Origin of the sequence: Pseudomonas lyxosi, assembly GCF_047758685.1 — a bacterium.
Lineage (GTDB): Bacteria > Pseudomonadota > Gammaproteobacteria > Pseudomonadales > Pseudomonadaceae > Aquipseudomonas > Aquipseudomonas lyxosi.
Window position 1 is genome coordinate 4,833,489 of record NZ_CP180481.1, and the last position, 115,343, is coordinate 4,948,831.

Annotated in this window: 85 protein-coding genes, 1 tRNA gene and 1 pseudogene (2 of these 87 cut by a window edge); 43 read left to right on the forward strand and 44 right to left on the reverse strand. The window is 58.9% G+C overall.

Going from position 1 to position 115,343, the window contains the following annotated elements; translation table 11 throughout:
- Positions 1-531, reverse strand: the beginning of a protein-coding gene (locus ACMXYI_RS22190) for a PAS domain-containing sensor histidine kinase (RefSeq protein ID WP_415769086.1). 1,746 nt of this gene lie to the left of the window's left edge; the window shows 531 of its 2,277 coding nt (coding positions 1-531); it begins with the start codon at positions 529-531; the stop codon falls past the left edge of the window.
- Between the two features lie 230 nt (positions 532-761).
- On the opposite strand from ACMXYI_RS22190, the gene ACMXYI_RS22195 reads away from it, so the two are divergent.
- The 6 genes from ACMXYI_RS22195 (at position 762) to phaR (ending at position 8,467) form a co-directional block, all read left to right on the forward strand.
- A complete protein-coding gene (locus ACMXYI_RS22195; protein WP_415769087.1) occupies positions 762-2,384 on the forward strand; it encodes an acyl-CoA synthetase in 1,623 nt (540 codons plus the stop codon).
- Between the two features lie 131 nt (positions 2,385-2,515).
- Positions 2,516-2,842, forward strand: coding sequence for a DUF485 domain-containing protein (locus ACMXYI_RS22200; RefSeq protein ID WP_008146418.1), 327 nt, complete (start codon positions 2,516-2,518; stop codon positions 2,840-2,842).
- On the forward strand, positions 2,842-4,512 hold the full coding sequence (locus ACMXYI_RS22205) for a cation acetate symporter (protein ID WP_415769088.1): 1,671 nt from the start codon (positions 2,842-2,844) through the stop codon (positions 4,510-4,512). The genes ACMXYI_RS22200 and ACMXYI_RS22205 overlap by 1 nt, the downstream gene beginning before the upstream one ends.
- A gap of 63 nt (positions 4,513-4,575) precedes the next feature.
- The gene (locus ACMXYI_RS22210) at positions 4,576-6,348 is read left to right on the forward strand and encodes an acyl-CoA dehydrogenase C-terminal domain-containing protein (RefSeq protein WP_415769089.1); all 1,773 of its coding nucleotides are present in this window, start codon (positions 4,576-4,578) and stop codon (positions 6,346-6,348) included.
- Positions 6,349-6,477: 129 nt separating this feature from the next.
- The gene (locus ACMXYI_RS22215; protein WP_415769090.1) at positions 6,478-7,746 is read left to right on the forward strand and encodes an OprD family porin; all 1,269 of its coding nucleotides are present in this window, start codon (positions 6,478-6,480) and stop codon (positions 7,744-7,746) included.
- A 172-nt stretch (positions 7,747-7,918) separates the two neighbouring features.
- Positions 7,919-8,467 (forward strand): polyhydroxyalkanoate synthesis repressor PhaR, encoded by a 549-nt coding sequence (phaR, locus tag ACMXYI_RS22220; RefSeq protein ID WP_415769091.1) that lies wholly within the window; start codon positions 7,919-7,921, stop codon positions 8,465-8,467.
- A 35-nt stretch (positions 8,468-8,502) separates the two neighbouring features.
- Here the strand turns inward: phaR and phaP are convergent, their stop codons facing one another.
- Entirely contained in the window at positions 8,503-9,072 is a 570-nt protein-coding gene (phaP, locus tag ACMXYI_RS22225; RefSeq protein ID WP_415769092.1) for a TIGR01841 family phasin, read from the reverse strand.
- Positions 9,073-9,327: 255 nt separating this feature from the next.
- Between phaP and ACMXYI_RS22230 the strand changes: the two genes are divergently transcribed.
- On the forward strand, positions 9,328-11,865 hold the full coding sequence (locus ACMXYI_RS22230; protein ID WP_415769093.1) for a DUF3141 domain-containing protein: 2,538 nt from the start codon (positions 9,328-9,330) through the stop codon (positions 11,863-11,865).
- Between the two features lie 24 nt (positions 11,866-11,889).
- On the opposite strand, the gene ACMXYI_RS22235 is transcribed toward ACMXYI_RS22230, so the two are convergent.
- Positions 11,890-12,927 (reverse strand): AraC family transcriptional regulator, encoded by a 1,038-nt coding sequence (locus ACMXYI_RS22235; RefSeq protein ID WP_415769094.1) that lies wholly within the window; start codon positions 12,925-12,927, stop codon positions 11,890-11,892.
- Positions 12,928-13,396: 469 nt separating this feature from the next.
- Between ACMXYI_RS22235 and phbB the strand changes: the two genes are divergently transcribed.
- From phbB to ACMXYI_RS22260, 5 genes are all read left to right on the forward strand, one after another.
- Entirely contained in the window at positions 13,397-14,143 is a 747-nt protein-coding gene (gene phbB / locus ACMXYI_RS22240) for an acetoacetyl-CoA reductase (protein WP_415769095.1), read from the forward strand.
- A gap of 57 nt (positions 14,144-14,200) precedes the next feature.
- A complete protein-coding gene (locus ACMXYI_RS22245) occupies positions 14,201-15,379 on the forward strand; it encodes an acetyl-CoA C-acetyltransferase (protein ID WP_415769096.1) in 1,179 nt (392 codons plus the stop codon).
- Between the two features lie 97 nt (positions 15,380-15,476).
- Positions 15,477-17,180 carry a class I poly(R)-hydroxyalkanoic acid synthase gene (gene phaC / locus ACMXYI_RS22250; protein ID WP_415769097.1) on the forward strand — a complete coding sequence of 568 codons (1,704 nt, stop codon included), beginning with the start codon at positions 15,477-15,479 and terminating at the stop codon, positions 17,178-17,180.
- 137 nt (positions 17,181-17,317) lie between these two features.
- Positions 17,318-17,971, forward strand: a complete 654-nt coding sequence (locus ACMXYI_RS22255; RefSeq protein WP_033054906.1) for a hydrolase — start codon at positions 17,318-17,320, stop codon at positions 17,969-17,971.
- 63 nt (positions 17,972-18,034) lie between these two features.
- On the forward strand, positions 18,035-19,375 hold the full coding sequence (locus ACMXYI_RS22260) for an OprD family porin (RefSeq protein WP_415769098.1): 1,341 nt from the start codon (positions 18,035-18,037) through the stop codon (positions 19,373-19,375).
- Positions 19,376-19,382: 7 nt separating this feature from the next.
- Here ACMXYI_RS22260 and ACMXYI_RS22265 read toward each other — a convergent pair.
- The 7 genes from ACMXYI_RS22265 to fdnG form a co-directional block, all read right to left on the reverse strand.
- Positions 19,383-19,478: transfer RNA gene (locus tag ACMXYI_RS22265), tRNA-Sec, on the reverse strand.
- Between the two features lie 6 nt (positions 19,479-19,484).
- On the reverse strand, positions 19,485-21,392 hold the full coding sequence (gene selB / locus ACMXYI_RS22270) for a selenocysteine-specific translation elongation factor (RefSeq protein WP_415769099.1): 1,908 nt from the start codon (positions 21,390-21,392) through the stop codon (positions 19,485-19,487).
- The gene (selA, locus tag ACMXYI_RS22275) at positions 21,389-22,813 is read right to left on the reverse strand and encodes an L-seryl-tRNA(Sec) selenium transferase (protein ID WP_415769100.1); all 1,425 of its coding nucleotides are present in this window, start codon (positions 22,811-22,813) and stop codon (positions 21,389-21,391) included. Before selA ends, selB begins: the two co-directional genes overlap by 4 nt.
- A 63-nt stretch (positions 22,814-22,876) precedes the next feature.
- Positions 22,877-23,803, reverse strand: a complete 927-nt coding sequence (gene fdhE / locus ACMXYI_RS22280; RefSeq protein ID WP_415769101.1) for a formate dehydrogenase accessory protein FdhE — start codon at positions 23,801-23,803, stop codon at positions 22,877-22,879.
- 4 nt (positions 23,804-23,807) lie between these two features.
- Complete coding sequence (locus ACMXYI_RS22285) at positions 23,808-24,461, reverse strand: formate dehydrogenase subunit gamma (protein ID WP_415769102.1); 654 nt, start codon at positions 24,459-24,461, stop codon at positions 23,808-23,810.
- A complete protein-coding gene (fdxH, locus tag ACMXYI_RS22290) occupies positions 24,458-25,393 on the reverse strand; it encodes a formate dehydrogenase subunit beta (protein WP_415769103.1) in 936 nt (311 codons plus the stop codon). The genes ACMXYI_RS22285 and fdxH overlap by 4 nt, the downstream gene beginning before the upstream one ends.
- Positions 25,394-28,459, reverse strand: coding sequence for a formate dehydrogenase-N subunit alpha (gene fdnG / locus ACMXYI_RS22295; RefSeq protein ID WP_415769104.1), 3,066 nt, complete (start codon positions 28,457-28,459; stop codon positions 25,394-25,396).
- A gap of 220 nt (positions 28,460-28,679) precedes the next feature.
- On the opposite strand from fdnG, the gene ACMXYI_RS22300 reads away from it, so the two are divergent.
- Both ACMXYI_RS22300 and ACMXYI_RS22305 read left to right on the forward strand, forming a co-directional pair.
- Positions 28,680-29,834, forward strand: a complete 1,155-nt coding sequence (locus ACMXYI_RS22300; protein ID WP_415769105.1) for a MalY/PatB family protein — start codon at positions 28,680-28,682, stop codon at positions 29,832-29,834.
- A 129-nt stretch (positions 29,835-29,963) separates the two neighbouring features.
- On the forward strand, positions 29,964-30,821 hold the full coding sequence (locus ACMXYI_RS22305) for an SDR family oxidoreductase (RefSeq protein WP_415769106.1): 858 nt from the start codon (positions 29,964-29,966) through the stop codon (positions 30,819-30,821).
- A 45-nt stretch (positions 30,822-30,866) separates the two neighbouring features.
- Here ACMXYI_RS22305 and ACMXYI_RS22310 read toward each other — a convergent pair whose 3' ends face one another.
- The 3 genes from ACMXYI_RS22310 to ACMXYI_RS22320 are packed head-to-tail and all read right to left on the reverse strand — an operon-like array spanning position 30,867 to position 32,353.
- Positions 30,867-31,289: a DUF421 domain-containing protein gene (locus ACMXYI_RS22310; protein ID WP_415769107.1), complete on the reverse strand. Its 423-nt coding sequence runs from the start codon at positions 31,287-31,289 to the stop codon at positions 30,867-30,869.
- Positions 31,192-31,842: a hypothetical protein gene (locus tag ACMXYI_RS22315; RefSeq protein WP_415769108.1), complete on the reverse strand. Its 651-nt coding sequence runs from the start codon at positions 31,840-31,842 to the stop codon at positions 31,192-31,194. The genes ACMXYI_RS22310 and ACMXYI_RS22315 overlap by 98 nt, the downstream gene beginning before the upstream one ends.
- Positions 31,832-32,353, reverse strand: a complete 522-nt coding sequence (locus ACMXYI_RS22320) for a CinA family protein (RefSeq protein ID WP_415769109.1) — start codon at positions 32,351-32,353, stop codon at positions 31,832-31,834. The genes ACMXYI_RS22315 and ACMXYI_RS22320 overlap by 11 nt, the downstream gene beginning before the upstream one ends.
- A 30-nt stretch (positions 32,354-32,383) precedes the next feature.
- Here ACMXYI_RS22320 and ACMXYI_RS22325 point away from each other — a divergent pair, with 30 nt between their 5' ends.
- The 5 genes from ACMXYI_RS22325 (at position 32,384) to ACMXYI_RS22345 (ending at position 35,629) form a co-directional block, all read left to right on the forward strand.
- Positions 32,384-32,674, forward strand: a complete 291-nt coding sequence (locus tag ACMXYI_RS22325; protein WP_415774010.1) for a hypothetical protein — start codon at positions 32,384-32,386, stop codon at positions 32,672-32,674.
- Positions 32,675-32,720: 46 nt separating this feature from the next.
- Positions 32,721-34,064, forward strand: coding sequence for a cation:proton antiporter (locus ACMXYI_RS22330; RefSeq protein WP_415769110.1), 1,344 nt, complete (start codon positions 32,721-32,723; stop codon positions 34,062-34,064).
- A gap of 188 nt (positions 34,065-34,252) precedes the next feature.
- Entirely contained in the window at positions 34,253-34,549 is a 297-nt protein-coding gene (locus ACMXYI_RS22335; protein ID WP_415769111.1) for a hypothetical protein, read from the forward strand.
- Between the two features lie 254 nt (positions 34,550-34,803).
- Positions 34,804-35,280: a hemerythrin domain-containing protein gene (locus ACMXYI_RS22340; RefSeq protein ID WP_046055244.1), complete on the forward strand. Its 477-nt coding sequence runs from the start codon at positions 34,804-34,806 to the stop codon at positions 35,278-35,280.
- A gap of 103 nt (positions 35,281-35,383) precedes the next feature.
- Positions 35,384-35,629, forward strand: coding sequence for a hypothetical protein (locus ACMXYI_RS22345; RefSeq protein WP_415769112.1), 246 nt, complete (start codon positions 35,384-35,386; stop codon positions 35,627-35,629).
- 10 nt (positions 35,630-35,639) lie between these two features.
- On the opposite strand, the gene ACMXYI_RS22350 is transcribed toward ACMXYI_RS22345, so the two are convergent.
- The 4 genes from ACMXYI_RS22350 to ACMXYI_RS22365 all read right to left on the reverse strand — a co-directional run bounded on the left by ACMXYI_RS22350 (position 35,640) and on the right by ACMXYI_RS22365 (position 42,627).
- Positions 35,640-37,559 (reverse strand): hybrid sensor histidine kinase/response regulator, encoded by a 1,920-nt coding sequence (locus tag ACMXYI_RS22350; protein WP_415769113.1) that lies wholly within the window; start codon positions 37,557-37,559, stop codon positions 35,640-35,642.
- Positions 37,560-37,646: 87 nt separating this feature from the next.
- A complete protein-coding gene (locus ACMXYI_RS22355) occupies positions 37,647-38,555 on the reverse strand; it encodes a zeta toxin family protein (RefSeq protein WP_415769114.1) in 909 nt (302 codons plus the stop codon).
- Between the two features lie 128 nt (positions 38,556-38,683).
- The gene (locus ACMXYI_RS22360; RefSeq protein WP_415769115.1) at positions 38,684-40,963 is read right to left on the reverse strand and encodes an ATP-dependent DNA helicase; all 2,280 of its coding nucleotides are present in this window, start codon (positions 40,961-40,963) and stop codon (positions 38,684-38,686) included.
- Positions 40,960-42,627 carry a VRR-NUC domain-containing protein gene (locus tag ACMXYI_RS22365; protein ID WP_415769116.1) on the reverse strand — a complete coding sequence of 556 codons (1,668 nt, stop codon included), beginning with the start codon at positions 42,625-42,627 and terminating at the stop codon, positions 40,960-40,962. Before ACMXYI_RS22365 ends, ACMXYI_RS22360 begins: the two co-directional genes overlap by 4 nt.
- 207 nt (positions 42,628-42,834) lie before the next feature.
- On the opposite strand from ACMXYI_RS22365, the gene ACMXYI_RS22370 reads away from it, so the two are divergent.
- The gene (locus ACMXYI_RS22370; protein ID WP_415769117.1) at positions 42,835-43,059 is read left to right on the forward strand and encodes a YgdI/YgdR family lipoprotein; all 225 of its coding nucleotides are present in this window, start codon (positions 42,835-42,837) and stop codon (positions 43,057-43,059) included.
- A gap of 133 nt (positions 43,060-43,192) precedes the next feature.
- Here the strand turns inward: ACMXYI_RS22370 and ACMXYI_RS22375 are convergent, their stop codons facing one another.
- The 14 genes from ACMXYI_RS22375 to ACMXYI_RS22440 all read right to left on the reverse strand — a co-directional run bounded on the left by ACMXYI_RS22375 (position 43,193) and on the right by ACMXYI_RS22440 (position 64,696).
- On the reverse strand, positions 43,193-45,046 hold the full coding sequence (locus ACMXYI_RS22375; RefSeq protein ID WP_415769118.1) for a polyurethane esterase: 1,854 nt from the start codon (positions 45,044-45,046) through the stop codon (positions 43,193-43,195).
- A 95-nt stretch (positions 45,047-45,141) separates the two neighbouring features.
- Entirely contained in the window at positions 45,142-46,830 is a 1,689-nt protein-coding gene (locus ACMXYI_RS22380; protein ID WP_415769119.1) for a polyurethane esterase, read from the reverse strand.
- Positions 46,831-46,853: 23 nt separating this feature from the next.
- On the reverse strand, positions 46,854-49,898 hold the full coding sequence (locus tag ACMXYI_RS22385; protein ID WP_415769120.1) for an autotransporter domain-containing protein: 3,045 nt from the start codon (positions 49,896-49,898) through the stop codon (positions 46,854-46,856).
- Positions 49,899-50,115: 217 nt separating this feature from the next.
- The gene (locus ACMXYI_RS22390) at positions 50,116-53,073 is read right to left on the reverse strand and encodes an autotransporter domain-containing protein (protein ID WP_415769121.1); all 2,958 of its coding nucleotides are present in this window, start codon (positions 53,071-53,073) and stop codon (positions 50,116-50,118) included.
- Positions 53,074-53,272: 199 nt separating this feature from the next.
- Entirely contained in the window at positions 53,273-54,637 is a 1,365-nt protein-coding gene (locus ACMXYI_RS22395; protein WP_415769122.1) for a TolC family outer membrane protein, read from the reverse strand.
- A 2-nt stretch (positions 54,638-54,639) separates the two neighbouring features.
- Positions 54,640-55,974, reverse strand: a complete 1,335-nt coding sequence (locus ACMXYI_RS22400; RefSeq protein ID WP_415769123.1) for an HlyD family type I secretion periplasmic adaptor subunit — start codon at positions 55,972-55,974, stop codon at positions 54,640-54,642.
- Positions 55,971-57,746 (reverse strand): type I secretion system permease/ATPase, encoded by a 1,776-nt coding sequence (locus tag ACMXYI_RS22405; protein ID WP_415769124.1) that lies wholly within the window; start codon positions 57,744-57,746, stop codon positions 55,971-55,973. Before ACMXYI_RS22405 ends, ACMXYI_RS22400 begins: the two co-directional genes overlap by 4 nt.
- 185 nt (positions 57,747-57,931) lie before the next feature.
- Positions 57,932-58,357 carry an AprI/Inh family metalloprotease inhibitor gene (locus tag ACMXYI_RS22410; protein ID WP_415769125.1) on the reverse strand — a complete coding sequence of 142 codons (426 nt, stop codon included), beginning with the start codon at positions 58,355-58,357 and terminating at the stop codon, positions 57,932-57,934.
- Positions 58,358-58,424: 67 nt separating this feature from the next.
- A complete protein-coding gene (locus ACMXYI_RS22415) occupies positions 58,425-59,882 on the reverse strand; it encodes a serralysin family metalloprotease (RefSeq protein ID WP_415769126.1) in 1,458 nt (485 codons plus the stop codon).
- 477 nt (positions 59,883-60,359) lie between these two features.
- A complete protein-coding gene (locus tag ACMXYI_RS22420) occupies positions 60,360-60,818 on the reverse strand; it encodes an REP-associated tyrosine transposase (RefSeq protein ID WP_415769127.1) in 459 nt (152 codons plus the stop codon).
- 90 nt (positions 60,819-60,908) lie between these two features.
- Positions 60,909-61,994: a polyamine ABC transporter substrate-binding protein gene (locus tag ACMXYI_RS22425; RefSeq protein WP_415769128.1), complete on the reverse strand. Its 1,086-nt coding sequence runs from the start codon at positions 61,992-61,994 to the stop codon at positions 60,909-60,911.
- Positions 61,995-62,041: 47 nt separating this feature from the next.
- Complete coding sequence (locus tag ACMXYI_RS22430) at positions 62,042-62,383, reverse strand: cupin domain-containing protein (protein WP_415769129.1); 342 nt, start codon at positions 62,381-62,383, stop codon at positions 62,042-62,044.
- Between the two features lie 43 nt (positions 62,384-62,426).
- Positions 62,427-63,830 (reverse strand): NAD(P)/FAD-dependent oxidoreductase, encoded by a 1,404-nt coding sequence (locus tag ACMXYI_RS22435; RefSeq protein ID WP_415769130.1) that lies wholly within the window; start codon positions 63,828-63,830, stop codon positions 62,427-62,429.
- A 50-nt stretch (positions 63,831-63,880) separates the two neighbouring features.
- Positions 63,881-64,696: a helix-turn-helix domain-containing protein gene (locus ACMXYI_RS22440; RefSeq protein ID WP_415769131.1), complete on the reverse strand. Its 816-nt coding sequence runs from the start codon at positions 64,694-64,696 to the stop codon at positions 63,881-63,883.
- 264 nt (positions 64,697-64,960) lie between these two features.
- On the opposite strand from ACMXYI_RS22440, the gene ACMXYI_RS22445 reads away from it, so the two are divergent.
- Positions 64,961-65,233, forward strand: a complete 273-nt coding sequence (locus ACMXYI_RS22445) for a DUF1652 domain-containing protein (RefSeq protein ID WP_415769132.1) — start codon at positions 64,961-64,963, stop codon at positions 65,231-65,233.
- Positions 65,234-65,299: 66 nt separating this feature from the next.
- Here ACMXYI_RS22445 and ACMXYI_RS22450 read toward each other — a convergent pair whose 3' ends face one another.
- Entirely contained in the window at positions 65,300-67,774 is a 2,475-nt protein-coding gene (locus ACMXYI_RS22450; RefSeq protein WP_415769133.1) for a UvrD-helicase domain-containing protein, read from the reverse strand.
- A 280-nt stretch (positions 67,775-68,054) separates the two neighbouring features.
- Between ACMXYI_RS22450 and ACMXYI_RS22455 the strand changes: the two genes are divergently transcribed.
- Positions 68,055-68,750 (forward strand): pirin family protein, encoded by a 696-nt coding sequence (locus ACMXYI_RS22455; protein ID WP_415769134.1) that lies wholly within the window; start codon positions 68,055-68,057, stop codon positions 68,748-68,750.
- Positions 68,751-68,812: 62 nt separating this feature from the next.
- On the opposite strand, the gene pgm is transcribed toward ACMXYI_RS22455, so the two are convergent.
- From pgm to ACMXYI_RS22475, 4 genes are all read right to left on the reverse strand, one after another.
- A complete protein-coding gene (gene pgm, locus ACMXYI_RS22460) occupies positions 68,813-70,459 on the reverse strand; it encodes a phosphoglucomutase (alpha-D-glucose-1,6-bisphosphate-dependent) (RefSeq protein WP_008156361.1) in 1,647 nt (548 codons plus the stop codon).
- A gap of 110 nt (positions 70,460-70,569) precedes the next feature.
- Positions 70,570-71,970, reverse strand: coding sequence for a PLP-dependent aminotransferase family protein (locus ACMXYI_RS22465; RefSeq protein ID WP_415769135.1), 1,401 nt, complete (start codon positions 71,968-71,970; stop codon positions 70,570-70,572).
- A 67-nt stretch (positions 71,971-72,037) separates the two neighbouring features.
- A complete protein-coding gene (locus tag ACMXYI_RS22470) occupies positions 72,038-73,525 on the reverse strand; it encodes a hypothetical protein (RefSeq protein ID WP_415769136.1) in 1,488 nt (495 codons plus the stop codon).
- A 577-nt stretch (positions 73,526-74,102) separates the two neighbouring features.
- The gene (locus tag ACMXYI_RS22475) at positions 74,103-75,125 is read right to left on the reverse strand and encodes a zinc-dependent alcohol dehydrogenase family protein (RefSeq protein ID WP_415769137.1); all 1,023 of its coding nucleotides are present in this window, start codon (positions 75,123-75,125) and stop codon (positions 74,103-74,105) included.
- A 268-nt stretch (positions 75,126-75,393) separates the two neighbouring features.
- Between ACMXYI_RS22475 and ACMXYI_RS22480 the strand changes: the two genes are divergently transcribed.
- The 4 genes from ACMXYI_RS22480 to ACMXYI_RS22495 all read left to right on the forward strand — a co-directional run bounded on the left by ACMXYI_RS22480 (position 75,394) and on the right by ACMXYI_RS22495 (position 82,501).
- A complete protein-coding gene (locus ACMXYI_RS22480; RefSeq protein ID WP_008156370.1) occupies positions 75,394-76,311 on the forward strand; it encodes a LysR family transcriptional regulator in 918 nt (305 codons plus the stop codon).
- Positions 76,312-76,634: 323 nt separating this feature from the next.
- Positions 76,635-77,888 (forward strand): multidrug efflux RND transporter periplasmic adaptor subunit MexE, encoded by a 1,254-nt coding sequence (gene mexE, locus ACMXYI_RS22485; protein ID WP_033054979.1) that lies wholly within the window; start codon positions 76,635-76,637, stop codon positions 77,886-77,888.
- A 12-nt stretch (positions 77,889-77,900) separates the two neighbouring features.
- Entirely contained in the window at positions 77,901-81,083 is a 3,183-nt protein-coding gene (locus ACMXYI_RS22490) for an efflux RND transporter permease subunit (RefSeq protein ID WP_415769138.1), read from the forward strand.
- Complete coding sequence (locus ACMXYI_RS22495; protein ID WP_415769139.1) at positions 81,080-82,501, forward strand: efflux transporter outer membrane subunit; 1,422 nt, start codon at positions 81,080-81,082, stop codon at positions 82,499-82,501. The genes ACMXYI_RS22490 and ACMXYI_RS22495 overlap by 4 nt, the downstream gene beginning before the upstream one ends.
- Before the next feature lie 56 nt (positions 82,502-82,557).
- On the opposite strand, the gene ACMXYI_RS22500 is transcribed toward ACMXYI_RS22495, so the two are convergent.
- From ACMXYI_RS22500 to ACMXYI_RS22510, 3 genes are read right to left on the reverse strand one after another with little or no spacing between them, the layout of a single operon-like run.
- Positions 82,558-83,544, reverse strand: a complete 987-nt coding sequence (locus ACMXYI_RS22500; protein ID WP_415769140.1) for a biotin/lipoyl-binding protein — start codon at positions 83,542-83,544, stop codon at positions 82,558-82,560.
- Positions 83,545-83,548: 4 nt separating this feature from the next.
- Positions 83,549-83,749 carry a DUF1656 domain-containing protein gene (locus ACMXYI_RS22505; RefSeq protein WP_123363950.1) on the reverse strand — a complete coding sequence of 67 codons (201 nt, stop codon included), beginning with the start codon at positions 83,747-83,749 and terminating at the stop codon, positions 83,549-83,551.
- Positions 83,739-85,886 (reverse strand): FUSC family protein, encoded by a 2,148-nt coding sequence (locus tag ACMXYI_RS22510; protein ID WP_415769141.1) that lies wholly within the window; start codon positions 85,884-85,886, stop codon positions 83,739-83,741. Before ACMXYI_RS22510 ends, ACMXYI_RS22505 begins: the two co-directional genes overlap by 11 nt.
- Before the next feature lie 204 nt (positions 85,887-86,090).
- Between ACMXYI_RS22510 and ACMXYI_RS22515 the strand changes: the two genes are divergently transcribed.
- The 3 genes from ACMXYI_RS22515 to ACMXYI_RS22525 all read left to right on the forward strand — a co-directional run bounded on the left by ACMXYI_RS22515 (position 86,091) and on the right by ACMXYI_RS22525 (position 90,431).
- Positions 86,091-87,146: a tetratricopeptide repeat protein gene (locus tag ACMXYI_RS22515; RefSeq protein WP_415769142.1), complete on the forward strand. Its 1,056-nt coding sequence runs from the start codon at positions 86,091-86,093 to the stop codon at positions 87,144-87,146.
- Between the two features lie 115 nt (positions 87,147-87,261).
- Positions 87,262-88,764 carry an ATPase domain-containing protein gene (locus ACMXYI_RS22520; RefSeq protein ID WP_415769143.1) on the forward strand — a complete coding sequence of 501 codons (1,503 nt, stop codon included), beginning with the start codon at positions 87,262-87,264 and terminating at the stop codon, positions 88,762-88,764.
- Between the two features lie 14 nt (positions 88,765-88,778).
- The gene (locus tag ACMXYI_RS22525) at positions 88,779-90,431 is read left to right on the forward strand and encodes an ATP-binding protein (RefSeq protein ID WP_415773953.1); all 1,653 of its coding nucleotides are present in this window, start codon (positions 88,779-88,781) and stop codon (positions 90,429-90,431) included.
- A gap of 6 nt (positions 90,432-90,437) precedes the next feature.
- Here ACMXYI_RS22525 and ACMXYI_RS22530 read toward each other — a convergent pair whose 3' ends face one another.
- The 5 genes from ACMXYI_RS22530 to ACMXYI_RS22550 form a co-directional block, all read right to left on the reverse strand.
- Positions 90,438-90,815, reverse strand: a complete 378-nt coding sequence (locus tag ACMXYI_RS22530; RefSeq protein WP_008146959.1) for a response regulator — start codon at positions 90,813-90,815, stop codon at positions 90,438-90,440.
- 77 nt (positions 90,816-90,892) lie between these two features.
- The gene (locus ACMXYI_RS22535; protein ID WP_415769144.1) at positions 90,893-92,074 is read right to left on the reverse strand and encodes a hybrid sensor histidine kinase/response regulator; all 1,182 of its coding nucleotides are present in this window, start codon (positions 92,072-92,074) and stop codon (positions 90,893-90,895) included.
- Entirely contained in the window at positions 92,068-92,661 is a 594-nt protein-coding gene (locus tag ACMXYI_RS22540; protein WP_415769145.1) for a chemotaxis protein CheB, read from the reverse strand. The genes ACMXYI_RS22535 and ACMXYI_RS22540 overlap by 7 nt, the downstream gene beginning before the upstream one ends.
- Entirely contained in the window at positions 92,658-93,491 is an 834-nt protein-coding gene (locus tag ACMXYI_RS22545) for a CheR family methyltransferase (protein WP_415769146.1), read from the reverse strand. The genes ACMXYI_RS22540 and ACMXYI_RS22545 overlap by 4 nt, the downstream gene beginning before the upstream one ends.
- Entirely contained in the window at positions 93,491-96,982 is a 3,492-nt protein-coding gene (locus ACMXYI_RS22550; RefSeq protein ID WP_415769147.1) for a response regulator, read from the reverse strand. Before ACMXYI_RS22550 ends, ACMXYI_RS22545 begins: the two co-directional genes overlap by 1 nt.
- Positions 96,983-97,243: 261 nt before the next feature.
- On the opposite strand from ACMXYI_RS22550, the gene ACMXYI_RS22555 reads away from it, so the two are divergent.
- The 14 genes and pseudogenes from ACMXYI_RS22555 to ACMXYI_RS22620 all read left to right on the forward strand — a co-directional run.
- Positions 97,244-97,603, forward strand: a complete 360-nt coding sequence (locus ACMXYI_RS22555; RefSeq protein ID WP_415769148.1) for a response regulator — start codon at positions 97,244-97,246, stop codon at positions 97,601-97,603.
- Between the two features lie 165 nt (positions 97,604-97,768).
- Positions 97,769-99,274: a PhoPQ-activated protein PqaA family protein gene (locus ACMXYI_RS22560; RefSeq protein WP_415769149.1), complete on the forward strand. Its 1,506-nt coding sequence runs from the start codon at positions 97,769-97,771 to the stop codon at positions 99,272-99,274.
- A gap of 273 nt (positions 99,275-99,547) precedes the next feature.
- Positions 99,548-103,384: a hypothetical protein gene (locus ACMXYI_RS22565; RefSeq protein WP_415769150.1), complete on the forward strand. Its 3,837-nt coding sequence runs from the start codon at positions 99,548-99,550 to the stop codon at positions 103,382-103,384.
- Between the two features lie 108 nt (positions 103,385-103,492).
- Positions 103,493-104,788, forward strand: coding sequence for a glycosyltransferase (locus ACMXYI_RS22570; protein WP_415769151.1), 1,296 nt, complete (start codon positions 103,493-103,495; stop codon positions 104,786-104,788).
- 49 nt (positions 104,789-104,837) lie between these two features.
- Positions 104,838-104,996: pseudogene (locus ACMXYI_RS22575) on the forward strand (phospholipase); the annotation flags it as partial.
- A 191-nt stretch (positions 104,997-105,187) separates the two neighbouring features.
- Positions 105,188-106,069, forward strand: a complete 882-nt coding sequence (locus tag ACMXYI_RS22580) for a phospholipase (RefSeq protein WP_415769152.1) — start codon at positions 105,188-105,190, stop codon at positions 106,067-106,069.
- A 79-nt stretch (positions 106,070-106,148) separates the two neighbouring features.
- Positions 106,149-107,054 carry an AraC family transcriptional regulator gene (locus ACMXYI_RS22585; protein WP_056740114.1) on the forward strand — a complete coding sequence of 302 codons (906 nt, stop codon included), beginning with the start codon at positions 106,149-106,151 and terminating at the stop codon, positions 107,052-107,054.
- A gap of 341 nt (positions 107,055-107,395) precedes the next feature.
- The gene (locus ACMXYI_RS22590) at positions 107,396-108,706 is read left to right on the forward strand and encodes an ABC transporter substrate-binding protein (protein WP_415769153.1); all 1,311 of its coding nucleotides are present in this window, start codon (positions 107,396-107,398) and stop codon (positions 108,704-108,706) included.
- A 146-nt stretch (positions 108,707-108,852) separates the two neighbouring features.
- Positions 108,853-109,779, forward strand: coding sequence for a carbohydrate ABC transporter permease (locus ACMXYI_RS22595; protein WP_046055095.1), 927 nt, complete (start codon positions 108,853-108,855; stop codon positions 109,777-109,779).
- 10 nt (positions 109,780-109,789) lie between these two features.
- The gene (locus ACMXYI_RS22600; protein ID WP_046047128.1) at positions 109,790-110,620 is read left to right on the forward strand and encodes a carbohydrate ABC transporter permease; all 831 of its coding nucleotides are present in this window, start codon (positions 109,790-109,792) and stop codon (positions 110,618-110,620) included.
- A 33-nt stretch (positions 110,621-110,653) separates the two neighbouring features.
- Entirely contained in the window at positions 110,654-111,757 is a 1,104-nt protein-coding gene (locus ACMXYI_RS22605) for an ABC transporter ATP-binding protein (RefSeq protein ID WP_140678725.1), read from the forward strand.
- Positions 111,758-111,772: 15 nt separating this feature from the next.
- A complete protein-coding gene (locus ACMXYI_RS22610; protein WP_415769154.1) occupies positions 111,773-113,248 on the forward strand; it encodes a mannitol dehydrogenase family protein in 1,476 nt (491 codons plus the stop codon).
- A 126-nt stretch (positions 113,249-113,374) separates the two neighbouring features.
- Positions 113,375-114,871: a xylulokinase gene (xylB, locus tag ACMXYI_RS22615; RefSeq protein WP_415769155.1), complete on the forward strand. Its 1,497-nt coding sequence runs from the start codon at positions 113,375-113,377 to the stop codon at positions 114,869-114,871.
- Positions 114,872-114,884: 13 nt separating this feature from the next.
- Positions 114,885-115,343, forward strand: partial view of a carbohydrate kinase family protein gene (locus ACMXYI_RS22620; RefSeq protein ID WP_415769156.1) — the beginning only. It continues 480 nt past the right edge of the window; only the first 459 of its 939 coding nucleotides appear in the window; its start codon is at positions 114,885-114,887; its stop codon lies beyond the right edge, outside the window.

The window sequence follows — 115,343 nt, forward strand, 5'->3', positions numbered from 1 at the left end:
GCCCTGGGCATCGAGCAACAGACTCGGTTGCGGATCGTGCCCCAACAGCGGTGAGCCGCGCAGCATGCCGTTGACGCTGCTCAGCAAGGTCGTCAGCAAGTCCTGCACCCACCCCAGCCAATCAAGACTCACGCCCTCGCACACTTCCACCAGCAACAACCCCGGCTGCGCCGGTTGCAAGGCCAGATCAAACACTTGGCCATGGCTGATGGCGGCCCGACGCAAACGACCGGACAACCAGCAATCGAGTTGCCGCACTTGCGCCAGATCCAGGCGCCCCGCCTCGCCCAGCCGATCAAACAGCAACTGATCACTGGCCAGCGAAGGGTCACCCAGGCCCGGTGGAAAATGCTGGGCGGCGCCCTCGTGGCTGTAAATCCGCGCATTGGCTTGCCAACTCAAATAAACCGCCCGGCGCACCTCGGGACATTCCTGCAACGCACGGCACAACGCATCGGCCCGGGCGGCCAGAGACACACCCTCGCGCTGCAGGCGCAACCAGCTGTGCAATCGAACGGGAGTCAGGGTCATTACAGGTCCGCTTCGTTGGGGAAGCCAAGGATATACCGGCCTTGGCGGTGTCACTGCATTCATTTAGATTCGCCAGAATCAAATATAGTACATATCCTATATGACGTAGGTTGTACTTCCATATCAGTAGCTGAATGTTATATAAAGCAAACCTGACATAAAAGGGGACCCCAGCGGCTACGCTGCAAGGTCACCCATAGAGCTAACAATCAGCCACCGAGTACCCGTACATGTCGATCTATGAACAAGGGCTAGGCCCTGCGGCTGTCAATCATATTGCCTTGTCTCCGCTCAGCTTCATCGAGCGCACCGCCAGCGTTTATCCGGACTACCCCGCCGTCATCCATGGTTCTATCCGCCGCACCTGGGCGCAGACCTACACCCGTTGCCGCCGCCTGGCTTCGGCACTGGCCGGGCGCGGCATCGGCAAGAACGACACGGTGGCCGTGATGCTGCCCAACATTCCCGAGATGCTTGAAGTGCACTTCGGCGTGCCGATGATTGGCGCGGTGCTCAACCCGCTCAACGTGCGCCTGGATGCCGAAGCCATTGCCTTCATGCTGCAGCATGGCGAAGCCAAGGTGCTGATTACCGACCGCGAGTTCCATGATGTGATTCACGCGGCGATCGGCATGCTCGATCACCCGCCACTGGTCATCGACGTTAATGATCCGGAATACGGTGAAGGCCAGGCGGTCAGCGAGCTGGACTATGAAGCGCTGTTGGCCGAAGGCGACCCGGACTTCGCCTGGCAGTGGCCGGCGAACGAATGGCAAGCCATCTCGCTGAACTACACCTCCGGCACCACCGGCAACCCCAAAGGCGTGGTTTACCACCATCGCGGTGCTTATCTGAACTCGTTGGGCAACCAGATGACCTGGGCCATGGGCAACCATCCGGTGTACCTCTGGACCCTGCCGATGTTCCATTGCAACGGTTGGTGCTACCCGTGGATCATCACCGCCATGGCCGGTGTGCATGTGTTCCTGCGCCGGGTCGATCCACAGAAAATCCTCACGCTGATCCGCGAGCATCAGGTCACCCATCTGTGCGCTGCGCCGATCGTGCTCAATGCCTTGGTCAACATGCCGGAATCGGCGAAAGCGGCAATCGATCATCCGGTCAACGCGATGGTCGCCGGTGCCGCGCCACCGGCCAAAGTGATCGGTGCCGTGGAAGAAATGGGCATCAAGGTCACCCACGTCTATGGCCTGACCGAAACCTATGGTCCGGTGACGCTCTGCGCCTGGCATGCCGAATGGGATGAGTTGCCGCTGGACGAACGGGCGCAAATCAAATCCCGTCAGGGCGTGCGCTACCCGACGCTCGAAGGTGTGATGGTCGGCGACTCGAAGACACTGGAGCCGACCCCGCGAGACGGTCAGACCATCGGTGAGATCTTCATGCGCGGCAACACCGTGATGAAGGGCTACCTGAAGAACCCGACCGCCACGGCCGAAGCGTTCGAAGGCGGCTGGTTCCACACCGGCGACCTGGCGGTGTGTCATCCGAACGGTTATGTCGAGATCAAGGACCGACTCAAGGACATCATCATTTCCGGCGGCGAGAACATTTCCACCATCGAACTGGAAGGTGTGCTCTATCGCCATCCAGCCGTCATGGAAGCGGCCGTCGTCGCCCGTCCCGATGAGAAGTGGGGCGAAACGCCCTGCGCCTTTATCACGTTGAAGGCTGATCACCAGGACGTTCGCGAGGCCGACATCATCAGTTTCTGCCGCGAACACCTGGCCGGCTTCAAAGTGCCGCGTACGGTGGTTTTCACCCTTCTGCCGAAGACCTCAACCGGCAAGATCCAGAAGTACGTTCTGCGCGACAGGGCCAAAGCGCTCTAACCGAATCGACGTTGTACCCGTCAAGCGGCCGGTGTTTTTACCGGCCGCTTCGGGCTCGTGCAGGCCGGATTCGGCTCTGCCCTGCCCTTAAATGCCAAAAGCATCGATAACAACAACAAGGTGGAGCCACCATGATCGACATCCATTCAACCGATACCCAACGCTGTGAACGCATTCGGTCCAACCCGAAATTCCTTCAATTGGTGAGCAGCCGCTCGCGCCTGGCCTGGTCACTCAGTGCTGCGGTGCTGGGTACTTACTACGCGTTCATGCTGGTGGTGGCGTTTGCCCCGCAGTGGCTGCATGCGCCGCTCGCCGAGCATCGGATGTTGACCCTGGGCATGCCGGTTGGCGCGGCGATCATCATTTTTTCCTGGCTCCTGACCGGTTGGTACGTCTACAGCGCCAATACCCGTTTCGATGCACTGGGCGCCGCCATTCTCGAGGAGAGCAAGTAATGACTCTTCTCCGTAAACTTCTCGTGGCTGCTGCCGGGCTATTGCCGGCCTCCGTTGTGCTGGCTGCACCCGCGCTGGGTGCGGTGGAAAAACAACCGCTCAACCTGCATGCGATCGGCATGTTCTTCGTCTTCGTGCTGGGCACGCTGGCCATCACCTGGTGGGCCGCGCGACAAACCAAATCCACGTCTGACTTCTACACCGCGGGCGGTGGCATCACCGGGTTCCAGAACGGTCTGGCGATTGCCGGCGACTACATGTCCGCCGCCACGCTGCTGGGGCTGTCCAGCCTGGTGTTCGCCAAGGGCTACGACGGCTTCATCTACACCATCGGCTTCTTCGTCGGCTGGCCGATCATCACCTTCCTGATGGCCGAGCGTCTGCGCAACCTGGGGCGCTACACCTTTGCCGACATCGTGTCCTATCGACTGGACCAGAACAAAGTGCGGATCTTCGCTGCCTTCGGATCGCTGACGGTGGTGTGTTGCTACCTGATCGTGCAGATGGTTGGTGCCGGTCAATTGATCAAGTTGCTGTTCGGTCTCGACTACCCGGTAGCCGTGGTGATCGTCGGCGCACTGATGCTGGTGTACGTGATCTTCGGCGGCATGATCGCCACCACCTGGGTGCAGATCATCAAGGCTGTATTGCTGCTTGCCGGCGGCACGACCCTGGCGTTCATGGCCATGTCGCAATTCGGTTTCAGCTACGAAACCCTGGCCAGCAAAGCTGTCGAAGCCCACGCCAGTGGCTGGAACATCATGGGCCCCGGCTCGATGCTCGCCGACCCGATCAACACTGCTTCGATGTCGCTGGGCCTGGTGTTCGGGATTGCCGGTCTGCCGCACATTCTGATGCGTTTCTTCACCGTGCCTAACGCCAAGGAAGCGCGCAAGTCGGTGTTCTACGCCACGGGCTTCATCGGTTTCTTCTTCCTTGTTGTCTGCACCCTGGGCTTTGCCGCGATGGTGATCATCGGCACCGACCCGCAGTACTACGTTAATGGTGAAGTCGGCGGCGCCTTGATTGGCGGCGGCAACATGGTCGCCATGCACCTGGCCAAAGCGGTCGGTGGCAACCTGTTCTTCGGTTTCCTCTCGGCCGTGGCCTTCGCCACCATTCTGGCGGTGGTTTCCGGGTTGGCCCTGGCCGGTGCCTCAGCGATATCCCACGATCTCTACGCCACGGTGTTCAAGAAGGGCAAAGCCAGCCAGAAACAGGAAATGCGCGTGACCCGCATGGCCACTGTCGGCCTTGGCATCATCGCGATTCTGCTGGGCATTCTGTTCGAGAAGATGAACGTCGCGTTCCTGGTGGGCCTGACCTTCGGCATCGCCGCCTCGACCAACTTCCCGGTGCTGATTATGGCCATGTACTGGAAAGGCTTGACCACCAAAGGCGCGATCATCGGTGGTTTCGCCGGCCTGATCTGTGCGCTGGTGCTGGTGATCCTCTCGCCAGCGGTCTGGGTCACCGTGCTCGGCCATGCTCACGCGATCTTCCCGTACGACCACCCGGCGCTGTTCTCCATGCCGCTGGCGTTCTTCGTGATCGTCGTGGTGTCGAAACTCGACCGCAGCGTGCGGGCCGACAAGGAGCGTGACGCTTACGCCGACCAGTTCGTTCGCGCCCAGACCGGCCTCGGTGCCGCCAGCGCTTCCGCTCATTGATTGAAAGGGCACGGCCCGCCGTCGCGGCACCGTGCCCATCGCACACCTTTTGAGGTTCACGTTATGCCCGAATTCAACGCCCCGCTGCGCGACATGCGCTTTGTCTTGCATGAAGTGTTCGACGCCCCGGCCCTGTGGGCCCGCCTGCCGGCCTTGGCCGACAGTGTTGACGCCGCCACCGCTGACGCCATTCTTGAGGAGGCGGCCAAAGTCACCTCGCACCTGATTGCGCCATTGAATCGCAGCGGCGACGAGGAAGGCGCCCAGTGGGTCGATGGCCAGGTCAGCACGCCAATCGGTTTCAAACAGGCTTATGCCACCTACATCGAAGGCGGCTGGGTGGGCCTTTCCGGTAACGCCGATTTCGGCGGCATGGGCATGCCGAAGATGCTCGCCGTGCAGTTCGAAGAAATGCTCTACGGCGCCAACTCAAGCTTTGCACTCTATTCAGCGTTGAGTTCCGGTGCCTGCCTGGCACTGGATGCCCACGCTAGCGACACCCTGAAAAACCTCTACCTGCCGCCGATGTACGAAGGCCGCTGGGCCGGCTCCATGTGCCTGACCGAAGCCCACGCCGGCACCGATCTGGGGATTATCCGCACCCGCGCCGAACCCCAGGCTGACGGCAGCTTCAACATCACCGGCAGCAAGATCTTCATCACCGGTGGCGATCAGGACCTGACCGAAAACATTGTCCATCTGGTGCTGGCCAAACTGCCGGATGCACCTGCGGGGCCGAAAGGCATCTCGCTGTTCGTCGTGCCCAAAGTGCTGGTCAATGCCGACGGTTCCCTCGGCGATGCCAACGCCGTGAGTTGCGGATCGATCGAACACAAGATGGGCATCAAGGCCTCGGCCACCTGCGTGATGAACTTCGACGGCGCCAGCGGTTGGCTGGTCGGCGAAGCCAACAAAGGTTTGGCGGCGATGTTCACCATGATGAACTACGAGCGTTTGTCCATCGGCATTCAGGGCATTGGCTGCGCCGAAGCGTCCTATCAGAGCGCCGTCGCCTATGCACGTGAACGCGTTCAGAGCCGCGCGCCGACCGGTGCAATTGCTCCGGACAAAGTGGCCGACCCGATCATCGTCCACCCTGATGTGCGCCGCATGCTGCTGAGCATGAAAGCCATGACAGAGGGCGGCCGCGCGTTTGCCAGTTATGTCGGGCAGCAACTGGATCTGGCGAAGTTTTCCGATGACGCCAAAGAACGCGACAGCGCGCAAACCCTGGTCGCGCTGCTGACACCGGTGGCCAAGGCATTTTTCACCGACACCGGCCTGGAAAGCTGCATCAACGGCCAACAAGTGTTCGGCGGCCATGGCTACATCCGCGAATGGGGCCAGGAACAATTGGTCCGTGACGTGCGCATCGCGCAGATCTACGAAGGCACCAACGGCATTCAGGCCCTGGACTTGCTCGGACGCAAAGTGCTCGCCGACAAAGGCTTTGCGCTGCGCCAGTTCACCGCTGAGATCCGTCATTTCGCCCATCAGCCTGACGCGCCCTACTCCGCTCAACTGTTCTCTGCCGTACAGCGTCTGGAAGACCTGAGCGACTGGCTGCAGGACCAGGCCGCGACCAATCGCAACGAAGTCGGCGCCGCGTCGGTGGAGTATTTGCACCTGTTCGGTTACGTCGCCTACGCCTGGCTTTGGGCGCGCATGGCACAAGTTGCCAAGCAAAAGCTGCACGAAGACGAAGGGTTTTATGGCGCGAAAATCGCCACCGCCGACTTCTATATCCACCGCCTGCTGCCGCGCATCTTGAGCCTGGAGCAATCCATCCGCGCGGGCAGTGCCTCCTTGTTTGGCCTGAGCGCCGAACAGTTCTAACGATTGAACCGCACGCGGCGCCACGCTCCTGTCTTTTCGGCGTTCGCGTTTTTTTATTGATAAGCCCTCGCCCACCTGGCGAGGGCCGCGGGACCTGTCTTTCCATAATAAAAACAAAGGGGCTTCACCATGGACCGCAACACCCGCACCCTCGCTACCCGACTGTTGCTGGCCGGCGGCGTCATCAGCCTCTCGGCCCCCGCCGCCGCTGACTTTGTCAAAGACAGCAAGGCCAGCCTCGAGCTGCGCAACTTCTATTTCAACCGTGACTATCGCCAGGACAACGCCGCCCAATCCAAACAAGAGGAATGGGCCCAGGGTTTCCTGCTGCGCTATGAATCGGGCTTCACCGACGGTTTGATTGGTGTCGGCTTCGATGCCATCGGCCTGGTCGGCGTCAAGCTCGATTCCAGCCCTGATCGCGCAGGTTCCGGCCTGCTCAAACGCCATCGCGACACGAGCAAAGGTGCGCAGGACGAGTACGGCGAACTGGGCCTGACCGCCAAAGTGCGCGCCTCCAAAAGCACCCTGAAACTCGGCACGCTGCTGCCGAAACTGCCCACGGTATTGGCCAACGATTCACGGCTGTTGCCACAGACCTTCAAGGGCGGTCAGTTGACGTCGCTGGAACTCGAAGGCTTGACCGTGGATGCCGGGCGACTGACGCAGGTCAATCAGCGCGACTCCTCGGACTACGAGGACATGGGCATCACCCGCACCGGCGCCAAGGGCATCACCACGCGTCATGTCGATAGCGACAGCTTCGATTTCGCCAGCCTGAACTACAAATGGACCAGCAACCTCGCCACCGGCTATAGCTACGGTCACCTCGACAACTTCTACAGCCAGCACCTGGTCAACCTGACCTACGTGTTGCCGGTGACGACAGGCCAGTCGTTGAAGACGGATCTGCGCTTCGCCCGTTCAACGGATGATGGCGGCAGCAATGTCGATAACAACGCCATCGGCGCGATGTTCACCTATAACCTCGGCGGGCATGCGTTGGGCCTGGGTTATCAAGGCATGAGCGGTGACACTGGCTACGCCTACGTCAATGGTACCGATGCCTTCCTGGTGAACTTCGTGCAGATCGGCGACTTCGCCAGCAAAGACGAAAAATCCTGGCAGGCTCGCTACGACTACAACTTTGCGGCCATTGGCATTCCGGGCCTGACCTTCATGACCCGCTACCTCACCGGCGACAACATCGATCTGGGCGGCAACCGCCCGGAAGGCAAGGAATGGGAACGTGATACCGACATTGGTTATGTCGTGCAGAGCGGGCCGCTGAAGAATGTCGGGGTGAAGTGGCGCAATGCGACGGTGCGCTCGACCAACTTCGGCAGCGATCTGGATGAAAACCGTTTGATCGTCAGCTACACCTTGCCGATCTGGTAAGCACCGCAATGATCGTTCCCACGCTCTGCGTGGGAATGCCTCAACGAACGCTCCGCGTTCGGCTTTTGATGGGACGCAGAGCGTCCCGGGCTGCATTCCCACGCGGAGCGTGGGAACGATCGGTGCTCTCCTCCGCCCGACCATTCCGCGGCAGTGGCCAGAGTAGGTTAAGATGCCTGCAAACCAGGCCCGCCGCGAGACGCCCCGCATGACTGATACCACCCCCCGCCTGATCAAGAAGTACCCCAATCGCCGACTGTATGACACCCACACCAGCAGTCATTTGACGCTGGCGGACATACGCCAGTTGGTGGTCGACAAAATTGCCTTTCAGGTGGTCGATGCCAAGAGCGGCGAGGATCTGACCCGCAGCATTCTGCTGCAAGTGATTCTGGAAGCCGAAAGCGGCGGTGAGCCCATCTTCACTACCGAAATGCTGATGGGGATTATCCAGTTCTACGGCCCTTATCAGGGCGTTCTCGGCAGCTACCTGGACAAGAGCATTCAGACCGTAATCGACGTTCAGTCCCAGACCGGCGCGCAGTCGTCCGAAGCCTGGAGCGACTTCATGCACCAGCAGGCCCCGGTGATGCAGGATCTGATGCGCCAATATGTCGACCAGTCCAAGGCGTTGTATCTCAATACCCAGAACCTGTTTGGCATGTTTGGCGGTAAACCCGGCACCGATAGCGGGCCGAAAAAAAATGGCGATGGGGAATAAACCCATCGCCATTGGTGCCGCTTACTTGATGTGACTTACTTGTTACCGCTGGTAGCCTTGGCGCTTGCTTCTGGAGCCGCTTTGGTCGCCGCGGCAGTTGCTGCGTCGAAACTGCTCTGAGCCACATCGGCAGCCTGTTTTACGGCTTTCTGTGCGCTTTCGAACACAGTGCCGGCATTCGCCAGGCTCGACTTGAACGCGGCCACAACAGGCTCGGAGCCGGCCGGTGCATTCTTGCTGATGGCTTCAACGAACTCTTGCACCTGTTGGGTGCCCGCTTCGACCTGACCCGAGGTCAGTTTGGCGATGTCCGACTGAGTACCCACGATCAGCGCTTGAACCTGACGGTTGAACTCGGCCAGACGTTCGGTCTGCGCGCTCGGCTGGGTGAAAGAAGCCTGCAGCTCGGCGAAACCTTGTGGATCACGGACGGCCATCAGCTTGCGAACACCTTCGAAGTGCTCTTCGGTGGAGTCACGCAATGCCTTGAACTGCAACTGGCTGAGCTGTTCAACGCTGGCGAAGACTTTGCCGCTGATTTGCTGCAAAAGATCGAGGTTGGCTTTCTGAGCGGTTTGCAGTTTTTCCGAATTGAAAAAAGACATGCTTGAATCTCCTGGTACTGGAAGGTCCTGATGGACCTGAGGACGCGATAGCGATCCGGCCAGTCATCGCGTTAGCCTTGATATTGCAGTGCACAAAACTATTTGGCAACGTCTATTTTTGTGCGGTGCAAAATAACCTTTGCTAAAGCCCTCCTTCTTCGCTGTAAACTCCTGCTCATCGAACGGCTGGGCTAGCCCTCTTTAACTAAAGGGTTCAGATGGGCCGGTTCCCATATACAGCGTCAGGAGATCACGATGGGTCAGGAATTAAATATTGCGCTGCAAGATGAAGAGTTCTCCGAACCCGCCGGCTTGTTCGAGCACCTCAATCATCTGCAACGTCTCAATACCCGTAACGTCCTCGACGCCGTGCAGAAGCGCCAGGCAAAAACCTTCGCGCCTTTAAGCCTTGGGCAACTCCGACAGCCAACGCCGGCTGACTGGCAGGAATACTTCACGGACCTCGGCCAACGCAGCGTGTTGTTCTGGGACACCTTGCGTCAGCGCGGCGACAACACCCTGGCCCACGAACGCGCCGGGTATCCGCTGCTGCTCAAGTTCAATCATGAAACGCTGGTCGCCGGTGAAGACCTGCCCCGCCCGGTCAATTACTCGCTGTTGCAAATCCTTGGTGGCCCCGGACAACAGATCGACAGCAAAAAACAGCCGGTGATCATCATTGACCCACGCGGCGGCCACGGCTCGGGGATCGGCGGTTTCAAACAGGATTCGGTCATCGGCGAGAGCCTGAGAGCCGGCCACCCCACCTACTTCATCGCCTTCAGTCACTCGCCCCGCCCTGGGCAAACCCTTGCCGATATCACAGAAGCCCAGGCGAAGTTCATCGAAGTCGTCAGCGCCCGACATCCCGACAGCACCAAACCCGTGGTAATCGGCAACTGCCAGGCGGGCTGGGCGTTAATGGGCCTCGCGGCCACCCGTCCGGAGCTGCCGGGGCTGATCATCGTTAACGGTGCGCCGTTGTCGTACTGGGCCGGTGTCAATGGCCGCAATCCGATGCGCTATTCCGGCGGTTTGCTGGGCGGTGGCTGGATGGCGCGTCTGGGGAGCGACCTCGGCAATGACCGTTTCGACGGCACCTGGCTGGTCAGCAATTTCGAAAACCTGGACCCGGCCAACACCTATTGGGGCAAGTACTACCACCTGTTCAGTGAAGTCGACAGCGAGGCCGCACGCTTTCTGGATTTCGAACGCTGGTGGGGTAGCCCGACTCTGCTCAATGGCGAAGAGATCGAGATGATTGTCGACGATCTGTTCATCGGCAATCGGCTGTCCGGCGGTCTCGGTCGCAAGAGCAGCGGGCTTGACCTCAAACTGATCGAAGTGCCGGTGGTGGTGTTCTGCTCGTATGGCGACAACATCACCTCCCCGCAGCAGGCACTGGACTGGATCACCGACGTCTATCCAAGCGATCTCGCGTTGCAGAATGCCGGACGCACCATCGTTTACCTGCGGCACGCGAGCATCGGCCACCTGGGCATCTTCGTGTCCGGTGAAGTGGCGCGGCGTGAGCACCGTGAATTGCTCGGTGCGGTCGATGCGATCAATGTGCTGTCAGCCGGGCTGTATGAAATGCTGATCGAAGACCTGCCGGAGAATTCAGCGACGCCGTATGCCGTGCGTTTCGAACGCCGGCGTATCGCCGACATCCATGGCCAGGTGCAGCCGCCCCGTGATGACGATCGCGAATTTGCGCTGGTCCAGCGTGCGTCCGATATCAACAACAGTGTGTACGACGAATTCATACGCCCGTGGTTGCGCCAGTTGATCAACGAACCCAGCGCCGAAATGCTGCGCCGGGCGCACCCTTTCCATCAGCAGCAAGTGGCCTGGAGCAGTTTGAACCCGGCGCTGTGGTGGCTGGCAGGCAGTGCCGCCCAAGTGAGCAAGGATCGCCACCCCGCCAGCCAGACCAACCCGTTGCTGGTCTGGCAGGAACTGTTTTCCAACCAGGTGCAGGACGCCTTGAACGGCTATCGGGATCTGCGCGATGCGGCTCAGGAAATGTGTTTCTACGGCGTGTATGGCGTACTCAACAACCTCACCGGCAATGCACCCGGGCGAAATCTTCAGGAACATGCCGAGCAGCACGACAAGGTTTTGATCGAGCGCTTGCAGGATGCCCTGCCCCTTGGCGGCCTGATGGAAGCCTTGATACGAATCCTGTTCCTGCTGGGCCGCGACAGCGACGAGTCGGGCAAGGAAAGTGTCGAAAAATTGATCCAGCAACTGCAAGTATTGCTTCAGGACTACAGTGCCAAGCCGCTTGATTTGCGCGAAACCCTGCGCCTGCAAAAACTGCTGGTCGCTACCCATCCGCAAGAAAGCCTGCACAGCCTGCCCTTGATGCTGGTTGAGGTCGAAGAACGCCAGCAAGTGCTCGCGGCCGTCGCCAATTTGCTGCCTGAACTGCTGACCAGCGGCGCAGACAACCCATTCTGGTGTGAACTGCACACGCTGCTCGACGTGCCACTGCCGGGTTTCAGCCTGACCCAACCACCGGGTGAAGCCGATGCCATCGAAGAGAAAGCCCCGGCGATAACTCCAGAGCCGGTCAAGCAAAAAGTCCCGGTGGTAACCCCTGAGCCGATCAAGCAAAAAGTCCCGGTGGTAACCCCTGAGCCAATCAAACAGAAAACCCCAGCGGTAATCCCCGAGCCAATCAAGCAGGAAAAAACCGCAGTGACCCCTGACCCCGTCGCCAAGGTTGCGAGTCCAGTGCGCAAACCTGCCAAGGGCAAGAAAGGCGTGAAAAAACCTCCGGTGAAATAACGTTGAACGCTGACGAGGACCGCGTCAGACCGGCGCGGCTTCCTCGATTTCAAACGATTCATCGGCCCGATACTGACCGGGTGTCATGCCAAACCAGCGGCTACAGGCTTTGTTGAAACTGCTGTGATCATGAAAACCAAGGAGATACGCGACATGTTTCATGTTGAAGTGAGAATGGCGCAGGTAAAAATCCGCCAGTTGCCGGCGCACATCGTTCTGCACGTCCTTGAATTGCGTCCCTTCCTTTTCCAGCGCGCGTTGCAGCGTCCGCTTGCTGATGTTCAATGCGGCCGCGATCGACTCCATGTCGCACTGTCCATGGTCCTGACTCAAACGTTCGGTAATCAGCGCACGAATCCTGCCGACGATGCAAAAACCAAACAGCAGGTCCAGTTGAGCCTCGGCAAAACTGTCATGCATCACCGCCAACGCTTCATTGGCCATGTTCAACGGACGCATCAGTTCCTGACCGTCAAACAAAATGCTGTCGTAAGGCGCGTCGAAATGCAGGTCGCAACCAAACAGCCGACGATGCTCGCAGGTGTCTTCAGGTTCGGGATAGGTGAATCCCACGCTCAAGGGGTGCGGTGCGTTGCCGCCCGCCAGCGTACGGCAGAAACCCAGCAATGAAGCCAGCGCTGCATCGGTGTATTGGCGAGGTTTGACCGAGCCTTTTTGTTGATGATCGAGGCCGGAAAGTCGGTAATTCTGCTGTTCCGATGTAAAGAAAAGGCTGAATCCGGTGCCGATCAACGGACTGAAACGGACCAGTCGTTCAAGGGCTTTTTTCAGATTCAGGCTGGACATCATGGTGTAGCCGACGATTTGAAAACTGCCGGGGTTGAAACTTCCATAGGCCTTCAAGCCGATGTCCGGATCACCCGAGGCCTGAGCGGCCAGATCCCATAGTCGATAGATAGCCCTTCGCTCGCAAAACGCTCCTGGTTTGTCCGCGAGCTTCATGTCTAGTTCAGCCTCCTGACACAGACTGGCAACATCCAGTCCTTGAGCCAAGAGCGTATTTACCAGCACGCTGGCATAGCCTGAACTCATTCTATACATGGCGTCCTCAATGACCTGTGGAACCGAACGTCCTGTCCGGAGCCATGACTGATCTGCGATAAATCAAATACTAACGGATCGTACCGTTACCAATATTGACCCCAGTATAGGTAACTCTCACTTTTAGCCACTATTTCAGACCATTCGTCACTCTGTAGCAGCTGCCGAGCAGCGCGAGGCTGCGTTCGGCGGCGTAGCCGTCGTAAAACCATACACTGCGATCTTTCAGGCAAACCGCGTATGCAGGATTCACGAGGACTTCGGTCGAGCGCGACCCCGGCTCGAACGCAGCCTCGCAGGCTCGGCAGCTGCTACATGAACGTAGCGAGGCGATGACAGAAAGTTCAGTTTCATTTCGTGCATGGCACCGATGGACACCAGACCGTCACCTCTCAACACTTCCGCACACCCCGTCAATGCCGAACAATCCCCCATCTTGCAGCGCAAAATACAAAAAGGAAGAGAGCATATGAAGTCGCTTGGTCGTATTGCGTTGGTCACGGGTGGTATGGGTGGGATTGGCACTGCGATAAGCCAACGCCTGTACAAGGAAGGATTCAAGGTCATTGTGGGCTGCAGCTCAGACTCCGCCCGCAAGAAAGAATGGATGGCGAGCCAACTGGAGGCGGGTTATCAATTCGAATGCATCTATGGCGACATTACCGATTGGGAATCAACGCGCAAAGCGTTCGAGATGGCACGAGAGGAATTCGGCCCGATCGATGTCTTGGTCAACAACGCCGGCATCACGCGTGATGCTTCCTTTCGCAAACTGACGCCCGAAGACTGGAACGCGGTCATCGGCACCAACCTGAGCGGCCTGTTCAACACCACCAAACAGGTGATTGAAGGGATGTTGGCCAAGGGTTGGGGACGGGTCATCAACATCTCCTCGATCAACGGTCAACGCGGCCAGTTCGGCCAGACCAACTACAGCGCGGCCAAGGCCGGCATCCATGGCTTCACCATGGCCCTGGCCCGGGAAGTGTCCGGCAAGGGCGTGACTGTCAACACCGTCTCCCCAGGTTACATCCAGACCAGCATGACCGCGGCCATCCGCCCGGACATTCTCGACACCATGATCGCGGCCACACCGGTCGGGCGTCTCGGCCAACCTGAAGAAATCGCCTCCATCGTGGCCTGGCTGGCTTCCGATGAATCAGCCTATAGCACCGGGGCCGACTTCTCGGTCAACGGCGGCATGAACATGCAGTAGACCTGTCAGGGCATGGATGCCCTGCTTTCGCTCGACAAAATCTTAATGAGGTCACGCATGAACGAAGTCGTAATCGTTGCCGCTACTCGTACCGCCATTGGCAGTTTTCAAGGTGCCTTGTCCGCGATTCCAGCCACCGAGCTGGGCGCAGCGGTCATTCGCCGTTTGCTGGAAGAGACCGGTCTGGACGGCTCGCAGATCGATGAAGTGATCCTCGGCCAGGTACTCACCGCAGGCTCGGGGCAAAACCCGGCACGCCAGACGGCGATCAAGGCCGGCCTGCCCCATACCACCCCTGCCCTGACCCTGAACAAGGTCTGCGGCTCGGGCCTCAAGGCTGTCCAGCTGGCGGTTCAGGCCATCCGTTGCGGCGACGCCGAACTCATCATTGCCGGCGGTCAGGAAAACATGAGCCTGGCGCCGTATGTGCTGCCCAAGGCACGCACCGGTTTGCGTCTGGGTCATGCGCAACTGCAAGACAGCGTGATTCAGGACGGTTTGTGGGACGCCTTCAACGACTACCACATGGGCATCACCGCCGAGAATCTGGCGAGTAAGTACGAACTGAGTCGCGAAGACCAGGACGCTTTCGCCGCGGCCTCGCAACAGAAAGCGGCTGCGGCCATCGAAGCGGGCTACTTCAAGCGCGAAATCACCCCGATCCTGATTCCTCAGCGCAAGGGTGAGCCGCTGGTCTTCGACACCGATGAACAACCGCGTCCAGACAGCACGCTGCAGGCGTTGGGCAACCTCAAACCCGCATTCCAGAAAAACGGCAGCGTGACCGCCGGTAACTCATCCACCCTCAACGACGGCGCCGCCGTACTGTTGCTGGCCAGCGCCGCCAAGGCCCTGGCCCTCGGCTTGCCGGTTCTGGCACGCATCAAGGCTTACGCCAGCGCTGGCGTGGACCCGTCGATCATGGGCATCGGCCCGGTACCGGCCACCCGTTTGGCATTGACCAAAGCCGGCTGGAGCCTGGACGACCTCGACCTGATCGAAGCCAATGAAGCGTTCGCCGCGCAATCACTGGCAGTCGGCAAGGAACTGGGTTGGGACACCAGCAAAGTCAACGTCAACGGCGGCGCGATTGCCCTCGGTCATCCGATCGGTGCATCGGGTGCGCGGATTCTGGTGTCGCTGTTGCACGAGCTGATTCGTCGCGATGGCAAAAAAGGTTTGGCTACGTTGTGCATCGGTGGCGGCCAAGGCGTCAGCCTGGTCATCGAGCGCTAGAAACACAGGAGTGTTTGCTTAAGTTGCTGACGCGGCGCCGAAGTCCGGCGCCGCGGTTTTTTTTCTGCCCGGTTTACGTAAGTGGGCAAGGAGTTCCATGGACAATAACGCGCATACCTTCAACACCTTCTGGTCAGGCCAGGTTCCGTTCATTGCCTCCTTTGCAGTGCAACAATTACGACTCTGGGTCAGTAGCAATCCGTGGTTCACCGGCCAGGAATACAACGAGTGGTTTGACCTGCCGCGCGGCACCCTGGACGGCCTTCAATCGGACTACCAACAGCAATGGGGCGAACTCGGCCAGCAACTGCTGACCGGTCAGCCATTCAGCTTCGACGATCGACGTTTTTCCAGCGGCAACTGGAGCCAGCCACTGTTCGGCTCGCTCGCAGCGTTTTACCTGCTCAACGCAGGGTTTCTGCTGAAGCTGCTGGACAAGTTGGCGATTCCGGACAAAAAGCCGCGTCAGCGCCTGCTCTATCTGGTGGAACAAGCCATCGCCGCCGGGGCGCCGAGTAATTTTCTGGCCAGCAACCCCGATGCGCTGCAACGTGTCGTCGATACCCAGGGAAGCAGCCTTCTCACCGGCCTGTTGCACCTGGCCAGCGACCTGCAAGAAGGCAAAATGCGTCAGTGCGACGCCGGTGCATTCAAAGTCGGTGTCGATCTGGCCAACACTCCGGGCGAAGTGGTGTTCGAGAACGAACTCTTCCAGCTCATCCAGTATTACCCGCAAAGCGAAACCCAGTACCGGCGCCCGGTATTTGTCGTGCCGCCGTCAATCAACAAGTACTACATTCTCGACCTGCGCCCGGACAACTCGATGGTTGCCCATCTGTTGAAACAAGGGCACCCGGTGTTTCTGATGTCGTGGCGCAACTTCGACCAGGCACACGCTGGCACCACCTGGGATGACCTGATCGAAACCGGTATCATCAAAGGCCTGCAAGTGACCCGTGAAATCAGCGGCGATCAACGGCCCAATTGCGTCGGCTTCTGCATCGGCGGCACCTTGTTGAGTTCGGCTCTGGCGGTCCTGGCGGCGCGCGGCGACCGCGAGATCGGCAGCGTGAGCCTGTTGACCACCTTCCTCGACTACCTCGATACCGGCCCTATCGACATCTTCGTCGACGAGCAATTGGTGGCCTACCGCGAGCGCACCATCGGCGGCCTGGATGGCCCGATCGGCCTGTTCAAGGGCGAAGACATGGGCAATACCTTCTCGCTGCTGCGCCCCAACGACTTGTGGTGGAACTACAACGTCGACAAATACCTCAAGGGTCAGAAACCGATCCCCCTTGACCTGCTGTTCTGGAATAACGACAGCACCAACCTCCCGGGCCCGATGTACTGCTGGTATCTGCGCCACACCTACCTGCAGAACGACCTGAAATCCGGTGAGCTGGACTGTTGCGGGGTCAAGCTGGACCTGCGCGCCATCGATGCTCCGGCGTACATCCTCGCCACCCATGACGATCACATCGTGCCGTGGAGAAGCGCTTACGCCAGCACCGAGTTGCTTTCCGGGACCAAGCGTTTTGTATTGGGCGCATCAGGGCATATCGCCGGGGTGATCAACCCGCCGGCCAAGGAAAAACGCCACTACTGGACCAACAACCGGGTCACCAAAAACCCTGAAACCTGGTTCAAGAACGCCCAGCAACATTCCGGTAGCTGGTGGAATGACTGGTTCGTCTGGCTGGCTGAACAGTCTGGCGAACGCCAGCCCTCGGTGCTGCACACCGGTAACGCCCAATACCCGGCGATTGAGTCGGCACCAGGGCGTTATGTGATGCAGTGATCGACAACCCCGCGCGATAACCACTATGGCGCGGGGGCTCCCTCTTCACTCATCCCCGTAAAAACAGCACATACGCTCAATATCCTCGCGGCAATCCCGGTAACCATGTCCTCCTCACTCACCGTAAGGACATCGTCATGGCCATCGCAAAAGCTGTTCCCGGCAAAACCCTGCTGACCCCGACCGACCACACCCTGATCATGATCGATCACCAGTCGCAAATGTCCTTTGCGACCAAGTCGATCGACGCTGTCACCCTGCGCAACAACGCCGCACTCGTGGCCAAGGCTGCGCGCGGCTTCAAGGTCTCGACCATCCTGACCACCGTTGCAGAGAAGAGCTTTTCCGGCCCGATCTTCGACGAAATAAAGTCAGTGTTCCCGGAACACAACGTCATTGACCGTACCAGCATGAACACCTGGGAAGACGAGCGCATAGCTGTCGAGGTCAACGCTGCCGGCAAACAGAAAATTGTCCTGGCCGGTCTTTGGACTTCCGTGTGCATTGTTGGCCCGGCGCTGTCGGCGATCGACCAGGGTTTCGAGGTCTACGTGATTGCCGATGCCTGCGGCGACGTCACCACCGAAGCCCATGAAATGGCCATGCAACGCATGATCCAGCTCGGCGCTCGCCCTATGACCTCGTTGCAATACCTGCTTGAACTGCAGCGGGACTGGGCTCGCAGCGAGACTTACGAGGAAACCGTGAAAACCTCGATTGCCAATGGTGGCGCCTACGGTCTGGGCCTGATCTATGCCAAGACCATGTTCGGTGCCTCGGAAGGCCACTAAGCGTCGTCTAAAAACAAGCGACTCCGGATATTCTGGAGTCGCTGTCCTCGTGATGAATGAGCCATGAAGCTTTCCTCGCAAGACCTGAAACTCGCACTGCCGTTCTGGTTGTCGGTGCTGTTCGCGGACTCGGCCGGGGCCGCTCTGGCTGACGAATCGACGCAAAACCCCGAAGGCTTTCTGGACGGTGCATCGTTGTCGGTGCTCAGTCGGAATTTCTACCTCAACAGTGACTATCGGTCACCCTCGCCTGCGGGCAAAAACTATAAACAGGAATGGGCTCAAGGCTTTATCGGTGCTTTTGAATCCGGACTCACACCCGGTACATTTGGATTTGGCCTGGATGCCCATGGGTTTCTGGGGCTGAAGCTCGATGGCGGCAAGGGCCATTCCGGGACAGGACTGCTTCCAGTCGATGCTGATGGCCGCAGTGAAGATAACTACTCCAGCGGCGGCGCGGCGTTGAAAATCAGGGCCTCCCGAACCACAGTGGCCTTCGGTGAAATGATGGTGGAAACCCCGGTGTTCGACACCGCGGACAAACGCCTGCAACCGGAGTACGCCACGGGCTTTCTGCTCAACAGCCGTGAAATCGACGGTATGAATCTGGTGGCCGGTCACTTCACGGCGTTCAAGAACCAAGACAGTTCTTCAAGCAAGGACGACTTTTACGGCTACGGCGTCAACACCGAGGCGGGTGGCATCTCGTTTCTCGGCGCTGACCTGTTCACCCAGAGTCCCGTCGGAGGAGCGCTCTACGCTTCCGAGCTGACTGACACCTGGCATCAGTACTACGGCAACCTGCACCTGAAACAATCCGGCATGTTCTTGGACGCCAATGTCTATCACACGCAGGACACCGGCCAGGCGCTGGCCGGCGCGATCGACAACACGGCGTTCAGCCTGTCGGGCAAATACACTCACGATGCTCACGCGTTTACGCTGGCTTATCAGAAAATCAATGGCGACACGCCCTTCGATTTTGTCGGTGGCGACTCCATCTACCTCGCCAACTCGATCAAGTACGCCGACTTCAACGGCGCCCGCGAACGTTCCTGGCAAGCACGCTACGACCTCGACCTGGGCCCCTACGGGATTCCCGGGCTGAACTTCATGACCCGTTATGTGAAAGGAAACCAGATCGACGGCACCCATGCGCCCAAGGGGGGAGCCTACAACCCGTTCGACGAGACGCTCGGTGAGTACGTACCTCAACAAGGGGACGGCGGGCGGCATTGGGAGCGGGACATAGACCTGCGCTACATCGTGCAATCCGGATCGGCCAAGGGCTTGTCCCTGCAACTGTCCCATGTGTCGCACCGGGCCAATAGTGCACAGGCCGGCGATGATATCGACAGGATCTACGTCGTTATCCAGTACCCGCTGACCTTCGGGCACCTCTGACAAAAAATGGCGGAAGGCAGCCGGAGTCGAACCTGCCCGGGAACGGATGCCGTCCCCAACCGGGTTTGAAGCCCGGCCGCGCCACCGGGCGCGATTGCCTTCCTTGAAGTCAGTGGTCGGTGTGTTGGGCCAAGGCATTGTCGAGGCGGATATGGCGCTTGTCGCCAAACCGTCGCGTCAGGCCGATCCGGTCGAAGTATTCGAGAATCTGGATGCAGCGCTTGCGACCCAGGCCCACCGTGTCACGAAACGCCGTGACCTGAATCACCGGGTTTTGCGCGGCCAGTTGCACAAGCATAGCCGCCAATCGGCGGATCATCGTGTCGGTGTAGAACAGGTCACGGACGACTTGATGCACCAATCCCAGCCTCGCCATTTTGCACAGTAGCAAGCGCACGGCCGCCTCGTCATGGTCAAGGTCGCGCACCCAAGGCGGATCAAAACCAGCCTGTTCGAACAACGGTTGCAAGTGTTGCCACAGGGCTTCGTCGTCTTCGCTCAAACGCACCTGATGATCGGGCAAATGCAGCCATGGCCCGCTGGCGACAATGGCCCCGCTGGCGAGTAACTCGTCGAGCAGACTGATGAATGTCGGACGCTCCAGCGCTGTGCCGGTGAACCGCCGCAGGCGATCCCGGTCCGGGCCCATTTGATCCGGTTCCAGTTGATGAAAACGTGCGAGGTGTTCCAGCAACGGGGCTTTCAGCGCTTCCCAGCGGGTTGCACTGAACAGCAATGGACCTTGGCGGGTGTCGATCAGGCGCACGTCATCGGGCAAAACCCATGTATTGCGGGGGCGGTTGAACTGACGCTCCAGACGCTGCGGATCGAGCCCGGTGTCGCTGTTGGCCAATAACGCCGGCAGGCAGTCTTCCAACTCTTTGCGTGTGGCGAGGGCGTGTAGCTGCGCCAGCCGCTCGGGACTTCGCCGTTGCCGGGTCGGTGCAAACGGGTCGAGCACCCGCGCGCCGCCCAGGGTGCGTTGGGCGCTCTGGTCACGCAGGATCAACGGATCGCCCTTCACTACCTGCACCGGCGCATTCAGCAGCAGTTGCGCGAACATCCGTTCACCTGGCGCCAGGCGGGCGCCTTCCAGCAACGCCACCCGCCCAGTCACGTCCTGAGTCCCCACGTGAACGTGCACGGGTTGAAAGTGCTCGAAAGCTTTGGGTTCGCTGGCTAACAATTGCAGGTCGACATCCACTCGCTGGGTCGGCGCGTACAGCCACTCGGCCAGCAGCCAGTGACCGCGATGAATCTGCTCCAGAGCCAAGCGTTCGGCACTCAGGTTCAACGCCACTCGCTGTCCGGCCATTGCGACTTCGGCGACCCGATTCAGCGCATGCAGGCCGCGCACACGCACGGGTTTGCCCTGCGGGCCGAGTATCAGCGTATCGCCCACCGCCACCACGCCAGACAACGCAGTGCCGGTCACCACGATACCGACGCCGGCCACGCTGAAGGCACGATCGATCGCCAGGCGAAAACCGCCGATGGTGCTGCGTTGAAAGACTTCACGCTGCGCCTCGAGCAAGGCTTGTCGCAGAGGCTCGATGCCCTCCCCAGTCACACTCGACAGCGCAATCAGCGGCGCGTTGGCATAAGGTCCCGGCGCCAGTAATGTCTGTATCTGTTCGCGAACAGCTTCCACTCTGGACGGTTCGACCCGGTCGCATTTGCTGATCGCCACCAGTGCCCGAGAGATGCCCAGCAGTTCAACGATGGCCAGGTGCTCGCGGGTCTGCGGCATGACGCCGTCGTCGGCCGCGACCACCAGCAACACCAGATCAATGCCTTGAGCCCCCGCCAACATGTTGTGGGTGAAGCGCTCATGACCGGGCACATCGATAAAACCGGTCAGGGGCGCTTGCGGTTCCAACGCCGCGTACAGGTAGCCGAGGTCGATGGTCATGCCGCGTTCACGTTCTTCCCGGCGACGGTCGCCGACCTGGCCGGTCAGGGCCTGGAGCAAGGCTGTCTTGCCGTGGTCGATATGCCCTGCGGTGCCGACGATCACTCTGCGGCTCCTGCAATTTGATCGAGTTGCGCCAGCCACGCCGGCTCATCGTCCAGTTGCCGCAGATCCAGCCACAGCGCATCGTCATCAATGCGCCCGAGCACCGGAATCGGCAACGCACGCAGGGCCGCTTCCAGCCCGTGCAGCTGCCGTCCGCGAAGACGTTTGGGCGCGTTCGGTCGCAGGCATAAAGCCGCACTCGGCAATCGCGCCACCGGTTGGCTGCCGCTGCCGATCATGCTCAGCGCCGGTACTGCGCTGACGCTCCAGCCGTCGCCCAAGACTTTGGCCAGCGAGGGTTGCAGGCGCTCAGCCTGAGCGAGGATGTCCGCCTGGGGTCGGGTCAGCAGGCGCAAACTCGGCAGCCGTTCGGCCAGTCGATCAGGATCGCGGTACAGGCCCAACACCGCTTCGAGGGCGGCCAGGGTCAGTTTGTCGACCCGCAAGGCGCGCTTGAGTGGATTCTTCTTGATCTTCGCGATCAGGTCTTTGCGGCCGACGATCAACCCGGCCTGGGGGCCACCCAGTAACTTGTCGCCGCTGAAGGTGACGATGTCGGCACCATCGATCAGCGCCTGGCGCACGGTCGGCTCGGCGGGCAAGCCCCAGCGCGTCAGGTCCAGCAGGCTGCCGCTGCCCAGGTCTTCAAGCAGTGGCAAGCCGTGTTTATGCGCGAGTTGCGCCAACTCAGCGGTCGGCACCCGCGCGGTGAAGCCTTCGATGTTGTAGTTGCTGGCATGGACGCGCATCACCAAACCGCTACGTGGGCCGATGGCCGCTTCGTAATCGCGGGCATGGGTGCGATTGGTGGTGCCGACTTCGTGGAGCCTGACCCCGGCCCTGGCCATGATGTCGGGAATGCGGAACGCGCCACCGATTTCGATCAGTTCGCCCCGGGAAATGATGCCTTCCTTGCGTGCGCCCAGGCTGTTCAGCGTCAGCAACACCGCGGCGGCGTTGTTGTTGACCACCGTCACCGCCTCGGCGCCGGTCAGCTCGCGGATCAGGCCTTCGATCAGGTCGTCACGGTCGCCGCGCTTGCCGCTGCGCAGGTCGAATTCCAGATTGAGTGGATAACGGGCCGCCATCTGCACCGCTTCGATGGCTTCCTCCGGCAACAACGCTCGCCCCAGATTGGTGTGCAGCACCGTGCCGGTGAGGTTGAATACCCGGCGCACGTTGCTGCGATGCTGAGTGGCCAAGCGTTCGCCCGCCCTGCCCGCCAACACTTCAGGCGTGATCTCAATGGCGTTGAGTTGCCCTGAAAGCACCGGTTCACGCAAGTCATCCAGCAATTGCCGCAAATTGGCCAGCAACGCGTCACGCCCATATCGCTCTGCCAGCGGTTGGCAGGCGGGATGGCGCAACAGACTGTCGATGGAAGGTAGCCGCAGAGCCTGGCTGGCGGATCTGGAAGACATCAGGCGCTCCCGCAAACGTTGACCGTAGCGCCTGAGTGTAGCCGCTCAGCTCAAAGGGATAGCTCAGTCACCTCCGGGTGCAAGCAGAAGATTAGGCGCCGGACGCTGGTAGCCTTCCTGCTCCAGGCGCATGTCCAGCAGCAGGCTGGTCAGGTCCGTCGAGAGCGCTTCGGCCTCGGCGTCGTTTTCCAGGTAAAGCAGTTTCAAGTAGCAATGGCAGCCAGGACAGACTTCCGCGCGCAACGGGGCCTGGTTGGCGGCGTAGCGGTCGTCATCGAGGCTGACGTATTCAAGGCCTTTGCTTTGTTCGCAATACACGCATTTGACCCGCACCACATGCCATTCGCAGGCACACAGCGAGCACACCAAATACCGCAAGCCGTTGTACTTGCCGCGATGGCGAATCACCCCGGCCATGGCCGGCGAACCGCAGGCCGGGCATTGACTGAGACTGTCGCCGGGTTTCAGCGCAAGGTCCGGTGTACTCAGCAGCCAATGACTCCAGGCCACTTGCAACGCTGCGCCGAGAAACGGCACCACGGCGGCGGGCAGCAGGGTGAACTGGCCGCTGACCAGCGCAATCGCCCAGGCCTTGAGTTGCCCGACTTTGGCGCTGCGCAAGGTCGCCACGGCTTTTTCCACGGCAGGTTGCGGCGGTGGCTGGTAACGCTGCAACAGCGCTTCGAGGAACGGCAGCCAATCGTCCTCGCGCACCAGACTGTCGGCGGCGAACGGCGGCAAGCCGTGTTGCTGGCACACGCGCAGGCGTTCGGCATCTGGCATGGCGGCCACGGGCGGATCGTCCATCAAACCCTGCTGCACGTGGCACAGGCCGGTCACCAGCCGCAGGTAATTGGCCAGTGGATGCCCGTCGAACAGACGCTCCAGGCGCAAGGCGCGCAAGGTGAACAGGTTTTTCGGAGGCAGGTGCAGAAACGGCGGTGAACTCGCCGCCGCTTCGATCTCGCCAGGCTCAAGAATCGTCGCCAAGGGGTTATCCTTTTTTGCTGATCGACCGGTCGGGGTGCTCGTCTCGGGTCACTTCGCGGTACCAGAGCTCATGGTGTTTTTTCGCCCAGGCGCGGCTGACCCGGCCATGCAGCATGGCGCTGACCGAACCCTTGATCCAGATGCCGGCGTAGATGTGAACAATGATGCTCAGCACCAGAATGAAACCCGCCAACGCATGCAGCAGCATGGCCCAACGAATGCTGGTGATGCCGAAGTACTCGCTGAAGTACGCGCGCCAGATCACCAGCCCGCTGAACAACAGCACCAGCATGCAAATCAGCAAGGTCCAGAACAGCAGCTTCTGTCCAGGGTTGTACTTGCCGATGGGCGGCACGCCCTCCTCCTCATTCTTGATCACCCGCCCGACTCGCCGCAGCCACAACCGGTCGTTGCTGATAAAGAAGTTCGCCCGAAAGAATTGAATCACCAATCCCAGGAACAGCACGAACATCACTACGCCCATGAACGGATGCAGGATGCGCGTCCACGGCCCACCGCCAAACAGATTGCTGAGCCAGAACAGTGCCGGGTGGAACAACGCCAGCCCCGACAGTGCCGCCATGAAGAAAAAGATCGCCACCAGCCAATGGTTCGTGCGCTGGTTTGATGTGTAGCGAAGGATCGGTTTGTCGTTCATGGCCTGTCCTCCCCCTTCGGATCATAGGTGTGCACCGATGGATCGATTTCATGCACGGCGGGATCGGGGATGCTCGGGTGTTCGTCCTCCTCGACCAGCTGCGGCCCGATGCGCACGTAGTGGAAGAACCCGGCCAGCACCGCCAAGCCCATGGCCAGCAACCCCAAGGGTTTGCTCACGCCTTTCCAGAGGTCCACCAGCGGACTGATCGCCGGGTGATCCGGCAACCCGGCATACAACCTGGGTGTGTCGGCATGGTGTAGCACGTACATGACGTGGGTGCCGCCAACGCCTTCGGGGTCATACAACCCGGCGTTGTCGAAACCGCGGCTCTTGAGGTCGACGATTCGTTCGGCGGCGTGTTCTTTCATGTCATCCTTGGTGCCGAAAACGATGGCGCCCGTCGGGCAGGTTTTTACGCAGGCCGGCTCCAGCCCCACCGCCACCCGGTCCGAGCACAACGTGCATTTGTAGGCCTTGTGATCCTTTTGCGAGATTCGCGGGATATTGAACGGGCAACCGGTGATGCAATACCCGCAGCCGATGCAATGGTCCTGGTCGAAATCGACGATGCCATTGGCATGCTTGATGATCGCCCCCGGGCTCGGGCACGCCGCCAGGCAACCGGGCTCGGCGCAGTGCATGCAGCCGTCCTTGCGAATCAGCCACTCCAGATTGCCGGCGTCGGTTTCGTGCTCGGTGAAGCGCATCAAGGTCCAGGTTTCTGCGCTCAGGTCTTGAGGGTTGTCGTAAGTGCCGAGGTTGTGGCCGACATCGTCGCGCAGCTCGTTCCATTCCGAGCAGGCGACTTGGCAGGCCTTGCAGCCGATGCACTTGGTGGTGTCGATCAGCTTGGCCACTTCCTCTTGATTGCGTACCGAGGACGGCACGGTCGTGGTGGCCGAACGGGCGATGATGTCTTGGCTGGCCATTTAGACTTTCTCCACGTTGACCAGGAATGACTTGGATTCCGGGGTCTGAGTGTTGCCATCGCCGAGGAACGGCACCAGGGTGTTGGTCAGGTAACCGTGACGCGTGAGGCCGGTAAAACCCCAGTGCAGCGGGATACCGATCTGGTGCACCACCTGATTGTTGACCTGCAACGGACGAATCCGCTTGGTCACCACCGCCACTGCTTCTATATGCCCGCGCTTGGAACTGACACGGACCCGGTCGCCGGCCACGATGCCTTTCTCCTTGGCCAGCACTTCACCGATCTCGACGAACTGCTCGGGTTGGGCAATCGCGTTGAGCTTGCAATGCTTGCTCCAGAAGTGGAAATGCTCGGTCAGCCGGTAGCTGGTGGCGGCATACGGATAGTCCTTGGCCACGCCTAAGGAATCCCACACCGAATCGAAGATCCGCGCCGCCGGGTTGCTGGTGGCTTTCTTGTTTTCCGGGTGCAGCGGGTTGATGCCGATCGGCGTTTCGAACGGCTCGTAATGCTCAGGGAAAGGCCCTTCGTTCATCTTGTCGACCGCGAAGAATCGCGCCACGCCTTCGGGATTCATGATGAACGGATTCATCCCGGCTTCCGGTGGCGAGTCGGCCTTGAAGTCCGGCACATCGGTGCCGCCCCAGACTTTGCCGTTCCACCACACCAGGCGTTTTTTCTCGTCCCACGGCTTGCCTTGCGGGTCGCACGAAGCGCGGTTGTAAAGAATCCGTCGGTTCGCCGGCCAGGCCCATGCCCAGCCCTGATGTTGCTTCATGCCATACGGATCGCTGTTGTCGCGCCGGGCCATCTGGTTGCCCGCCTCAGTCCAGCTGCCACAGAAAATCCAGCAACCGGAAGCCGTGCTGCCGTCGTCCTTGAGCTGGCCGAAACCGGCCAGTTGCGCGTTGCCCTTGATCGCCGCGCCGGTAGCGTCGGTGAAGTCGGTGGTGGCATAGCCGTTGATTTCCTTGGCCAGTTCTTCCGGCGAAGGCTCCTCGGCAATTTTGTAGGGCCAGGACAGTTTGAGGATTGGCTCGGCATAAGCACCGCCGTTGGCCTGGTAACGCTGGCGCAAACGGATGAACAGCTCGCTCATGATCCGCACATCAGTGCGCGCTTCGCCAGGGCCGTCGGCACCTTTCCAGTGCCATTGCAGCCAGCGGCTGCTGTTGACCAGCGAGCCGTCTTCTTCGGCGAAACAGGTGGTGGGCAGGCGAATCACTTCGGTCTGAATGCCGGCAGTTTCGACATCGTTGTACGGCCCGACATTGCGCCAGAACTCCGAGGTCTCGGTGGACAGCGGGTCCATCACCACCAGCCACTTCAGCTTGGCCAGCGCCGCCATCACCCGGTTTTTGTCAGGCAACGCGGCGATGGGGTTGAAGCCCTGGCACATATAGCCGTTGACCTTGCCCTGGCCCATCAGGTCGAACACTTTCAGGATGTCGTAGTTCGGGATGTCGAGTTTCGGCAGATAGTCATAAGCCCAGCGGTTTTCGAGCGTGGCATTCGTGCCGTACCAGGCTTTCATCAAGCTGACGTGGAATTTGCTGTAGTTCTGCCAGTAGGACAGCTGCCCCGGACGCAACGGCATTTGCGTGCGCTTGGTGATGTAGGCGGTGTAATCCTGCTCCGCATCCTGCGGCAAGGTCAGGTAGCCCGGCAGCGAATTGGACAGCAAACCGAGGTCGGTCAGCCCCTGGATGTTGGAGTGTCCGCGCAAGGCATTGACGCCCCCGCCCGGCATGCCGACGTTGCCCAGCAGCAATTGCACCATGGCCGCGCTGCGAATGATCTGCGAACCGATCGAGTGCTGCGTCCAGCCCAGCGCGTAGAGAATCGTCATGGTCTTGCCCGGTTGCGAGCAGGTGGCGATTTCTTCCCAGATCTTCTTCATCGCGTCCACGGGCATGCCACAGATCTGGCTGGCCAGTTCCGGGTTGTAACGGCTGTAATGGGTCTTCATTAACTGATAGACGCAGTGCGGATCTTGCAGGGTCGGGTCGACCTTGACGAAGCCGTCATCACCGAGTTCATAACCCCAGCCGGACTTGTCCGTGTAACTGCGTTTGGCCACGTCGTAGCCGCTGAAGATTCCGTCCTCGAAGCCATAACCGGCTTTGACGATGAACGACACGTCGGTGTAGTTGCGCACGTACTCGTGCTGGATCTTGTCTTCGGTCAGCAGGTAATTGATCAGCCCGCCCATGAAGGCGATGTCGGTGCCGGTGCGAATCGGCGCGTAATAGTCGGCCACCGAAGCGGTCCGGGTAAAACGCGGATCGACCACGATCAAGCGTGCCTTGTTGTGCGCCTTGGCTTCGGTCACCCATTTGAAGCCGCACGGGTGCGCTTCTGCTGCGTTGCCGCCCATCACCAGGATCAGATTCGCGTTACCGATATCGGTCCAGGTATTGGTCATGGCACCACGGCCGTACGTCGGGGCAAGACTTGCCACCGTCGGGCCGTGTCAGACACGCGCCTGGTTATCAAACCCCAGCATGCCGAGACTGCGAATGACTTTGTGGGTGATGTAACCCGCTTCGTTGGACGCCGCCGAGGCCGCGAGGAAACCGGTGGTCAGCCAGCGGTTTACCGTTTGGCCCTGGGTATTCTTCTCGATGAAGTTGGCGTCGCGGTCGGCCTTCATCAGGTCGGCGACGCGATCGAGCGCTTCATCCCAGGAGATCCGCGTCCACTCGGTGGTGCCGGGTTTGCGCACCTGTGGATACTGCAGACGGCCGGGGCTGTGAATGAAGTCCAGCAGGCCGGCGCCTTTGGGGCACAGGGTGCCGCGGTTGACCGGGTGGTCGGAATCGCCTTCGATGTGGATGATGTTTTGCGCGACGTTCTTGGCGGCATCGCCCTGGCTGTACATGATCACGCCGCAGCCGACCGAGCAGTACGGGCAGGTGTTGCGGGTTTCATGGGTGTGGGCAAGCTTGAAGTGGCGCACCTGCTCGGCGAAGGCAGTCGCGGGGGCCATGCCCAGCGCGCCGAGGCTCGAGCCCGCAAGGCCGATACCAGCGACCTTGAAGAACTGACGACGGTTGAGGTCCATCGTGCACTCCTGTCAGGTGGAGACCCGGTAGTTTTGCCGGGTTTTTCTGGACAAACACGGTTGCGGCAGTCTGGCTGCCGACACTTGAAACTGTAGACAATGCAGCAGCAAGTTGTGCGAAAACCGACCGTCGGCGGCGTTGCGGTTCATTCTGTCGCCACGGATCGACCTGGCGATTATCATTGCCCCACGTTCAACCACGCTTTTTATGAGACTGAGCATGACTTTCGATTTTGATCAGGTGTTCGACCGCCACAACACCGGCAGTACCAAATGGAGCCGTTACCCGGCCGACGTGTTGCCGATGTGGGTGGCCGACATGGACTTCTCCGCGCCGCCGGTGATCATCCAGGCCCTGCAAAAACGTCTGGAACACCCGATGCTCGGCTACAGCGTGGCCCAGGATGACTTGCGCAATGCCATCGTCGCCGACCTGTGGAACAAGTACGCCTGGCGCGTATTGCCTGAGGAATTGATTTTCCTGCCGGGCGTGGAGTCGGGGTTCAACATGGCGCTGAATGCGCTCGTCCAGCCGCAGCAGAACGTTGTGGTTCAGGTTCCGAACTACCCGCCGCTGCGTCATGCGCCGGGTCACTGGGGGTTGAACAAGGTTGAACTCGAATTCGACGCGTTGGCGGACGGCACTTACGCCACGCCACTCGATGCCTTGAATCGGGCGCTGACCGGTGGCGGTGCGCTGCTGCTGAGCAACCCGCATAACCCGGTGGGCAAAGTCTTCCCGCGGGAAGAACTGCAAGCGGTTGCCGACATCTGCCTGGAGCAGGACGCCTGGATCATCTCTGACGAGATTCATGCCGAGCTGTGTTTCGACGGTCGGGTGCACATTCCAACGGCTTCCCTGAGCCCGGAAATCGCCAAACGCACCATCACGCTGATGTCGGCGAGCAAGGCCTACAACATTGCCGGTCTGAAGACGTCTTTCATGATCATTCAGGACTCGGCGTTGCGTGCAAAGGTCAACCACGCCCGCTGCGGCATGGTCGACAGCGTCAACCCGTTGGGCATGGAAGCGACTCGCGTCGCCTACAGCGAAGGCGGCCCTTGGCTGGCCGGGTTGAAGGCGTATCTGCAAAACAATCGGAATTATCTGGTGGAAGCGGTCAACACACGACTGCCGGGTGTGACCATGAATATCCCGCAAGGCACGTATCTGGCGTGGCTTGATTGCTCGGCGCTGGGACTGGATAACCCTCAGCAGTTTTTCCTTGAACAAGCCAAGGTCGGGTTGAGCCCTGGTCTGGATTTCGGCGATAACAGCAAACAATTCGTGCGCCTGAACTTCGGCTGCCCACGGGCATTGCTGGAAGAAGGCATTGCGCGGATGGAGCGCAGTTTGCTCAATCGCAAAGCCTGATGATGATCGTTCCCACGCAGAGCGTGGGAACGATCACGCAGCCCCCCCCCCCTGAAATCCAACCGAACTCAAGGCAAAACACCAGGGTCAACCCTTTGACTCTTCTGCCTTGCGAACGGAGATTTCCCAATGACTGCCTATCCAAAACCACCCTTCCCGAAACAAAGCCAGCCCGTCCCCGGTTCCCAAAAGAAAATGGACCCGTACCCCGACTGTGGCGAACAAAGCTACAAGGGTTCAGGCCGACTGGACGGCAAGATCGCGCTGATCACCGGCGCCGACAGTGGCATCGGTCGCGCCGTAGCGATCGCCTTCGCCCGTGAAGGCGCGGATGTCGCCGTCGCCTACCTCAATGAACATGAAGACGCGCAGGAAACCGCACGCTGGGTCGAACAGGCCGGCCGGCAGTGCCTGTTGCTGCCCGGTGACCTGGCGCAGAAAGCGCACTGCCAGGCCCTGGTGGACAAGACGGTCGAACGCTTCGGCCGCATCGATGTGCTGGTCAACAACGCCGCGTTCCAGATGACCCACGAACACTTCGAGGACATCCCGGACGAAGAATGGGTGATGACCTTCGACGTCAACATCACCGCCATTTTCAGGCTCTGTCAGGCCGCGTTGAAGCACATGAAACCCGGCAGTTCGATCATAAACACCAGTTCGGTCAATTCGGACATGCCCAAACCCACTCTCCTGCCTTACGCCACGACCAAGGGTGCGATTGCCAACTTCACCGCTGGCCTGGGGCAGATGCTGGGGCCGAAGAACATTCGGGTGAACTGCGTTGCACCGGGGCCGATCTGGACGCCGCTGATTGTCTCGACCATGCCGGATGAAGAGGTTCAGAACTTCGGCGGTCAAACCCCGCTTGGACGGCCGGGTCAACCGGTGGAAGTGGCGCCGATTTATGTGTTGCTGGCGTCGGATGAGGCCAGTTACATCACGGGGCAGCGCTATGGAATCACCGGTGGCAAGCCGATGCTTTAAGCCAGAACTGAAGCCGCTGCCGAAGGCTCGGATTCGGCAGCGGCTTCACGACGACTCTTGAGCAATCACCGATATCTTGCCGTTGCGCTCAAGGATCGCGAACTTGATTTGCTCAAGGGTTTCGATGCCCTGACTCGAGCGTGCGGCCTCCATGATGTCGGCCTCGATCAATCGCGCGTGGCGCAGGCGTTTGTGCAGCACCTTGCCGTTCTCGACGATGATCGTCGGCCCACCATCAATCAACTGCGATACCCATTGCGAGCGCTGTTTGAGCAGCGACAGGCCGACGTCGATGACAATCAGCGTGACGATCACCAGCATCGAATTGGTCAGGGAAAAGTCATCGCCCAGCAACGCCTGTTGCGTCGCCTCACCGATGATCATCAACAGTAAAAAATCGAATGTCGTCAACTCCGCCAAAGAGCGTCGACCGGCGATCTTGAACAGAACCATCAGCGCCAGATACATCGCGGCCGCGCGCAATACCGAGTCCATAGGTCACATAAGGGAAAATGAATTGATCCAGGTTCACGGGCATGGCGCCGGGCGATGCAATGCGGCTGCGAAACAGTCCCAGCCCATCGCCGCGCAACGTCAGATAAAGGTTTGCCTGGCCCTGAGCGTCGGTTTGCACCCACATCTTCATGCCCTGCCCAGCACTGATGGCGCGCAGGGGTTGCGGTTGCAGGGTTTCTATGTTGAAACCGTCCAGCAGCGCCCCGCTCAGTTCCAGCTCAATCGTGGCATTGGGCGCACCGCTTACGCTGATCTGCATCGGGTTGGACGATCCGTGGCGGTGGAACATTTCGTATTGCACCCGGACCTTGCCATCGTCGCCGTGAACGTCCCGGCTGCTCAGCGGCCCGCGTGAAAACAGACCAAGCAGCGCCAGTAATACCAACAGCACCAGGATGAACCAGCCCCAACGCTCGAATCGCCAGACCTTGAGCTGATGCGCCATGTCTTCGCGTACGGGATAGTCGCGGCTGTGGTAATCGGTATGGCCGGATTCATCGTTCATCGAGTGTGCCCTGCCCTTGCTCACCGGCCAATGCCCGTTGATGGAAATGCGGCAGCAACTTCAACGCGTGCTCCGCGGCCAATAACTGAACCTCACTGCGTGTACCGGAAAACCGCAGTTGTCGGCTGAAGACACATCGCCCCTGCCTGGTCTGATAGGCCCAGGCGAAACAAATGGTGCCGGCCGGAATGCCATCGACGTCTTCCGGGCCGAGGATGCCGGTGGTCGCCACGGCGACATTGGCCGTGCTGTCGCGCAGCGCACCCAACGCCATTTCCCGAGCGACTTCGCAACTGGTGAGGTTGAACCTTTCGATCGTCTCGGGGCTGACGTTGAGCAACCGTTGCTTCGCCTCGGGGGAATAAACCACATAGCCGCTTTCGATCAGTTCTCCGCTGTGCGGGACCTCAGCCAGCAGCGTGACGATTTTTCCGGCCGTACAAGACTCTGCGGTGGTCAACAGCAGGTCGTTTTCACGCAAATACTCGACCACGGTTTGGCTGATGCTCATGGCAAATCATCCAGACAGAGAGCTGCTCGGTTGACCTTCGCCGTCTCCAAACATTCCCTCTATCGGACCACGCTCGGCTCAGGAGATAAAAAAGTGAACCCCTGTCAAAACTCACCCCTCCATACGCTTAGAGGCCTATTCCACTTTCTGCTGCTTGTCGGCTTGCCGACCTTCATGCATGAGCGCAAGGAACAAGGCCTGTTGAATGCCGTTTGCGTCTGGGGCGTCGGATTGCTGGTGCTGGTTACCCTCCTGGTCTCAATGATCCTGCTATGGTTCAACGTATTGACGCCTGAATACCTGCGCGCGACCGTCGGTTGATCGCCAACGGCTCTACATCGCGGCACGCACCCGACGAGTACCGAACATGAGTTTCATTTTATGGGTGGCGGTGCTGGGTGCCGTGCTGCTGACGCTGGCACTGACGTCGTCGTACCTGCGCTGGATGCCGGTGACTACGTCGGCGGTGTGCCTGGTGCTGGGTGTGGCGATCGGGCCCGCGGGGTTCGGGCTGTTGAAACTGGACACCGATGATGCGTCCACCTGGATGGAGCATCTGACGGAAGTCGCGGTGCTGTTTTCGTTGTTTGTCTGTGGTTTGAAGTTGCGCTTGCCGCTCAGGGACAAAAACTGGCGCATTGCCTGCGGCCTGGCCGGCCCGGTCATGGCGCTGACCATTGCCGGTGTCAGCCTGTTGCTGCATTACGGCTTCGAATTGCCCTGGGGTGCCTCCGTGTTGGTTGGCTCGATTCTGGCGCCCACCGACCCGGTGCTCGCCGCCCTGGTGCAAGTCAACGACGCCCGGGATGATGACAGCGTGCGTTTCGGGTTGTCGGGTGAAGCCGGGCTCAATGATGGGATCGCCTTCCCGTTTGTCATCCTTGGCCTGCTGCTGGTGCAACACGACGGCAACCCCGGCTGGCTGAGCGACTGGGTGCTGCGCAGTCTGTTGTGGGCTGTCCCGGCCGGTTTGCTCACCGGCTACTGGATGGGACGCGGTATTGGTCGCCTGACCTTGTTGATGCGCATCAAAAATGACGACAGCACCCTTTCCCCAAATGATTACCTCGCCCTCGCCTTGATTGCCCTGGCGTATGTCGGGGCCGAGTCGATTCACGGTTACGGTTTTCTGTCGGTGTTCGCCGCCGGCCTGGGTTTGCGCCAAGAAGAAGTCAAATCCACGGGCGAGGACGAGCTTCCCGCCGAGCATCTGGTTCAGCCGGTTGTGGGTCATCAGAGCGTCGAGCCACAAGATGCCGTTCATGGTGATACCGCAAGCCTGGAAGACACTCAGGTGGCAGCGGGCATCATGATGGGCGACATGCTCGCCTTCGGCAGCCTGGTGGAACGGGCCATGGAGGTATTTCTGGTGACGCTGCTCGGCGTGGTGCTGATAGCTCACTGGGACTGGCGTGCGTTGCCAATCGCTGGCGTGTTGTTTTGCCTGATACGCCCCTTGAGCGTCGTCGCCATGCCTTGGGGCAGTTTGCTCAACGGCCACCAGCGAATGTTGATTGGCTGGTTCGGCATACGCGGTATCGGCAGTCTGTATTACCTGTTTTATGCCCTGAACCACGGGCTGGCCCCGTCGATTGCAACGCTCTGCATGGATCTGACCTTGTGCGTGGTCGCGCTAAGCATCCTCATTCACGGGATCAGCACCCAACCGATGCTGGCTCGATATGAACAGCATAAAAAACGGGATATTTGATTTGATGTATGCGCGTTCAGGGTCCGAATTATCGAATTTTCACGTTCATAAATTTGAAATTCTTTTGCGATCCAGCAGGTCACAACCTTAATCCTGCTCGGCTTTGGGCACGGCGGGACTTGCCAGGTTCGGTTCCCCTGCGACATCGATACCTATCAAAAGGAACCTCGAAAAATCAGGTGCTGGTCATGATTCACTATTCCACCTCCGAAGAAATCAAAGCCTGCCGGGCCTTCGCCCTGGAACGTAATCGTCAAATGTTTGAAGACGCCCAGGCACTGAGCCGCAGCGCCTGGGCGTTACTCGAGGTCAGCGACATGGATATGGAACTGTTTGATCGCTATCAGGCCATGCGAAGAAAGGCCGACTTGAAGTTCGAGGAAGCGATCGAGCACTTGCGGCTGCTTAACGAAGATTTCCCGCCTGTCTCGATGTCCACGCAAAACGCTCATCGTTTGCTCCAGCCACCCGAATCCAGAGCCTGAACCTGAAAAGCCCGGCACAGTCGCCGGGCTTTTTATTGTCTGGAACATCAATGCTCCACTGCGAACTGCATGAGTCAATTTCCGGACTCATGCAGGCTGCATGACCGCAGTTCGCCATCAGACACTTCAACTTATTGTTTTACAAACAAGTTATCGATCCGGCAAACCGGCACGACAAATGCTCAAGGACAATGAGCGACTTTCGGCCTTGAGACCGTTCGCGCTCACCCCTGACCCGTTGGAGAGACTCGACCATGAACGCCATAGACTTGTTGAAAGCAGACCATGAACGCGTAAAAGGCATCCTGACCCAATTAAGCGAATCCACCGAGCGTGGTGTTAAAAAGCGCGGCGAGTTGCTGGCCAAGCTGGAAATGGAGATCGCCATCCACACCCGTCTCGAAGAAGAAGTCTTGTACCCGGCGTACAAGAAAGCCGGGGGCAAGGAACAGGACGTCATGTATTACGAAGCCAAGGAAGAACATCGCACCGTTGATTCCCTGGTGCTGCCAGACCTGAAAGTCACCGACCCGTCCACCCCGGAATTCGCCGGTCGCGTGAAAGTGGTCAAGGAACTGCTGGAACATCACATTGAAGAAGAGGAAACGGAAATGTTCCCTCAGGCGAAAAAACTGTTGGGCAAAGCCACACTTGAAGAGCTGGGCGCGCAAATGGAAAGTTTGAAAGCTCAGTACAAGAAAGAAATGAGCGCAGCCAATCTGGCGGCTTGATGCACGTGGCGGGAACACAAAAGGCCCGGCATATGCCGGGCCTTTTTGGTTGTTCGGTTCACGCGACATTCAGCTGGAATGACAATACAAGGGAGGGGCTGCGATGGATTATCTCGATTGGGTGCAATGGCCGGCGATGCTGCTCACGGTGCTGGCGGCGTGGTTGATCGGTTCGCAAAACCCCAGGCGCAGGGTCTCGGGCTTCGTCTGTTTTATTGTCAGCAATGTTTTATGGGTGATATGGGGTTACCACACCCAGGCCTATGCACTGATCGTGTTGCAGTTTTGCCTGTGCGCCATGAACGTGCGTGGTTTCAAGAAGAACGCGGGATCAGCGGCCGAACATTGAGCTCGCGTTGTCATTTCATGGTCGTGGCGATGATTTCCACCAGATTGAGTTGGGTAAAGGGTTTGGACAGGCGCGGAAGCCTGGTTGCGAAACCTTCCAGGCGCTCGGCGTAACCGGTGGCAAGGATGATCGGCAGGTCCGGCTTCATGGTTCGGATAGCCTGCGCCAGTTGCGCGCCATTCATCTGTGGCATGGCCATGTCGGTGATAACCAGGTCAATCGCTGATTCAGTGTCGAATACTTTCAGCGCTTGCGCCCCGGACGTCGCACTGATCACCCGATGCCCCAGGTCTTCGAGTAACAGGCAGGTACTGGTCAACACGAGGCTGTCATCATCCACGACCAGCACGCATAGACGGTGCACCGGCGGTGCGGCCTCCTCGGTAACAGGTTTGGCAACCGAACCGGTCGTGGCGACGGGTATCCACAGTTCGGCGATCGTGCCTATGTCCTTCTGACTCTTGAGGACGAATCGTCCGCCCAGTTGCTCGATGTAACCATGCACCATCGAAAGTCCCAGCCCCGTGCCTTTGCCAACGCCTTTTGTGGTGAAGAACGGGTCCATTGCCGAACCGAGCGTGGCGTCATCCATACCCTCCCCCGTGTCGCTGACACTCAGGCAAACATACCGGCCTGACAGCAGGGATAACTGCGGTTGATCCCAGGTTTCTTCAGTCTTGGCACTGATAACGATTTTTCCGCCATGGGGCATTGCATCGCGGGCGTTGGTCACCAGGTTCAGTACCGCCAGTTCAAGCTGATTGACGTCGGCCAGGACCGGCTCGAGTTCTTGCGAAAAGCGGGTTTCGAGTACCACGGAAGGCCCGAGCGAACTGCGCAACAGCCCGCTGATCCCTTGCACCAGCGCAGGGATCTGGACGGGTTCGGCTTTGAGCTCCTGACGTCTGGCAAACGCCAGCATGCGCTGGGTCAGGGTTACGCCCCGCAACGCCCCCTGAGTGGCGTTGTCCACCAATCGGGTAATTTTCGGATCGTCCCCCACGCGTTTGCGGACGATTTCCAGATTGCCGAGGATGACGGTCAGCAAATTGTTGAAGTCGTGGGCAATGCCGCCGCTGAGTTGGCCGATGGCCTGCATTTTCTGCGCCTGAAACAGCGCTTCGCGGGTTTGCTCCAGCGCCTGCTGGGCTTGTGTGGCTTCGGTGATATCACGGGTGATCTTGGCGAAACCGAGCAGCGTGCCGGTTTCGCCCCAAATCGGATCGACCACGACATTGGCCAGAAACCGCGTACCGTCCTTGCGCACGCGCCAGCCTTTGTTTTCGAATCGCCCTTCACGTACCGCAATGCTCAGGGTCCGTTGCGGTTCGCCGGCCTCGCGGTCTTCCGGGGTGTAAAACATCGAAAAGTGCTTGCCGATGACTTCTTCGGGCAAATACCCCTTTATTCGCTGAGCCCCGGGATTCCAGTTGGTCACGCTGCCATCCGCGGCGAGCATGTAGATGGCGTAATCAGTGACGCTTTGAACCAGCAGACGGAACTGCTGCTCGCTTTGCTTGAGGACTTCTTCGGCCATTTTGCGGTCGGTCAGGTCCCGGGTAATCTTGGCAAACCCTAGCAACTTGCCCGACGGGTCGAGAATCGGATCAATGACGACGTGGCACCAGAAATGCGTGCCGTCCTTGCGAACCCGCCAGCCTTCCCCCTCGAAACGCCCCTCCCTGATCGCCGTGTCCAGTGCCCGCTGGGGCAAACCGGCACGGCGATCCTCCTCGGTATAGAACCGAGAAAAGTGCTTGCCGAGAATCTCGGCCTCTTCATAGCCCTTGAAACGCCTGGCGCCGGCGTTCCAGCTGGTGATGATGCCATCGGGATCAATCATGTAGATCGCGTAGTCAATCACAGCATCGATCAACAGGCGAAAACGACTGTCGTCGATGGCGTTGGCTTTGGTCCGATCCTCGTTCATTGATCCCTCTTGGTATTACTGCTTTTTTGGAGTATGCGACAAACCACGCATTTGGAAAGTCGGAAAAACGGTACTCGTCGCCCAGCGTTATCGATTCACGTATTGGACAATGTAGGCGTACAGATCGTTGTAGACGAAATTCGGAACATACGAAGCATGAGTCGCAGTCTTGTACAGCGCCAGATGGCACTCTTTGACCACTTCGTCGCGATCACTCACCGCGAAGACACGGTTGTCGATGATGTTTGAATAGACGCTGTACGCAAAATCCACCTTGGTTGTCGTTGTAGTGACGGAACCGTCGGCAGCTTTGGAGTAGGTACTCTGGGCAATCAAGGTCCGCTCGTTCAACACGCCGAACCCGCGTTCGTACACATTGACTTGCGAGCCGCTGACCGCCTTTGCAGCCTTCTCGAAGGCCAGGATGATCGCAGGCGCATAACTCATGCTGGCATCCAGCGTCGATACCGTGAGAAACCTTTCCATTTCCTGGTCTTCAAGGCTTTTGAACGCTCGTTTAATGCTCGACACATGAGCAAACTCTTGAGTGCAGCCAACGATGTGAGTTTCGAACTGATAACCGGCGGCGGTCGCCAACGGCGGGAAGGCCGCGAAATCGAGGCTATCGAACGCACATTCCATGATGATGTTGAATTTACCGGTGAAGGCCTGCGTAAAGATCTTCGTACTCACTTCACGAACAAATGCCTCGGTATGCTCATACGCATGCAAGACGCCGAGTTTGATCATCTCTGCGTATTGGGGGTGTTTCTTGCGGTAGTCGGGCAGGTACAGGCGAACATAGTTGTCGTAGCGTTTTGAAGGCAGGAGGTTCTTTTCCAGCAGATAGGTTTTGCCTGACCCTTGCAGCCCGGCAACGACCAGAATTTTTGGGGTCGCCTCGGCCTTGATGCCGCTGAACAGCGTCGCTTTTATTTCATTGAATGCTGTGGTGACCTGCTCAGGGGTGTACGTGTATCCAGGTGGTACTGACATATCTTGATTTCCTTATCAAAGATTCAGCTTGAAAGTGATGACTGGCTCTTTGAATAAAGACGGCATTCGCTGATTGTTCAAATGGGCCTTTCTTTCAGGATATGTCGATGTTTTTAAAGTAAAAAATCCTACTCGACAGCGTGCAAAATCCTCGGAGCAATCGACCACCAGCGCGGCAGTAACTGCTTGACCTTGCTATCGCCAAAGCGGTCATCGATCAACATCACCACCCCTTGATCCTGCTGGGTGCGGATCACCCTTCCCGCCGCCTGCACCACTTTCTGCACACCGGGAAACAGGTAGGTGTAGTCATAACCGGCACCGAAAATTGCTGCCATGCGCTGTTTCAACTGCTCGTTGACCGGGTTGAGTTGCGCCAGTCCGAGGGTGGCGATAAACGCTCCGATCAGTCGCGCGCCCGGCAAGTCGATGCCTTCGCCAAAAGCCCCGCCCAATACCGCAAAACCAACGCCCTGACTCTCGGCGGTGAACTGATCGAGAAAGTCCTGTCGCTGCCCTTCCCCCATGCCCCGGGACTGCGACCACAGATTAATGTCGGGATGCCTCTGGGCCAGCAACTGCGCCACTTGCTGCAAATAATCAAAGCTGCTGAAAAACGCCAGGTAATTGCCGGGACGTTGACTGAACTGCCGGGCGATCAGCTCGACGATTGGCGCAAGGGATGACTGGCGATGGACAAATCGCGTAGAGATCTGGCTGACGATCTGCACTTGCAGCTGATCGGCGTGAAATGGCGATTCAACGTCGATCCACACCGTGTTCTCCGGCGTGCCGAGCAGATCGGCATAGTAGTGGCGAGGGCTCAGGGTCGCGGAAAACAGCACGGTGCTGCGTGCAGCCGTCAAGCGTGGGCGGATGAAGCCGGCGGGCACCACGTTGCGCAGGCACAGCTGCGACAGGTTGCGTTGGCGGTCGAGGTCGCGCTTGCTGATGTCGAACAGGAACTGTTCATCGAAGAGTTCGGCCACCCGGCAAAATTGCAGCATGTCGAAATAGAAGTTCTGTAACGCGCCGTCCAGGCCTTGCGGATGATCGTTCAGGTAATCGCCGATGCTCGCGCTGCATGATGACAAGGCCTGGAGCAGTTTTTCCGGCGCCTTGTCATAGGCCTGATACGCGCCGAGCTGCAGGTTATGCAGGGCATTCCACTCACGGTTGACCCGTTGCAATGGTTTCTTCAATGCCTCGGGCGCGGTTTTTCGTACGCCGTTGAGGGTCGCTTGGTCGAGGCTGGCGCTGTACATTTGCCGGCCGCGCTCCACCAGGTTGTGCGCTTCGTCCACCAGCACCGCGACTGTCCAGTTATTGGCCTGGGCCAGCCCGAACAGCAGCGCGCTGAAATCGAAGTAGTAGTTGTAATCGGCGACTACCACGTCTGCCCAGCGGGCCATTTCCTGGCTCAGGTAGTAGGGACAGACGTCGTGTTGCAAGGCGACCTCGCGCAAAGCGTTCTGGTTCAGCAGTGACAATTTGCTGGCCGCCTCGCGAGCGGCGGGCAAGCGATCATAAAACCCCTGGGCCAGCGGGCAGGATTCGCCGTGACAGGCTTTGTCCGGATGCTCGCAGGCCTTGTCCCGGGCGATCATTTCGAGCACCCGCAAGGGTGGCGCGTCGGCGCTGTCGAGGATCACTTGCGCGGCGTCCAGCGCCAGTTTGCGCCCCGGGGTTTTCGCCGTGAGGAAGAACACCTTGTCCAGTTGCTGCGGCGCCAGGGCCTTGAGTATCGGGAACAGCGTGCCGACCGTCTTGCCGATCCCCGTGGGCGCCTGCGCCATCAAGCAACGACCGGTGCTGACAGCCTTGAACACCGACTCCGCCAGATGACGCTGCCCCGGTCGAAAGTCGGCATGGGGAAACGCCAGTTGTTGCGCCGCCCGATTTCGCCCTTCGCGATGAGCCATTTCCTGTTCGGCCCAGTGCAGGAACAAGGCGCAATGTTGTTCGAAGAACAGCCCCAGTTCCGCAGCGCTGAAAGTCTCGACCAGGCAGGTTTCCTTTTCATTGACGATGTTGAAGTACACCAGGGCCAGATTGATTTGCGCCAGCTGCAGTTTCTGGCACATCAACCAGCCGTAGATCTTCGCCTGCGCCCAGTGCAGCTGACGGTGGTTGGCCGGTTGTTTGCTCAAGTCGCCGCGATAGGTTTTGACTTCTTCCAGGCAATTTTGCGCGGGGTCGTAGCCGTCGGCCCGGCCCTTTACCTTCAACGTCTGATACAGGCCTTCAAGCGCGACTTCACTCTGGTAACCCTCGCTGCGCCGGGACGCCACCGTACGGTGCCCGACAATCCCTTCCAGCGCCGTCGGTGAAGGCGTAAAACGCAGGTCGAGGTCACCGACCTTGGCGGTGAATTCACACAGCGCCCGCACCGCGATGCTGTAACTCAAGCGCCCTGCTCCGCCCATTGCACGTAGCAGACGGCAATCGGCATCTGGTGCTCATGGCAGAACTCGAGCCAGCGCAATTGATTGTCTTGCAAGCGGTCACCGGGGCCTTTGACTTCGATCATCCGGTAGGTTTTGTCCTGCGGCCAAAACTGGATCAGGTCTGGCATGCCGGCGCGATTGGCCTTGATGTCCAACAGCAGGCGATTGAACCAGTGCTTGAGGTGTTCGGCCGGCAGGCAATCGAGTGCCTGATCGAGCAATTCTTCGCTCAGCACACCCCAGAACACGAAGGGCGACTGCACGCCCCACTTGCTGGCATAGCGTTCACGAATCGTCCGGCGGTAACGCCCGTCATCGAGTTCAGACAGGCAACCCTGGAACAGCTCCGCGCGGCGTGCGTGAAAGTCCTCATTGAGCAGATCCACCGGCCCACGCTGGAACGGGTGGAAAAACGCCCCCGGCAACGGCGCGAAAATCGCCGGCCAACACAGCAGTCCGAACAGCGAGTTGATCAGACTGTTCTCGACGTAATGCACCGGCGCCGACTCTTCCGCCAAATGCGCCTGAACGTAAGACTCCACCGACAACGCCGGATCGGTTCTGGGCAGTTGCAGGTCCAGGCGCAGCATTTCCCGTGGGGACGAGCGCTTTATCACCGGACCGCCCAACTTGCGCCGCAGCCTGGGCAGCACACGCAGCAATTGTTGCTGCTCGGTGGCACTTTCCGGCGATTGCTCCACCGCGACGGCCAGGTCCATGGCCAGCTGATATTCACCGCAGCGCTCCAATACGCGAATCAACCGCAGGCGCGCGCCGGGATAAGCGCACTCGCGGTAGATCGTCAGTGCGGTAGAGAAATCCGCCAGGCGCTCGCAGTGCTGACCGATCTGGAACAACAGTTTGCCGCGACGTCTTTGCAGCCAGGGATTGCTCAGCGCCAGCCCTTTGATCTGCTCCACAATGTCTTCTACTGCTTCGCCGGCCTCGAAATGTTGCTGACACTCATGAAGGAAGAGGCAGGCGTCCACGTCGTCGCGGCTGCGCAGGCCTCGGGAGTCGGCGCAAAACTCGACTTTTTCATAGGTAAAGATGCCCAGGTCAGCCAGTACGAACTCGGACCAGTCCTGGTAAAGATTGCCGAAAAACATCAAGCGCAGCCGGTCGCACAGGCCCATGATGGTCAGGCTGAACAATCGGTCATCCAGCGACGGGCACCACTGGCCGAAGCTGTGAGCCTGAGAAAACTGTTCGCTCAGTGCGGGCAGCCAATCGGTCTTTTTTCCTTTGGGTTGATCGATGGTGGCGCCAAAACACTGGAGAATTTCCGCCTTGAGCAGCACCTCGAACAGCGCTCCGATCGACAGCGGCGATTGCTCATCGATCCAGCCCAGGGCCAGCAGTGGGCCGGCGGCGATGGCGATGTCGCCGATTTCGAGGTAATGCAGCTTGCTCGCCCGGAAGTGATTCCCCTTGCGCATCACCATCCTGACCAGCAGCGCCCTGGATTCACGGGGCAACCGCTTGAACTCGCGGATGAAGTGTTGCTCTTCGACGCTCAGCACATCGGCATAGCGAAGCTCAAGCCAATCAAGCACTTGCATGAAGTTGTTCAAGTAGTAGAACGGATCGTCGAGCGGATTTGCAGTCACAGGAAAAAAGGCCATGGCGAGCGAGTACTGGTTATGCGTACAGATACCAGCTACGCCCTGCCCGGGCAAACGGAAATGGATAAGCGGCGGCGTTAATCGGTAATTTTTCGAGTGTCTCTGAACTTTCTGCCGATCCATCGGACCTAACCGCGTTAGAGGTACAGTGACGATTGATTTCGTTCGTGGCAGTCGCGCTGTTTTTTTGAAGGATAAGAGGTGGTTATGAATATCAAGACTCTGGGCCTGCCCCTGGCGGTAGCGGCCTTTCTGGCCCTGGCCGGTTGCTCGACGCCAACGGTTGTGACGCTGCAGAACGGCACCCAGTATTTGACCAAGGACACGCCGAAAACCAAGACCAAGGACGGCTTCTTCGAGTTCGAAGATATTTCCGGGGCGAAAGTGAAGGTCAAGGCCGATGAAGTGAGCACGATTCGACAGGAAGACTGAGTACCGAGTCATCGTTCATCGTCGGAACGCCGCCCGGAACAAGCTCGCTCCCAGAGGGGATTTGTGAACGCCACAGATCCAATGTGGGAGCGAGCTTGCTCGCGATGGGGCCCTCACAGGCAGCGCATCACCGTCAGGCAATAACAATCCCTGAACTGGACAGACTATCCAGCCCAACCCCGACCAACGTCACCGAATCCCCCCCAAATGTCAGCACCGTGTCGTGCCCCACCGCCGTGGCATGCGCCCGATAGTCGTCGTTCGGTGTCACCCCCTGAACCCCGAGAAACACCAGTTTGTCGCTGGCCTGGTAGCCAACCACCCGGTCCTGACCAAACACGCCGCTAAACAGGAACGTATCGATACCGCCCCCCGACTCCAGCAAGTCATTACCGGCCCCGCCGACAAACACGTCGTTACCGTTGCTGCCGATCAAATGATCGTTGCCGTCCAGTCCAAACAACCAATCGCCGCCAGCGTGAGCCGTGAGCGTATCGGCACCGGCCCCGCCCTTTACCGTTGACGCGTACTGAGTCAGGTTGTTGCCCGCCTTAAGGCCTTCGGCAGTGACGCTGTGGGTCACATCATCCTTGAACAGCCCCCACAGAACCCCCGGCTCCTTGGTCACAATGCTGCCGATGTCGCGGGTCATGCTGATGCCGCCATTGGCGTCGCGGATGTACAGGTTTCCGGCGCCGTCATTGGCGAAGTCGAAGTTTTTCACCGACTGCTGCACATCCAGCACGTTGTTGCCCTTGCCGCCCAACAGGATGTTGTAGCCACCACCGTCGCGGAAGGTGTCGTTGCCATCTCGGCCTTCCAGATAGTCGTTGCCTTTGCCACCCTGGATCAGATCGTTGCCGTCACTGCCGATGATGAACGTGCTGCCCTTGTGGGTTTCAGCGTTGCGATTCAGGTCCTGAACCCAAGTGTTGGCGCGAGCCGGGTCCGAGAGATTGGCGACGATGATCGTCGAGTCTTTACTGGTGAGGTCGTAGAACTTCGACTCGATTACCCGGTTCATGCCGTCGCCGTAGGCGGTGGGCAAGTGCGAGATCCAGGTCGGAATGTTAAGGATGGAAAACGGCAGCACATTCCACGCGGTCGAGGCGTAGTGGTCGTTGAAGCTGACGATGTTATCGGTCGCCGAAGCCTTGGCGGCATCGTGCACGCCCACCGACGACAGGTTGAACGATGAACCGTCGAGGGCGCGGTACACCGGGTCGTTCTCGTAACCGACGTTCAGCACTTTGTCGGTGCTGCTTTGGGTCGGCGAGGCGTAGGCGATGTAGTTGGAATCCTGGTAGAACCCGGCCCACTTGTCGCTGCTCAAATCTGCCAGGCTGTTGACCGCCAACCCGCCGAGGCTGTGACCGCTGACCAGCACGTCCTTGCCCGACAGGCCGTTGGCCCGGGCAAAGGCCGCCACATCGCTGAGCAGATTGCCGAAGGCTTCGCCGACGTAGTTCTTGGCGTAATCCTTGGGCCCCAACGCCGCCAGCAGATCATTGATCACATCGCCGATGGAGTCGCTGATCTGGCTTTCTCGTGGGCCGCTGGTGCCGCGAAAGGCGATACCGATTTCGCTGAGATGACCCTGCGCGTCGTACTTGCCGAGAATTTCCACCTGAGCGCTGGTGTACCCGGCTTTTTCGCCGAAGAACGTTCCGCGTGCATCGACCTTGCCGTCATAGCCCAGTTGCGTGGCGGTGATGGGTGTCCAGCCGGCTTTCTGCACCGCGTCCAGCGCGGCTTTTTCCGAATCGGGGTTCCATGGGATTCCGGGAATGACGCCTTGGGAGTCGGTGCCGCCGATCAGCGCGGTCACCAGTGTCGCCGGCAAGCCAAGGCCGAAGCCGTTGTGCTGATAGCCGGTGGCAAAGCCGTTATCGAGGTTGTGATAGGAATACAGCGTGATCGCCATCGCGTCGGTAAATAACGCTTTGGAATCGGCTGTACCGAAGTTTTTGTAGTCGTACACACCCATTGGTATTGCCTCTCTCTTTGTTGGAATTGTCAGAGATAGCTCACAACCAGGACGCCCTATCACGAGGCGCCCCGGAGCATTTAGTGCATGCAGCCTTAGGCAAACGTAATGCCTGAAGCCGACAGGTTATCCAGTCCCACTCCTACCAGGGTCACGGCAAAGTCGCCAATCTTCAGCACCGTGTCATGGCCCGACTGCGAAGCGTGTTGCGTGTAGTCATAACCCTGCCCCGCGCCCTGAACGCCCATGAACAGCAGTTTGTCGTTGCTCTGGTAGCCATTGATCGCGTCGAAACCAAAGGCGCCGCTGAACAGGAACGTGTTGTTGCCACCCGAGGCCTGCATGACGTCATTACCCGCGCCACCGACGAAGGTCACGTGGCTTTTGTCGCTGCGCAGCAGGTCGTCGCCGGCATTGCCGAACAACCAGTCGCCGTCGACAGTGGCCGCCAGTGTGTTGCCGTAGGCGTCACCGTTGAGCGAGTGGTTGTAGTGGGTCAGTTCGCTGCCGTTGAGCAAACCGTTGGCGGTGACGCTGTAAGTCACCTCCTTGCTCCCCCACCATGAGCCCGACTCCTGACTGACCAGCGCGCCGATGTCGCGGGTCATGCTGATGCCGCCATAGGCATCACGCACGTACAGCGTGCCGTCACCGTCGTTGGCAACGCTGAAGTTCTGCAACGGCTTCTGCAATTCGAAGGTGTTGCTGCCCTTGCCGCCCAGAAGGATGTTGTAACCACCGTCATCGCGGAACCGGTCGTTGCCATCGCGGCCTTCGATGAAGTCATTGCCGGCACCGCCCTTGAGCAGGTCGTTGCTGTCGGTGCCGATGATGAATGTGCTGCCGGTGTGCGGTTCGCCGCTGCGACCGAGGTCCTCGACCCAGGTCTTGCCCCGGGACGCTTCCGCCAGGTTGGACACGATCAGCGTCGAGTCCTTGTCGGTGAGGTCGTAGAAGCGCGAGTCGATCACCCGGTTCAACCCGTCGGCATACCCCAGCGAGCCGTGAGCCGACCAGTTCAGCGGGTTGAGGATGCTGAACGGCGCCAGGTTCTGCGCGGTGGACGCGTACTGGTCATTGAAGTTGACGATGTTGTTGGTCGCCGAGTCCTGATGCCCGTCGTGTTTGCCCAGGGAACCGCTGCTGAACGTGGTGCCGTCGAGTACCCGAAACACCGGATCGTTCTCGTAACCGATGTTCAGCACGTTGTTGCCGGTAGCGCTTTGGGTCGGCGAGGCGAAGGCAACGTAGTTGGCTTCCTTGAAGAAACCGCCCCAGTTGTTGCCGCTCAGTTCGGCGAGGCTGTTGACGCCCAGCCCGCCGAGGCTATGTCCGCTGACCAGCACGTCCCTGGCGCTCAGGCCATGACCGATCGCAAACGCGGCGACGTCTTTGAGCAAATTGTCGAAGGCGTTTTTCGCGTAGTTCGTCGCGTAATCCACCGGGCCGACAGCGGCCAGCAGATTGTTTTTCATGTCGCCGAAAGTGTCGCTGTAACCCAGGCCGCCGGTGCCACGGAAAGCAATGCCGATACCGATCAGCTTGCCCGCCGCGTCGTACTTGCCGAGCACTTCGGCTTCGGCGCTGGTGAAGCCATCCTTCTCGCCATAGAAGGTGCCTTGTGCGCCGACCTTGCCTTGATAACCCAGCTGCGTGGCGCCAATTGGCGCCCAACCGGTCGCCGGCAGCGGCTGACCGGTTGGTGTGTACGCATACAGCGTCAGCGCGATGGCATCGCTGTACAACGCCTTGCCGTCAGCATTTTTGTAATCAAACAGTCCCATAGGTTTGCTTCCTTTGCGTCAAATCAGAACTGCCAGTCGAGCGTCAGACCCACACCGTGGTCTTTCTCGTTGGAGCCGAGCAGTCCGTTGTAATCCAGGCTCAAACGAACATCCTGCGCCACTGCCAAACCCGCCCGCGCACCGATGACGGCAGCGTTACGGTCCAGGGAAACGCTCTGCACGCTGAACGCGGTGTTGCCGTTGGCGAAGGCCAGATGATCTTCGGAACGGGTGTTGCTCAGGTTGTGCTGCCAGCCCAGCGTGCCGGACAGTTCCAGCTGCTTGTCCGACAGGGCAATCGCTTTGCTCGCCCGCAGACCAAGGGTCGAGAGCACGGCGTCGCGGTTGTCTTCGCCGCCCTTGAGCGCTGCGGCATCACCTTTCTCGGTGAAGCTGTCGCTGTTCAGGTGCACGTAAGCCAGGTTGGCGAACGGTTCCAGCGCCAGCGGTTGCAGGTCCAGGCGATACGCCGCTTCGGTAAACAGTTGTGCGGTTGTCGCATCGCGTTTGGATTTCTGTTTGCCGCTGACGTCGCCCAATTGCAGATCACGTTTCACGTCGATGCGATGCCAGCTGTAAGCACCACCGACGCTCAGACGCAGCGCATCGATTTCATGGCCCAGATAGGCGCCCAGGTGGTAGCTGTCGACGGAGGCTGACGAATGCGTGCCATCGCCCATGCTCAACGAACTGTCGCTGTAACCGGTCACGAAGCCCAACCGCGTATCTTCAGCGATCAGACCGTCGACACCGGCCAGCAAGCCGCCGATGGAGCTGTTGGAACTGGCGTTGTCATGCCCGCCATCGCTCTTGCCCCAGGCGCCGAGAACTTTGACCCAGGCGTTGCTGCGGTCATCGGTCGGTGCCGCGGCGTCAAACAGATCACGCTCGCGCAGGCGTTCGCCGACGGCATCGCGCAGGTAACGGCTGTCGTTGATCAATAGCGTGCCGATCGCCGGGTGAATCTCGCCGGACAGTTGTTGGAAGGCTTGCTGAGCAACGGCCGTAGTCGGTGACAACAGCAAGGTTTCATAGAGCGGATTGCCCGCGCCCAGTTGCTCGGCGGCGGCGGCGACGGCGCGTTGATTCGGGGTTTGGCCGACGCTGGCGAAGGACGCTGCGTTGCGCTCTACCGCCAGTTGGATGCCATTGGCCGAGTAGCCGAGCGTGCCTCCGATGAACAGATAATCCGGTAGCACGGCGCCGAAACGCCCTTCGATCCCGCCGGCCGCTTGCAGAATGTTGTATTGGTTGCCGAGCAGGGATTTCACTTCGCTGGTGGTCAGCAAGGTCGGGCTATTTTCCAGGGACAGGCTGACGGTAGCGCCGTCGATCAGGGCTTTGCCGCCCGCCACGATCTGATCGCTGCTGGTCGGCGACAACTCCACGGCGTAGGTCGAGCCAGGTTCGAAGATGACGTCGCCCGCCACCTGCAAGGTGCCGATGGAATTGCCAGGCGCCACGGTGCCGCCGCTTTTCGCGGTCAATGCGCCGATGTGGCCATTACCACCGAGAATCCCGCTGTCGTTGACGGTGACCGCCGAAAGCAGCGAGCCGTTGATTGCCAGGCGGCCCTGATTGACCAGGGTCGGGCCGGCGTAAGTGTTGGCGCCGGTCAGCACCAGCGTGCCGATGCCCTGCTTGGTCAGGCCACCATGACCGGAAATGTCATTGCGCCACGTGTCGAGGCCGCAGTGCACGTCATTGCACACGCGTTCGGTCGGTTTGCCCGCGTCGATGATCGCGCCGATGCCTGGCAAATCCGCGACAAACTGGCTCGAACCGTAGGCACCCTGGATGCGGAACTCCTCGGGAATGTCTTGCTCGGTGACAAACATCGCCGGGCCATCGATGCCTTTGCGCAGGTTGATCATGCCCCAGCCGTACAGCGAATCGACACCTGGTGCACCGAGGTCGGTGGCTGTGGTGCGCAACACGCTGGCGACCTGGGCGCCGGTCATGTACGGGAAGCGCTCCATCAGCACGGCCATGGAGCCGGCGACATGCGGCGCCGCCATCGAGGTGCCGTTGTAATTCTTGTAGCCGGTGGTCAGGTTGTCGGCGTTGGTACCACTGATGATCGAGCTGTAGATCTTGCTGCCCGGTGCGGACACGCAAAAGCTGGCGGTGTAGCCGCAACGCGATGAGAAGGTGCTGATGTTGTAGAGGTCCGGGCTGTTGAGGTCCGGGTTCTGTTGCAAGGCCGCCACTGTGACCCAGTTCGGCGCGATGTCCGGGACGAAATAGCCCAGGCCTGCGATGGCGTCCGGGTTGTTGAGGTTGTAGTCGTTGCCGGCCGCGAAGATCGTCACGATACCGCTGCGGGCCGCCGCGATGGCGCCGTCGTAGGCTCCGCCCGGTTTGGTCCCGAGCAACGGACGGATCTCGTTGAACTGCAATTGCGCGTCCTGCACGGTGAAATGCGGGTAGGCGGGATTGCGTCCGCCGAGGTCGAAGCGATCGGTGATGCCGATGCCCCAGCTGTTGTTGATGATCCGCGCGCCGCTGGCGATCAAGGCATCCCAACCGGCCTTGTAGACCGCGCCGTCGTTGCCGCGAATGATACCGTCCTCCGGGCCCGGATCGCCGTTGTCCGCACTGATGATCTGCGAGCCAAACGCCACCCCATGCATCGGACCGCCATCGCGACTGCCGGCAGCGATCCCGCCAACGTGCGTGCCGTGGGCACCCAGCTTGCCGTCGGAACCGATCGAGGGCGAACCGTCGTAGCGAAAGGCGTCTCCCGCTTTGACCGGGATGTACGGGTCGGTGTATTCGCGGATACCGCTGGTGACCAGGGTGATCACTTTGTTCGGGCCGGAGAATTCCGGATGCGCGGCGTAGACCGGTTGGTCGAAGATCCCCAGCTTCACGCCTTTACCGGTGTAACCGGCGGCGTAGGCCTCTTGTGCGTTGACCGCTCCCAGCCCCCAATCGGCATTGAATTCAGTGCTGCGCCAACTGTTGGGATCGCCTGCTCTACCGTTTTCCACGTAAGGCGCCGCTTGCGCGGTACCGAGGGTGGCCAATGCGCAAAGCAAGGCAAGGTTGTTGTGCTTGTTATTCATCCAGTTACCGTCCTTAGTTGTGTTGCCAAAATCCCTGTGCCTTGAAAAAAGCACCCTTCAAATTCACACACATTCTGTAGCAGCTGGCGCAGCCTGCGTTCGGCTGCGCAGCAGTCGTAAACCCTGCATGCACGGTGTATCTGACGGACCGCAGTGCCTGATTTTGCGACTGCTACGCAGCCGGACGCAGCCTTCGGCAGCTGCTACAGGGTTCGGGTTAAAACTGCCAATTGAGGCTGAGCCCTACGCCGTGGCTCTTCTCGCGGCTAGCCAGTTGACCGGTGTAATCGAGGTTCAAGCGGATGTCCCGGCTCAGGGCCAGGCTGGCATGGGCGCCCACCAGGGCCGCATCACGCACCATTGGCGAACTCTCCACGGAAAACGCTGTGCTACCACCGGCAAACGCCAGGTGTTCTTCGGAGTCGGTATTGCTCAGGTTGTGCTGCCAGCCGAGGCTGCCGCTCAGGTCCAGTTTCTGCTGGCCGGACAGGTTCACGGTTTTCAACGCGCGCACGCCCAACGTGCTGAGCACCGCGTCACGCGTGTCGCCACTGCTTTTCAGTGCGGCGGCGTCACCTTTCTCGGTGAAACCTTCTGTGTCGAGGTGCACGTAAGCCAGGTTCGCGAAAGGTTCGAGCGCCAGCGGTTGCAGGTTCAGGCGATATGCCGCTTCACCAAATACTTGGGTGGTTCCGGCATCGACCTTGGCTTTCTGTTTGGCGCTGACGTCGCCGTATTGCAGGTCACGTTTGACGTCGGCGCGATGCCAGCTGTAGGCACCGCCGGCACTCAGACGCCAGGCACCTGACTCGCGGCCGGCATAAGCACCCAGGTGATAGCTGTCGACCTTGGCCGATGAGTGAGTGCCGGAGCCCATGCTCACCGAACTGTCGCTATAACCGGTGACCAGGCCGATCCGGGTTTGCTCATCGAGCGCACCGTCGACACCGGCGAGCAAGCCGCCAATCGACGTGGTGTAACCGGCAGTGTCATGGCGCTCATCAGTTTTGCCCCAAGCGCCCAGCGCCTTGATCCAGCCATTGCTTTGAGTGCCTTGGGCGTCAATCAGTCGCTCGCCGACAGCATCACGCAGGTAGCGGCTGTCGTTGATCAGTACCGAGCCCAGCGCCGGATAGATTTCCCCCGACAACTGCTGAAACGCCTGTTGGGCGGATGTCGCGGTGGGTGACAGCAGCAGGCTTTCGTAAACCGGATTGCCCGCCCCTAGCCCTTCAACGGCGAAGGCTACGGAGCGCTGGTTCGGCGTTTGGCCGACGCTGGCGAAGGTTGTGTCGTTGCGCTCGACACTCAGTTGAATGCCAGTAGCGGCGTAATCGAGGCTGGCGCCGATGAACAGGTAGTTGGGCAGCACCGCCCCGAACTGACCTTGAATGCCGCCGGCCGCTTGCAGGATGTTGTACTGATGACCAAGCAGGCTTTGCACTTGTTGAGTGCTGAGCAAGGTCGGGCTGTTTTCCAGGGACAGGCTGACGGTCGCGCCGCTGACCGTGGCCGTGCCGCCCGCGATGATCCGGTCGCTATCGGTTGGCGATAGCTCCACCGCGTAAGTCGAGCCCGGCGCAAACGTGACGTCGCCGCTGACCTGCAAGGTGCCAATGGAATTGCCGGGCGCAACCGTAGCGCCACGGTTGGCGGTCAATGCGCCGACGCGCCCCGATCCGCCCAGCGTGCCGCCGTCATTGACGGTCACTTGTGATGCAAGCGAACCGTTGACCGACAGCAGACCGCCATTCACCGTAGTCGGCCCGCGATAAGTGCTGTTGCCGGTCAGCATCAGTCGCCCGGCACCGGACTTGATCAAGCTGCCTTCGTAGACCCGAGTGGAGGCTGCGAGATCCCGTGCCATGCCCACCGCATAGTCGGTCTGATCCTGCTGGCTGGCACCGACCGGTACACCGTTTTCCCAACCTTTGGTCTTCAGTGTCTGTTGCCAGGCGCTGTGTTCCGTCGCGTCTTCACTCTGACGCTGAATCAGCGCCTTGTCGGTGATGTTGTTGCTCCAGACATCGCTCTGCCCTGCCCCCAGATTGGCATCGAAACGTCCGAGCAATTGCCCCGGCCCGTGCATCGCCCGTTCGAGGTTGGCGACACCCCAGCCGACGCGGGTATTTGGCGCCTCGGTGATCGAACCGTCGAGTTGGGTGGCGGTGGTCAGCAGGGTTTCCAGCGCCTGCTGGTTGTTCATGTACGGATAGCGCTCCATCACCAGCGCCAGGGCTCCGGTGGCATGCGGCGCGGACATTGAGGTGCCGGACTTGATCGCATAGCCAGCGCCGGGAATGGTGCTGTCGATCTTCGCGCCGGGCGTGGTGATGCACCAATACTTGGCGATCCCGCACTGGTTGTATTTCTGCTGGTTGCCTTGATCCAGCCCCGACACCGCCAGCCAGTGGCCTTCCAGGTCCGGCTCAAAATAGGGCAAGGCTGAACGCACGCTGGCATTGGGGTAACCGCTGTTACCGGCGCTGAACACGTTGATCACGCCGCGTCGGGAAACGTCTGCGGCCTCATCGAGCCAGGTGCCTTTGTTCCAGTGCTGGGCGTAGGCCGCATGCAGATCGTCGAGGGTCCGATAGCTGACATCCGGCGGTTGGCTGCCCCAGCTGTTGTTGATCGCTCGCACACCGGCATCCGCCAACGCGTTATAGACCGCTTTGAAGTAGCGTGGATCAGGGTTGGGGCCGAACAGGAAGCTGTCGTTCTTGTTGGTGTTGCCGACGTAGACCTGCGCGTTGTAGGCCACGCCGTGCATGCCGGTGCCGTCGCGGGAAGCGCCGATAGTGCCGGCGACGTGCGTGCCGTGGGAATCGTTGTTGGCGTTGAGTGTGCCGTCGACATTGAACCGGGAGCCGTCAACGTAACTGCCGCTGGCTGTCACCGCGTGGTAACGGTCGGTGGCGAATTCGGGATGGGCAGCATCGAAGCCTGAATCGAGCTCGCCGATTTTCACGCCTTTGCCAGTGATGCCGGCGGCATAGGCTTGATCGGCTTGCATGCGGGCAAGTCCCCAGTCGCGCTGGAACTCCGCCGAGCGCCAACTGGCGGCATCGCCGGGCACGCCGGTTTCCAGGTAAGCGGCTTGCACCGAGCCGGGCATTGCTGACACCAGGAGTAATAGCGTGCCGACTGACATCGGCTTGATCTGTACATCCATGTTCACTTCTCGCTTTTTTGGCGTTTTTAGAATTCTGGTTGCCCATAACGGGCGGCAACGCATCTCCCTGTAGCAGCTGGCGAAGCCTGCGTTCGACTGCGTAGCAGTCGCCATTCGGTCTATCTGACAAACCACGTTGTCAGGCTTTACGACCGCTTCGCAGTCGAACGCAGGCTTCGCCAGCTGCTACAGATTCAAATCATTGAGTTCTTGGGCCCTGGCCGAACGCCTCGTCAACCTTGGCCAGATCCTGCTCATTCAACGTCCCGGCGTAGTAATGCAACTTGGTCCAGGCCATCAAGTAGTCGTAACGTGCCTGTGCCAAATCCCGGCGGGTGGTAAATAGTTGTTGTTCTGCATTCAATGCATCGAGGTTGACGCGCTCACCGCCAAGGATGCTTTGCTTGGTCGAAACCACCAGCGCTTCGGCAGATGTCAGGGCCTTCTGATAAGCGCGCAGCTTGTTCACACCGGACAGGCAGGCGCTGAACTGCCGACGCAGTTCAATCAACGTCTCCCGGGTCTTGCCGTCCAGCTCGTACTCGGCCTGCTCCATGGTGCGGCTGGCCTGACGGGTCGATGCGGAAACCCCGCCGCCCGCATACAGCGGCACGTTGACTTCGATGCCGATGGTGTTGGTGTCGTAACGCTGGTTGTAGGTGTTGCCGCTTTCCGACTCGTTCTGGCGCACCGAGGCGTAGGCACTGACTTTGGGCAGGTGTCCGGCGCGGTTGCGTTCGACTTCATAACGCGCGACTTCCACGGCATGGCGCTGCGAAGCCAGGTTCGGGTTGTTGGCCACGGCCATCTCGTGCCAGGTGTCGTAATTGGCCGGCTGCAGGGTGAACGTCTGGAAACGCTGATCCAGCGGCGCCAAATCCCCGATGTTGATCGCCGGCACGCCAATCAGCGCGCCCAGCTCTCGTAACGACGCGTCCTGCTCATCACGGGCTTCGATTTCCTCGGCCGTGGCCAGTTCATAGCGGGACTCGGCCTCAAGGATGTCGGTGCGCGTGCCCTCGCCCTGTCGGAACATGTGCTCGTTCTGCTGGAACTGTTGCTCGAAAGCCTTTTTCTTGGCCTGCGCGATGTCGATCTGATCCTGAGCGAACAGCGCCTGGGTGTAATTCTCCAGCACCCGAACCAGCAATTCCTGGCTCTTGCCGCGAAAGGCTTCGTCGGCAAACAGCGATTGCGCCACGCCTTTGCGGTACGACGCGTAAGCCTCGTAGTCGAGCAGCGGTTGTTGCAGGGTCAGGGTCGAGCCGTAACTGCTGTAGTTGCGGTCATCGGTGCGGTTCTGCCCGCGCTCATTGAGCGCGGTGGCCTTGGAGGAGTTGCGCCCCTTGTTGTAGTTGTAACCGATCCTGGGCAACAGCCCGGCGCGGCCAATGACGCGGTTTTCAAGGCCGGCATCGCGTTCCTTGATGGCGCCGAGAAACACCGGATCATTGCGCAATGCTTGTTCGTAGATGTCGAACGGCCCCATCGCCAGCACACTGTTGCAGGTCAGCAACGCCAGGGTCGCTGCGAGCATGGAAAGCTTATTCATACAGCGGAACATCCTTATTCCTCAGTCAACGCGGAACCTGCCCGGTCGAGCAGCGGTTTGAACAAATAGTTGAGGAGTGAACGTTCACCAGTGCGCACGAACATTTCCGCCGGCATGCCAGGCTTGATCACCAGGCCGTTGAGTTTTTCCATGGCCTGATCGCTGACGCTGCTGCGCAGCACGTAATACGGCGCACCGGTTTTCTCGTCGATCATCTGGTCGGCGGAGATCAGGCTGACTTCGCCGGGCACGCGCGGCGTGCGGCTCTGGTTGAACGCCGTGAACAGAATGTCCACCGGCAAGTGCGTGCCGACCTTGTCGACCAGGTTGACCGGCAGGTGCCCTTCCACCTCCAGACTCGTCCCCTGAGGCACGATCTCCAGCAGGGTTTCGCCCTGACGCACCACCGCGCCCACGGTGTGAACTCCGAGGTTGACCGCAATGCCATCGGCCGTGGCGATGATCTCGCTGTGTTGCAGATCGAACCCGGCGGAGGTCAGTTGCTCTTCCAGCGTCACGCTTTTCAATTGCGCATCGGCCAGTTGGGTGCGGACCTCTTTCTGGTATTCCTCAATGTGCTGTTGCAGTTTCAGCCGCGATTCGAGGATGCCCTGCTCCACACGGCCGCTGTCGCCGGTGTTTTCTGCCAATTGTTGCTGAACCTGCGACAGCTGACGCTGGTACTCCATTAACCGATTGCGCGGGATGTAGCCGTTATCCGCCAGGGGCTGCAGGTTGCTCAGCTGTTGTTGCAGAGAGCTGGCCTGGGCAGTCAAGTCCGTGCGGGCGCGGCGCATGCCCGCCAGTTGCGCGCTGGCGCCTTCGATGCTGGCGCGCAAGGCAGCCTGTTCGCGGGAAAACGCTTCTCGGCGGCTGCTGAACAACTGCCGTTGACCTTCCAGCACCAAGGCCAGACGCGGGTCAGGATTGTTGCTCAGTTCAGCGGGGAAACTCACTTGCTTGAGGTTGTCCCGTTCACTCTGCCACCGCGCCAGACTGGCCCAGGCCATGCGGTATTGCGCTTGCAGCGATTGCACGTCAGCGGCGACTTGCGTCTGGTCGAGCTGGAACAATGTCTGGCCCTGCTTCACCACTTGGCCCTCGCGCACCAGAATCTGGCTGACCACGCCACTGCTCATCGATTGCACGGCTTTGCGCTTGCCCGACACCACGACCGTGCCTTGCACGGGAATGCCTTGGTCGAGAGGCGCGAGGCTGGCCCAGATGAAGAAACTGCCGGCGCCGACGATCGCCAGAATCCAGCCCATCCGGGCGAAGAAACGCGCGTCGCGCTCAGGGCGTTCGGCGATGTAGTCGTGTTCCATGGTGGCTTCGCTGAGGTTGCTCATACGCCCGAATTCCTTGTCGAGGGCTGATACTGCCGGCTCATGCTGAGCCCGCCCGGTGCTTGCACGGTTTTCTCCCGCTGCTGCTCCTGATTGGCTGCGAGTGCCTTGAGCACGTCCTGGCTTGCACCGAAGACTTGCAGGCGCCCTTCGTTGAGCACCAGCAACTTGTCGGCCTGGGCCAGTGCCGAGGAGCGATGGGTCACCAGAATCACGCTGGTGCCTTGGGCTTTCATTTGCGCAATGGCGCTGGCCAATGCGGCTTCGCCCACGGTGTCGAGGTTGGAATTGGGTTCATCCAGCACCACCAGACGCGGGTTGCCGTACAGGGCGCGGGCCAGTGCCACGCGCTGCTTCTGGCCCCCGGACAAGCCGCTGCCGTCCTCGCCGAGCACGGTGTCGTAGCCTTGCGGCATGCGCAGGATCAGTTCGTGAACGCCGGCCTGCTGCGCGGCTTCAACGACTTTTTGTGGGTCCGCCTCGCTGAACCGGGCGATGTTTTCGGCGATGCTGCCGCTGAACAGCTCGATGTCCTGTGGCAGATAACCGATGTAGGGACCGAGATCGTCGCGGTTCCAGCGATGAATGTCCGCGCCGTCGAGCCGCACCGTACCGCCCAGCGTCGGCCAGACGCCAACAAGCACTCGGGCCAATGTCGACTTGCCGGAACCGGACGCACCAAGCACGCCCAGCACTTCCCCCGCGCCGAGGCTGAAATTGACCAAATGCAGCGTGGCTGCCCGTTGTCCCGGCGGCGCGGCGCTGACCTGCTCGAACGCGATCTGACCTTTCGGCGCCGGAAGCGCCATGGCCTCGTCACTCGGTGGAAAGGCTTGCAGCAACGAATCAAGACGACGGTAAGCGAGCTTGGCGCCGCTCCACTGCTTCCATACGGCGATCAATTGATCGATGGGGCTCAGGACGCGGCCCATCAGAATGGAGCCGGCGATCATCATCCCGGCCGTCATATCACCCTTGATCACCAGCAAGGCACCAAGGCCCAGCACCAGCGATTGCAGGCACAGGCGCAGGGTTTTGCTCAGAGAGCTGATGACGGCACCGGTGTCGCTGGCCTGGTTCTGCAAGCCGAGGAAACGTGAGTGGACCTGGAACCAACGGGTACGCAATGCCCCGAGCATGCCCATGGCCTGAATGGTTTCGGCGTTGTGCAGGTGACTGGTGGCCAGTTGGCTGGATTTCTGGGAAAACCCTGCGGCTTCGCCCAAGGGCTTTTTGGTCATTGTCTCGTTGAGGCAAGCAAGGCCGATCAACAGCACCGTGCCCACCGTCGCAAACACGCCGAGCCAGACATTGAACAGGTAGATCACGAAGAGATAGACCGGAAACCACGGCGCATCGAAGAAGGCAAACAGCGCAGGACCGGTGACGAATTGGCGAATTTGCGTCAGGTCCCCCAAGGCTTGCCCGGCATTGCCCTCGCCCCGAAACAGGTTGCGCTCGAATGCGGCCTGATAAACCCGCAGGTTGAAGCGGCGCTCCAGTTGGCTGCCGATGCGGATAACGATGAAGCTACGCACGATCTCAAGCAGACCGATGAAGGCAAAGAACCCGACCACCATCAACGACAGCATCGCCAGGGTGGTTTCGTTTTGCGACGACAATACGCGGTCATAGACCTGGAGCATATAAATCGACGGGACCAGCATCAGCACGTTAATTAACGCGGTAAAACAACCGACGCTGATCAGGATGCTCTTGTAGTCGCCCAGCGCTTTGAATAATGGTGCGGTGGCCGGGCTCTTTGCCATCTTCATGGGTTATTCCTGAGGTGTTATTCCTCGCCCTATCTGGCGAAGTTTCCATTAACTGTCCGCGCAGGGGCGGATATAGGCTTTGCGGTAGCGCTTACAAACTAATAACAACTTTTCGTGGGCGACAGCGCTTCCACTAGTTGTGTTGTGCTTATGTCGGCAATGACGAGCGTTATATTCGAATCGTGTTATTGCACCTGGCGCACAAGTGTTATGACCAGATCGGACTTCAATGTGGCTTTATACGATCCGTTGCGTTGGCGGCTGAGAAATAGAATCTTCGAACCTTCTTTGCCGGTGATCGCCAGGCCATCCGGCTCAGGGAACCAGCCAATCGCAGATTCGCCGTCCAGCCAGGCGCTGAGACAATCGGCGCCCTCACCCAGCGTCTGTTTCGGTTGAAAGTCGATGACGCAGACGTTGGACGGTTTGTCCTGCAACGCCTGGGACTCTGGCGAGTCATCTTTAGCGATCAGGGTCGCCTGCCATTTGCCAGCCAGTTCCGAGGGGTCTGCTAATTTCAGGCTGCTCGCCATGGACAAATCTCCAAAAAACATCATGAACGTCGCCAATAGCCACGCGGTTGTTCTGTAGGTGAAGCCGTTATGGATCATAAGGCGCTTTACTCCGATCAAGGTGCAGAGAGCAGCGCGTCTGCGCCGCCCTCCTTTTCACCTCACATTACGCAGCGATGTCGGAGTAAGCCGCCTGGCCCACGGTGCTGACCAGGAAATCAGCCACGCCATGCCCGGAGAAGTCCACCGACAACAGGCTGTTGCCGCCCGAAGAGGTCAACACCGCATCGCCTGCCACACCAGTGAACGAGTTCACAAAATGCAGGCCCGCGCCGTTGGTGATGCCGGTCAGGTCGATCTTGTCCAGGCCGCTGACAAAATCGAGGATCTGGTCGACAGCACCGGGTTTGGAATCGCTGCTGGCCGCAAACACGAAGGTATCCGAACCGGCGCCACCCCACAGTTTGTCCGCGCCGCCCGCGCCGAAGAGGATGTCATTGCCGGCACCGCCCTTCAGTTCGTTGGACACGCTGTTGCCGATCAGCAGGTCGCTGCCCGAACCGCCGATAGCGTTCTCGATGGTGACGCCCTTGGCGATGGACACGTTACCCACCAGGCCGCCAACGTCGGAGAACGAGGCCTCATTGAGGTTGATCTTCTGGTTTTGGGTAAAACCGGAGAAGTCCAGAGTGTCCTTGCCGCCCGCATCCCATACCGAAAACACAACCTTGTCCGACGACGAAGACGCGCTCAGGAAGTCGCGCCCGGCGTTGGAGTTGAAGCCATAGGTGGTGTCACCGGTACGGGTGGTGGTGTTGGCGCCGTAGAGCTTTTGGATGGCCGCGATATCGTCCATCAGCGGACCGGACGAATAGGCTTCGACGCCGCCCTTGCTGAAGTTCTGGCTGGTATTGCTTTCACTCCAGTAGCTCATGACGCTGTAACCGCGGGTGTCTTGCCCGTAGGAAGCGTCGTTGTAGGTCGGAGCGCCCTCGCCGGCGTTGTAGTCGCCAGGGTGGGCCAGGCCCAGGGAGTGACCGATTTCGTGGGTCAGGGTCTGACGGCCGTAGTTGTTCAGGTCCGGTGTCTTGTTGACGTTATAGCCACTGCCCGTCAGATACCACGAAGTACCGTCATAACCAGCGCCGGTGCCCGGCAGATAAGCGAATGCCGCTGCGCCATCCTGGCCACCGCTGTAGTTGCCGAAGGTCATATGAGCGTCGCCGCCCGTGGCCTTGTCGGTGAACGTGACATTGGCCACATCGGCCCAGGATTGCATGGCCAGCACGGCCTGGCCTTTCTGCTGAGCGCTGAACTGGCTGAACCCGGTAATCCCGTGCTTGTTCATGGTGCTCGACGACGCCGAGGTCAGGAACGTGTAGGTGAGTTCGATTTTGCCGCTGCCGTCCTTGTCCTGGTAGGCCGCGCCATCGCGCAGCAATTGGGTCGCTGCCTGGTCGACGGAGAAGGAGGGTTTGCCATTGACCGTAAGGTTACCGCCCCGATCATACTGATGGCTGAAGCTATTGATCTGGTTGAACGCAGAACTGGAAGCAGCCAATGCTTGCAGTGGCTGGAACGCCTGTTCGGCGGAATCAATAGCGTTGTTTTTTACTTTCGACATAAACACACTTCCTTGTTTAGCTATGGAACAGTTTTTGTCTGACAGCGACAATCTCTGGCGAGATCGTCCTATCACTCGCCCAATGAAGGCGAAAGAAAACTGACACAATTCGAAATCAACCGTCTACATTTTTTTTGACGTCAAATTGAGTTGTTCCTGCAAGTACCCGGAAACAATGCCTGCGCTGTCGAAATATTGTTTGTTAGATGGCGGTTTGCGCAAATTGTCTGACGATTTGTTATTTAATTATTAAATATAGGTAAGTTGCTTTTTGTCGATGGGGTCTCACTTTGAGGTGAGTTATTAATATGAGTGCCAGCGTATTGATATCAGTTGGAGATTTGTTTAGTTTTAGATTTTGGCGACTGCTTCGCAGCCGAACGCAGGCTTCGCCAGCTGCTACAGGTTTCGCGTACACCGCAATTCTTGTAGCAGCTGCCGAAGGCTGCGTTCGGCTGCGCAGCAGTCGTCAGATACTCACAACCAACACGCATCCCAAAGTGGGTAGTCATGAACCCGAGTCACCAGTCCCGCACGAATCGGATTAGCCACGACGTACCGGGCAAGCTCCTTCACATCTTCCTCTCGCCGAACCGCACGATCGTGGTAACCCTTCTGCCACAACCGACCTCGCCGCCCTAGCGCCTGATTGACCGCCAAGCTACTCCGGGACTTGATTCGGCACATCAGCTCCGCCAGTGTCTTGTCATGCAGCTGGACCAGGCAGTGCATGTGATCCGGCATCACAACCCACGTCAAAAAATCCGCCCAACCCTCCTCCTGCGCCTGACGTAACTCTTGAACGACCAACCTGCCCAGTCGCCAATCAACAAAAAACGGCTGCCGTTGGTCAACGACAGCCGTTAGCAGATAAATACGTCCAGACTCAGAGAAGCGACCAACGCGTAGCTGACCCGCATTTTCATAAACAGGCATTCCATTGCCTCCTAACCATTGAAGGAGGCCTGGAATCTACAGCGTGTCAGTCAACCCGACGGGCAGCCAATGACTACAAAATATGAAACATCAACTCCCGGTACGAATCTTGTTCCAGACCCGCGTACGAACCCGGTCGACGTTCAGCGGCATCGCCTCCAGCGCAAACAATTTCCCCATCATGTCCGGGCTCGGGTAGACCTTGGTGTCATTCTTGATCGCCGGGTCGATCAGGCTGTCGGCCTGTTCGTTACCGTTGGCGTAGTGCACGTAGTTGCTGATGCTGGCCATCACGTCCGGGCGCAGCAGGTAGTTCATGAAGGCGTAGCCGGCCTTTTCGTCCGGGGCGTCTACCGGCATGGCGACCATGTCGAACCAGATTGCGGCGCCTTCCTTGGGAATCGAATAGCCGATATCGACACCATTCTTGGCTTCTTTCGCGCGGTTTTCGGCTTGCAGAATGTCACCAGAGAAGCCGACGGCCACGCAGATGTCGCCATTGGCCAGGTCGCTGGTGTACTTGGACGAGTGGAAATAGCTGACATACGGGCGGACTTTCATCAGCAGCGCTTCAGCCTTTTTGTAGTCTTCCGGGTTCTTGCTGTGATGCGGCAGGCCCAGGTAGTTCAGTGCCGCCGGCAAGAGTTCGGGGCCGTTGTCGAGGATGGCCACGCCGCACTTCTGCAGCTTTTGCATGTTCTCGGGCTTGAAAATCAGGTCCCAGGAGTCCACTGGCGCGTTTTCGCCCAACACGGCCTTGACCTTGGCGATGTTGTAACCGATACCGGTGCTGCCCCAGAGGTACGGGAAGCCGTGTTCGTTGCCCGGATCGTTGGTTTGCAAGGCCTTGAGCAACGCCGGGTTGAGGTTTTTCCAGTTCGGCAGTTGGCTCTTGTCGAGTTTCTTCAGCGCCACGCCCTGAATCTGCCGCGCCGTGAAGTGGTTGGACGGGAAGACCACGTCGTAGCCGGATTTGCCGGTCATCAATTTGCCGTCGAGGGTTTCATTGCTGTCGAAGACGTCGTAGCTGAACGCGATGCCGGTTTCTTTCTGGAAGTTTTTGGTGGTGTCCGGGGCGATGTATTCCGACCAGTTGTAGATCTTGACGGTCTCGGCCGCGTGGCCGAGGGTCGCGAAGAGCGCAAGTGGAGCCAGAGTCAGTGTCTTTCGGATCATGAGTCGATTCCTGATGGGGTTGTTGTTATTGGCAGGCAATCAGAGGATCAAAAAATCAGAACGTAGGTCTTGCGCACGGTTTCCTGTATATCCCAGATACCGAGGCTGTTGGCTGGCAACATCAGTGCATCGCCGGCTTCTATGTGCAGGGTTTCACCGTCATCCGGGGTAAACGTGCAGCGCCCCTGGATGAAGTGACAGAACTCCTGGGCGACGATCTGACGCCGCCAGCGGCCGGGCGTGCATTCCCAGACGCCGGTTTCGACGCCATCGTCGCGTTCAACGCTGGTGGTCGAGGCCACTGCCACGGGCATGCCCAGTGGGACGGCGACCGGATTCGACTCTTCCAGCTTCAGGATTGCGGTGTTCTTGAATTGCGTGATGCTCATGGGAGTACCTGTCGATTGAGCCTAAAGATGAAGAGCGCGCCGTTTACTGCATGAAACCTTCCATGAAGCCGGCAATGCCAGTGGCCAGTTTGCGACGCCAGGGTGCTGTGGCCGGGTTGGCCAGGGTCTGGTCTTCATGGACGAAGCTGCGGATGATCGCGTTGTAGCCAAGCCAGCGGCAGGGCTCTGGCTCCCAGGCCCTGAGCGCGTCGAGCCCGCCCTGGATGACCCACGGTTGGCGAACCAGCTCGGTGTCGCGCTGCAGAATCAGGTCGGCCAGAGTCCGGCCACCCAGATTGCTGGCACCGACGCCCTCCCCGCCATAGCCACCCGACAAGGCGATGCCACTGGCCTGATCGCACAGCATGTGCGGCTTGAAACGCCGGGACATCCCCAGATTGCCGCCCCAGGCATGGGTAATCCGCACGTTCTTGAGCTGCGGGAAGAGTTCGCCAAACAGATAACGCCGCAGTTCCACTTCGCTGGTGGTCAAGTCGAAGTCATGGCGCAATTTGGCAGCGAACTGATAACCGCCCCGCGCGCCGAACACCAACCGGTTGTCAGCCGTGCGCTGACCGTAAGTGACCTGGCGACTGTTTTCGCTGAAGGCCTGGCCGCGACTCAGGCCGATTTCATTCCACGTGCCAGCGGATAGCGGCTCGGTGGCTACGATCAAGCTTTGCACCGGCAGCTGATAACGTCCCAACGGTGGCAAGGTGACCGAGTAACCTTCGACGGCCGGCACGATCCAACGGCTGCGAACCGAGGCTTTCGCCGTACGCAGCCCCCCCGATTGCCATTGGGTGACCGGGCTGTTCTCGTAAATCCCGACCCCCATTTTCTCCACCGTCCGAGCCAGACCTCGCACCAACTTTGCCGGGTGAATGGTCGCGACGTGCGGTGCATAGATACCGCCATAAGGTTTGGCGACTCTGATCTGTTGCGCCAACTGCTCGGGGCTGAGCCAGCGGTAATCGCTTTCGGTCAATCCCTGGCTATAGAGCGTGTCGAGATAGTGCCGAAGGCTGGCTTCCTGTTCCGGATAGCGGGCAGCGCAATACAGCGCCCCGCCTTTGCGGTAATCGCAGTCGATGTCTTCACGTTCAAGGACAATCCCGACTTCATCCGGAATGCCGTGCAGCAAATCGAGAGAAGCCCGGCGCTGTTCGGGCGGCAAGTCGGCAAGCAAGCGGTCTTCGCCCAGCACATTGCCCATCAACCAGCCGCCGTTACGCCCCGAAGCTCCAAAACCGGCGGTTTGCGCTTCAACGATGGCAATGCTCAGGTCGGGCACCAGGCGCTTGAGGTAGTACGCGGTCCAGAGCCCGGTGTACCCCGCGCCAATGATGGCGACGTCGACGTCCAGATCCTGTTCCAGCGCCGGGCGCGCGAGTAACGGCTCGTCGAGTTGATCCATCCACAAACTGATAGTGCGCCACGCCGACATGCAAGACTCCGCCACTCAAACTTCGATGGCGTCGATCCTAGTGCGTGGGCTTAGAGGCTGTCTTGCGCGCGTGCACGCAAAGAAATTTGTTTTACGTAGGCCTTGGGCGACTGGCCGGTGTGCTGACGGAAGCAGCTATAAAACGCCGACAGCGAATTGAACCCGGCGGCAAACGCCAGTTCGTCGATACGCAGTGGCGGCGTGGCGTTATCCAGTGCCGTGAGCAAATGCTGCAGGCGTGCCTGGTTGACGTATCGATAGAAGCTCTGGCCAAGCACCTGATTCAGCAGGTAGGAAATCTGATTGCGGCTGTACCCGCACTCCTTCGCGACCCGTTGCAGGTCGAGTTCGGGATCAAGATAAGGTTGTTGGCGCTGAAAATACTGCTGCAAGTCTTCAGCCATGAAACTCAGCTGACGTGCGGACAGCCCGAGTCGACTGGCCGCCGGGCGTTGGCTGCTGGCGGCTTTGCTGACGGGCTGTTCATGCACCAGCGAGGCGTATTCGTTGACCCGCCAGATCAATCCGTCACGGACGGTAATCGCCTCGCTGGCCCGGAATGACACCAGGCCTTCACCGCCGCGAAGGGTTATACGGTATTGAATGAACGCCGTGTTGCCGTCCAGACGAATACGGTCCGAGTGCTCCAGGGCTTCATCAGGGTCGCGGGGCATGCTGCTGCGCACGTACTCACGTAATTCGGACAGCCCCATCACACGGTTCTGGAAAAAATCGCTGTACTGAATCTCCGGGTGATAGAGCGCCATCACCCCGTCCAGGTCCCGGTGTTTCCAGCGCAAGTGATAACGCATCACCGTGTCGCCCGTGGCCTGGGTTTGCAGCGGACCATCATCATCGGCGTGCATAAAGGACTCGGCGAGAAAAAGCCGAGCTTGCCGAAATTCCGTCTCGGCTTCAATGACCAACCAGTGGTGGCCAACTGCCGAACACTGACCGCTCCCGTGACCTGCATCAAAAAAAACTGAACCAATCGCTAAACGGCCTGAAAAATCCACATTGTTTTCACATTTGGCTGCTACTTTTAAAAGCAGTCACCGGTTGAGCCATTGAAGGCTCTTCCCTCCTAACATGAGCTAAAGGAAGCGCTCGATGAAGAAGGCGGGCTACATATGAATAAAGGGTTCAGTAAAGTCACCTTTCCAAACGCCTGCCAGCTGATGCGCTGGCATTTTCATCCCATGGGTTTCGAGGCGAGCATGGATGCGCCGGGCAGCATGATTGCCCGTCTATTTGACCGTGCCAGTGGCGAGACCATGATCGCCATCGCCGGCATTCCTTGCGCGACGGTAATGAATGCTGCGGATGTAGAACGAATTATCGAAGCGGTGGAAGACGAGCTTGAGGCTTTCATTCCACCCGCTGCCTTCAGGAGCTATGCCTGAAGGCTGAACACTCAACAACAAGCCCACGTTAAGTGGGCTTTTTTGTGCGCGACGATCTTTTAAGATTCACGCCGATGTCTTGCCCTGTCGGTGATCGGCAAAGAACGCCTTGCCCTTGCCGATCCGATCGGAAGCTTTAGGCAGGTTGGCCGCCTGGGTATCTTGCCCATCGACATACCAATAGCAATGACTCACCGCCCGAGTGATGCCGACATAAGCCAGTCGCAAGATCTCGTCTTTCTGTGCGCTGTCGTACGCTTCGCTGTCGCCAGCCTTGCCCAGACCGGCCATGCGATAGACCTGGTTCTTGTACGGAGAACTGGTCAGGTGCTGACAATCACCCAGCAGGAACACCGCGTCAGCCTGAAGTCCCTTGGCGCTGTGATACGTCAGTTGCTTGAGCCTTCGCGCTTCGTACGGCAAGCTAGAATCCACATTAACTACAGACTGAATATGTTCTTCTATCAATAACTTATCGCTGATTTTTCGATAAAGCATCAAGATTGAATCGCCTTTTCTGTAGTGCTCCATCAGGCGCTTGGCCATGCCTTGATCGTCGCGATCGAGAACGTTAACCGGCAGCAACTCCTTCGGCTCGCCGCTGGCTTTGGCCTTCTTGCCAGCGATCGCCGGCGCTGCACGAACGATGTGCTCGGCAGCATCGATGATGTGCTGATGGCTGCGATAGTTGTCGCTCAGCATCACCTTGGTCGTGCTCGGTGAAGGGAATTCCTTATTGAATTCCATGAAGTACGTCGGCGAACTGCCCCGCCAGCCATAAATGGACTGCCAGTCATCGCCGACACAGAGCAAGGACGAACGTTGTGCACCGCGCCCCACGTGCATTGCCGGGCCGCGACTGCGGATTTCCGTCAGGCTCGCGCGGATCCAGGAAACGATCTGCGGTGATACGTCCTGAAATTCATCGATCATCAAGTGGGACATCGGCCTGAGCAGCTCATCGCTCAGCAGCTTCAGGTTTTCCGGCGAATGTTCGCTGAACAAGGCAAACATCCGGTTGTAGGTCATCACCGGTGGCTTCTGATCGAGCAGATGATCTTCCAGCGCTCGCCAGTACAGGCTCAAGGCCTCGAAGAAAAACCGGTCCGGGTCGTCCTTGGCAAAACTCATCTGGCCCACGGCATTGGGTACATCCAGGCCGAGGTTCTCGATAAATCCGGCGGCAGCGACAAAACAGTCCAGTAACGGCGCAGAGCTGAGCTCGCCCTTGACCTTGTAATCGAAGCCCGGCCCGGCACTGGCATCGCCTCCAAGGGACGCCAACACACGCTTTGATGACTCGTAACTATCAAGCCATATCAATGGCTTACGACAGAAAGCTTGAAACAGGGTGCGTTTGACCGCCCATTCCGCGCGCACGCTCAATTTAGCATTGGGGCGGCTGACCTGCGGGTTTTCCCGGGGATCGAACCCCAGCACCACCCAAGCGTCCAGGCTAGGAATATAGCCATGACAATGAAACGTTGAGCCGTTGATGTCGAACGTCTGGCGCTTCGGCTCGATGCCTTTGATAGGCCAGGCACCCGCGCGAAACCACAAATCTTCGATAGCGTCGCAGAGTTCTTCATCACGCTTGGCGGCCAGTTCGGTCACGGCCATGCGCTTTTGCACGTCCGGGTGATCGCGCTCCAGCTCCTTGAGTTGCAGCGCGTGACGGGACAATGGCTTGATCAATTCGCGAAAGCGCTCATTGCGAGTGTGCAGGCTGTGATAACAAGCGTTGAGTTGCTGGCGCTGTGCGTCGTTGATGCGCAGGTCGAAAGGATTGCTGTCGACCTCCTCATCGCCGCTTTGCGCACGGTGACTGAGGTTTTCGAAGGCTTGCAGCCGCTCGAACCCCGGCAGGCTGCGAACCATCGGCAGGATTCGCGAATGGAAGGTGCGCACCAGATCACGCGCCTCTTTGAAACTGAGCGACCGACCCCAAAGTGCAAACAGCTCGATCAGTTTGTTGATGAAGTCTTTGCGCGACTCACGGGTAAAGGTCACCACCGTCATCGAACTCAGCTCGAACCCCAGATAATGGGTCAGCAGCAAAATTCGCAACACCAACGTGGTCGACTTGCCCGCACCGGCGCCGGCAATCACCGAGGTCGAGGGCGTGTCGCTGAAGATCATTTTCCACTGCGCGGCGCTGGGCTGGGCGTGCGGTGGCAGCAGTCGAGCGACATCCGTCTTCATGCGCTTCTTCAACTCGGCGCTCAACGGCAGACGCCAATCGTCGAACAGATTCTCGTCAACGTTGGGCGGCCGGTGTTCGGTCGAACGCGAGTCGCGGATCAGCAATACCTGCCGGCCTTCCTCCAACCCTTCAAGTTTGCCTTCCTTATAACCGTAATCCACCCCGGCACTGTGCCCACTGCGAAAGCCGTCGGCCTGGCCGTGCAGCCAGGATGCCCGATGTTGTGCGCGCAGACGCGTCAGGCCATGACCAAAGAACCGGGCGGCCAGACGCTTGAGCAGCGGCATCTCGGCCAGGGGACGAAGTTCAGGAGGAAGATCGGGGGTGTGTTGCGGCACGCGGGCTGACTCCAGGGTGTGAGGCTGTTGAGGGCTATGGTGTCTGCATTTGCCGTTCAGTTCTAGTGAAATGCTTACAGGTCATTGGCTTATGCGATGAAGTGAAGGTTGGGTGAGAATCTTTCGAGGTTATTTGATATCAAATTATTCGATTGTATTGAGGCATTTTTTACGCTTTTTATCGATCAGTGCCTGATAGATGATGCTCGCCATCAACCACCGGTTCGCGTTTCGTGGCTCAGGCGCTCTGCCCCATGACGAACCTTTTCAGGAGACGATCATGCTTGAACTCAGACCCTTCAAATCCCTGGGCGGCGCCCACCATGGCTGGTTGGATGCTCATCACCACTTTTCGTTCGCCGAATACCATGACCCAAAACGCATGAACTGGGGCAACCTGCGGGTGTGGAACGACGATGTGATTGCCTCTGGCACCGGTTTCCCGAAACACCCGCACCGGGACATGGAAATCATCACTTATGTCCGTGAAGGCGCAATCACTCACGAAGACAACCTGGGCAACAAGGGTCGTACCGAAGCGGGCGACGTTCAGGTCATGAGCGCCGGCACCGGGATCGCCCACAGTGAATACAACCTGGAAGCGACCGAGACCAGGATATTCCAGATCTGGATCATCCCGAACGAAACCGGTTTGGCACCGTCCTGGGGCGCCAAGCCCTTCCCCAAAGGCCAGCGCGAAGGTTTCGTGACACTGGCAAGCGGCAAGGCCGGCGACGATCAAAGCCTGCGGATTCGAGCCGACGCCCGATTGGTGGCCGCGAACCTGAAGGCCGGTGAATCCGCCGAGTATCGCCTGGACAATGGCCGTCGTGCCTATCTGGTTCCGGCTACCGGCATCATTGAAGTCAATGGCTTGCGTGCACAAGCTCGAGACGGTATTGCGGTTGCCGATGAGCAGGTGTTGCGGGTGACCGCCATCGAAGACAGTGAAATCGTCCTGGTGGACCTGGCTTGATCGGGTAAACGCGGGACAAAAAAAGGGGCGACCATCATGGTCGCCCCTTTTCACATTCTGGATTACTTCGCAGAGATCGCGCCGTCCACCAGTGTTTGCGCTTCTGCCACCAATTGCTTGAGGTGTTCGTCACTGACGAAGCTTTCAGCGTAGATTTTGTAGATGTCTTCAGTGCCCGACGGACGCGCCGCGAACCAGCCGTTCTCGGTCATGACTTTCAGACCACCGATCGCCTGGTCGTTACCCGGTGCGTGACTGAGGATGCTCTGGATCGCTTCGCCCGCCAGTTGGGTCGAGGTGACCTGATCCGGCGACAACTTGCTCAGCAGGGCCTTCTGCTCAGGATTGGCCTTGGCATCGACGCGCACCGAGAACGGCTCGCCCAGTTCATCGGTCAAGGCACGATAGGCCTGACTTGGGTCGCGGCCGGTGCGGGCGGTCATTTCTGCGGCCAGCAGTGCCGGGATCAAGCCGTCCTTGTCGGTGCACCAGACGCTGCCATCCTTGCGCAGGAACGAAGCACCGGCACTTTCTTCGCCGCCAAAGCCCAGAGAGCCGTCGAACAGGCCGTCAGCAAACCACTTGAAGCCGACCGGCACTTCGTACAGGCGACGCCCCAGACGTTTTGCCACGCGATCGATCAAGCCGCTGCTGACCACGGTTTTACCCACGGCCGCATCGGCGCGCCATTGCGGACGGTTCTGGAACAGATAGTCGATCGTTACGGCTAGGTAGTTGTTCGGCGCGAGCAAACCACCGGACGGGGTCACGATGCCATGACGGTCGTGATCCGGGTCGCACGCGAATGCTACGTCGAAACGCTCTTTCAGACCGATAAGGCCCTGCATGGCGTGAGTGGAAGATGGGTCCATGCGGATCTGACCATCCCAGTCGACCGTCATGAAGCGGAAGGTCGGATCGACCTGTTTGTTGACCACTTCCAGATCCAGACGGTAATGCTCGGCAATCGCCGACCAGTAGCGCACCCCTGCTCCGCCCAGCGGATCGACACCCAGACGCAGCTTGGCATCACGGATGGCGTCGAAGTCGATCACGTTGATCAGGTCGGCGACGTAGGTATTGAGGTAATCGTGACGATGGGTCGTGCTGGCCTTCAGCGCCTGCTCGTAGCTGATGCGCTTGACGCCGGCGAGCTTGTTGCTCAGCAGTTCGTTGGCCTTGGCTTCGATCCACTTGGTGATGTGGGTATCGGCCGGGCCACCGTTGGTAGGGTTGTATTTGTAGCCACCGCTTTGCGGCGGATTGTGGGACGGCGTGATGACGATGCCGTCCGCCAGGCCCGACGTACGCCCGCGGTTGTAGCAAAGAATGGCGTGGGAAATGGCCGGTGTCGGGGTGTATTCGTCACCTTCGGCGATCATTACCGTCACGCCGTTGGCGGCCAGCACTTCAAGGGCGCTGGCGCCGGCCGGGGTGGACAGCGCGTGGGTGTCGATGCCGACGAACAGCGGGCCGTCGATGCCTTGGGCTTCGCGGTACAGGCAGATTGCCTGGCTGATCGCCAGGACGTGCCATTCGTTGAAACTCAAGTCGAACGAGCTGCCTCGGTGCCCGGACGTGCCAAAAGCGACGCGCTGGGTCGAGATGGCGGCATCGGGCTGGCCGGTGTAATAGGCCGTTACCAGTCGCGGGATGTCGACCAACAGTTCTACCGGTGCCGGTTTGCCCGCAAAAGGACTGAGTGTCATGCAAAACCTCTGAAGTCGAGTGGTTCAGGAATAGGAACGCAGTTTACTGGCAGTTTGACCGCAACGCGATGGGATCGATCCATGAGTGTCACGCAGGGTGTGTGGCCCGTTCAATCGATCGACTCCAGACGCAAGGCGTCCCCTAACAAGCCCAATACCGCGGCAAGGTCGTGATCACCGCCGAAGGTGTGACTCAGACGCAAGTGTTGCGCGTGCAAGCCCTGGAGACTGAACAGCTCTCCCGGTGCGATCACCACCTGGTGCTTGAGCAGGCGCTGGAACACCCGACGTACATCGACCTGGCGCAGCGAACGAACCCAGATCGTTGCTCCACCCTGAGGCTCGACGAAGTGCAAGGCATCGCCCAGACGCTCCTGCAACAGCTGCGTCATCTGCACCTTGCGGTCCTTGAGCATCCGCCGTAATACCTGAAGGTGCTGATCGACACGTCCGTTGCCGTACAAACGCGCGATGGCTTTCTGGCGAATCGGTGACAAGCGGAACGACCGCAGTAGAAAGTGCCGTTGCAGCTCGGCACTGAAATGCCGCGACAGCAGATAGCCGTATGGTGCTTCGTGCCCGATGATTTTTTCGAAGGTGGAAAACACGATCAGCCGATCGGGGTCCAGCAATTCGCGAAACCGCTGGCCGTCCGGTTCGAATCCGAGTTCGCCGTAGCAGTCGTTTTCCAACACCCAACTGCCATGTCGCTCCAGCAACTGCGCGACGACTTGTCGGTTGTCGTCGGGTGCCAGGCTGCCTCGCGGCATGTTCAGCCCGGATGAAACCATCACCAGCCGCACCGGCTCGGTCTCCAGCAGCTCCTTGAGCCATTCGACGTCCAGGCCACCGCTGGATTGCACCGCCAGCTCGATCACTCGCACCTGCGCAGCCTGGAGCAACCGCAGAATCGCCCAGTCGCACGGCGACTCGACCAACACCGTAGCGTCCTTGAGATTCAACACAGCGATCAGTATTTCCAGCACGCCACGCAGGTCGGCACCAATATAGACATCGTCGGCATGCCAGCAGCGCAGCGGCGAGGTGGTGTAGCGCGCTGCCAGGGCAATGCGCAACTCCAGCTCGCCGCAAGGTTGCGATGTCGGTTGCGGCTGACGCGGATACTGGCGCAGCAGTTCTCGTTCCAGCAGTAACAACGGACTGTCGAGGGGCTGCAACAACGCCGGTTCGTCGGCGCTCAAGACCAGCATTCCGGGACGTCTGGCGTTGACATAAACGGTTTCGAGCAGGTCGTTGCCACTGCTGAGCGTGCTGATGGAGGACACCGGTAACGCGTAATAGCCGGACTTGGCCACCGAATAAACGCGTCCTTCCTTCTCCAGCAGCGAATAAGCGTACTGAATGGTCGAGATCGACACGCTCAGACGCTCCGCCAACTGTCGCAACGAAGGCAGACGGACTCGCGTGTCACTGACCGGCTCGTTGATCAGGTTAGTCAGATATCGGTACACCGCCTGATACGCGAAGTCAGTTTCTCGTGGCCCTTTCATGGGCGAGGGCCGAATGCCATGTGAACGTCATCACGCATCGTCAAGAAATCTGTCAAGCCACGCACTTTCAGCGCCCCGCTGACCATTCATCCGCCATAGTCGTGTCGTCGTCATAGTCGGCTGCTGCTTGCACACCCGCGCCGTCGATTTCCAGCGCGCCTGCCATACCCTCATCCGCAGACACCGGGCCCATGCGGTAAAGCTTGCCGATCAAGCTTATAGGCAACCCGCTGACGTCGGTCATCCATTGCAGAACCTGCTCCGGCACCGGGTTGCCCTGCATTGCCCGGTGCAAATCAGGCATCGCCACGAGCATGCCGGGGTGGCACTGGCGCAGAAAACGCTCAAGCGCCGCGCCATTCTCGACGAAAGGTGAAAAGAGCAGGCACACCAGTTGAGCCTCGCTCAGACCAAGGTTTTTTTGAGCCTCGGCCGCTGCCAGCACGCGCTGCTCGGCCAACGTCGCCGGATTGCCGAACGCCTCTACCGCTTGCTCGCACAACCGTTCCGCCAGTTGTTTGCGCCGCATCATCACCAATGCCCGTTGCAGGTATTCGGCGACACCCGTCTCGTAGCCGCGGTCGTGCATGAAGCACGATTGCAAACCCCGCATGTGTGCGGAGATAGAAAGGCTGACGTACTCGTTGTCGCTGAGCTGAGCCGCCAGTTCGTCAGGTTGAAAACCGAGAAACTCTGTGAGCAGCGGCCAACGCTCTTCCAGGTTGCTGACCAGCATGTCGTGAATGTCGATGTACGTGGTGCGACGACAGGCCTCAAATCGTTCGGCCGGACGCCACGCAACCTGGCCATGCTCAGCATAAAAAGCGCGGTAGCAGTCGCTACCCAGTTCATCGAGCAGCGCGAAAAGCGCCTCGTAGCCGGTTTCGTGGTGATTCGAGGTCTTGAGCCCGGCCTTGGCGGCAGCACGTTTCAACCCGTCGAGAAACTGCTTCTGCTGACGAGGTGAGTCACTGCTGATCAATGCATCGACACCGCTGTCCCAACGAGCTATTTGCCCATAGAACTCGCCGGTGGCCAGATACCCGTCGTCCCACAGATCAAGCGGCCCGTTCCAGGCGCGACAATGGCCCACCATCAAAAGATTGAGCCGATTCGACTCACGACCGCCTTCGGAAATCGTCGTCAGGTGGTTGAACGGCAAGACTTCCCGGTTATCAACCATCAACACTTCGACCCGAGGATCGTCGTAGAGGAACAAGGCGCTGTAGCTGCGATGGATGTTTTCCAGGGCCGTCGGGCTTGCGCCGTTCAAGCGCAAGGATGCCACTCGCAACTGGAATGTCGCAGGTGCCCGGCCGGCGATACTCAGCTGTGCAGCGCGCAGCAGCGCCAGGGTGTAACAACTGTCGCGGGACCCGGACTGAATCGCCAGTACCTTGTAATCGCCAATACGCTCCATGCCCCCGGCGGCCACCACCAGTCTCTGAATCATCAGCTGCAATGCCGTGCGTTCGGCGCGCGAGAAGAAACTCAGCAATCGCTGCAGCACTTGCTGATAGACATAGTTCATCGCTTGGTCATGGATATTGGTCATCTTTATTTACCTGATGCTTGTAAGTTCGATATCGCGCCAACAACGACACGCATTGCGCAATGGGTTGCTTGCCACGATTGAAGTACTGGGCGTTATTGCCAAATGCTAGCACTTAAGCTTTTAGTAATTATTTGAAATAACTAGAAGTCTCCCCTGCTCCCGCCAGAGACAGGTGGCCGCGAACCCCTGTAGGTCCGGCCTCTTGCGGTTGCGAGCGACATCCTAGGAAATGTCCGACAGCGTCCCACAGACAATTAGCACAAGAAATAGAGAAAGAAGTCACCCATGTTTTTTTGGCAACTGCGCAACGACGAACTATTGGTCGGATATGTATTAACAGTGTGTATTGAAAAGTATCAAGCTGATACCCAGCCATGACTCATTCCTTGAGATGAAAGTAATCATTCAATTATCAAGGCTTATATGATGATTAGAAGATACAGATCGAGAGCAAAAACCAGTTCAGTTGCTGAACTGGCCCATTGATGGGGCAATGGGACGTTTCATTTTGGCAGGTACTGAAAACAGAAGAGTCCGTGGGGGCACGGACTCTTGCAGAGGGGCTTACATGAAGGGCTTATGCAGGTTCGACCTGGAGGGCGACCCGTTCGCGGCATGGGCATTCGTCCATGTAGCGGTGTGCTTCGACAAACTCGGCAAACGGGAAGACCCGAGTCTTGAGCGGCAGCAGCACACGGTCGGCAGTCATCTGGTTGATGTCGCGCAAGGCGCGTTGCAGTGCGACCTGGTCCTGGATGATGCCCAGTTCAGGCTTGCCGGTGAAGTTGCCGATGCAGTGCACAAAGAACTGGATGTTCTTCTGGAACGCTGCGCAGGCCGGGAATGGCGTCTGGTTGCCACCTTGCAGGCCGTACAGCACCAGGCTGCCGCGAGGTGCAAGCACATCGCCAAGCAACGACATCTGTGGACCGCCGAGACCGTCGAACACAACGTCCACGCCACGGTTGTCGGTGATCTTGTTGATCTGCATCAGCAGATCCTGTTCTTCGGTGACGATGACTTTCTCGGCACCCAGGGACAGCAGATTCTCACGCTCTTCCGCCGTCTTGGTCGCGGCAATGACCCGGATACCCAGAGCCTTGCCCAGTTGTACAAAGGACGGACCGGCACAGTGACTGGCGTCGGTCACCAGGGCGAATTGCCCGGGTTTGACCCGTGCCAGATCGACATAAGCGAAGTAAGCGATCAGCAGCGGTGTGTAATGCACGCTGGCTTCGATCGGGCTGAGCACGTCCGGGTAACGGGTAAGTGCCGAGCGCGGCAGAACGATCTGTTCGCCGTAGACCGGATAATCGTTGGGGCTTTCAGCCGGGAAGCTGGCGACCTTGTCGCCGACTGCCAGATCATCGACGCCCTCGCCGACCACCGTAACGACGCCGGACATTTCATGGCCAAGGCCTGAAGGCAGACGAGCGTGGGACGAGGCCAGGTTCTGGCGCCAGAGAATATCGTACCAGCTGATGCCAATCGCCTCGACGCGCACCTGCACTTCGCCCGGCGCAGGGAGAGCGGCCGCATGCTCTTCGCATTTGAGCACCTCGGCTGGACCAAACTTGTGAAAACGGATCGTGCGGGACATCGCAAACCTCGTCAAAGAAACCTCTAATGCCCTGAACTCTATCTGGGCTTTCTACCCAAGACTATCAGTGGCTATTAATAGTCGACATGCCTGTCATTGATTCCGCAGCGCCGGTGACATCATCAAATGCCGTGAAAACCGAAGCAGTCATTTCAGGAAAACTGAATTACTCGGTGCAGAGTAGCAGCCTTTCCCCTTAATATTCATGCCGGCCATTGTTCTCATATGGCTGCTCTCGTCAAGCTTGATGACTCTGCCAGGACTCCAGATGAATCGTAATGACCTGCGTCGTGTCGACCTGAACCTGTTGATCGTTTTCGAAACATTGATGCACGAACGCAGTGTGACCCGCGCTGCGGAGAAACTGTTCCTCGGCCAGCCGGCCATCAGTGCGGCGCTCTCACGCCTGCGCGGGCTGTTCGATGATCCGTTGTTCGTGCGTACCGGCCGCAGCATGGAACCGTCCGCCCGTGCGGTGGAAATCTTCGCCCTGCTCTCTCCTGCACTGGATTCGATTTCCACCGCGGTCAGCCGTGCGGCGGAATTCGACCCGGCCACCAGCACCGCGGTGTTTCGCATCGGCCTGTCGGACGATGTCGAATTCGCGCTGCTGCCGATGCTGCTCAAGCGCCTGCGCGCCGAATCACCGGGGATCGTGCTGGTGGTGCGTCGGGCCAACTACATCCTGATGCCGAGCCTGTTGGCCTCGGGCGAAATTTCCATCGGCGTCAGCTACACCGCCGACCTGCCGGCCAACGCCAAGCGCAAAGTGCTGCGCCGCAGCATGCCGAAATTATTGCGGGCCGACACGGTGCCGGGGCCATTGAGCCTGGATGATTTCTGCGCGCGGCCTCATGCGCTGGTGTCGTTCGCCGGTGACCTGAGCGGCTTTATAGATGAAGAGCTGGAGAAGCTCGGACGCAAACGCCACGTGGTGCTCGCGGTGCCGCAGTTCAACGGACTCAGCACGCTCATCAGCGGGACCGATATCGTCGCGACCGTGCCGGATTACACGGCTGAAGCGTTGACGGCGGCCGGTGGTGTGCGGGCTGAAGACCCGCCGTTGCCGGTGCGCAGTTTTGAATTGCACATGGCCTGGCGCGGGTCGCAGGATAATGATCCGGGCGAGCGTTGGCTGCGGTCGAGGATTCAGATGTTTTTCGGGGACCCGGATAGCCTTGCTTGATCCTGATTATGCGTGAGGGCTTATGGCCCCATCGCGAGCAAGCTCGGCTCCTACAGGGATGTGTGGCGTTGATGACATTCCCTGTAGGAGCCGAGCTTGCTCGCGATGGCAGCGACTCGATCCAACGCCTTATCTTTGCATTCCCCGCAACACTGAATTGTCATCAATCTAATTGATAGCCGCCTAACGAAAGGTGCACGCTAGAGAGCTTGCATCGAACTTATATCATTCCGAATGATAGTTACCTTTGCCTCATTCGATTCGTGCGATACATCCTCGCCGAGCATCATCCGTCCATTCTCAATACATTGGCGGATGCATCCATGGAACAATCACTCAAACATTTACGCTTCCCGTTGGCCCTGTTGGCCGTACTGGTGATGAGCGCCTGCGGCAAGACTCCGGACACGGCCGCCACTATGCCCGCAGCCAAGGTCAGCGTGGCCAAGGTGCTGGAACAACCGGTTAATGAGTGGGACGAATTCACCGGGCGCCTCGAAGCGCCGGAAACCGTGGAGATTCGTCCACGGGTCTCTGGTCAGATCGATGAAGTGGCCTTCACTGAAGGCGCTTTGGTCAAGAAAGGCGACCTGTTGTTCCAGATCGACCCGCGTCCATTCCAGGCCGAGGTTCGCCGCCTCGAAGCCCTGGTTGCCCAGTCCCGCGCCAACGCCACCCGCAGCGAAAATGAGTCCCAGCGCGGTGAGCGTCTGCGCACCAGCAACGCGATCTCCGCCGAGCTGGCCGATTCGCGCACCAGCGCTGCTCAAGAAGCCCGCGCCGCCGTCGGTGCCCTCCAGGCGCAACTGGACCTGGCCAAACTGAACCTGAGCTTCACCCGTGTCACTGCACCGATCAGTGGCCGCGTCAGCCGCGCGGAAATCACCGCCGGCAACCTGGTGACCGCCGATACCACCGCGCTGACCAGTGTGGTGTCCACTGACAAGGTCTACGCCTACTTCGACGCCGACGAGCGTGTGTTCCTCAAATACACCCAGCTCGCTCGCCAGGGCAAACGCGGTGCTACCACGCCGGTTTACCTCGGCCTCTCCAACGAAGACGGCAACCCACACCAGGGTGTGATGAACTTCGTCGACAACCAGGTCAACCCGAAAACCGGCACCATCCGCGGTCGTGCCGTGTTCGACAACAGCGACGGCGCCTACACCCCAGGCCTGTATGCACGTCTGAAACTGGTTGGCAGCGGCACCTATTCCGCCGTGCTGATCAACGACGAAGCGGTCGGTACCGATCTGGGTAAAAAGTTCGTGCTGGTGATGGATGCCGACAACAAGACGGTTTACCGCTCAGTCGAGCTGGGTCCGAAGATCGAAGGTTTGCGCATCGTGCGCAGCGGCCTGAGCAAGGACGACACCGTCATCGTCAAGGGTCTGCAACGGGTTCGCCCTGGTTCGCCGGTCACTCCTGAAGTGATCCCGATGGCCAGTGAACAAACCCTCGCCGCTCTGGCTCAACAACGACAAGCGCTGGAAGCCAGCAACTTGCCCCAAGTCGCACCTGCCAAGGTCGCGCCGGGTTCGGTTGTGAAACTGGCTGCTGCGACACCACGCGGTTAAGGGATCTCTACGATGAATTTTTCCCAATTCTTCATTTCACGGCCGATCTTTGCAGCGGTGCTTTCGCTGCTGATCCTGATCGCCGGCGCCATCTCGCTGTTCCAGCTGCCGATCAGCGAATACCCGGAAGTGGTTCCGCCGACTGTTGTGGTTCGTGCCAACTTCCCGGGTGCCAACCCAAAAGTCATCGGTGAAACCGTGGCCGCTCCACTGGAGCAAGCCATCACCGGCGTCGAGAACATGCTGTACATGTCCTCGCAGTCCACCGCTGACGGCAAGATCACCCTGACCATCACCTTTGCGCTGGGCACTGACCTGGACAACGCACAGGTGCAGGTACAGAACCGTGTGACCCGGACCGAGCCAAAACTTCCCGAGGAAGTGACGCGCATCGGTATCACCGTGGACAAGGCTTCGCCCGACCTGACCATGGTTGTGCACTTGACCTCGCCGGACAAACGCTACGACATGCTCTACCTGTCCAACTACGCCTTGCTCAATATCAAGGATGAGCTGGCGCGTCTGGGCGGTGTCGGTGACGTGCAGCTGTTCGGCATGGGCGATTACTCGCTGCGGGTCTGGCTCGATCCGAACAAGACCGCTTCGCGTAACCTGACCGCCACCGACGTCGTGACCGCAATCCGTGAACAGAACCGTCAAGTGGCTGCCGGTGCACTGGGTGCGCCACCCGCGCCGAATGCCACCGCGTTCCAGCTGTCGGTCAACACCCAAGGCCGTCTGGTTTCTGAAGAAGAGTTCGAGAACATCATCATTCGCTCCGGCGAAAACGGTGAAATCACTCGCCTGAAAGACATCGCCCGCATTGAGTTGGGTTCCAGCCAATACGCGTTGCGTTCGTTGCTGAACAACCAACCGGCGGTGGCGATCCCGATCTTCCAGCGCCCTGGCTCCAACGCGATCCAGATCTCCAACGACGTTCGGGAGAAAATGACCGAGCTGAAGAAGAACTTCCCGGAAGGCATGGACTTCAGCATCGTCTATGACCCGACGATCTTCGTGCGCGGTTCCATCGAAGCGGTGGTTCATACCCTCTTCGAAGCACTGATCCTGGTTGTGCTCGTGGTGATCCTGTTCCTGCAAACCTGGCGCGCCTCGATCATTCCGTTGGTGGCAGTGCCGGTTTCGCTGATCGGTACGTTTGCCGTGATGCACCTGTTCGGCTTCTCGCTGAATGCCCTGTCGCTATTCGGCCTGGTACTGGCCATCGGTATCGTGGTGGACGACGCCATCGTGGTGGTGGAGAACGTCGAGCGAAACATTGGACTGGGATTGACGCCGGTCGAGGCAACCAAACGGGCCATGCGTGAAGTGACCGGTCCGATCATCGCGACGGCGCTGGTGCTGTGTGCGGTGTTTATCCCGGCCGCGTTCATCTCCGGGTTGACCGGGCAGTTCTATAAACAGTTCGCCCTGACCATTGCGATCTCGACTGTGATCTCGGCGTTCAACTCGCTGACCCTGTCGCCAGCGCTGGCTGCTGTGTTGCTCAAAAGCCACGACGCGCCGAAGGACGGTTTCTCCAAGGTTCTCGACAAGATCTTCGGTGGCTGGTTGTTCCGTCCGTTCAACCGCTTCTTTGACAAGGCCAGCCATGGTTATGTCGGCACCGTGGGCCGGGTTATCCGCAGCAGCGGCATCGCCCTGCTGCTGTACGCAGGCCTGATGGTGCTGACCTTCTTCGGTTTCGCCAACACCCCGACCGGTTTCGTCCCCGGCCAGGACAAGCAATACCTGGTGGCCTTCGCGCAACTGCCGGACGCCTCGAGCCTGGACCGTACCGAAGACGTGATCAAACGCATGTCCGACCTGGCCCTGAAACAGCCTGGCGTGGAAAGTGCGGTGGCCTTCCCTGGCCTGTCGATCAACGGCTTCACCAACAGCCCTAACGCCGGCATCGTGTTCGTGACCCTGAAACCTTTCGACGAGCGTAAAGACCCGAGCATGTCCGCCGGTGCGATTGCCGGTGCGTTGAACGGCCAGTACGCCGGGATTCAGGAAGCCTACATGGCGATCTTCCCGCCGCCGCCGGTACAAGGCCTGGGCACCATTGGTGGTTTCCGCCTGCAGATCGAAGACCGGGGCAACCTGGGCTATGACGAGCTGTACAAAGAAACCATGAACATCATCACCAAGAGCCACAACGTCCCAGAACTGGCCGCACTGTTCACCAGCTACACCGTGAACGTGCCACAGGTCGATGCAGCTATCGACCGGGAAAAAGCCAAGACCCACGGCGTGGCTGTCAGCGACATCTTCGACACCCTGCAGATCTATCTGGGTTCGCTGTATGCCAACGACTTCAACCGCTTCGGTCGCACCTACCAGGTCAACGTTCAGGCTGAACAGCAGTTCCGTCTCGAACCGGACCAGATCGGTCAGCTGAAAGTGCGTAACAACAAAGGCGAGATGATCCCGCTGGCGACCTTCATCAAGGTCAGCGACACCTCGGGCCCGGACCGTGTGATGCACTACAACGGCTTCATCACCGCTGAAATCAACGGTGCAGCCGCTCCCGGCTACAGCTCCGGCCAGGCCGAAAAAGCCATCGAGAAACTGCTCAAGGAAGAACTTCCAAACGGCATGACCTACGAATGGACCGACCTGACCTACCAGCAGATTCTGTCCGGTAACACCGCACTGTTCGTGTTCCCGCTCTGCGTTCTGCTGGCATTCCTGGTCCTCGCGGCTCAATACGAAAGCTGGAGCCTGCCACTGGCGGTGATCCTGATCGTACCGATGACCCTGCTGTCCGCTATTGCCGGTGTGATTGCTTCAGGAGGCGACAACAACATCTTCACCCAGATCGGCTTGATCGTACTGGTGGGGCTTGCCTGTAAGAACGCGATCCTGATCGTCGAGTTCGCCAAGGACAAACAGCAGGACGAAGGCCTCAGTCCGCTCGCCGCGGTACTGGAAGCTTGCCGCCTGCGTCTGCGTCCGATCCTGATGACTTCCTTCGCGTTCATCATGGGTGTTGTGCCTCTGGTCTTCTCCAGCGGTGCCGGTGCCGAAATGCGTCATGCCATGGGTGTGGCGGTGTTCTCCGGGATGCTCGGGGTGACCTTCTTCGGTCTGTTGCTGACGCCAGTGTTCTACGTATTGATTCGTAACTTTGTGGAGCGCGGTGAGAAGCGCAAAGCGGCCAAGGCCCTGAAACTGGAGGCGCAACAATGAGCCTGAAAGCCTTCCTTCCGAGCCTTCTGGTGCTGGCCCTGAGTGCCTGTGCCGTCGGCCCGGACTACAAGACTCCAGCCACTGAACCGGCCAACATCACGACCGCTACCGATGGCAGCGCCGGTCAGAAGAACTACGACCGCTCGCGTTTCGAAGGCATCTGGTGGCAGCAGTTCGAAGATCCGACCCTCAACCAGTTGGTGACTCAATCGCTGCAAGGCAACCGTGATTTGCGCGTAGCCTTCGCTCGCTGGAAAGCGGCCCGGGCCATTCGCGATGACGTCAGCAATGACGCCATGCCAACCATCACCAGCCGGGCCAGCAGTGACCTGGCCAAGGGACAGATCCCGGGCCAGACCACCAAACGGGTCAGTAGCGAACGCTACGACCTGGGCCTGGACATGGCGTGGGAGATCGACCTGTTTGGCCGTATCCAGCGCAACCTGGAATCTGCCGACGCCGAACAGCAAGCGCTCGAAGCCGATCTGTACCAATTGCAAGTCTCGATGATTGCCGAACTGGTGGATGCCTACGGCCAACTGCGCGGTGCGCAGCTGCGGGAAAAGATCGCCCTGGCCAACCTGAACAACCAGCAGGAATCGAGCAAGATCACCGTCAGCCTGCGTGATGCCGGCGTCGGCGATCAGCTCGATGTGGTCCGCGCCGATGCACGCCTGGCGTCCGTCGAAGCCAGCGTGCCGCAATTGCAGGCTGAACAGGTTCGGCAGAAAAACCGCATCGCCACTCTGTTGGGCGAGCGTCCGGACAAACTGACCGTCGACCTGAGTCCAAAAGACTTGCCTGCAATCGCCAAGGCCCTGCCGATCGGTGATCCGGGTGAACTGCTGCAACGTCGTCCGGACATACTCAGTGCCGAGCGCAAACTGGCCTCCGCCACCGCCCGTATCGGCGTGGCCAAGGCTGATTTGTTCCCTCGGGTCAGCCTCAGCGGTTTCCTTGGCTTCACCGCCGGGCGTGGTTCGCAAATCGGTTCCTCGGCGGCCAACGCCTGGGCACTGGGCCCAAGCATTACCTGGGCGGCATTCGACCTTGGCAGCGTGCGCGCCCGTTTACGTGGCGCCGATGCTGATGCCGAAGGCGCCCTGGCAACCTACGAGCAGCAAGTACTGTTGGCGTTGGAAGAATCGGAAAACGCCTTTAGCGACTACGGTAAACGTCAGCAGCGCTTGATCTCGCTGATTCGTCAGAGTGAATCCAGCCGCGCCGCGGCCGACCTCGCCCAAATTCGCTACCGCGAAGGCACTGCGGACTTCCTCGTCCTGCTCGACGCCCAGCGTGAGCGTCTGGCGGCTGAAGACACCCAGGCCCAGGCCGAAGTTGACCTGTATCGCGGCATTGTCGCGATTTACAAAGCCCTGGGCGGTGGCTGGCAACCAGAGACGGTCGCCAGCAAGTAATGTTTTAACGAGCTCCTTTGGTTGGCAGCAACCAACCAATTCCTTTGCCCTGCGCCTCATTCGGTCGCGGGGCTTTTTTTTGCCTGGTTTTTACTCTGTTCGGACTCAAGGATTGTTACGGTGGCCGTGGTCCCGGCACGCAGTCGGTTCTTGGCCGCGTAATCCGGGTCGATCTGTATCCGCACCGGTACCCGTTGCGCCAGTTTGACCCAGGTGTAACTGGGGTTGATGTTGGCCAGCAATCGACCGCCGGGCAGGTTCTCCCGGTCGGAAATGGCGAAGGCAATGCTTTGCACAGTGCCGCCGAAGGTTTCGCCACTCATCAATTCGATCCTGACCCGGTCGCCCTCCTCGATTCGCGGCAGCTTGGTTTCTTCAAAGTAGCCGCTGACATAAAACGAGTCGCTGTCCACCAGCGCCAACAGCGCGCCACCGGCCGCAGCATAGTCACCCTGACGGGTCAGCAGGTTGGTGACGTAGCCCGTCACGGGCGCTTCGACCCGCGTGCGCTGCAAGTCCAGTTCGGCCTGGGTCAATGCGGCGATGGCCAATTGCACGTTGGCCTGGGCCAAACCGAGATTGGCCTGGTTGCGCAGCAACTCAGCCTGCGCCACCGCCACTTCCGTGCTGGATTTCTCCCATTCTTCGCCAGAAATCGCAAACCGCTGCTTGAGCGTGCGCCGTCGGCGTTCTTCACTCTGACGCTGGCGGAGCAACGCTTCACTGGCGACAATCGTTGCCTCGGACTGACCCAGGGTGGCTTTCGCCACTTCCACCGAGCGCTTGGCATGCTCAACCGCCAGGACATAGCGTGCCGGGTCGATCTCCAGCAGCAACTGGCCTTTCTCCACATGCTGGTTGTCCTGCACGCCCAGACCAACGATGCGCCCCGAGACATCGGCGGACAAAGTCACCACATCGGCACGCACCCGTGCATCGCGGGTCCAGGGGGCGCGTGTGTAATGTTCCCAGGCAAACCAGCCGAGAACAAAGGCCAGCAACACCACTGCCACCGTCGCAAGTCGGGCAAGGATCTTCTTCAAAGCATCAAGCTCCCATCACCAGAATCAGCGTTGCGCAAACGCAGGCGTACAACGCGCCTTCGAACAAGGCTTCATGCCAGACAAACCGCAGCACGCCAAGGCGGCGCAAGATCCAGTCCAGCAGCAGGTAAATCGGCAGGGCCAGCAGTAACGCCTGGGCAATCGGCGGCAAGTAGACGCCACCCAGTTCAAAATCAATGGGCAAGGGTCGGCACTCCTTCCGTTTCTGCGGGTGAAAAGTATTTGCGATGTCGCTCCAGAAACGACACCACGATCAACAACGCCACGCGCATCCTGAAGACCGACCACAGGTGTTCATGAACGTCTAAATGCAAGTCGTCCATTTCATCGCCCAAGACACGCAGGTTTCCGAGCAGTTGCTCAAGGTCAATCCCGGGTCGCCCGGCGATCAATCGTCCCGTCTCACGGACGGCATCCAGCAAACGGTTTTGTTGTTGAGTACTGAGCAACGTGTTGCTTTGCCCCTGTTGCCTGAGCTGGTTCAACGCCACACCCAGTGCCATGCACCCGAGGCTGACTTCGAACAGCTCGCTGGATTGCTTGTCGTTGGTGGCCGGCAACAGTCCCAACATCATGGTCAGGCGATCGACCATGCGGCTTTCAAACGCAAATTGCTGCTCATCGGTGGTCGGCGTCTTCAGCAAAGCGTAGACCTGCTCACAGTTTTCATTGAACAGCCGGCGTATTCGCAAAACGGGCCTGAACGGGAAGATCAAGGCGTAGACACTGAGCGCCAGTGCGGCTGCGCAGATATAGGATCCGGCGAACTCGAACCACTGAATGGCACTGTTTTGGCCGATTTCTGTGTTTTGCGGGCCCAACAACAGCATTGTCGTTAGTCCAAGACCAATGCCTGTGCCCGTGGTTGGCGGACTGGACAGCCCCACCGCGACGGCATACAGCAAGGGGGTGAGCAACAAGGCGAGTAACTCGAAGTCACTGATCATCGGTATCAGCAGGAACAGATACAGCGCCGACACCACCAAGGCCAGACCCAGCCCCCTGGCAAAGCTCTGGCTGGCCAGCAACGGCCGGGGAAAAGTCGCCATCAGCGAACAAAGTATTCCCGCCACGATCATCCCGCCACGCGCCCCGTCCCAACCGGTCTCGATCCAGATCAGACCGGCCACCACCAATGCGATAAATGCGCGGATCGCGTTCATTGCCGCCAACGTGAAGTCCAGATGAAGTGGATTGTCCTGGCCGCGGAACATGCTACTGGCCGCACGCCCGTCCTGGATCGCGTCGCTCAGTTCGAGAATCTGGCCGAGCTGCTCCAGCATCCGCGCCTGTTCCCAGCGCAGTGCCCAAGCCAGTGAACGCAGGGTGGCTGGCATCGTCTCGGTGAGTTGTTCGGCCTTGTAGGCCTGGTCATCGAAACGCTGTTGCAGTGCCGAAAAACGCTGCCGGGCCTTGGTCGACAATGATCGCCCCTGCAAAGCCAATTCATCGAGAAAGACCAGTTCTTCGGCGCGCAAACGCTGTATCTCCTCCGGCAAGGCACCTTTCCAGCGCTCGGCAAGCAGCTCCCGCTGGTGACGCAAAGCCGTCAGCCGCGACGTCAACAACACCAGCTGATTGCCCAGCAACTGCACCAGCTCATTGGAGCTGCGCAACCGTGGCGCATCGAAATACAAATGCCGACGTACCCCCTCCAGGGCGCTGATCGCGCCGAGCAGCTGCATCTGCCGTCGATTGAAATCGGCTTCGCTTTCCTCGGTTCGTATGACCGCAGCGGCGTGGGTCGCGAGCAGCTTGATGACCTGATCGATCTTGGCGAAGTAATCCCGGGCAACCGCTTCCGGTCGCGCGGTGAGCAGGCTGACCACGCACACGCAAGCCACCGCCAATAGCGTCTCGGTCACGCGGGTGACGGCGAGAAGGAACGTGCCGTCCTGATCGGGCACTGCCAGCAATGCCACGACCACTGCCGTGTACCCGCTCAAAACAAACGCCTGGGAACTGGTGTAGCGCAACAAGGTGCCGCCAGCGGTGCATAGCGCCAGCCACAAGGCCAGGGTGAGGATGAAAGGCAGGGGCGCCTGGGGAAAGATCGCCATGATCAACACCGCCACGACCGCCCCGAGCGTGGTGCCGATGACCTGGCCGAAACTTCGGGCCAGGGCCATACCACCCAATGGCTGGCTGACGATGACCACCGCCATGATTGACCACTTGGGCTGCTCAAGGTCGAACAGGAACGCCAGATACAACGTCAGCAACCCGGCCACGATGGTCCGCAGGGCGAACAGCGCCACTCCGGGTCCGGGGTTGAGTATCGCTTTGAAGTACTGAAGCAGTGGTTGCATGGGAACGCTCATCGAGTCATCTCCAGCAAGCGTAGTCACTGCCAAGGCCCCTCGACGGGATTCAATGTCGACGCAACCTGTAGGCAAAATCATTGAAAAGCCAGACTGCCTTGAATCGACTGACTAACGCATTGAACTGAGTCTGGGTTTGACTCACAGCCCTGCCTGACCGAAGCTGGCACCTTTGCAACAGCTTGCCAGCTCCCGGATTCCTGCATGCCCCAGTCCCGCCGCTACTTGCTCATCAGCCTCTGCGTCCTGTTTGCCATCGGCCTTGCCTGGTTTTTCCTGCGCAGCACAACCCCCGCCGTGCCGGAGGCGATCAAGCGTGGCTACAGCGAGGCGCTGAACCAGGCTCGCGCAGGCCAACCGGGCGCAGCGCGGGTGCTCTACCAGCAATTGGCCCGCTCTGATATATCGGCCAAACGCCGCGTCTGGTTGCATGCCGAACTGCCCAACTACCCCAGCTCCGTGGCCCTGAAACTGGCGGATGCGGACTTGCAACATGAATCGCCGGACGTGCGCATCGCGGCGATCAAAAGCATCAGCGGTCTGGTACCCAACGGTCAGCGCAGCCTGCTGCTGGGCCCGTTACTCGATGACAGCGAACAGCGCGTCCGCTATGCCACCGTAAATGCCATGCTGGGGCTATCGCCGGACGATCTCGGTTTGTACTTCGGGCCGCTGGAGCAAGCCATCGACGCCTGGGAACAGGACCTGAAGAGTCAACCGGAAAGCGCCGACAACCAATATCAACTGGCTCGGCTGCATCTGCACAATGCCGAATGGAAAGAGGCGCAGCAGGCGCTGCAGAACACCTTGCGTCTTGCGCCCGGCAACCTGCCCGCGCTGGTGATGCAAATCGACGTGCTGGATCGACTGGGCCAAAACGATGCTGCCCGGCAACTGTTGGCCAAACAGCTGAAGGCTCAGCCCGACTCGGCCTACCTGCAACATGCCCTGGGACTCTGGCTGCTGCATCACGGGCAAAGTGAGTTCGCCCTGCTCGGCCTTTCCAAAGCCGTGGAGCTGGAGCCGGACAACAAGGATTACCGCTACGACCTGGCCACCACGCTTCACGATGAACAGGAGCTGGAAGCGGCGCAGAAACAGTTGCAGGAGATCGTCCAGCGCCATCCGGCCGACCGGAGAGCCCGGGTATTGTTGATCAACTACTGGAAAGAAAGCGGCCAGTTGCAGAACGTACAGATTCTGTTGGCGCAACTTGAGCAACTCAACCCCGACGACCCCGCCTTGCAGCAAGGGCTTTAACAACAGCAAAAATTTCGTTGAACTCGTCGTCTCGGCCAAGGGTCAAGAGAACAGGCAGTCCATTCAGGCACTTACGGCCTGCTGCCTCGTTTCCCTAGTCATGAGAGGGCATTTTTTGTCTACATCAAACGAGTTGATCAGTGCAAAAGCCGCCACCGGCATCGAAGGTCTGGATGACATCCTGGCCGGTGGATTGTCTCGCGGCCACGTGTTTTTACTGGAGGGTGAACCCGGTACCGGCAAAACCACCGTCGCTTTGCATTTCCTGTTGGCCGGCGCCCGTGCCGGCGAGCGCTCGTTGTACATCACCCTGTCCGAGACCGAGCGAGAACTGCGACAGGGAGCGTTGTCCCACGGCTGGGAACTGGATGAGAACATCCACATCTTCGAGCTGACGCCCCCGGAAAGCCTGCTCAATGCCGAGCATCAACAGAGTTTGTTGTATTCCTCGGACCTTGAACTGGGCGAAGCCACCAAGCAGATTTTCGAAGTGGTCGAACGGGTCAAGCCGACCCGAGTGGTGCTCGACAGTCTTTCCGAGATCCGTCTGCTGGCCCAAAGCTCATTGCGCTACCGTCGCCAGATCCTCGCGATCAAACATTACTTCGTGCGCTATGACGCCACGGTGGTGTTGCTGGACGACCTGACCACCGAATCCCTCGACAAAACCGTGCACAGTGTGGCTCACGGCGTCATTCGCCTTGAGGAACTGACCCCCAACTATGGCGCCGAGCGTCGGCGGATCCGCGTGGTGAAGTACCGTGGCCAGAAGTACCGTGGCGGGTTTCACGACTTCACCATCATGGGCGATGGCGTGCATGTTTTTCCGCGCCTGGTGGCCGCCGAGCACCGTGGTCGCTATGTCCGCCAGCAATTGTCCAGCGGCATCAAGGCCATGGACGCCCTGCTCGGCGGCGGGATCGAGACCGGTTCCAGCACATTGATCCTCGGCCCGGCCGGTACCGGCAAATCGCTGATCTCGATGATCTTCGCCGCTGCCGCCGTGGCTCGGGGCGAAAAAGCCGCACTGTTTATTTTCGATGAAGAGCTCGGTTTGTTGTTCGAGCGCATGAAGAACATCGGCATCGACCTCAAGGCGCTGCAAGACACTGGCAACCTGCTGATCGAGCAAGTGGACGCGGCCGAGTTGTCCCCCGGAGAGTTCTCCTACCGGGTTCGTCGCTGCGTCGATGAGGGCAATATCAAGACCGTGGTGATCGACAGCATCAATGGCTATCAGGCGGCGATGCCAGAGGAAAACGCGCTGGTACTGCACATGCACGAGTTGCTGCTGTACCTCAATCGCCAGGGTGCCGCGACCTTCATGACCGTCGCCCAGCATGGACTGGTCGGTGACATGCAGGCCCCCGTGGACATCACCTATCTGGCCGACACGGTCATCCTGCTGCGCTACTTCGAGGCGCTGGGCAAGGTTCGCCGGGCGATCTCGATCATCAAGAAACGCACGGGCAGCCATGAATCGACCATTCGTGAATACCGCATCAGCGCTCAGGGCATGACCATTGGTGAACCGCTGGATGCATTTCAGGGTGTATTGCGCGGTGTCCCGACCTATCTGGGTACCAGCAATCCTTTGCTTGAGGAACAAAGCCCGTGATTGCCCAGGAAGCGATGTCCGAACGCGCGATCATTCTCGCGCCGCTGGGTCGCGACAGCCAGATTGCGCTGATGATGCTCAAAGAAGCGGGTTACGACGGGGTGATTACTCGGGACCTGGTGGCTTTGTGCAACGAGCTGGAGCAAGGGGCAGGCTTGCTGCTGATTTCTTCCGAGGCCTTGTTGGGCGGTGATCTTGAACCGCTGCTAGGGCTGATCGAGCAACAGCCTGCCTGGTCGGACCTTCCGATTGTATTGATGACCTACCATGGCGGCCCGGAACAAAACCCGGCGTCGCGCTACGGCCCACAGCTGGGGAACGTGACCTTTCTTGAGCGCCCTTTTCACCCGGTCACATTGATCAGCCTGGTGACCACCGCGTTGCGCGGACGTCGACGACAGTACGAAGCCAGGGACCGGCTGATCGATCTGAGTCAAAGCGAACTGCGGTTGCAAAACACCCTCGAAACCCTCGAACAACAGGTCGAGGAACGCACCGCCCAGCTGCGACACAATGAAGAAGCCCTGCGCCAATCGCAGAAGATGGAAGCGGTCGGCCAGCTCACCGGCGGTATTGCCCACGACTTCAACAACATGCTGACCGGCATCATCGGCAGCCTGGAACTGCTGCGCCGGCGTCTGGCCCGTGGGCGCACCGACGATCTGGACAGTCTTATCGACCTGGGCGTGACCTCAGCCAACCGCGCGGCAGGCCTGACCCACCGTCTGCTGGCGTTCTCCCGGCGTCAGTCGCTGGACTCCAAACCCGTGGAGATGAACACCCTGGTGGTCTCCATGGGCGAATTACTTCAGCGCAGCATCAACGAAACCATTCAGCTGGACATGCAGCTGGACGAGCAACTCTGGGTGGCCGAGGCCGATCCCAACCAATTGGAAAGCGCCCTGCTCAATCTGGTGATCAATGCGCGGGATGCGATGCCCGATGGCGGCAAACTGGTGGTGAAAACCAGCAATCAGCATCTGGACATTGGCTTCACCGAGGCCCAGAGCAACCTTCAACCGGGTGATTACGTGGTGCTGAACGTCACGGACACCGGGTGTGGCATGCCGCAAAGCACCATCAACCGGGCCTTTGATCCGTTCTTTACCACTAAACCCATCGGTCAGGGCACAGGCCTTGGATTGTCGATGATCTATGGCTTCAGCAAGCAATCACACGGCCACGTCGCCATTCACAGTGAAGTGGGCAAAGGCACCACGGTGAGTCTGTTTCTCCCGCGATTTGGCGGTGACGTGCCTCAGGACAGCCCGGTGGACGTCCAGCACGCTCCGTTCGCACAGAATGGCGAAACAGTGCTGATCGTCGAGGACGATCCGGCGGTGCGGGTGTTGGTGAGTACGGTGTTGAGTGAGCTGGGCTATGCCTTCGTCGAGGCTGGCGATGCCGACAGCGCAGTGCCGATTCTGGATTCCGGGCAGCGTATCGATTTGTTGATCAGCGACGTTGGCTTGCCCGGCATGAATGGCCGGCAACTGGCGGAAATCGGCCGGCAATACCGGCCTGATCTGAAGGTGTTGTTCATCACCGGCTACGCCGAGCATGCGGCGGTGCGCGGCGGATTCCTTGACCCAGGCATGCAGATGATCACCAAGCCGTTCACCTTCGACCTATTGACGGCGAAGGTGCGGGAGATGATCCGCGTCTGATGGTGCTTAGGAAAGCATTTCCTGCATAAGCTCTTGCAGTACATCCAGATCGAACGGCTTGGCCAGGATCGGCGCCTTGCGGGTGATCGGGCTGTCCGTCTCGCGGATCTCCTGCGGATAACCGCTGATAAAGATCACCTTGAGTTCCGGTCGCAGCTTCACGGCAGGTTCGGCAATCTGGACGCCAGAGATTCCGCCCGGCAGGCGGAAATCGGTGATCATCATGTCCAGGTGCGGTTTACTCGACAGAATTTCGAAGGCTTGCTCGCCGTTTTCGGCCTGCAACACCCGGTAGCCCTCACCCGACAGATAGGCCGAGAGCACCATCAAAATCGAGGGGTCATCTTCGACGATCAATACGACGTCTTGTGCATCTTCACTCATGGGAAGCCTTTGTTCGGTCAATAGCTGCTGATACGACCGTGAGGTCGATCAGAGGTTGCGTTTTTCTGGCTGTTTTCCTACAGCGGCAGACAAACGCGAAACAAGGCGCCTTCGCCAATCCGGCTTTCGACGGTAATGGAACCGCCATGGGCGGCCACAATCTGCTCCGAAATAAATAAGCCCAGGCCCAACCCCGCGACAGCGTGTTTGGCCGTGACGCGTTCGAACTGCTGGAAAATCCGCTTCTGGTTCTCTTCGCCGATTCCGATCCCGAGATCGCGCACTTCCACCCGAGCCTGACCGCTCTCACTGTACACCTTAACGGTGATCGGACTCTTGGCGCCGTAGCGCAAAGCATTGGTCAGCAGGTTGGAAATCACCTGTTCAACACGAAATTCATCCCAGCTGCCCACCACCGATTGCTCGGCCTCCAGGGTGATCGAGGACTCGGCAGCATCGATCTGCGGTGCAAAGTTCTGCAACAAGCCGCGAACCAGCGCCGACAGATCGAAGCGCGTCGGTCGAATCGACAACTTGCCGGTGCGAATGCGCGACACATCAAGCATGTCTTCGATCAGGCGGATCAGGCTTTTGATCTGCCGCTCGTCGCGATCGACCATCGCGTGCATCTTGTCCAGAGTGAACGCCGCGGCGTTATCCCGGGCCAGGTGCATCTTGCGCAACTGGGTTTCGAGGATCAGGCCATTGAGCGGAGTGCGGACTTCGTGCGCAACGATGGACATGAAGTCATCGCGCATGCGCACCGCTTGCTCCAATTCCAGCTGGGCACTCTGTAACTGCTTGAGCAGCGCTTCCTGCTCACGGCGACTTTGCTCCAGCTCTTGGACCTGCTGTTTCATCGCCTTGCTTTGGCGATACAGTTCGACGAACACGTTGACCTTGCTCTTGACCGCATGAATATCCAGCGGCTTGTAGAGGAAATCCACGGCGCCGCTTTCGTAGCCCTTGAACGCGTAGTTCAGCTCACGACCGGCGGCACTGACGAACACGATCGGAATGTTCCTGGTCTTCTCCGTGCCGCGCATCAGTTCGGCCAGTTCGAAGCCGTTCATGCCGGGCATCTGCACGTCGAGAATGGCCATGGCGAATTCGTGTTGCAGTAACAGTGACAAGGCTTCGTCAGCGGACAAGGCTTTATAGACGATACGGTCTTCGCGCCTGATCAACGCTTCGAGCGCCAACAAATTCTCCGGCAGATCGTCGACGATCAGCAGTTTGGCCTGGATAGTACTTAGCATGCGATTCGTTCCAGCTCGACAAGCAGACGGCCGATGCCGCGTATAGGGAGAATGTGGTCCGGCTGGTGTATATCAAGCGCCGCCTGAGGCATGGTCGCGACCTGGGCTTCATCCGGGTCCTGGACGACAGTCATGCCGCCCCGGCGCTTGACCTGGGCCAGGCCGCGGGCGCCATCGCGGTTGGCGCCGGTCAACAACACGGCGGCCAGGGATGAACCGTAGGTATCGGCGGCCGACTCGAACAGGTAATCGATGGCCGGTCGCGAATAATGCACGCGGGCTTCCAGGCTCAAGGAAAAACTGCGGTCCTGCTCCACCGACAAGTGATAACCCGGCGTCGCGAAATACAGCGTTCCGGCTTCGACCTGCGTCTTGTCTCGGGCTTCCAGTACAGGCATGGCTACTCGCCGTGCGAACACCTCGGCCAGATGGCTTCGACGTTCGTCCGGCAGGTGTAAAACCACGATGATTGGCAGCTTGAAGCCTTCTCGCAATGGGCTGAGGATATTCAGCAACGCCTCCACACCGCCGGCCGAGGCGCCGATCACGATGGCTTCAATAGAAGGCAAATCCGCTGCACTGTTCATGATTTGCGGTAAATCCGTTCTTGTTTGACCAACGGTTCGAACTGGTTGCCGTAGGCCGAGAAATCCAGGGTTTCCTTGCTGCCCAACACCAAAAATCCTCGATGGCAAAGGGATTCATGGAACAAACCGAACGCACGATCCTGAAGCTTTTTATTGAAGTAAATCAAAACATTACGACACGAAATTAATTGAGTTTCTGAAAAGACACTGTCAGTCGCCAGGCTGTGATCGGCGAAGGTCACGTTCTCACACAGCGTCTTGTCGAAAATGGCGTAACCGTACGCCGCCGTGTAGTAGTCGGCGAACGAACGCTGGCCACCTGCCTGCTGGTAGTTATGAGTGTAGGCGCGGACATTCTCCATGGAGAAAATCCCCTGCTTGGCTTTGTCCAGCGAGCGCGGGTTGATGTCGGTGGCGTAGATGATGGTGCGATCGAGCAAGCCTTCTTCGCGCAGCAGAATGGCCATCGAATAGACCTCTTCCCCCGTGCTGCAACCGGCGATCCAGATCTTGATCGAGGGGTAAGTCTTGAGCAGCGGCACGACTTCCTGACGGATCGCGAGGAAATGCGAAGGGTCGCGGAACATCTCGCTGACCGGAATCGTCAGCAGTTGCAGCAACTGCATGAACGCCGTCGGGTCGTGCAGGACCTTTTCCTGCAACGCTGAAATGGTCATGCACTCGAACTGGCTCAGCGCGTGATTGACCCGGCGCTTGATCGAAGCGCCGGAGTAGTCGCGAAAGTCATAGCTGTATTTGAGGTAGATCGCCTCGATCAACAAGCGAATTTCGATTTCGCTATTTCGCTCCACTGAAAAATTGCGTTCCACTAAATGCGTTCCATTTTTGGTAACCACACGCGAATCAGCGAGAACAGGCGATCCAGGTCAATGGGCTTGGCCAGGTAATCATTGGAGCCCGCTTGCAAGCAGCGTTCCTGATCGTCCTTCATGGCCTTGGCCGTCACCGCAATGATCGGCAGCTTGCGCCAGCGCGGGTCCTTGCGGATCTCGATGGTGGCTTCGTAACCGTCCATCTCCGGCATCATCACGTCCATCAACACCAGATCGATGTCCTCGACTTCATTCAGCCTTTCAATCGCTTCACGGCCGTTCCGGCCAATGACCACGACTGCACCCTTTTGCTCCAGGGCACTGGTGAGGGCGAAGATATTGCGTACATCGTCGTCCACCAGCAGCACCTTGCGACCCTCGAAAACCTTGTCGCGGCTGCGCGCGGTCTTGAGCATCCTCTGGCGTTCATGGGACAACCTGGATTCGACTTTGTGCAGAAAGAGTGTGACCTCATCGAGCAAACGCTCAGGCGAGCGTGCGCCCTTGATGATGATCGAGCGCGAATACTTGCGCAGCTCGGCCTCTTCGTCCCGAGTCAGGTTGCGCCCCGTGTAGACGATCACCGGCGGGAACGAGCAGATATCTTCGGTGGACATGCGCTTGAGCAAGTCGTTGCCGAGCATGTCCGGCAGCTTCAGGTCGATGATCATGCAGTCGAAAATCGTCGTGCGAAGCAGGTCCAGGGCATCTTGTGCCAGGCCAACGGCAGTGATCTCGATGTCATCGTCGCCGATCAGTCGGGCAATGCTGTCGCGCTGCAGATCATCGTCTTCGACCAGCAGGACGCGTTTGACCTTTTGGGTCAGTTTGGCCTCAAGGCGGGCAAACACATCTTTGAGTTCCTCGCGGGTTGTCGGCTTGACCGCGTAACCAATGGCGCCCATGTGCATCGCGGCTTCGACCCGGTCTTCCACGGAAATCACATGCACCGGAATGTGCCGGGTTTCAGCGTGCTCCTTCAGGCGTTGCAAGACGGTCAGCCCGGAATGATCCGGCAAGCGCATGTCCAGCAGAATGGCGTCCGGGATGAACTCCCTGGCCAGGTCGTAACCCTCGTCCGCGCCGTGCGCCACCAGGCACTGATAACCCAGCTCATGCGCCAGGTCATAAAGAATATTGGCAAAGTTCGGCTCGTCTTCCACCACCAGAATGCAACGAGTGGCGAATGGCGCCTTGGTGCGATCGTCGTCGAAACGCGGGATATCGACTTCGGCAATCAACGGCACCAGCGCGGCGGGCGTCATTCTCGGTGTAATGGCCACCGGCGTGGCTCTCATCGGTTCGACAGGCTCTTCGCTCGGTTCAACGTATTGCTGCGGCAAAACCAGCGTGAACACACTGCCCTGCCCCGGTTCGCTGGTGACACTGATGGAACCGCCGAGCAAGGCGGCCAGGTCACGGGAAATCGACAAGCCCAGGCCGGTGCCACCGTAACGGCGATTGGTGGTGCCATCGGCCTGGCGGAAGGCTTCGAAAATGCTGTCCTGCTGATCCGCGGCAATGCCAATTCCCGAATCGCGAATGATGAAGGCGATACCGTCGCTTGGCTGGCTGGCAACCGTCAGGCTGACCGTACCTTTTTCGGTGAATTTCACCGCGTTGGACAGCAGGTTCTTGATGACCTGCTCCAGACGTTGGCGATCGGTGAAGATCATCATCGGCGCACCGGCCTGCACCTCGACCTGGAAATCCAGTTTCTTGTCTGCAGCCAACGGCTGGAACATCCCACGCAAGCCATCCACCAGACGCGCGACGCTGGTGTTCTCCGGTCGCATCTCAAGCTTGCCGGCCTCGACCTTGGAAATGTCGAGAATGTCGTTGATCAAGTTGAGCAAATCATTGCCGGCGGAGTAAATCGACTCGGCAAACGTGACCTGCTCGGCGCTGAGGTTTTCCTGAGGGTTTTCCGCCAGCAACTTGGCCAGGATCAACGAGCTGTTCAGCGGCGTGCGCAACTCGTGGGACATGTTGGCGAGGAATTCAGACTTGTACTTGCTCGAGCGCTGCAACTCTTCGGCGCGTTCTTCGAGCTGGGTCTGGGCCTGATTGAGCTCGGTGTTCTTCAGGTCCATGGCGTCGCGCTGCTCGGCCAGGATCTGCGCTTGTTCGGCGAGTTGCTCATTGGTTTGTTCAAGCTCGACCTGCTGGGTCTCCAGATGCGCCTGGGACTCCTTGAGAATCCGCGACTGCTCTTCCAGTTCTTCGTTGGCGGTCTTGAGTTCTTCTTGCTGAACCTGCAGCTCTTCGTTGAGCTGTTGAGTTTCGGCCAGCACTTCCTGCAAGCGCTGGCGATAGCGAGCGGCCTCGATGGACGTGCCGATGTTGCCGGCAATCAGTTCGAGCAATTCGACATCACGGTCCGCCAGCGGGCGCAGGAAGCCCAGTTCGATCACACCGTTGACGCGTTCGTCGTCACTGGTCGGCACAACTAGCACGCTATGGGGCAGACCTTCGCCCAGACCGGAGCTGACCTTGAAGTAATCGCTCGGTACGTCCTCAAGACGAATCAAGCGAGCCTGGTTCGCTACCTGGCCGACAATGCCTTCATCGCTGTAAATATGCTGTTCGCGCGCTTCCTGCTCGCGGGAGAAACCGTAAGAGGCAATGCGCTTGAGACCGCCATGTTCTTCGCGGACATAAATAGCCGCCACCGCAGTGCCCAGGTACTGCGCGCAGAACTGCAGAATGTTGCGGCCCAGCAGATTAAGCGACAGTTGCCCCAGCACTTGCTCGGCCAGTTCGGTCTGGCCATTGCGCAGCCAGGCCTGTTGTTCCAGGCGCTGGGCGCTGGCCTGTTGCGAGGCGAGGTTGGCGCTGTAGTTTTGTGAAAGGTTGAGCAGATCCCGACGGCCAACATAGGCCAGCAATGCACTGATACCGGCGATGAACAACAGATAAAGGCTGATGCTCCAGATCGTGGTGCGGCGCACTTGCTCGTTGCGCGTGGTGCGCAACTGTTGCTCCATGTCGATCACGTCTTCGAATTGCTTGCGGATCTCATCGGTCAGCCGCTTGCCGCGCCCGGCCTTGACCGCGCTGCGGTAATCGCCGCTGGCGCGCTGCAAATCGATCAATGTCTGCGCATAAGTGGCCCACTCATTCTGCAAGGCCTGGAGCCGGTGCAGGCGATCGATCTGCACCGGGTTGTCCGCGGTCAGTTCGAGCAAGGTATTGAGTGCGACAGCGATTCGCGGCTTGGCCGTTTCGTAGGGCTCAAGGAAGTGCTCGTCGCCAGTAAGCAGGAAGCCGCGCATACCGGTTTCCAGATCGACGGTCAGCTTGATCGATTCATTGGCGTTATTGATCACCCGGTCGGTGTGCTCGACCCACTGGATCACCGACAGCAGATAAGTAATCAGCGAAACAAAGAACACTGCACTGAGCACGCCGACACCCAACGGCAGGCTGACGTTGCGGCTCAGGAGTTTACGGAATCGTTGCTCATCAACCGAAGACGCGGATGTCATGGGGGAAACCTTGTCGAACTGTTGAAAACCAAGGAGTTTGCCCCAAAAGCGCCGGTTTGATCCAATTTTCTGACACCTTTTCGCGCAAAATCCTACATTCCACGGCTCCATCGTAAAGGAGCGGTTATCCTTGCCAGCACTTGTGCGGCTATTCTTTTTTCTACCGCGTGGGAACTTGTCGGGTTCCGTCACTTACTCAAGCAAGAGCCCGGCGATTTCGATCGACCGGCAACCGCGAATTCAACCTTTGAGACCCCCACTATGTCCGCCAACGCGTCCATCATCCTTGTAGTCGAAGACGACGCCATCGTGCGCATGCTGATTGTCGATGTGCTGGAGGAACTCGAGTTCAAGGTGCTCGAGGCCGATGGCAGTGAAAAGGCGCTGGAGTTTCTCAACGATGAAGATCAGTACATCGATTTGATGATGACCGATGTCGGCTTGCCGGTGATGGACGGCCGTGAACTGGCCACCCAGGCGAGGATGCTGCGTCCTGAATTGCCGATTTTGTTCGCCAGTGGCTATGCCGAAAGCATTGATGTACCTGCAGGCATGTCGGTGATCGGCAAGCCGTTTTCCATTGATCAGTTGCGCGACAAGGTCAAAGGCATGCTGGCCTGAGACAGTTGACTGGGCATCCTGGCCCCACCACTTTTCTGCATAAGCCGACGTAAGGCTGCATTTTTCAGCGCTTTTGGGCTCTGACCTGTCAAGTTTGACAGTAGAAAAGGCCGCCCGCCTGGCGTTTGATTGGACCGGTGATCCCACTCATAAGGAACCGAGTCCATGCCGAGTCGAACCGAACGCTACGCACGTTATTTAAAAATCAGCGGATTATTGCTGATGCTCATCGCCGGATATGGTTGCCAGTCAGCCTCTTCCGACAATCCCCAGCACTGCTTTGAACAGAGCGGACAGGCGTTCAGCGAAGTACTGAGCTGCTATCGCAAAGCCGAAGCGACGCAACCGCTGCACTACATCAGTAAGGGACAAGAGCAACAGCCCGGTGTCAACATCCGGCGCTTCGAGCTGACGTCACAGTCCTGGGGCCAGGGCGGTCAAGTCACCCCGGCGGACTGGACCCATGGAGTCGACCTGTACATTCCCGACAACGTCAAGGGTACGCGTGCCGTGCTGGTCGCCAACGACGGTGTCAACAAGCCTTTGCCCGGTGAGTCTCCGGGAGCACCCAACAACTTTTCGCAGCAAACACTGCTCAACATTGCCCGGCAAACCGGTTTGATCGTAGTGGCTGTCAGCAATGTCCCTAACCAGTATTTGACCTACAGCGATGACGGCGTGCCCCGCACAGAAGATGGCAGCGTTGCCCACAGCTGGAAACTATTCATGCAGGCCCCGGAACAACAGCCCTTTATGTCGCTGCATGTGCCGATGATGGAAGCGCTGGTCAAGGCCATGGACCTGGCGCAAAAGGAAACGCAACCAGGCCAGGTGGTAAGTTTTCTTGCCACCGGCGCGTCGAAACGCGGTTGGGCGGTATGGCTGTCCGCCCTTGCGGACTCACGCGTCGATAGCATCGTGCCGTTTGTCATCGACGTCTTGAACACGGACAAAGTGTTCGACCAGACGTTTCTGGCCTACGGCGGTAACTGGCCACTGGCGTACATCGACTACTACTTGCAAGGTGTGATCGCCCAACGCAAGACCGAGCCGTTCAAGAAGCTGATGCAGGTCGAAGATCCGATGACCTATCGGAATCTGTCCGGCTACACCGACCGCTTGAAGATCCCGAAATACATCGTCAACGCCAGTGGCGATGACTTCTTCATCCCGGATGCTTCACGCCAGTATCTTTTGGACTTGCCGGGTGACAATACACTTCGGGTCATTCCCAATTCCGCCCACGATGTGCGGGCGTTTGTTGAAGCGAGCCTGATTCCTTATATCAAGCGGCGGCAGACCGGCAATACCGCACCGAGGTTAAAGGCACAGGAACAGCGCCTGGACGCCACATCGTCCAAGTTGCACCTGACCTTGTCCGAAATACCGATCAGGATGACCCAGTGGACAGCGCTCAACCCGAAGGCCCGGGACTTCCGGTACAACTGCGGCGTGCGCTACACCGCAGCACAATTGCCGGCCTCAATGGACGTCCAGACGACTCTCCGTGCTCCCAAGGTGGGTTGGAGCGCAGAGTTCTTCGAAGCTGAGTACGCGGACGGCGTTGTCGAAACGACGATGGTCAAGATTCTTCCGGATACGTATCCGAATCAGGCACCACCCGCCGATGAGGCGTTTTGCAGAACGCTACCCGCCACCCCGGGTCAGTAAATCAAGACACGACAATCTCAACCCTTTTGCTCTGTGGGGTTGTCGTGTTTCCTTGACTGTTCTCAGTCATCATTTAAAAGTTTAATAAATCACCTTACCTCTTGCTAGTTATAGCGAAGAAGTCTTTGCCCCCCCCGAATTAAATAGCATCCGACTAAAGCGGTCATTATTTTCAGACAAATGCAACACACACTTACACAGGTGAACTTGCTATCACCCAAACATTAAAAGAGGATACCTCAAACATACCACCCAGAAATAGATGGATTTACCATGACTATTGGAAATACAGGCAATACCTTTCAAAGACACTTATCAAGACCTTCAGCTTATATCCCACCCCAAGATCACAACAGTCAAAAAGACAATATCGAACGCCAGGAATTTCTCAGCAAATTAAAGCGTTGCACGCAAGAACACAGTGATTCCAAGGAATTCAGCCTGGAAGGTGCGTTCCTCACCCTGGAAGGTGCGCTCATCTACCTGAAAGATCAGTTCATCTCCCTGGAAGGTGCATTCATCTCCCTGGAGTCTGGCTCATCGCTAGAAGAAGCTCTCCAGCCCGCAAGAGCCATGTTGCGAAACATGGTCGAAAAAGCCTCTTTCAAAAAACTCTTGATGAAACTTAAGCTGTCCGAACATTCACTGTTTGAAGTAACCGCTGATGGTCAGGTCAAGGCACACTACGCAGGCAGCACCCTGAGTTTCGAGAATGCATTCAAACTGGCTCCGGATCTGAACGATGATCTTGTTGTATTGGTTGAAATGGCCCAATTGACCGGTGGCGTCGTCACCCTTGATGACCAAGTCAGCATGACTCAATGGTTGAAATTCCATCGTTACCTCCTCCCTCGGATGGTCACCGATGCCCAGAAACTGATTGCATTCCTGGAACAGCAACATCCCGTCAGTCCGCCATTCGGCAACTATTGGGAAATGATACAGGTCGGGGAAAATAACTCGCTCACTATGTCATCAACACAGTGCAACCGGCTTCGAGCACTTATCAAGGAATACACCAAGGGCAAGTCATTATTGCAACATCTGTCAGACGATATTCTGGGTGGACAATCCACTCCCTTCAAACGATCTGATGCGGAGTATTATCTGAAAAAGCTTGTTTCCAGCTCCGTTGCTCTGATCTGGGCAAAAGGTTTTGTACGGGACCTGGATTGGTATGGTGCGCAAGATAATCAGCCCTTATCGGATGAGTCTCTCCAGCAAATACTTTTGACTGCGCTACTGTTGGACCTCCATCCGATGGTCGGGGAGCAAGAGCCGCGCAATCAAGTGGCCGGTTTCGATGTCTATGCGGCCAAACACATAGAGAAGTCTTTCGCCAGTGTTCAAACGGAATTCGAAAGACATCTGATCAATAACCACCGGATCACTGAACAGAACGCGGCACTGGCCTCGCATTTATTGCTGGCTGGCACCGCGCCGGAGTTCCTGGTCAAGGACTTGCCGCCTACTCTGCTATTAGGCACCCCGCAATGGGTTGATTACTGCCGGTCCATCGCGGTGCAGGAAATCATTGCACCGGGATCGTCGCGCTCAATGACCTATGCGCAAATACAACACCTGATGGAGTCCGACTCAGTCACCGAGTCGCAACAGACACTCAATGCCTTGGCTGCTGTAGATCCAGTGATCGACTGGGCGTTGCTCAATGGTATCGTCACCCATAATGAAGTGAACCGGTCGGTCAAGGATTCTTTTGAAGTGGCAGTGGCCGCTTACGACCGCCATGCGAAAACCTTTGCTGAAACGGCTGAAACGTTGTCTCGCCCCTTGCCGACCCGCAAGAGCGTCGCCCTGGACATCCTCAAGCAAGTCGCCAAGGGATGCACCTATCTTGAAGATGACGTCCTTCACCAAAAGCGCAATCGAACACTGATAGACGGCTTAGACGACTTAAGAGAACCGTTTCTCATATCCCCTGTAGACCTGCACATGTCCAATGACCTGCAGACAGGTGATTGGGACTTGCAGCATGGGGAGAGTATTTATAAAGCGTTCCCAAAGATGCTCCCCAATCTGATTTCTCCGGATGGAGAGTTTTACCGCCAATTCAATCTGGACTATGTGTCACATGCGCAGGCCATGAGTACGTATTTGAAACTGGCCCTTTCATCCTTGCCGCTTCCTGATCGGGCGCGGCTGCTGCGCGGACAGGTAACGATATTCTCTGTACGGCCTTCAGTCGCCACTCTTTATCGCACCACCGGGGGTCCATTATCGTCACTCACTGACGCCATAGAGGGGGTGCCGAGTCAGATTTCCATGGAGAGTCTGAAAGACAAAGAGCAGGCCACCGGTCGTTACGGCGTGGTGATGTGTACCTACTTCGAAGGACGACTGAGTTGTTATGAGCTGTTCACCTTGCACGGAGTCTGCCGTGAAAACACGGAACTGGCCAAGCTGATCGAAAGGGAGAACCTGTTACATACAAGCCCCCGCAGCAGTGAAAAAACCCACTCCGATCCGGCACCGGTGCATCAACTGCCTACCGACATCGAGTGCTACACCCATGGAGTCACACCGGGCCTCGTCAATACCAGTCGTGGCGTCATTGAAAAAATCGGTGAACTATCAGCGCCCCCCCTGCCTTCGAACATTGAAAGCAAAGGCTACTACCAAAGTTTCTATTCAAGTGAATTCGAGCCACTCGTGAACTTCGTGCTCAAGCACCGGCCAATCGCAACCTACGATGAGTTGGTAAAAGAATGTTGGGGGCAAACCCGACTGGAGGCATTGCGCGCAGAACGTGAAGAAGACTTGAACACGTTTCTCAATATTGTCATACCGTTCAAATCATGCATCGAAGACATGGGTTCAGACGATCTGAATCGAAAGTCCCAAGGAGTATATTCCTGCACCCTGGAAACTGCGGCGACAATTCTGTTGGTGGTCGGGGTCGTCGCTAAGGTAGCCAGTCTTGCCGTCAAAAGCATGACCCTTGCAACGAAAGCCAGTGCCATGGCCAAGGCTGGCCTGGGCCTGGTGAGCAGCTTGCTAAATCCGCTGGATGGCATTCCGGATTTGCTTAAAGGTGGCGCAAAACTGTTGCGCAAAGGTTTTAACGGGAGTGTTGCGGTCTTGGAAAACGCCACTTCTGAGCTACACAAGTTGATGGGTAGGACTCAATTCGAGCAATTGGCCAGAGCCGGCGATCCAGACATCATTCGTCTTGGAACTTGGCGCCCCGTGGAATCTTCGAAAGACCTTTTCCGGGTCTGGGGTATACGCCAAAATGACGAATGGTACGCTCTAAACCGATTTGGCGAGCCTTGGGGAGCTAAACTGAAGGGTTTTGATTTCAAACTTAAACTGCCCACCCCACACTGGCATAAAGTCATGCCTAAAAGCTACGCTCGTACAGTGATCAAAGAAGGTTTACCACTCGCCAGCAGAAAAGTAGACGATGCCATCAACGTATTGAATGACCCAACGCTGATTCAGGAATCGAATAAGGTTCTTGACCTTCTGCTTGCGAACGACTCTTCCGCAGCCCGAAGTGCTTACCGCGACTACCTGATTGCAGTCAAAGAGGATCTTTCAAATATTAAACCCGGCAACTTCATCGTCGACAGCGGTAAAGAAAGCGACGCAGTAGCCGAGCTGCATTGGGGGCTCTACAACGATTGGAAGACCGGCAACAAGGCGCAAAATGCCAAAAACGAATTCATCCGGGTCTACAGCAACAACTTCAACGATGCTTATCGCAGGGATCATTTCAACCCGGGCATCACTGCCGATACTTTCGTTCATGAACTTTTCCACGGCGCGCCGAAAACCAAAGATTTCGCCTACGCCGAACACGGCGGAATATTTCAGCATGGTTCTCAGCAATTGGACGTAAGTCCACTCCTGAATCTCGCCAACGGCAAGATATCCATGGGCCTGCCGAGTTTTCCAAATACCAATTACAACCGCGGCACGGCATTTAAAAATGCAGACTCGTTTGCATTGACGACATCGCTGCTAAGCCAATTGAAGACCAACAAGCAAGCGTATCAGCAGAATATAGCGATCATGAAAGCGGCACTCAAAAATGCCAACAATGGATACATCAGTGGGCAGACACTGGTAAAAATCAACATTCTCTGAGTTTCAGACATACCGAGTTACTGAAACCGGGCGCATGCGGCCACTACTGTACTGTGGTTTAATTGCGCCCTTTTTTGCCCCCTCGCTTGCAGCAAAGGATCACTGTTCATGACTCAGCCCCACGCAACCAAAGTCCTGGTCATTGGTTACGTCTGGCCCGAGCCCCGCTCTTCAGCGGCTGGTGGGCACATGATGCAAATTCTCGAGACCTTCTTGCAGCAAGGCTGGGACATTACGTTCAGTAGTCCGGCCGGCACCGGTGAACACCGGGCAGACCTGACGGTCTTGGGCATTCGCGAAGTCCCGATCGAATTGAACAACAGCAGTTTCGACACGTTCATCAGCGAACTGGCCCCGGATATCGTTCTGTTCGATCGGTTCATGATGGAAGAACAGTTCGGCTGGCGCGTTGAAAAACACTGCCCCGATGCCTTGCGCGTGCTTGAGACCTCCGACCTGCAAAGCCTGCGAGATGCCCGCCATCAACGCCTCAAGGAGCGTTTGAAGGCCAGTGACGACGCCAATGACTTCAATGAACTGTTCGCGCCGGCGTTGCGTGAAGAGTTTGAACTCATGGCCGAGACCGATCTGGCCAAACGGGAAATCGCAGCGATTTATCGTTGCGACTTGAATCTGATGATTTCTGAAGTGGAGATCGAGTTGCTGGTCGAGCAATTCAAGCTGCCGCGCCAGTTGCTGCACTGGTGCCCGCTGATGGTCGATCTGCCGAGCGCGCCACCGGTTTCGTTTGAAGACCGTGCGCACTTTCTCAGCATCGGCAACTTCCGTCATGCGCCCAACTGGGATGCGGTGCTCTGGATGAAAACCACTATCTGGCCGCTGATCCGCGAACAACTGCCAAAGGCTCAATTGCACATTTACGGTGCTTACACACCGCCCAAAGCGACTGCGTTGCACAACCCCGGCCAGGGTTTTCATGTAATGAACTGGGCGGAAGATGCGTTAAAAGTCATGTCTGGCGCACGGATTTGTCTGGCCCCCCTACGCTTCGGTGCCGGCATCAAAGGCAAAATTGTCGACGCCATGTTGTGTGGCACGCCCACGATCACAACACCGATCGGCGCAGAAGCGATGCATGGTGAACATCTCTGGCCGGGGGCTGTGACCCGAACAGCACAGGCGTTCGCCGATTGCGCGGTTCAGCTGTACAAGGACGAGGCTCTGTGGACGGACGCCCAATCCCAAGGGAAGACATTGCTGGCCGATCGTTATCGACAATCGGAACATGGTCCGGCGCTGATCGAAAAGTTGTTGTATTGCCAACAACACTTGGCACAACTTAGAAGCGATAACTTTACGGGAAGTATGTTGCGTCATCACCACCATAAAAGTACGCAATACATGGCGCAATGGATTGAAGCGAAGAATCGAAATTTGTTATAGAGCTCACACCAACAACAAACATTTTGCATTATCGCCGTCAGCAGCGAGCCCTGTGGATATTCATGATGAGCTTAATTCCTGGTTCGACCCGAAGAAAAGCGACTGGGCGTCAAAGTGCAACATCATCAATGTCGATTTTATTGAAGAGCCCAACATTGTCTCTTATTGCCGAACTGTAAACCTGACGAAAGCGAGCAAGCGAAACTAACAATTTTCGCGCCATCAAATAGCTATTCTTGTGTAAGTGTTTCCGACGCTGGCAATACTGCCACGCACTTCTATGCTGAGTCATGAAAGCCTTTTGTCTCAGGCGAGTAATACGGATGTGGCACCCAGCCACATCCGACACATGAACTTCTTCTCCCCACGGACGGGGCGAATCAACGACAAGGAACTGTCATGACCCGCAATACAGCAACCACATTCGACAAACAGAAATGGATGAGCAACGTACTGGATATCGGCCAGTTGAAGCTGACTGATATTGTCTGGCCCGGCACGCACAACGCCGGCATGGACAAAAAAGCGCCCAACTATGAGGTGGTGGTCGGCAACTGGACGACGTGCCAGAACGACTCATTTGCCTGGCAACTGGCCAACGGCGCACGGGCGTTCGATATCCGGCTTGGCTGTATCGCCGGCCCGGTAGTACCGGTGTTCTACTTCCATCACAACGGCTATCAGTCCCACCGCATCCTTGATGTACTGATCGACGCGGTGACGACATTTCTCGACCGAAACCCGGACGAATTCATCGTCCTCGACTTCCACCAGCTAGGGGATGCGGCGAAGCCTTTCGACTACCACCAACTCAATGATCTTCTGATCCGCCACCTGGGCTCGCGCTTGATCCGTCCTTCGGACGCGCTCAGTACCGTGGAACAGCTCAAGCACGCCAGTTCGCAGCGCCGCATTGTCATGGCCGCACAGGCGAAACCCGGACTCGACAGTGAGTATTTCTGGCCGCAAATACCTCACAAATGGAACGGCAAGGTATTCACCGACACCATCGAGCTGCAATCGCATATCCAGACCACCCTCGTGGGCGCGCCTTACGATACATTTCTCTGGTCTTTGCCGGCGACGTGCTATTCGCTGTTGGGTGGCCCGCAGCACATCAAAAACCAAATCGACGACTGGTTCCACACCACCCGCGACTGGGTCACCCGTTGCAGCATCATCAGCACAGATTTTTTTGACGAGGCGGATATTGTCCGCAACTGCTGGAGCGCCACCAGCATGAAAGCAGTTTACGGAGACAGGTTGCACGAGCCGGCCTGAGCAAAAGTCGTGGCAGGCTGGCACAGAAGGCGGCAAAAGAGGCATGATCCGACAGCGATAACAAGAAAAGCGCCCTGACATGACCCGAACAGCCCGCGTGACAGATCCCTCCTACGAACTGATGGACGACCACAACGGGTTGTCCATCATCTACCGCCAGCACGGATTCCCCTGCCCGTTGGTGCGCTGGCATTTCCACAAGGAATACGAACTGCACCTGATCGTCGCCAGCTCCGGCAAAGTGTTCATCGGTGACTACATCGGTAACTTCTATCCGGAATCGCTGTTCCTCACCGGCCCCAACCTGCCCCACAACTGGATCAGCCAGGTGGCCGAAGACGAAGTGGTGCCCAAGCGCGACATGCTGGTCAATTTCACGGACGAGCTGTTCGACAGCGGCCACTTGGTGTTTGCCGAACTCAAGACGCTGGCGCCGCTGTTGGAGCGCGCCCAGTACGGCATCGAGTTTCGCTGCAAGCGCACCATCCGCCAGGCCATGACTTTGATGCAGCGCATCGCCGACACCAAAGGCGTGACGCGCCTCGGGCACTTTTTCATTCTGCTGGAGTTGCTGGCGACCTCTGACGACTATCAGCTGCTGTCCGGGGCCACGACACCGCAATTGGCCGACGAGCACAATATTGATCGCACCAACCGGGCGGTGGATTACATCTTCGCGCATTACGCCCGTGAACTGCCGCTGGAGGAAGTCGCCGAGCACTTGGGCATGAAGCCGACTTATTTCAGTCGAGTGTTCAAGCAAGCCACCGGTCGCTGCTTCATCGAATTCGTCAATCGACTGCGCATCAGTAAATCCTGTGAGCTATTGGCCGACGGTGACAAACCGGTAACCGATGTGTGTTTCGAATCGGGCTTCAACAATATTTCCAATTTCAATCGGCGCTTTCAGCAACTCAAGGGCATGACGCCGTCGCATTACCGGCGGTTGGCCGTGCAGCGGTTGACTGAGCAAAATCAGCACTGATTTTGTAACACGGACGCTCCCTGTAGCAGCTGCCGAAGGCTGCGTTCGACTGCGCAGCAGGCGCCAAACCTGCGACTCCATTGCACCAGGGTCACCGCGTACTCTGCTCCAGCGAGTGCTTCGCACTCGAACGCAGCCTTCGGCAGCTGCTACAGGGCGCCAGGTGCCAAATCCTGCCTTTCCAGACCTCAGTGCAAAATAGTATCGATTCAAGTGCGATGGATGATTTGTCACGTCATCAATTGAAGGCTGTAATCAGTGCACATTCTTCCTGCCGTCGGAAGACACAAAAACAATAACTGTCCTTCTGCAACCCGCCGGGTGCAGAAAAGGAGTGCACGATGCAACCTTCTGTAAAAGCTCTGCTTACCCTCACCTGCATGACCCTCAGCAGCGTCAGCCTCGGCGCCCAGACCCTGACCATCGCCACCGTCAACAACAGCGACATGATCCGCATGCAAAAACTCTCGAAAACCTTCGAGGCCGAGCATCCGGACATCAAGCTCAATTGGGTGGTGCTGGAAGAAAATGTCCTGCGCCAACGCCTGACCACCGACATCGCCACTCAGGGCGGACAGTTCGATGTACTGACCATTGGCATGTACGAAGCCGCACTCTGGGGCGCCAAAGGTTGGCTGGAGCCGATGAAGGACTTGCCGGCCAGTTACGCCCTCGACGATGTGTTCCCATCGGTACGTGAAGGCTTGTCGGTCAAGGGTTCGCTGTATGCCTTGCCGTTCTACGCCGAAAGCTCCATCACCTATTACCGCACCGATCTGTTCAAGGAAGCCGGGCTGACCATGCCCGAGCACCCGACCTGGACCCAGATCAGCGAATTCGCCAGCAAACTCACCAATAAGGATAAAGAACAGTACGGCATCTGCCTGCGCGGCAAGGCCGGTTGGGGCGAGAACATGGCGCTGATCACCACCGTCGCCAATGCCTATGGTGCGCGCTGGTTCGATGAGCAGTGGAAGCCGGAATTCACCGGTCCCGAGTGGAAAAACGCGCTGAACTTCTACGTTGACACCATGAAGAAGTCCGGCCCGCCGGGTGCATCGAGCAACGGTTTCAACGAAAACCTCGCGCTGTTCAACAGCGGCAAATGCGCGATCTGGGTCGATGCCAGCGTCGCCGGTTCCTTCGTCACCGATAAGACCCAAAGCAAGGTCAGCGACCACGTCGGCTTCACCTACGCACCGCACGAGACCACCGACAAGGGCTCGGCCTGGTTGTATTCCTGGGCGCTGGCGATACCGACCAGTTCCAAGGCCAAGGACGCAGCGAAAACCTTCAGCGCCTGGGCCACTTCCAAGGAATACGGCGCATTGGTTGCCGAGAAAGACGGCATTGCCAACGTACCGCCAGGTACCCGCGCTTCGACGTACAGCGATGAGTACATGAAGGCTGCGCCGTTCGCCAAGGTGACCCTCGAGTCGCTGAAAGCCGCGGACCCGAGCAAACCGACCCTCAAGCCCGTGCCATATATCGGCATCCAGTTGGTGACCATTCCTGAGTTCCAGGCCGTGGGCACCCAGGTCGGCAAGCTGTTCTCGGCAGCGCTGATCGGCCAGACCACGGTCGACCAGGCCCTGACCGCTGCCCAGTCAACCACCGAACGTGAAATGAAGCGCGCCGGTTACCCCAAGTAACCCCCAATCCCTGTAGGAGCAAAGCTTGCTCGCGATGAACGATAACGAGGTTCATCTGACGAGCCGCGTCGTGGCTATCGCGAGCAAGCTTTGCTCCTACAGGTTTCGCGTTACATCTGCTCCTGTTCCCAATCGGTTCTATCGCCATGAATATTTCAACTGCCAAAGCTCACATGGACATTCCCCAACCGGTGCGTAAAAGCCGGTTGGCCAACCCCGGCTGGTTCCTGGTCAGCCCCTCGGTAGCGTTGTTGCTGCTGTGGATGATCGTGCCGCTGGGCATGACCGTTTATTTCTCGCTGATCCGCTACAACCTGCTCTACCCCGGTGAGAACGAGTTCGTCGGGCTGGAGAACTTCAGCTACTTCCTCAGCGACTCCGGTTTCCTGCCCGGCGCCACCAATACCTTGTTGCTGGTCGGCAGCGTGCTGCTGATCAGCGTGGTGTTCGGCGTGCTGATCAGTGCGCTGCTGGAGGCCAGTGAGTTTCTCGGTCGCGGCATCGTGCGGGTGATGCTGATCTCGCCGTTTTTCATCATGCCCACCGTCGGTGCGCTGATCTGGAAAAACCTGATTTTCCATCCGGTGTCGGGGATTCTCGCCTACGTCTGGAAGCTGTTCGGCGCGCAGCCGGTGGACTGGCTGGCGCACTACCCGCTGCTGTCGATCATCATCATTGTGTCCTGGCAATGGCTGCCGTTCGCGATCCTGATCCTGATGACCGCCATGCAGTCCCTCGACCAGGAACAGAAGGAAGCCGCGCGCCTCGACGGTGCCGGGCCGATCGCGATTTTCTGGCACCTGACCCTGCCGCACCTGGCCCGCCCGATTGCCGTGGTGGTGATGATCGAAACCATCTTCCTGCTCTCGGTGTTCGCCGAAATTTTCACCACCACCAACGGCGGCCCCGGCTACGCCTCGACCAACCTCGCCTACCTGATCTACAACCAGGCGCTGGTGCAGTTCGACGTCGGCATGGCGTCCGCCGGCGGTTTGATCGCGGTGGTGATCGCCAACATCGCGGCCATCGTGCTGGTGCGCATGATCGGCAAAAACCTGACAGACAAAGCCTGAGGCCTGCGCCATGACCCTTCAACAATCCCGCCGTCTGCAAAGCCTGCTGCTCGGCACCCTGGCCTGGGCCATCGCGATCCTGATCTTCTTCCCGATTTTCTGGATGGTGATGACCAGTTTCAAAACCGAAATCGACGCGTTCGCCACGCCGCCGCAGTTCATCTTCACGCCGACGCTGGAGAATTACCTGCACATCAACGAGCGCAGCGACTACTTCAGTTTCGCCTGGAACTCGGTGGTGATTTCCTTCAGCGCTACGGCCCTGTGCCTGCTGATCGCGGTGCCGGCGGCCTACTCGATGGCGTTCTACGAAACCCAACGCACCAAAGGCACGCTGCTGTGGATGCTCTCCACCAAGATGCTGCCACCGGTGGGCGTGCTGATGCCGATCTACCTGTTGGCCAAGAGTTTCGGCCTGCTCGATACGCGCATCGCCCTGATTGTGATCTACACGCTGATCAACCTGCCGATCGTGGTCTGGATGATTTACACCTACTTCAAAGACATCCCCAAGGACATCCTCGAAGCGGCGCGCCTCGACGGTGCCACGCTGTGGCAGGAAATGGTCCGGGTGCTGCTGCCGATCGCCAAGGGTGGCCTGGCCTCGACGGTGCTGCTGTCGCTGATCCTGTGCTGGAACGAAGCGTTCTGGTCCTTGAACCTGACCTCGTCGAAAGCCGCGCCGCTGACCGCGTTGATCGCCTCGTACTCAAGCCCCGAAGGTCTGTTCTGGGCCAAGTTGTCGGCGGTGTCGACGCTGGCCTGCGCGCCGATCCTGATCTTCGGCTGGATCAGCCAGAAACAATTGGTCCGCGGCCTGTCGTTCGGCGCCGTGAAATAGCCCTCAAAGAATAAGCACAAAAGGAGCGCCACCATGGCCAACCTGAAAATCAAGAATCTGCAAAAAGGCTTCGAAGGCTTTTCCATCATCAAAGGCATCGACCTGGAAGTGAACGACCGCGAGTTCGTGGTGTTTGTCGGCCCGTCGGGCTGCGGCAAATCCACCCTGCTGCGCCTGATTGCCGGCCTGGAAGAAGTCAGCGGCGGCACCATCGAGCTCGATGGCCGCGACATCACCGAAGTCAGCCCGGCCAAGCGCGACCTGGCGATGGTGTTCCAGACCTATGCCCTGTACCCACACATGAGCGTGCGCAAAAACATGTCGTTTGCCCTCGACCTGGCCGGCGTACCGAAAGCCGAAGTCGAGAAGAAAGTCGGCGAAGCGGCACGCATCCTCGAACTCGGGCCGATGCTCGAACGTAAACCGAAACAGTTGTCCGGCGGTCAGCGTCAGCGCGTGGCCATCGGCCGGGCCATCGTGCGCAACCCGAAAATATTCCTGTTCGACGAACCACTGTCCAACCTCGACGCCGCCCTGCGCGTACAGATGCGACTGGAACTGCTGCGCCTGCACAAAGAACTCAAAGCCACGATGATTTACGTGACCCACGACCAGGTCGAAGCCATGACCATGGCCGACAAAGTTGTCGTACTCAATGGCGGCAAAGTCGAACAAGTCGGCTCGCCCCTGGATCTGTATCACCAGCCGGCCAACCTGTTTGTCGCCGGATTCCTTGGCACGCCGAAAATGGGTTTCCTCAAGGGCAAAGTCACCCGCGTCGAAAGCCAGAGCTGCGAAGTGCTGCTGGACGCCGGCACCCGCATCACGTTGCCGCTGAGCGGTGCCAACCTGAGCGTCGGCGGCGCGGTGACGTTGGGCATTCGTCCTGAACACCTCAACCTCGCGCAAACCGGCGACTGCACTTTGCAGGTCACGGCCGACGTCAGCGAACGCCTGGGCAGCGACACCTTCTGCCACGTGGTGACCTCGTCCGGCGAAGCCTTGACCATGCGCGTTCGCGGCGACCTGGCCAGCCGTTATGGCGAGTCGCTGAGCCTGCATCTGGACGCCGAGCACTGCCATTTATTCGATGCCGACGGTGTGGCGCTGACCCGCCCACTACGCGCTGCGGCCTGATTTCGAGACCTTGTGATGAAACTCAATAAACAGAACCTCAACCGCCTCGCCCCCGAGGTGGTCCTGCCCGCCTACGCCCTGAGCGACACCCGCCAAGGCATCGCGCACATCGGCGTCGGCGGTTTCCACCGGGCGCATCAGGCGTATTACACCGATGCGTTGATGAATACCGGCGAAGGCCTGGACTGGGCGATTTGCGGCGTCGGCCTGCGCGCCGAAGACCGCCGCGCCCGGGACGATCTCAAAGAGCAGGATTACCTGTTCACCCTGTTCGAGCTGGGCGATACCGACGACACCGAAGTTCGGGTGATCGGCGCGATTCGCGACATGCTGCTGGCCGAAGACGGCGCGCAAGCGCTGATCGACAAACTCGCCAGCCCCGAGATCCGTATCGTTTCGCTGACCATTACCGAAGGCGGCTACTGCATCGACGACAGCACCGGCGAGTTCATGGCCCAGCTGCCGCAAATCCAGCACGACCTGGCACACCCGAACGCACCGAAAACCGTGTTCGGTTTTCTCTGCGCCGCGCTGGCCAAACGTCGTGCAGCCGGCACACCTGCGTTCACCTTGATGTCCTGCGATAACCTGCCGCACAACGGCGCGGTCACTCGCAAAGCGTTACTGGCTTTCGCCGCCCTGCGCGATGCCGAGCTGGGGGACTGGATCGCCACCCACGTGAGTTTCCCCAATGCCATGGTCGACCGCATCACGCCGATGACCAGCACCGAACACAAGCTGCAACTGCACGATAAACACGCTATCGACGATGCCTGGCCGGTGGTCTGCGAACCGTTTGTACAGTGGGTGCTGGAAGACAAGTTCGTCAACGGTCGACCGGCCTGGGAAAAGGTCGGCGTGCAGTTCACCGACGACGTCACGCCTTATGAAGAGATGAAAATCAAACTGCTCAACGGCAGTCACCTGGCGCTCACTTATCTGGGGTTTTTGAAGGGTTACCGCTTCGTTCACGAAACCATGAACGACCCGCTGTTCGTGCGCTACATGCGTGCCTACATGGACCTGGACGTGACCCCGCAGTTGTCGCCCGTGCCGGGGATTGACCTGACCGAGTACAAGAACACCCTGGAGGCGCGCTTCTCCAACCAGGCGATTGCCGATCAGCTGGAACGCGTGTGTTCGGACGGTTCGTCGAAGTTTCCGAAGTTCACCGTGCCGACGATCAATCGGTTGATTGCTGATGGGCAGGAGACCAAACGAGCGGCATTAGTGGTGGCGGCTTGGGCGTTGTATCTGAAGGGCGTGGACGAGAATGGCGATACCTACAGCATTCCCGATCCGCGGGCGGCGTTTTGTCAGGCGCTGGTGGTGGATGATGCGTTGATTACGCAGCGGTTGCTGGCGGTTGAAGAGATTTTTGGTACGGCGATTCCGCATTCGCCGGAATTCGTGGCGGCGTTTGAGTGGTGCTGTAACAGCTTGCGTGACGTCGGCGTAACAACAACCCTCGAACGAGTACTCGCCAACTGATCGTTCCCACGCTCTGCGTGGGAATGCAGCCCGGGACGCTCCGCGTCCCATCCAAAAGCGGACGCAGAGCGTCCATTGAGGCATTCCCACGCAGAGCATGGGAACGATCTTCGGCAGGGTGTATCCATGACAAACCGACATTTATTCCTCGGCATCGACTGCGGCACCCAAGGCACCAAAGCCATCATTCTCGACGCCATCAGCGGTCAGGTGCTGGGCCAGGGTGCCGCCGCGCACAGCCTGATCAGTGGCGCCAATGGCCGCCGCGAGCAAGACACCTCGCAATGGCTGGAGGCCTTCGCGCTTGCCACCCGCCGCGCATTGCTCGCGGCGAAGGTCGACGGCCAGGACATCCTCGGCATCGGCGTTTCCGGCCAGCAACATGGGTTGGTGCTGCTCGACGATCAGGGCCAGGTGCTGCGTCCGGCCAAACTCTGGTGTGACACCGAATCCACCCCGGAAAACGACCGTCTGCTTGCCCATCTGGGTGGCGAAAAAGGCTCCCTGGAACGCCTCGGCGTTGTGATCGCGCCGGGCTACACCGTCTCCAAACTGCTCTGGACCAAAGAACAACATCCGCAGATTTTCGCTCGCATCGCGCGCATCCTGCTGCCCCATGACTACCTCAATTATTGGCTCACCGGCCGCAGTTGCAGCGAGTACGGCGACGCCTCGGGTACCGGCTATTTCAATGTGCGAACTCGTCAGTGGGATTTACAGCTGCTGCGTGACATCGATGCCACCGGGCGACTGCAAGCCGCGCTGCCGGAGCTGATTGACGCTCATCAAGCGGTCGGCACGATCCTGCCGAGCATCGCCGAACACCTGGGCATCAACCCGCAGGCACTGGTGTCCAGCGGCGGTGGCGACAACATGATGGGCGCCATCGGCACCGGCAATATCAAGCCCGGCGCTATCACCATGAGCCTCGGTTCTTCGGGGACGGTGTACGCCTATGCGGATCAACCGAAGGTCAGTCCGGACGCTTCAGTCGCAACGTTCTGCTCCTCCAGTGGTGGCTGGCTGCCGCTGATCTGCACCATGAACCTGACCAATGCCACCGGTGTGATTCGCGAGCTGTTCGAACTGGATATCGAGCAGTTCAATGCCCTCGTCGCGCAAGCCCCCATCGGTGCCGAAGGCGTGTGCATGCTGCCGTTCCTCAACGGCGAGCGCGTCCCCGCCCTGCCCCATGCCACCGGCAGCTTGCTGGGGTTGACGATGACTAACCTGACTCAGGCCAACCTGTGCCGCGCGGTGGTCGAAGGCACGACCTTCGGTTTGCGTTATGGGCTGGACCTGTTGCGCCAGAATGGCTTACAAAGCCGCAGTATCTGCCTGATCGGCGGCGGCTCGAAAAGCCCGGTGTGGCGGCAGATCGTCGCTGACATCATGAACACCCCGGTGATCTGCACCGAACAAAGCGAAGCCGCGGCCCTTGGCGCCGCGATTCAGGCGGCGTGGTGCAAGTCCTGGGAAAACGGGCGTGAAGACAGCCTGGAGGATCTATGCGAGCGTTGCGTGAAGCTCGACCCGGCCAGCGAAACCTGGCCGATTGCCGAAAATGTAGCGGCCTGTCAGCAGGCCTACGAACGCTATCAACAGCATGTCGCAACCCTTTAAAGAGTGAATAACTATGTACCTGGTGTGTGGCGAAGCGCTGTTCGATTTCTTCAGTGAAGACGATGCCAGCGGCCTGGCTTCAAAAGTGAATTTCAAGGCGATTGCCGGCGGCTCGCCGTTCAACGTGGCGGTGGGTTTGCGCCGTTTGGGGGTGGAGGCTGCGCTGTTTGCCGGCCTGTCCACCGACTACCTCGGTCGGCGCTTGCAGCAGGTCCTGCAGGATGAAGGCGTGCGCCCGGATTACCTGGTGGATTTCGCTGCGCCTACGACCCTGGCGATGGTGGCCGTCGGTGCCAATGGTTCGCCGCATTACAGCTTCCGGGGTGAAGGCTGCGCGGATCGTCAGCTGAAAACCGAGCATCTGCCGGAACTGGGCCCTGAAGTACGCGGCCTGCACATCGGCTCGTTTTCGCTGGTGGTGCAACCGATTGCCGACACACTGTTGGCATTGCTGCAGCGGGAAAGCGGTAAA

Coding starts and splice junctions, on each gene's coding strand:
- ACMXYI_RS22195 (WP_415769087.1), top strand. CDS start 762: ATGTCGATCTATGAACAAGGGCTAGGCCCTGCGGCTGTCAATCATATT.
- ACMXYI_RS22200 (WP_008146418.1), top strand. CDS start 2,516: ATGATCGACATCCATTCAACCGATACCCAACGCTGTGAACGCATTCGG.
- ACMXYI_RS22205 (WP_415769088.1), top strand. CDS start 2,842: ATGACTCTTCTCCGTAAACTTCTCGTGGCTGCTGCCGGGCTATTGCCG.
- ACMXYI_RS22210 (WP_415769089.1), top strand. CDS start 4,576: ATGCCCGAATTCAACGCCCCGCTGCGCGACATGCGCTTTGTCTTGCAT.
- ACMXYI_RS22215 (WP_415769090.1), top strand. CDS start 6,478: ATGGACCGCAACACCCGCACCCTCGCTACCCGACTGTTGCTGGCCGGC.
- phaR (WP_415769091.1), top strand. CDS start 7,919: ATGCCTGCAAACCAGGCCCGCCGCGAGACGCCCCGCATGACTGATACC.
- phaP (WP_415769092.1), bottom strand. CDS start 9,072: ATGTCTTTTTTCAATTCGGAAAAACTGCAAACCGCTCAGAAAGCCAAC.
- ACMXYI_RS22230 (WP_415769093.1), top strand. CDS start 9,328: ATGGGTCAGGAATTAAATATTGCGCTGCAAGATGAAGAGTTCTCCGAA.
- ACMXYI_RS22235 (WP_415769094.1), bottom strand. CDS start 12,927: ATGTATAGAATGAGTTCAGGCTATGCCAGCGTGCTGGTAAATACGCTC.
- phbB (WP_415769095.1), top strand. CDS start 13,397: ATGAAGTCGCTTGGTCGTATTGCGTTGGTCACGGGTGGTATGGGTGGG.
- ACMXYI_RS22245 (WP_415769096.1), top strand. CDS start 14,201: ATGAACGAAGTCGTAATCGTTGCCGCTACTCGTACCGCCATTGGCAGT.
- phaC (WP_415769097.1), top strand. CDS start 15,477: ATGGACAATAACGCGCATACCTTCAACACCTTCTGGTCAGGCCAGGTT.
- ACMXYI_RS22255 (WP_033054906.1), top strand. CDS start 17,318: ATGGCCATCGCAAAAGCTGTTCCCGGCAAAACCCTGCTGACCCCGACC.
- ACMXYI_RS22260 (WP_415769098.1), top strand. CDS start 18,035: ATGAAGCTTTCCTCGCAAGACCTGAAACTCGCACTGCCGTTCTGGTTG.
- selA (WP_415769100.1), bottom strand. CDS start 22,813: ATGTCTTCCAGATCCGCCAGCCAGGCTCTGCGGCTACCTTCCATCGAC.
- ACMXYI_RS22285 (WP_415769102.1), bottom strand. CDS start 24,461: ATGAACGACAAACCGATCCTTCGCTACACATCAAACCAGCGCACGAAC.
- fdxH (WP_415769103.1), bottom strand. CDS start 25,393: ATGGCCAGCCAAGACATCATCGCCCGTTCGGCCACCACGACCGTGCCG.
- ACMXYI_RS22300 (WP_415769105.1), top strand. CDS start 28,680: ATGACTTTCGATTTTGATCAGGTGTTCGACCGCCACAACACCGGCAGT.
- ACMXYI_RS22305 (WP_415769106.1), top strand. CDS start 29,964: ATGACTGCCTATCCAAAACCACCCTTCCCGAAACAAAGCCAGCCCGTC.
- ACMXYI_RS22310 (WP_415769107.1), bottom strand. CDS start 31,289: ATGTATCTGGCGCTGATGGTTCTGTTCAAGATCGCCGGTCGACGCTCT.
- ACMXYI_RS22315 (WP_415769108.1), bottom strand. CDS start 31,842: ATGAACGATGAATCCGGCCATACCGATTACCACAGCCGCGACTATCCC.
- ACMXYI_RS22320 (WP_415769109.1), bottom strand. CDS start 32,353: ATGAGCATCAGCCAAACCGTGGTCGAGTATTTGCGTGAAAACGACCTG.
- ACMXYI_RS22330 (WP_415769110.1), top strand. CDS start 32,721: ATGAGTTTCATTTTATGGGTGGCGGTGCTGGGTGCCGTGCTGCTGACG.
- ACMXYI_RS22335 (WP_415769111.1), top strand. CDS start 34,253: ATGATTCACTATTCCACCTCCGAAGAAATCAAAGCCTGCCGGGCCTTC.
- ACMXYI_RS22340 (WP_046055244.1), top strand. CDS start 34,804: ATGAACGCCATAGACTTGTTGAAAGCAGACCATGAACGCGTAAAAGGC.
- ACMXYI_RS22345 (WP_415769112.1), top strand. CDS start 35,384: ATGGATTATCTCGATTGGGTGCAATGGCCGGCGATGCTGCTCACGGTG.
- ACMXYI_RS22350 (WP_415769113.1), bottom strand. CDS start 37,559: ATGAACGAGGATCGGACCAAAGCCAACGCCATCGACGACAGTCGTTTT.
- ACMXYI_RS22355 (WP_415769114.1), bottom strand. CDS start 38,555: ATGTCAGTACCACCTGGATACACGTACACCCCTGAGCAGGTCACCACA.
- ACMXYI_RS22365 (WP_415769116.1), bottom strand. CDS start 42,627: ATGGCCTTTTTTCCTGTGACTGCAAATCCGCTCGACGATCCGTTCTAC.
- ACMXYI_RS22370 (WP_415769117.1), top strand. CDS start 42,835: ATGAATATCAAGACTCTGGGCCTGCCCCTGGCGGTAGCGGCCTTTCTG.
- ACMXYI_RS22375 (WP_415769118.1), bottom strand. CDS start 45,046: ATGGGTGTGTACGACTACAAAAACTTCGGTACAGCCGATTCCAAAGCG.
- ACMXYI_RS22380 (WP_415769119.1), bottom strand. CDS start 46,830: ATGGGACTGTTTGATTACAAAAATGCTGACGGCAAGGCGTTGTACAGC.
- ACMXYI_RS22385 (WP_415769120.1), bottom strand. CDS start 49,898: ATGAATAACAAGCACAACAACCTTGCCTTGCTTTGCGCATTGGCCACC.
- ACMXYI_RS22390 (WP_415769121.1), bottom strand. CDS start 53,073: ATGGATGTACAGATCAAGCCGATGTCAGTCGGCACGCTATTACTCCTG.
- ACMXYI_RS22395 (WP_415769122.1), bottom strand. CDS start 54,637: ATGTTCCGCTGTATGAATAAGCTTTCCATGCTCGCAGCGACCCTGGCG.
- ACMXYI_RS22400 (WP_415769123.1), bottom strand. CDS start 55,974: ATGAGCAACCTCAGCGAAGCCACCATGGAACACGACTACATCGCCGAA.
- ACMXYI_RS22405 (WP_415769124.1), bottom strand. CDS start 57,746: ATGAAGATGGCAAAGAGCCCGGCCACCGCACCATTATTCAAAGCGCTG.
- ACMXYI_RS22410 (WP_415769125.1), bottom strand. CDS start 58,357: ATGATCCATAACGGCTTCACCTACAGAACAACCGCGTGGCTATTGGCG.
- ACMXYI_RS22415 (WP_415769126.1), bottom strand. CDS start 59,882: ATGTCGAAAGTAAAAAACAACGCTATTGATTCCGCCGAACAGGCGTTC.
- ACMXYI_RS22420 (WP_415769127.1), bottom strand. CDS start 60,818: ATGCCTGTTTATGAAAATGCGGGTCAGCTACGCGTTGGTCGCTTCTCT.
- ACMXYI_RS22425 (WP_415769128.1), bottom strand. CDS start 61,994: ATGATCCGAAAGACACTGACTCTGGCTCCACTTGCGCTCTTCGCGACC.
- ACMXYI_RS22430 (WP_415769129.1), bottom strand. CDS start 62,383: ATGAGCATCACGCAATTCAAGAACACCGCAATCCTGAAGCTGGAAGAG.
- ACMXYI_RS22435 (WP_415769130.1), bottom strand. CDS start 63,830: ATGTCGGCGTGGCGCACTATCAGTTTGTGGATGGATCAACTCGACGAG.
- ACMXYI_RS22440 (WP_415769131.1), bottom strand. CDS start 64,696: ATGCACGCCGATGATGATGGTCCGCTGCAAACCCAGGCCACGGGCGAC.
- ACMXYI_RS22445 (WP_415769132.1), top strand. CDS start 64,961: ATGAATAAAGGGTTCAGTAAAGTCACCTTTCCAAACGCCTGCCAGCTG.
- ACMXYI_RS22455 (WP_415769134.1), top strand. CDS start 68,055: ATGCTTGAACTCAGACCCTTCAAATCCCTGGGCGGCGCCCACCATGGC.
- pgm (WP_008156361.1), bottom strand. CDS start 70,459: ATGACACTCAGTCCTTTTGCGGGCAAACCGGCACCGGTAGAACTGTTG.
- ACMXYI_RS22465 (WP_415769135.1), bottom strand. CDS start 71,970: ATGAAAGGGCCACGAGAAACTGACTTCGCGTATCAGGCGGTGTACCGA.
- ACMXYI_RS22470 (WP_415769136.1), bottom strand. CDS start 73,525: ATGACCAATATCCATGACCAAGCGATGAACTATGTCTATCAGCAAGTG.
- ACMXYI_RS22475 (WP_415769137.1), bottom strand. CDS start 75,125: ATGTCCCGCACGATCCGTTTTCACAAGTTTGGTCCAGCCGAGGTGCTC.
- ACMXYI_RS22480 (WP_008156370.1), top strand. CDS start 75,394: ATGAATCGTAATGACCTGCGTCGTGTCGACCTGAACCTGTTGATCGTT.
- mexE (WP_033054979.1), top strand. CDS start 76,635: ATGGAACAATCACTCAAACATTTACGCTTCCCGTTGGCCCTGTTGGCC.
- ACMXYI_RS22490 (WP_415769138.1), top strand. CDS start 77,901: ATGAATTTTTCCCAATTCTTCATTTCACGGCCGATCTTTGCAGCGGTG.
- ACMXYI_RS22495 (WP_415769139.1), top strand. CDS start 81,080: ATGAGCCTGAAAGCCTTCCTTCCGAGCCTTCTGGTGCTGGCCCTGAGT.
- ACMXYI_RS22510 (WP_415769141.1), bottom strand. CDS start 85,886: ATGAGCGTTCCCATGCAACCACTGCTTCAGTACTTCAAAGCGATACTC.
- ACMXYI_RS22515 (WP_415769142.1), top strand. CDS start 86,091: ATGCCCCAGTCCCGCCGCTACTTGCTCATCAGCCTCTGCGTCCTGTTT.
- ACMXYI_RS22525 (WP_415773953.1), top strand. CDS start 88,779: ATGTCCGAACGCGCGATCATTCTCGCGCCGCTGGGTCGCGACAGCCAG.
- ACMXYI_RS22530 (WP_008146959.1), bottom strand. CDS start 90,815: ATGAGTGAAGATGCACAAGACGTCGTATTGATCGTCGAAGATGACCCC.
- ACMXYI_RS22535 (WP_415769144.1), bottom strand. CDS start 92,074: ATGCTAAGTACTATCCAGGCCAAACTGCTGATCGTCGACGATCTGCCG.
- ACMXYI_RS22540 (WP_415769145.1), bottom strand. CDS start 92,661: ATGAACAGTGCAGCGGATTTGCCTTCTATTGAAGCCATCGTGATCGGC.
- ACMXYI_RS22550 (WP_415769147.1), bottom strand. CDS start 96,982: ATGACATCCGCGTCTTCGGTTGATGAGCAACGATTCCGTAAACTCCTG.
- ACMXYI_RS22555 (WP_415769148.1), top strand. CDS start 97,244: ATGTCCGCCAACGCGTCCATCATCCTTGTAGTCGAAGACGACGCCATC.
- ACMXYI_RS22560 (WP_415769149.1), top strand. CDS start 97,769: ATGCCGAGTCGAACCGAACGCTACGCACGTTATTTAAAAATCAGCGGA.
- ACMXYI_RS22565 (WP_415769150.1), top strand. CDS start 99,548: ATGACTATTGGAAATACAGGCAATACCTTTCAAAGACACTTATCAAGA.
- ACMXYI_RS22570 (WP_415769151.1), top strand. CDS start 103,493: ATGACTCAGCCCCACGCAACCAAAGTCCTGGTCATTGGTTACGTCTGG.
- ACMXYI_RS22580 (WP_415769152.1), top strand. CDS start 105,188: ATGACCCGCAATACAGCAACCACATTCGACAAACAGAAATGGATGAGC.
- ACMXYI_RS22585 (WP_056740114.1), top strand. CDS start 106,149: ATGACCCGAACAGCCCGCGTGACAGATCCCTCCTACGAACTGATGGAC.
- ACMXYI_RS22590 (WP_415769153.1), top strand. CDS start 107,396: ATGCAACCTTCTGTAAAAGCTCTGCTTACCCTCACCTGCATGACCCTC.
- ACMXYI_RS22595 (WP_046055095.1), top strand. CDS start 108,853: ATGAATATTTCAACTGCCAAAGCTCACATGGACATTCCCCAACCGGTG.
- ACMXYI_RS22600 (WP_046047128.1), top strand. CDS start 109,790: ATGACCCTTCAACAATCCCGCCGTCTGCAAAGCCTGCTGCTCGGCACC.
- ACMXYI_RS22605 (WP_140678725.1), top strand. CDS start 110,654: ATGGCCAACCTGAAAATCAAGAATCTGCAAAAAGGCTTCGAAGGCTTT.
- ACMXYI_RS22610 (WP_415769154.1), top strand. CDS start 111,773: ATGAAACTCAATAAACAGAACCTCAACCGCCTCGCCCCCGAGGTGGTC.
- xylB (WP_415769155.1), top strand. CDS start 113,375: ATGACAAACCGACATTTATTCCTCGGCATCGACTGCGGCACCCAAGGC.